The sequence below is a fragment of the Sphingomonas sp. BK235 genome (assembly GCF_004345855.1).
GTDB lineage: Bacteria > Pseudomonadota > Alphaproteobacteria > Sphingomonadales > Sphingomonadaceae > Sphingomonas.
The window spans coordinates 1-113,762 of the sequence record NZ_SLXN01000009.1 but is presented as its reverse complement, the minus strand read 5'-3'; the positions used below and the strand labels follow the sequence as shown (position 1 = coordinate 113,762).

Annotated in this window: 96 protein-coding genes (1 of these 96 running past the window's edge); 54 read left to right on the top strand and 42 right to left on the bottom strand. The window is 73.3% G+C overall.

Annotated features, from left to right (window positions below; genetic code table 11):
• Both EV292_RS19130 and EV292_RS19125 read right to left on the bottom strand, forming a co-directional pair.
• A protein-coding gene (locus EV292_RS19130) for a xanthine dehydrogenase family protein molybdopterin-binding subunit (RefSeq protein WP_132910861.1) crosses the window boundary here: on the bottom strand, positions 1 to 1,188 show its 5' portion. 1,044 nt of this gene lie to the left of the window's left edge; 1,188 of the gene's 2,232 nt are visible here — the first part of the coding sequence; its start codon is at positions 1,186 to 1,188; its stop codon lies beyond the left edge, outside the window.
• A gap of 14 nt (positions 1,189 to 1,202) precedes the next feature.
• Positions 1,203 to 1,697, bottom strand: a complete 495-nt coding sequence (locus EV292_RS19125; protein WP_132910860.1) for a nuclear transport factor 2 family protein — start codon at positions 1,695 to 1,697, stop codon at positions 1,203 to 1,205.
• A gap of 557 nt (positions 1,698 to 2,254) precedes the next feature.
• Here EV292_RS19125 and EV292_RS19120 point away from each other — a divergent pair.
• Positions 2,255 to 2,932, top strand: coding sequence for a TetR/AcrR family transcriptional regulator (locus EV292_RS19120; protein WP_165927186.1), 678 nt, complete (start codon positions 2,255 to 2,257; stop codon positions 2,930 to 2,932).
• A 3-nt stretch (positions 2,933 to 2,935) separates the two neighbouring features.
• On the top strand, positions 2,936 to 3,838 hold the full coding sequence (locus tag EV292_RS19115) for a LysR family transcriptional regulator (protein ID WP_132910858.1): 903 nt from the start codon (positions 2,936 to 2,938) through the stop codon (positions 3,836 to 3,838).
• Between the two features lie 7 nt (positions 3,839 to 3,845).
• Here EV292_RS19115 and EV292_RS19110 read toward each other — a convergent pair whose 3' ends face one another.
• The 5 genes from EV292_RS19110 to EV292_RS19090 form a co-directional block, all read right to left on the bottom strand.
• Positions 3,846 to 4,199 (bottom strand): hypothetical protein, encoded by a 354-nt coding sequence (locus EV292_RS19110; RefSeq protein WP_132910857.1) that lies wholly within the window; start codon positions 4,197 to 4,199, stop codon positions 3,846 to 3,848.
• 13 nt (positions 4,200 to 4,212) lie between these two features.
• On the bottom strand, positions 4,213 to 4,539 hold the full coding sequence (locus tag EV292_RS19105; protein ID WP_132910856.1) for a multidrug efflux SMR transporter: 327 nt from the start codon (positions 4,537 to 4,539) through the stop codon (positions 4,213 to 4,215).
• Positions 4,540 to 4,664: 125 nt separating this feature from the next.
• Positions 4,665 to 5,996 (bottom strand): methyl-accepting chemotaxis protein, encoded by a 1,332-nt coding sequence (locus EV292_RS19100; RefSeq protein WP_165927185.1) that lies wholly within the window; start codon positions 5,994 to 5,996, stop codon positions 4,665 to 4,667.
• Positions 5,997 to 6,123: 127 nt separating this feature from the next.
• On the bottom strand, positions 6,124 to 9,021 hold the full coding sequence (locus EV292_RS19095) for a TonB-dependent receptor (RefSeq protein WP_132910854.1): 2,898 nt from the start codon (positions 9,019 to 9,021) through the stop codon (positions 6,124 to 6,126).
• A gap of 204 nt (positions 9,022 to 9,225) precedes the next feature.
• Positions 9,226 to 12,330 carry a TonB-dependent receptor plug domain-containing protein gene (locus EV292_RS19090; RefSeq protein ID WP_243693862.1) on the bottom strand — a complete coding sequence of 1,035 codons (3,105 nt, stop codon included), beginning with the start codon at positions 12,328 to 12,330 and terminating at the stop codon, positions 9,226 to 9,228.
• Between the two features lie 323 nt (positions 12,331 to 12,653).
• Here EV292_RS19090 and EV292_RS19085 point away from each other — a divergent pair, with 323 nt between their 5' ends.
• The 3 genes from EV292_RS19085 (at position 12,654) to EV292_RS22780 (ending at position 19,035) form a co-directional block, all read left to right on the top strand.
• The gene (locus EV292_RS19085; RefSeq protein ID WP_132910853.1) at positions 12,654 to 13,106 is read left to right on the top strand and encodes a hypothetical protein; all 453 of its coding nucleotides are present in this window, start codon (positions 12,654 to 12,656) and stop codon (positions 13,104 to 13,106) included.
• Positions 13,107 to 13,246: 140 nt separating this feature from the next.
• Positions 13,247 to 18,799 carry an autotransporter outer membrane beta-barrel domain-containing protein gene (locus EV292_RS19080; RefSeq protein WP_132910877.1) on the top strand — a complete coding sequence of 1,851 codons (5,553 nt, stop codon included), beginning with the start codon at positions 13,247 to 13,249 and terminating at the stop codon, positions 18,797 to 18,799.
• Positions 18,800 to 18,891: 92 nt separating this feature from the next.
• Positions 18,892 to 19,035: a hypothetical protein gene (locus tag EV292_RS22780; protein ID WP_165927184.1), complete on the top strand. Its 144-nt coding sequence runs from the start codon at positions 18,892 to 18,894 to the stop codon at positions 19,033 to 19,035.
• 57 nt (positions 19,036 to 19,092) lie between these two features.
• Here the strand turns inward: EV292_RS22780 and EV292_RS19075 are convergent, their stop codons facing one another.
• On the bottom strand, positions 19,093 to 19,929 hold the full coding sequence (locus tag EV292_RS19075; RefSeq protein ID WP_132910852.1) for an alpha/beta hydrolase: 837 nt from the start codon (positions 19,927 to 19,929) through the stop codon (positions 19,093 to 19,095).
• Positions 19,930 to 20,083: 154 nt separating this feature from the next.
• On the opposite strand from EV292_RS19075, the gene EV292_RS19070 reads away from it, so the two are divergent.
• From EV292_RS19070 to EV292_RS19035, 8 genes are all read left to right on the top strand, one after another.
• The gene (locus EV292_RS19070) at positions 20,084 to 22,534 is read left to right on the top strand and encodes a zinc-dependent metalloprotease (RefSeq protein WP_132910851.1); all 2,451 of its coding nucleotides are present in this window, start codon (positions 20,084 to 20,086) and stop codon (positions 22,532 to 22,534) included.
• A 106-nt stretch (positions 22,535 to 22,640) separates the two neighbouring features.
• Positions 22,641 to 22,892 (top strand): hypothetical protein, encoded by a 252-nt coding sequence (locus EV292_RS19065; protein WP_132910850.1) that lies wholly within the window; start codon positions 22,641 to 22,643, stop codon positions 22,890 to 22,892.
• A gap of 245 nt (positions 22,893 to 23,137) precedes the next feature.
• Positions 23,138 to 23,884, top strand: a complete 747-nt coding sequence (locus EV292_RS23390) for a phosphatase PAP2 family protein (protein WP_132910849.1) — start codon at positions 23,138 to 23,140, stop codon at positions 23,882 to 23,884.
• Between the two features lie 55 nt (positions 23,885 to 23,939).
• Positions 23,940 to 24,743, top strand: a complete 804-nt coding sequence (locus tag EV292_RS19055) for an NIPSNAP family protein (protein ID WP_132910848.1) — start codon at positions 23,940 to 23,942, stop codon at positions 24,741 to 24,743.
• 113 nt (positions 24,744 to 24,856) lie between these two features.
• Positions 24,857 to 25,855, top strand: coding sequence for an endonuclease/exonuclease/phosphatase family protein (locus tag EV292_RS19050; protein WP_132910847.1), 999 nt, complete (start codon positions 24,857 to 24,859; stop codon positions 25,853 to 25,855).
• Positions 25,856 to 26,236: 381 nt separating this feature from the next.
• Positions 26,237 to 27,190 (top strand): hypothetical protein, encoded by a 954-nt coding sequence (locus tag EV292_RS19045; RefSeq protein WP_132910846.1) that lies wholly within the window; start codon positions 26,237 to 26,239, stop codon positions 27,188 to 27,190.
• A gap of 28 nt (positions 27,191 to 27,218) precedes the next feature.
• Positions 27,219 to 28,004, top strand: coding sequence for a metallophosphoesterase family protein (locus EV292_RS19040; protein ID WP_132910845.1), 786 nt, complete (start codon positions 27,219 to 27,221; stop codon positions 28,002 to 28,004).
• Positions 28,001 to 28,708 (top strand): hypothetical protein, encoded by a 708-nt coding sequence (locus EV292_RS19035; protein WP_132910844.1) that lies wholly within the window; start codon positions 28,001 to 28,003, stop codon positions 28,706 to 28,708. The genes EV292_RS19040 and EV292_RS19035 overlap by 4 nt, the downstream gene beginning before the upstream one ends.
• 28 nt (positions 28,709 to 28,736) lie before the next feature.
• Here EV292_RS19035 and EV292_RS19030 read toward each other — a convergent pair whose 3' ends face one another.
• Complete coding sequence (locus EV292_RS19030) at positions 28,737 to 29,117, bottom strand: helix-turn-helix domain-containing protein (protein WP_132910843.1); 381 nt, start codon at positions 29,115 to 29,117, stop codon at positions 28,737 to 28,739.
• A 92-nt stretch (positions 29,118 to 29,209) separates the two neighbouring features.
• On the opposite strand from EV292_RS19030, the gene EV292_RS19025 reads away from it, so the two are divergent.
• Together EV292_RS19025 and EV292_RS23190 are read left to right on the top strand one after the other, a co-directional pair.
• Entirely contained in the window at positions 29,210 to 30,271 is a 1,062-nt protein-coding gene (locus EV292_RS19025) for an SDR family oxidoreductase (protein WP_132910842.1), read from the top strand.
• A gap of 145 nt (positions 30,272 to 30,416) precedes the next feature.
• A complete protein-coding gene (locus EV292_RS23190) occupies positions 30,417 to 31,085 on the top strand; it encodes a PEPxxWA-CTERM sorting domain-containing protein (protein WP_132910841.1) in 669 nt (222 codons plus the stop codon).
• A 49-nt stretch (positions 31,086 to 31,134) separates the two neighbouring features.
• On the opposite strand, the gene EV292_RS19015 is transcribed toward EV292_RS23190, so the two are convergent.
• Positions 31,135 to 31,740: a TetR/AcrR family transcriptional regulator gene (locus EV292_RS19015; protein WP_132910840.1), complete on the bottom strand. Its 606-nt coding sequence runs from the start codon at positions 31,738 to 31,740 to the stop codon at positions 31,135 to 31,137.
• Positions 31,741 to 31,924: 184 nt separating this feature from the next.
• On the opposite strand from EV292_RS19015, the gene EV292_RS19010 reads away from it, so the two are divergent.
• The 7 genes from EV292_RS19010 (at position 31,925) to EV292_RS18980 (ending at position 41,608) form a co-directional block, all read left to right on the top strand.
• Positions 31,925 to 32,722, top strand: coding sequence for an alpha/beta hydrolase (locus EV292_RS19010; protein WP_132910839.1), 798 nt, complete (start codon positions 31,925 to 31,927; stop codon positions 32,720 to 32,722).
• Between the two features lie 71 nt (positions 32,723 to 32,793).
• Positions 32,794 to 33,312 (top strand): Rid family hydrolase, encoded by a 519-nt coding sequence (locus tag EV292_RS19005; protein WP_132910838.1) that lies wholly within the window; start codon positions 32,794 to 32,796, stop codon positions 33,310 to 33,312.
• Positions 33,312 to 34,082, top strand: coding sequence for an alpha/beta hydrolase (locus EV292_RS19000; protein ID WP_132910837.1), 771 nt, complete (start codon positions 33,312 to 33,314; stop codon positions 34,080 to 34,082). The genes EV292_RS19005 and EV292_RS19000 overlap by 1 nt, the downstream gene beginning before the upstream one ends.
• Before the next feature lie 516 nt (positions 34,083 to 34,598).
• The gene (locus EV292_RS18995) at positions 34,599 to 37,595 is read left to right on the top strand and encodes a TonB-dependent receptor (RefSeq protein WP_132910836.1); all 2,997 of its coding nucleotides are present in this window, start codon (positions 34,599 to 34,601) and stop codon (positions 37,593 to 37,595) included.
• 162 nt (positions 37,596 to 37,757) lie between these two features.
• Positions 37,758 to 38,891: an FAD-dependent monooxygenase gene (locus EV292_RS18990; protein ID WP_132910835.1), complete on the top strand. Its 1,134-nt coding sequence runs from the start codon at positions 37,758 to 37,760 to the stop codon at positions 38,889 to 38,891.
• A 61-nt stretch (positions 38,892 to 38,952) separates the two neighbouring features.
• On the top strand, positions 38,953 to 40,077 hold the full coding sequence (locus tag EV292_RS18985; RefSeq protein ID WP_132910834.1) for an endonuclease/exonuclease/phosphatase family protein: 1,125 nt from the start codon (positions 38,953 to 38,955) through the stop codon (positions 40,075 to 40,077).
• Between the two features lie 85 nt (positions 40,078 to 40,162).
• Entirely contained in the window at positions 40,163 to 41,608 is a 1,446-nt protein-coding gene (locus tag EV292_RS18980; protein WP_132910833.1) for a Gfo/Idh/MocA family oxidoreductase, read from the top strand.
• Between the two features lie 207 nt (positions 41,609 to 41,815).
• Here EV292_RS18980 and EV292_RS18975 read toward each other — a convergent pair whose 3' ends face one another.
• The 3 genes from EV292_RS18975 to EV292_RS18965 all read right to left on the bottom strand — a co-directional run bounded on the left by EV292_RS18975 (position 41,816) and on the right by EV292_RS18965 (position 43,634).
• Positions 41,816 to 42,742, bottom strand: a complete 927-nt coding sequence (locus EV292_RS18975) for a cation transporter (protein WP_132910832.1) — start codon at positions 42,740 to 42,742, stop codon at positions 41,816 to 41,818.
• A complete protein-coding gene (locus tag EV292_RS18970) occupies positions 42,739 to 43,179 on the bottom strand; it encodes a hypothetical protein (protein ID WP_132910831.1) in 441 nt (146 codons plus the stop codon). Before EV292_RS18970 ends, EV292_RS18975 begins: the two co-directional genes overlap by 4 nt.
• 101 nt (positions 43,180 to 43,280) lie before the next feature.
• The gene (locus tag EV292_RS18965) at positions 43,281 to 43,634 is read right to left on the bottom strand and encodes a hypothetical protein (protein WP_132910830.1); all 354 of its coding nucleotides are present in this window, start codon (positions 43,632 to 43,634) and stop codon (positions 43,281 to 43,283) included.
• A 188-nt stretch (positions 43,635 to 43,822) separates the two neighbouring features.
• Here EV292_RS18965 and EV292_RS18960 point away from each other — a divergent pair, with 188 nt between their 5' ends.
• The gene (locus EV292_RS18960; protein WP_132910829.1) at positions 43,823 to 45,658 is read left to right on the top strand and encodes a methyl-accepting chemotaxis protein; all 1,836 of its coding nucleotides are present in this window, start codon (positions 43,823 to 43,825) and stop codon (positions 45,656 to 45,658) included.
• A gap of 27 nt (positions 45,659 to 45,685) precedes the next feature.
• On the opposite strand, the gene EV292_RS18955 is transcribed toward EV292_RS18960, so the two are convergent.
• Together EV292_RS18955 and EV292_RS18950 are read right to left on the bottom strand one after the other, a co-directional pair.
• Positions 45,686 to 46,057 carry a DUF1330 domain-containing protein gene (locus EV292_RS18955; protein ID WP_132910828.1) on the bottom strand — a complete coding sequence of 124 codons (372 nt, stop codon included), beginning with the start codon at positions 46,055 to 46,057 and terminating at the stop codon, positions 45,686 to 45,688.
• A 48-nt stretch (positions 46,058 to 46,105) separates the two neighbouring features.
• Complete coding sequence (locus EV292_RS18950) at positions 46,106 to 46,825, bottom strand: YafY family protein (RefSeq protein ID WP_132910827.1); 720 nt, start codon at positions 46,823 to 46,825, stop codon at positions 46,106 to 46,108.
• Between the two features lie 160 nt (positions 46,826 to 46,985).
• Between EV292_RS18950 and EV292_RS22775 the strand changes: the two genes are divergently transcribed.
• Entirely contained in the window at positions 46,986 to 47,147 is a 162-nt protein-coding gene (locus tag EV292_RS22775; protein ID WP_165927183.1) for a hypothetical protein, read from the top strand.
• Between the two features lie 13 nt (positions 47,148 to 47,160).
• On the opposite strand, the gene EV292_RS18945 is transcribed toward EV292_RS22775, so the two are convergent.
• From EV292_RS18945 to EV292_RS18935, 3 genes are all read right to left on the bottom strand, one after another.
• Positions 47,161 to 47,586, bottom strand: coding sequence for a hypothetical protein (locus tag EV292_RS18945; protein WP_132910826.1), 426 nt, complete (start codon positions 47,584 to 47,586; stop codon positions 47,161 to 47,163).
• 11 nt (positions 47,587 to 47,597) lie between these two features.
• Positions 47,598 to 48,581 (bottom strand): DMT family transporter, encoded by a 984-nt coding sequence (locus EV292_RS18940; RefSeq protein WP_132910825.1) that lies wholly within the window; start codon positions 48,579 to 48,581, stop codon positions 47,598 to 47,600.
• A 159-nt stretch (positions 48,582 to 48,740) separates the two neighbouring features.
• Complete coding sequence (locus EV292_RS18935; protein WP_132910824.1) at positions 48,741 to 49,505, bottom strand: hypothetical protein; 765 nt, start codon at positions 49,503 to 49,505, stop codon at positions 48,741 to 48,743.
• A 109-nt stretch (positions 49,506 to 49,614) separates the two neighbouring features.
• Here EV292_RS18935 and EV292_RS18930 point away from each other — a divergent pair, with 109 nt between their 5' ends.
• Positions 49,615 to 50,541 (top strand): LysR family transcriptional regulator, encoded by a 927-nt coding sequence (locus EV292_RS18930; RefSeq protein ID WP_132910823.1) that lies wholly within the window; start codon positions 49,615 to 49,617, stop codon positions 50,539 to 50,541.
• A 95-nt stretch (positions 50,542 to 50,636) separates the two neighbouring features.
• Positions 50,637 to 51,164: an AAA family ATPase gene (locus EV292_RS18925; protein ID WP_132910822.1), complete on the top strand. Its 528-nt coding sequence runs from the start codon at positions 50,637 to 50,639 to the stop codon at positions 51,162 to 51,164.
• A gap of 41 nt (positions 51,165 to 51,205) precedes the next feature.
• On the opposite strand, the gene EV292_RS18920 is transcribed toward EV292_RS18925, so the two are convergent.
• Entirely contained in the window at positions 51,206 to 51,772 is a 567-nt protein-coding gene (locus EV292_RS18920) for a hypothetical protein (RefSeq protein ID WP_132910821.1), read from the bottom strand.
• On the opposite strand from EV292_RS18920, the gene EV292_RS18915 reads away from it, so the two are divergent.
• Positions 51,771 to 52,649 (top strand): alpha/beta hydrolase, encoded by an 879-nt coding sequence (locus tag EV292_RS18915; protein ID WP_132910820.1) that lies wholly within the window; start codon positions 51,771 to 51,773, stop codon positions 52,647 to 52,649. The genes EV292_RS18920 and EV292_RS18915 overlap by 2 nt on opposite strands.
• Here the strand turns inward: EV292_RS18915 and EV292_RS18910 are convergent.
• The gene (locus tag EV292_RS18910; protein ID WP_132910819.1) at positions 52,618 to 53,808 is read right to left on the bottom strand and encodes an acyltransferase; all 1,191 of its coding nucleotides are present in this window, start codon (positions 53,806 to 53,808) and stop codon (positions 52,618 to 52,620) included. The genes EV292_RS18915 and EV292_RS18910 overlap by 32 nt on opposite strands.
• Positions 53,809 to 53,950: 142 nt before the next feature.
• On the opposite strand from EV292_RS18910, the gene EV292_RS18905 reads away from it, so the two are divergent.
• From EV292_RS18905 to EV292_RS18895, 3 genes are all read left to right on the top strand, one after another.
• The gene (locus EV292_RS18905) at positions 53,951 to 54,808 is read left to right on the top strand and encodes a toll/interleukin-1 receptor domain-containing protein (RefSeq protein WP_132910818.1); all 858 of its coding nucleotides are present in this window, start codon (positions 53,951 to 53,953) and stop codon (positions 54,806 to 54,808) included.
• A gap of 190 nt (positions 54,809 to 54,998) precedes the next feature.
• The gene (locus EV292_RS18900) at positions 54,999 to 56,036 is read left to right on the top strand and encodes an alpha/beta hydrolase-fold protein (RefSeq protein WP_132910817.1); all 1,038 of its coding nucleotides are present in this window, start codon (positions 54,999 to 55,001) and stop codon (positions 56,034 to 56,036) included.
• A gap of 44 nt (positions 56,037 to 56,080) precedes the next feature.
• Positions 56,081 to 56,611 carry a class I SAM-dependent methyltransferase gene (locus EV292_RS18895; RefSeq protein ID WP_243693861.1) on the top strand — a complete coding sequence of 177 codons (531 nt, stop codon included), beginning with the start codon at positions 56,081 to 56,083 and terminating at the stop codon, positions 56,609 to 56,611.
• On the opposite strand, the gene EV292_RS18890 is transcribed toward EV292_RS18895, so the two are convergent.
• Positions 56,601 to 57,776, bottom strand: coding sequence for a hypothetical protein (locus EV292_RS18890; protein ID WP_243693860.1), 1,176 nt, complete (start codon positions 57,774 to 57,776; stop codon positions 56,601 to 56,603). The genes EV292_RS18895 and EV292_RS18890 overlap by 11 nt on opposite strands.
• Complete coding sequence (locus tag EV292_RS18885; RefSeq protein ID WP_132910815.1) at positions 57,773 to 58,078, bottom strand: helix-turn-helix transcriptional regulator; 306 nt, start codon at positions 58,076 to 58,078, stop codon at positions 57,773 to 57,775. Before EV292_RS18885 ends, EV292_RS18890 begins: the two co-directional genes overlap by 4 nt.
• 403 nt (positions 58,079 to 58,481) lie before the next feature.
• Between EV292_RS18885 and EV292_RS18880 the strand changes: the two genes are divergently transcribed.
• Both EV292_RS18880 and EV292_RS18875 read left to right on the top strand, forming a co-directional pair.
• A complete protein-coding gene (locus tag EV292_RS18880; protein ID WP_132910814.1) occupies positions 58,482 to 61,193 on the top strand; it encodes a TonB-dependent receptor in 2,712 nt (903 codons plus the stop codon).
• Between the two features lie 159 nt (positions 61,194 to 61,352).
• A complete protein-coding gene (locus EV292_RS18875; protein ID WP_132910813.1) occupies positions 61,353 to 61,949 on the top strand; it encodes a sigma-70 family RNA polymerase sigma factor in 597 nt (198 codons plus the stop codon).
• Here the strand turns inward: EV292_RS18875 and EV292_RS18870 are convergent.
• Positions 61,880 to 62,866 carry an aldo/keto reductase gene (locus EV292_RS18870; protein WP_132910812.1) on the bottom strand — a complete coding sequence of 329 codons (987 nt, stop codon included), beginning with the start codon at positions 62,864 to 62,866 and terminating at the stop codon, positions 61,880 to 61,882. The two genes, EV292_RS18875 and EV292_RS18870, sit on opposite strands and share 70 nt — an antisense overlap.
• A gap of 113 nt (positions 62,867 to 62,979) precedes the next feature.
• Here EV292_RS18870 and EV292_RS18865 point away from each other — a divergent pair, with 113 nt between their 5' ends.
• From EV292_RS18865 to EV292_RS18835, 7 genes are all read left to right on the top strand, one after another.
• Entirely contained in the window at positions 62,980 to 63,618 is a 639-nt protein-coding gene (locus EV292_RS18865; RefSeq protein ID WP_132910811.1) for a TetR/AcrR family transcriptional regulator, read from the top strand.
• A 141-nt stretch (positions 63,619 to 63,759) separates the two neighbouring features.
• A complete protein-coding gene (locus EV292_RS18860) occupies positions 63,760 to 66,537 on the top strand; it encodes a TonB-dependent receptor (protein WP_243693859.1) in 2,778 nt (925 codons plus the stop codon).
• A gap of 32 nt (positions 66,538 to 66,569) precedes the next feature.
• Positions 66,570 to 68,660: a glutaminase family protein gene (locus EV292_RS18855; RefSeq protein ID WP_132910810.1), complete on the top strand. Its 2,091-nt coding sequence runs from the start codon at positions 66,570 to 66,572 to the stop codon at positions 68,658 to 68,660.
• Between the two features lie 23 nt (positions 68,661 to 68,683).
• Positions 68,684 to 70,732 carry a beta-L-arabinofuranosidase domain-containing protein gene (locus tag EV292_RS18850; RefSeq protein WP_132910809.1) on the top strand — a complete coding sequence of 683 codons (2,049 nt, stop codon included), beginning with the start codon at positions 68,684 to 68,686 and terminating at the stop codon, positions 70,730 to 70,732.
• A gap of 404 nt (positions 70,733 to 71,136) precedes the next feature.
• A complete protein-coding gene (locus tag EV292_RS18845; protein WP_132910808.1) occupies positions 71,137 to 72,114 on the top strand; it encodes a ferritin-like domain-containing protein in 978 nt (325 codons plus the stop codon).
• Positions 72,115 to 72,169: 55 nt separating this feature from the next.
• A complete protein-coding gene (locus EV292_RS18840) occupies positions 72,170 to 73,180 on the top strand; it encodes a ferritin-like domain-containing protein (RefSeq protein WP_132910807.1) in 1,011 nt (336 codons plus the stop codon).
• A 101-nt stretch (positions 73,181 to 73,281) separates the two neighbouring features.
• Positions 73,282 to 74,127: an outer membrane beta-barrel protein gene (locus EV292_RS18835; protein WP_132910806.1), complete on the top strand. Its 846-nt coding sequence runs from the start codon at positions 73,282 to 73,284 to the stop codon at positions 74,125 to 74,127.
• A gap of 63 nt (positions 74,128 to 74,190) precedes the next feature.
• Here the strand turns inward: EV292_RS18835 and EV292_RS18830 are convergent, their stop codons facing one another.
• Positions 74,191 to 74,925 carry an SDR family oxidoreductase gene (locus tag EV292_RS18830; protein WP_132910805.1) on the bottom strand — a complete coding sequence of 245 codons (735 nt, stop codon included), beginning with the start codon at positions 74,923 to 74,925 and terminating at the stop codon, positions 74,191 to 74,193.
• A gap of 82 nt (positions 74,926 to 75,007) precedes the next feature.
• Here EV292_RS18830 and EV292_RS18825 point away from each other — a divergent pair, with 82 nt between their 5' ends.
• Both EV292_RS18825 and EV292_RS18820 read left to right on the top strand, forming a co-directional pair.
• Entirely contained in the window at positions 75,008 to 75,418 is a 411-nt protein-coding gene (locus tag EV292_RS18825) for a helix-turn-helix domain-containing protein (RefSeq protein ID WP_132910804.1), read from the top strand.
• A 107-nt stretch (positions 75,419 to 75,525) separates the two neighbouring features.
• On the top strand, positions 75,526 to 76,419 hold the full coding sequence (locus EV292_RS18820) for a Gfo/Idh/MocA family oxidoreductase (RefSeq protein ID WP_132910803.1): 894 nt from the start codon (positions 75,526 to 75,528) through the stop codon (positions 76,417 to 76,419).
• Positions 76,420 to 76,438: 19 nt separating this feature from the next.
• Here EV292_RS18820 and EV292_RS18815 read toward each other — a convergent pair whose 3' ends face one another.
• A complete protein-coding gene (locus EV292_RS18815) occupies positions 76,439 to 77,191 on the bottom strand; it encodes an SDR family NAD(P)-dependent oxidoreductase (RefSeq protein WP_132910802.1) in 753 nt (250 codons plus the stop codon).
• Between the two features lie 212 nt (positions 77,192 to 77,403).
• Between EV292_RS18815 and EV292_RS18810 the strand changes: the two genes are divergently transcribed.
• The 4 genes from EV292_RS18810 to EV292_RS18795 all read left to right on the top strand — a co-directional run bounded on the left by EV292_RS18810 (position 77,404) and on the right by EV292_RS18795 (position 80,063).
• Positions 77,404 to 77,676, top strand: a complete 273-nt coding sequence (locus tag EV292_RS18810; RefSeq protein WP_132910801.1) for a PadR family transcriptional regulator — start codon at positions 77,404 to 77,406, stop codon at positions 77,674 to 77,676.
• Complete coding sequence (locus EV292_RS18805; RefSeq protein ID WP_132910800.1) at positions 77,673 to 78,317, top strand: hypothetical protein; 645 nt, start codon at positions 77,673 to 77,675, stop codon at positions 78,315 to 78,317. Before EV292_RS18810 ends, EV292_RS18805 begins: the two co-directional genes overlap by 4 nt.
• 115 nt (positions 78,318 to 78,432) lie before the next feature.
• The gene (locus EV292_RS18800) at positions 78,433 to 78,975 is read left to right on the top strand and encodes a hypothetical protein (RefSeq protein ID WP_243693858.1); all 543 of its coding nucleotides are present in this window, start codon (positions 78,433 to 78,435) and stop codon (positions 78,973 to 78,975) included.
• 95 nt (positions 78,976 to 79,070) lie between these two features.
• On the top strand, positions 79,071 to 80,063 hold the full coding sequence (locus tag EV292_RS18795) for an alpha/beta hydrolase (protein ID WP_132910799.1): 993 nt from the start codon (positions 79,071 to 79,073) through the stop codon (positions 80,061 to 80,063).
• Positions 80,064 to 80,072: 9 nt separating this feature from the next.
• Here the strand turns inward: EV292_RS18795 and EV292_RS18790 are convergent, their stop codons facing one another.
• Entirely contained in the window at positions 80,073 to 80,399 is a 327-nt protein-coding gene (locus EV292_RS18790) for a hypothetical protein (RefSeq protein ID WP_132910798.1), read from the bottom strand.
• A gap of 167 nt (positions 80,400 to 80,566) precedes the next feature.
• On the opposite strand from EV292_RS18790, the gene EV292_RS18785 reads away from it, so the two are divergent.
• Positions 80,567 to 81,172 carry a TetR/AcrR family transcriptional regulator gene (locus EV292_RS18785; protein ID WP_207913484.1) on the top strand — a complete coding sequence of 202 codons (606 nt, stop codon included), beginning with the start codon at positions 80,567 to 80,569 and terminating at the stop codon, positions 81,170 to 81,172.
• On the opposite strand, the gene EV292_RS18780 is transcribed toward EV292_RS18785, so the two are convergent.
• From EV292_RS18780 to EV292_RS18750, 7 genes are all read right to left on the bottom strand, one after another.
• Entirely contained in the window at positions 81,163 to 81,804 is a 642-nt protein-coding gene (locus EV292_RS18780) for a CPBP family intramembrane glutamic endopeptidase (protein WP_132910796.1), read from the bottom strand. The genes EV292_RS18785 and EV292_RS18780 overlap by 10 nt on opposite strands.
• The gene (locus tag EV292_RS18775) at positions 81,801 to 82,199 is read right to left on the bottom strand and encodes a RidA family protein (protein ID WP_132910795.1); all 399 of its coding nucleotides are present in this window, start codon (positions 82,197 to 82,199) and stop codon (positions 81,801 to 81,803) included. The genes EV292_RS18780 and EV292_RS18775 overlap by 4 nt, the downstream gene beginning before the upstream one ends.
• A 24-nt stretch (positions 82,200 to 82,223) precedes the next feature.
• Positions 82,224 to 82,496, bottom strand: coding sequence for a hypothetical protein (locus tag EV292_RS18770; protein ID WP_132910794.1), 273 nt, complete (start codon positions 82,494 to 82,496; stop codon positions 82,224 to 82,226).
• A 61-nt stretch (positions 82,497 to 82,557) separates the two neighbouring features.
• A complete protein-coding gene (locus EV292_RS18765) occupies positions 82,558 to 83,877 on the bottom strand; it encodes a HAMP domain-containing sensor histidine kinase (protein ID WP_207913483.1) in 1,320 nt (439 codons plus the stop codon).
• On the bottom strand, positions 83,874 to 84,548 hold the full coding sequence (locus EV292_RS18760; RefSeq protein WP_132910793.1) for a response regulator transcription factor: 675 nt from the start codon (positions 84,546 to 84,548) through the stop codon (positions 83,874 to 83,876). Before EV292_RS18760 ends, EV292_RS18765 begins: the two co-directional genes overlap by 4 nt.
• Positions 84,549 to 84,665: 117 nt before the next feature.
• Positions 84,666 to 87,080 carry a TonB-dependent receptor gene (locus EV292_RS18755; RefSeq protein ID WP_132910792.1) on the bottom strand — a complete coding sequence of 805 codons (2,415 nt, stop codon included), beginning with the start codon at positions 87,078 to 87,080 and terminating at the stop codon, positions 84,666 to 84,668.
• A gap of 87 nt (positions 87,081 to 87,167) precedes the next feature.
• Positions 87,168 to 87,542, bottom strand: a complete 375-nt coding sequence (locus EV292_RS18750) for a LysR family transcriptional regulator (protein ID WP_132910791.1) — start codon at positions 87,540 to 87,542, stop codon at positions 87,168 to 87,170.
• 270 nt (positions 87,543 to 87,812) lie between these two features.
• Here EV292_RS18750 and EV292_RS18745 point away from each other — a divergent pair, with 270 nt between their 5' ends.
• Entirely contained in the window at positions 87,813 to 89,561 is a 1,749-nt protein-coding gene (locus EV292_RS18745; RefSeq protein ID WP_132910790.1) for a monovalent cation:proton antiporter-2 (CPA2) family protein, read from the top strand.
• Positions 89,562 to 89,595: 34 nt separating this feature from the next.
• On the opposite strand, the gene EV292_RS18740 is transcribed toward EV292_RS18745, so the two are convergent.
• On the bottom strand, positions 89,596 to 90,654 hold the full coding sequence (locus EV292_RS18740) for a nitronate monooxygenase (protein WP_132910789.1): 1,059 nt from the start codon (positions 90,652 to 90,654) through the stop codon (positions 89,596 to 89,598).
• 253 nt (positions 90,655 to 90,907) lie between these two features.
• Between EV292_RS18740 and EV292_RS18735 the strand changes: the two genes are divergently transcribed.
• Positions 90,908 to 93,787 (top strand): TonB-dependent receptor, encoded by a 2,880-nt coding sequence (locus EV292_RS18735; protein WP_165927182.1) that lies wholly within the window; start codon positions 90,908 to 90,910, stop codon positions 93,785 to 93,787.
• A gap of 52 nt (positions 93,788 to 93,839) precedes the next feature.
• Here EV292_RS18735 and EV292_RS18730 read toward each other — a convergent pair whose 3' ends face one another.
• Positions 93,840 to 95,135, bottom strand: coding sequence for a DUF2264 domain-containing protein (locus EV292_RS18730; RefSeq protein ID WP_132910787.1), 1,296 nt, complete (start codon positions 95,133 to 95,135; stop codon positions 93,840 to 93,842).
• Positions 95,136 to 95,408: 273 nt separating this feature from the next.
• Between EV292_RS18730 and EV292_RS23385 the strand changes: the two genes are divergently transcribed.
• Together EV292_RS23385 and EV292_RS18725 are read left to right on the top strand one after the other, a co-directional pair.
• Complete coding sequence (locus EV292_RS23385; protein ID WP_279432440.1) at positions 95,409 to 95,540, top strand: hypothetical protein; 132 nt, start codon at positions 95,409 to 95,411, stop codon at positions 95,538 to 95,540.
• The gene (locus EV292_RS18725) at positions 95,537 to 96,682 is read left to right on the top strand and encodes a glycoside hydrolase family 88 protein (RefSeq protein WP_207913482.1); all 1,146 of its coding nucleotides are present in this window, start codon (positions 95,537 to 95,539) and stop codon (positions 96,680 to 96,682) included. The genes EV292_RS23385 and EV292_RS18725 overlap by 4 nt, the downstream gene beginning before the upstream one ends.
• Before the next feature lie 12 nt (positions 96,683 to 96,694).
• On the opposite strand, the gene EV292_RS18720 is transcribed toward EV292_RS18725, so the two are convergent.
• Positions 96,695 to 99,703, bottom strand: a complete 3,009-nt coding sequence (locus EV292_RS18720) for a TonB-dependent receptor (protein WP_132910786.1) — start codon at positions 99,701 to 99,703, stop codon at positions 96,695 to 96,697.
• Positions 99,704 to 99,848: 145 nt separating this feature from the next.
• On the opposite strand from EV292_RS18720, the gene EV292_RS18715 reads away from it, so the two are divergent.
• From EV292_RS18715 to EV292_RS18700, 4 genes are all read left to right on the top strand, one after another.
• Positions 99,849 to 100,847, top strand: coding sequence for a ferritin-like domain-containing protein (locus EV292_RS18715; protein ID WP_132910785.1), 999 nt, complete (start codon positions 99,849 to 99,851; stop codon positions 100,845 to 100,847).
• An 11-nt stretch (positions 100,848 to 100,858) separates the two neighbouring features.
• Positions 100,859 to 101,959: a ferritin-like domain-containing protein gene (locus EV292_RS18710; protein WP_132910784.1), complete on the top strand. Its 1,101-nt coding sequence runs from the start codon at positions 100,859 to 100,861 to the stop codon at positions 101,957 to 101,959.
• Positions 101,960 to 102,129: 170 nt separating this feature from the next.
• Positions 102,130 to 102,687 (top strand): gluconate 2-dehydrogenase subunit 3 family protein, encoded by a 558-nt coding sequence (locus EV292_RS18705; RefSeq protein WP_132910783.1) that lies wholly within the window; start codon positions 102,130 to 102,132, stop codon positions 102,685 to 102,687.
• A 60-nt stretch (positions 102,688 to 102,747) separates the two neighbouring features.
• The gene (locus EV292_RS18700; protein ID WP_132910782.1) at positions 102,748 to 104,424 is read left to right on the top strand and encodes a GMC family oxidoreductase; all 1,677 of its coding nucleotides are present in this window, start codon (positions 102,748 to 102,750) and stop codon (positions 104,422 to 104,424) included.
• A 24-nt stretch (positions 104,425 to 104,448) separates the two neighbouring features.
• Here the strand turns inward: EV292_RS18700 and EV292_RS18695 are convergent, their stop codons facing one another.
• From EV292_RS18695 to EV292_RS18670, 6 genes are all read right to left on the bottom strand, one after another.
• Positions 104,449 to 106,923, bottom strand: a complete 2,475-nt coding sequence (locus tag EV292_RS18695) for a TonB-dependent receptor (RefSeq protein ID WP_132910781.1) — start codon at positions 106,921 to 106,923, stop codon at positions 104,449 to 104,451.
• Complete coding sequence (locus EV292_RS18690) at positions 106,920 to 107,858, bottom strand: FecR domain-containing protein (RefSeq protein WP_132910780.1); 939 nt, start codon at positions 107,856 to 107,858, stop codon at positions 106,920 to 106,922. The genes EV292_RS18695 and EV292_RS18690 overlap by 4 nt, the downstream gene beginning before the upstream one ends.
• Positions 107,855 to 108,343: an RNA polymerase sigma factor gene (locus EV292_RS18685; RefSeq protein ID WP_132910779.1), complete on the bottom strand. Its 489-nt coding sequence runs from the start codon at positions 108,341 to 108,343 to the stop codon at positions 107,855 to 107,857. The genes EV292_RS18690 and EV292_RS18685 overlap by 4 nt, the downstream gene beginning before the upstream one ends.
• 137 nt (positions 108,344 to 108,480) lie before the next feature.
• Complete coding sequence (locus EV292_RS22770; RefSeq protein ID WP_165927181.1) at positions 108,481 to 111,612, bottom strand: autotransporter outer membrane beta-barrel domain-containing protein; 3,132 nt, start codon at positions 111,610 to 111,612, stop codon at positions 108,481 to 108,483.
• A 153-nt stretch (positions 111,613 to 111,765) separates the two neighbouring features.
• Positions 111,766 to 112,539 (bottom strand): metallophosphoesterase, encoded by a 774-nt coding sequence (locus EV292_RS18675; protein ID WP_132910778.1) that lies wholly within the window; start codon positions 112,537 to 112,539, stop codon positions 111,766 to 111,768.
• A complete protein-coding gene (locus EV292_RS18670) occupies positions 112,530 to 113,288 on the bottom strand; it encodes a hypothetical protein (RefSeq protein WP_132910777.1) in 759 nt (252 codons plus the stop codon). The genes EV292_RS18675 and EV292_RS18670 overlap by 10 nt, the downstream gene beginning before the upstream one ends.
• Between the last annotated feature and the right edge of the window lie 474 nt (positions 113,289 to 113,762).

The window sequence follows — 113,762 nt, the reverse complement described above, 5'->3', positions numbered from 1 at the left end:
CAGCCGCAGCTCGATCGGGTCGATCCCGAGCCGCTCGGCGAGCTCGTCCATCGCGCTTTCCAGCGCGAGCTGCCCCGCCCCCTCGCCGGGCGCGCGCATCGACACGCCCAGCACCTTGTTGACGCGCACCACCTGATGGTCGACCAGCCGGTGCGGCGCGTCATACAGCAGATGGGTCGCGATCCCGGCGGGCTCGAAGAACATCTCGCCCGCGAGCTGGTCGGTCACCGTCTCGTGCGCGATCGCGGTCAGCCGCCCCTCGGCGGTGGCGCCGAGGCGGACGCGCTGGCGCGTCGCGGGGCGGCGCCCGGTCATCTCGAAGACGTGCTGGCGCGGCATCGCCACCTTGACCGGACGGCCGAGCCGCTGCGCCGCGATCGCCGCCGCGACCGCCTCGGGCATCACCCCGAGCTTGCCGCCGAACCCGCCGCCGACGAAGGGCGCACGCACCCGCACGCGGTCGGACGGGATGCCCAGCGCGGTGGCGATCTGGTCGCGCGTCGTCACCGGCGACTGATAGGAGCCCCACAGCGTCAGGCGATCGCCCTCCCATGCCGCGATCGAGGCGTGCGGCTCCATCGCGGCATGGCTCTGGCTCGGCGTGGTCCAGTCGGTGTCGATCGCCACCGCGGCGTCGCGCAGCGCGGCCGCCACGTCGCCCTGTTCGGTGTGGATCAGGAAGAAGCCGCCGACGTCGCTCTCGGGCGGGGCGGCGCGGTCGAGCGCCTGCTCCATCGCATAGATGCCCGGCGCGGTGTCGTGGACGACGCGCACCCGCGCCGCGCCCTCGCGCGCCGCCTCGTAGCTCTCCGCCACGACCAACGCGATCGGCTGGCCGTGGTACACCACGTCGCGCACGGTCTGCACCGGCGCGGCCGGGCCGGCGAAGTCGCCGGCGTTGCGGATCATCCGCGCGTCCGCGATCACGTCGATCACGCCGGGCAGCGCGCGCGCCGCGTCATCGTCGAGCGCGGTGACGGTGCCGCAGCCGAACGGCGCGCGCACCAGCATGCCATAAGCGAGCCCGTCCATCGCATGTTCGGCGGCGTAGCGCGCCTGCCCGCTGACCTTGAGCGGGCCGTCGACGCGCGGCACCGCGCGCCCGACCAGCGGCGCGGGCGCGCGATCGAGCAGGCTGTCGGCGAAGGGCGCGTCCATCGTCAGCGCGGTCTCGGCCCGGTCGTCCATCGCGGTTCCTCCCCTCAGGCGCCCGGGCGCGCGGGCTTGGCGAGCACCGCGGCGAAGGCGGCGACATCGAGATAGGCGGTCACCGCGGTGATGCGCCCGTCGCGCAGCGTCATGATCCACAGATAATCGTTGGCGTAGCGCGTGCCGTCATGCACCGGCGCGCTGCCCGACCATTCCACCAGCACGTCGTCGCTCTCGGCCCACATTCGCCTGACCGTGGGGACGAGCGGGCCGCTGAGCCGCGCCGCGAGCGGGCGCGCGGTCGCCGCCAGCAGCGCCTCGCGCCCGTGATAGGTGCGCGCGATCGCGGGGTCGCTCCCCATCACGCGCCAGGTCGCGTCGTCGGCGAGCAAGGCGAAGACGTCGCCCTGCCCCGCCGCCCAGCGCTCGAAGGCGGCGGCGACGAGCGCGCGGTTGCGCGTCGCGCGCTCGTCGGCGCGCGCCTCGCCGCCCAGCGCCACCGCGGGCACCAGCGCCGCCGCGAGCACGATCATCGGACTCCACCGCATTCCCCCATCTCTCCTTCGCCGGCCGAACCTCCGCGGCGGCAGGCGCGCGCCGCGGCCTGCCCGGATCGGCGCGCCATCCTCCCGCCCCGCTGAGAGGCATCCGGCGACACGAACCCGCGACGACGCGCGCGGTTCGTCGCCGATTTGTCCGCGCTGGCGGGAAACGGAGGCGACCGGTTGAGCGGACGCTCAGTCGTCGTACCGATAGCGGCGGGGAGCGGCTCGTTCCACCCGTCATCCCGGGCTCGACCCGGGATCCATGGTGCCGCGAGCGCCGTCGGCGTCGTTCTCGCGGAACGATGGATCCCGGCTCAAGGCCGGGATGACGGTGATGGAAGAGGAAGCCAGCTTTTGCGTCCGCACCTATGGTTCCGCGAGCGCGACGCCGGTGTCCCTCGCGACACCATGGATCCCGGGTCGAGCCCGGGATGACGGTGAGGCATGGGGCATCCTGGGTCGGGACCAGACAAGTTCGCCGCGGCGCGGCGCGCGCCACGCCGGTTGCTGACCCGCGCCACAGCATGTTACGTCGGCCGCCTTCCCGACGTGAGGCGCGCGTGATCGATCCCTCCCCTCCCCGGCGCCGCCAGCGCGACCGTCGCGCCGCCGCGGACGCGCGGATGGTCGACGCCGCGATCGCCCTGATCGCGGAGCGCGGCTTCGGCGGGCTGGTGCTCGGCGAGGTGGCGGCGCGCGCCGGGTTCAGCGCGACGCTGCCGGTGCATTATTACCGCACCAAGGAGGGGCTGATCCTGCATGTCGCACGCGCGATCCTGGCGGATTACGACGCGGTGATGCGCCCCCGGCTCGAGGGGCTGAGCGGGCTCGACGCGATCCGCGCCTTCGTCCGCTGCTATTTCGACCATGCGCGCGAGCAGCCGCACCGCCGCCGCGCCTTCCTGCTCATCGCCGGCGAGGCCGCGGTGCATCCCGCGCTGCGCGACGAGGTGGCGGCGCTGACCGAGCTGAGCGCGGCGGGGCTGACCGCGATGATCCGCGACGGCCAGCGCAGCGGCACGATCGAGCCCCTGGTCGACGCCGATCTGTTCGGCACGCTGATCCTGGGCTGGGTGCGCGGGGCGGTGTCGCTCTGGGCGCTCGACCCGGCGCTCGATCTCGCACGCACCGCCACCGCGATCGAGGCCGCGGTGGTGCGCGCGCTGCGCGACCGCGCGCTGCCTCCGCCTGCCCTCCCCCCCGCATCGCTGGCTCCCTCGGTGCAGGGGGAGGGCTGAGCGATGCTGTTCGACGGGCGCATCATCGCGGGCATCACCGTCTTCGTCGCGGTCGCCAAGGGCGGCAGCTACGCGCGCGCGGGCGAGCAGCTCGGCCTGTCGCGCTCGGGCGTGGGCAAGGCGATCGCGCGGCTGGAGGAGCGGACCGGGATGCGGCTGTTCGACCGCACCAGCCGCGCGCTCAAGCCGACCGACGAGGGGCGCCGGCTGCTCGACGAGGTCACCCCGATGCTGGAGGCGCTGGGGCGCGTCGCCAGCCCGTCTACCCCCGCGCTGATCCGCGGGCGGCTGCGCGTGTCGACCGACGGCGCGTTCGGCCCGTTCCTCGTCATCCCCGCGCTGCCGCGCTTCCTCGCGGCGCATCCGCAGGTGCGCGTCGACGTGCTGGTGCGCGACCGCGTCGACAATCTGCTGCTGGAGGGGGTCGATCTGGCGATCCGCTTCGGCGGGCCGGAGGCGCGCGGGCTCGACAAGCGCCTGCTGCGCCGCAGCCGCGTGCTGACCTGCGCGAGCCCCGGCTATGTCGCGCGCCACGGCCTGCCGCGCGACCCCGACGATCTCGCCGACGGGCATCGCTGCGTCCGGCTGCTCGACGACGTCACCGGTCGCCCGCATGCCTGGCATTTCGTCGACGTCGACGGGCGCCAGCGCGCCTATGCGCCCGATTGCGCGCTGACGCTCAACGACGCGCCCTCGCTGCTCGCCGCGGCGCGCGCCGACATGGGGGTGGTGCGCCTGCTCGACGTGGTCGCCGCGGGCGCGCTCGCCGACGGCAGCCTGGTGGAGCTGCTGCCCGAGTGGAACCACCTGCGCTGGCCGGGCTATCTCTACACGCCGGCGGCGACGCACCAGAGCTACGCGCTGCAGGCCTTCACCGCCTTCATCGCCGAGGCGCTGGCGGACTGAGCGCGCGTCACTGATAGCGCGCGGTGCGCTCGAACCCCTGGTTGGCCTTCACCATCTTCGCGACGCGGCGCAGCTGGGCGCGGACGTGGCGCTCGAAGCGGACGTCGTCATTGACCCCGGTGACCGGATAATCGTCCTGCGCGAGCAGCGCCTTGATCCGCGCGGCCAGGCTCGCCTGCGCGTCCGCGGCGGCGTCGGACAGCAACGTGCGGCAGACATATTCCTCCGCCGCGGCGAGGTCGTGATCGTCCTGCGCGGGATAGCCGCGCCGGTCGGCCGCGGCCTGGTCGAGCCGCGCCGCGGCGGCGCGACGCTCGAGCCAGTGGCGCACCTTGGCCGGATCCCATGTGCTCGCCTCCATCGCCCCGCTCCCGTCAGGCGGCGGGGGACGCGAACAGCTTGGTCCCCACCACGCCGATGATGATCAGCGCGATGAACCCCGCCTGCACCGGATTGATCCGCTCGCCGAACAGGAACGTGCCGAGGATCGTCACCCCCACCGCGCCCAGCCCGGTCCACACCGCATAGGCCGTGCCCGCGGGCAGCCCGCGCATCGCCAGCGCGAGCAGCCCCATGTTGACGAAACTGAGCCCCACCGGCAGCGCCGAGGCGAGCAGGCTGGGGCGCAGCGCGGCCCATTTCAGGCTCAGCGCCCAGATGATCTCGGTGACGACGGCAACGCCCAGGATGAGCCACGCCATGGAGGAATCTCCTTCTCGCGGGCTCGGTGGGACAAGGCGCGGCCGGAAACCCGGAAAGAGGCCGCGAGCCGGCGCGCGATAGGCCGCGTCGCCGCCGCTGTCCAGCCGGGCGCGGCGGCGCGGCCTCAGCGCGCCGGCAGCGCCGCGCGCCGCACCCCCTCTCCCGGCGGCGCGCCGAGGCGGAAGCGCGCGACATCGGCCTCGAGCTGCCCGGTCTGTTCCGCCAGGTCGTGCGCGGCGGCGTTGGTCTGTTCCACCATCGCGGCATATTGCTGCGCCGCGCCGTTCATCTCGGCCACCCCGGCGTTGAGCTGCGCCACGCCGTCGGCATCGACGCGCGCGGCGCGCGCGATCCGGCCGACGCGGTCGTCGATCCCGTCGACCTGTTCGACGATGCGGCGCAGCGCGGCGTCGGTGCGGTCGACCAGCGCCACCCCCGCGGCGACCTGCGCGTTCGCGGCGCCGACGCGCTGCTTGACGTCGCGCGCCGCCTCGGCGGAGCGCTGCGCCAGCGCGCGCACCTCTTGCGCCACCACCGCGAAGCCGCGCCCCGCCTCGCCCGCGCGCGCCGCCTCGACCCCGGCGTTGAGCGCGAGCAGGTTGGTCTGGAAGGCGATGCCGTCGATCAGCGCGATGATCGCGCCGATCTCCTGCCCCGAATGCTCGATCGCGCGCATCGCCGCGATCGCCTCGCGCGCCAGCGCCGCGGTGCCGTCGGCGTCGCCGCGCGCCTGCGCCGCGAGCGCGCTGGCGGCGTCGATGTCGCCGGCGGTGGTGGTGAGGCTGGCGGCGAGCCGGCCGATCCCCGCCGCGCTCTGCGCCAGGGCATCGCGCTGATGCTCGATCCGGTCGGCGACGCCGTCCGCCGCGGTGCCGATCGCGATCGTTCCCGCGCGGATCGCGCGCGCCTTGGTCGCGACCGCGCCGACCAGCCGCCGCAGGTCCTCCTGCACCGCGTTGAACGAGCGGCGCAGCGGCTCGTAATGATGCGCGAAGGCCTCGGCGATCGGCTGGCTCAGGTCACCCGTGGCGACGCGGCGCAGCCCGGCCGAGACGATCTCGATCATCCGCGTCGCGTCGCTGAGGTCGACGGTGGTGCCCACCACGCCGGGGCCGTCCGGGAAGTGCGCGGCGAGCAGCGTCACCAGCCCGGGGAACAGCGATCCGTCCTTGCGCTGGCACGCCCATTGGAAGCGCGTCATGCCGTCGCGGATCGCCTCGGCGCGGCGCGGCGCGATCAGCTCGGCCGACGGCGTCCCGCACGGCTGGGTCGGCGCGGACAGGATCATCGGGCTGCACCCGATGAACTCGTCGCGCGCATAGCCGAACATCCGCAGCGCGCCGGGATTGCAGTAGATGAACCGCTCGTTCTGCGCGGCATAGATCGCGTCGGGCGCGAGCGTGACGAACAGTCCGGCATAATCGACCGGCGGTCGCCGCCACGGCCACACGCGCATTCGCCCCATCTGCCCGGCCCCCCCGGCGCCCGACGCCGATCGGGTCATTATAGCGGCTCGCGGCGCGATCGGGTCGGGTCGCGCCGGATGTCGGGGGCAGCGCCGCGCGCCGCCCCGCAGGATCGCGTCAGAAGCCGTAGCTCAGCCGCGCATAGCCGAACCGCCCCGGCACGTCATAGGTGGTGGGGTCGTAATTGTTGAGGCTGCACGAGAAGCAGGCGGGCGGATCGGTGTCGAACACGTTGTTGACGCCGAGCGTCAGCCCGATCTTCTCGTCCATCCAGCTCGGGCGGAAGGTGAGCTGGACGTCGCCGTAGAAGCGGCTCTTGAGCCGGTTGCCCCCCGCGGTCTCGACCACGTCGTCGATATAGCGCCCGGTGAAGGCCGCCGCGACCGGGCCGATGTCCCAGTCGAGCGTCGCCTGCCCCTTGAAGTGCGGATAGGCCTGGTCGGGGCTGCCGCGCTCGGTGCCGGTGTAGTTGGTGGTGGTGGTGCCGTCGGTCGAGGGGACCACCTCCTCGTAGCGCAGCAGGTAGTTGCCGCTGACGCTCAGCCCGAACGTCCCCGCCCCGGTCGGGCGCGTGCGCAGCGTGAAGGTGGCGTCGACGCCGCGGGTGCGGATCCCGCCCGTGTTGAGCAACAGCGCGTTGATCGCGCCGATCGACCCGCCCGAGACGCGCCGCACCGCGTCGCAGGACAAAGCGTCGGCCGACTGGACGCAGCGGTCGAGCAGGGTCTGCGCCGGGATCGAGGCGATCGCGCCGTCCACCTTGATGTCATAGTAATTGACCTCAAGGCTGAGCGCGCTGGCGAAGCCGTTGCGCGCCCAGGCGGGGCTGTAGACGCCGCCGAACAGCCAGGTGCGCGCGGTCTCGGGCTGGAGGTCGCTGTTGCCCCCGGTCAGCAGGCTGATCTGCCCGCCCTGCGGATCGTTGTAGCTGCCGTCGGCGGGGACGCCGTTGGCGATGCAATTGGCGCGCACCGTCGGGTTGGACTGGAACAGCCCGCCCGCCGCGCTGGTGCAGGGATCGTCGAGATTGGCGTCGAAGCGCGACTGCGCGCCGAACAGCTCGCCGATCGAGGCGGCGCGGTAGCTCTCGGCATATTGGCCGCGCAGCAGCAGGTCGCTCACCGGCTTCCACAAGGCGCCGCCGGAGTAAGTGGTGTTGCTGCCATAGGTCGAGAAGTTGGAATGGCGCACCGCGCCGTTGAGCTCCACCAGCTGGAAGAACGGCACGTCGCGGATCAGCGGCAGCCGCAGCTCGCCATAGACCTCGTCGACGTTGAATTGGCCGCGCGCCGCCTGCGCCGGGATGTCGGCGCCGAGCCCCGCCTGGATGATCGGATCGGGGGTGAAGCTGCCCTGCTGGTCGCGATGCTCATAGCCCGCCGCGATCCCGATCGCGCCGCCCGGCAGGTCGAACAGCTCGCCCGACACGTTGAACGTATAGTCCTTGAGCCGCTGCTGGCTGCGCGAGCGCTCGTCGAACCCGATATAGCCGAGCATCTCGGGGGTGACCGATCCCTCGCCGCCGAAGATGTTGAACGGCACGCACGCGCCGGTGCATTGCGCCACCGGGCCGAGCGCCTGCGCCAGCCGCGCCGCGTTGATGTTGCCGGTGAACAGCTGGTGCGCCTCGTTGGTGGCCAGCACCGCATTGGCGTCATAATACCAGTTCTTGCCGAACAGCTGGAACTTGCCGTCGATCGTGCCGGTGACCGACCAGGTATCGACCGTCTGCGAATAGGTGCGCTGCCCGGCCTCGATCAGGCGGCGCCCGATCACCTCGTAATTGTCCGGCCCGAGCGTCACGCCGAACGGGTTGAACGGGTTGGTCGCGTCGATCGAGATGGTGTCGAGCAGGTTGCCGTTGCCCGCGCCGGGACCGACGCTGAGCGGGAGGAAGGCCGCCTGGTTCTGCGAGTTGCGCCGCACCCAGCTGGTCTTCACGCGCACGTTGAACAGGTCGGAGAATTCGGCGCGCGCGTTGGCGAAGCCGCCGTAGCGCTCGTTCGGGGTGAGGAAGTAATTGTACGGCGCGAAGTTGAAGCGGTCCGCGGTGGTGAAGGCGCGGAAGTCGCCGCCCGCCAGCGTCGGATCGTACACGCCGCGCGCGTTGAGCGGCGCGTTGCGCACGGTGATCTCGCGCGCGCCGGTGGTCGGCCGCAGCGGGCTGCCCGCGTTGAAGCGGATCCGCCCGTTGAGCGCGGCGCCCGAGCAGCCGCCGACCGGGTCGCCGCAGCTGGTCTGCCCCGGGTTGGGGAAGCGCGAGAGGTCGCGGTCGGCGGCGCGCACCGGATCCTGCTTGGTGTAGAAGGCGCCGACGTCGAGATGGACGCGCTCGCTGCCGCCGCCCCAGCTCAGCTGGTAGTTCTGCGTCTCGCCGTCGCCCTCGCCGAGATACTGGCCATATTGCGCCTGGGCGCGGAAGCCCTTCTGGCCCGAGCGCGTGATGATGTTGACCACGCCGCCGATCGCGTCCGACCCGTATAGCGCCGAGGCCGCCGACTGGAGCACCTCCACGCGCTGGATCATCACGTCGGGGATCGAGTTGAGGTCGACCGTGCCGGGGATGCCGCTGGCGCTGGCGCCGTTGACGTAGCGCAGTCCGTCGACCAGCACGAGCGTGCGCTTGGCCCCGAGATAGCGCAGGTCGATCGCGGCCGAGCCGGCGCCGACGCCGCCGCCATCGGGCGGGTTGCCGAGATTGCCCGAATTGTTGAACTTGGAGTTGAGCCCGCCCGAGGAGGCGGGGATGCGCTGGAGCACGTCGGCGACCGAGGACAGGCCGGTCTTGGCGATCGCGGCCTCGTCCACCGTCACCACGGGCGAGGGATTGTCGAGCGGGTCGCGGCGGATGCGCGAGCCGGTGACGACCACGTCCTCGCCGGTCGTCGCGGCGGTCTCGGCGGGGGTCTGTTCGGGCGCGGCCTGCGCGTGCGCGGCCGCGGGCAGCGCCGCCGCGATCGCGAGCGCGAGCCAGCTCGCGGCGGGCAGATGAAGGTGTCGGAACGAGCGCGTCATCGATCTTTCCCTGTGCTGCGGCGCCTTGTTCGGCGCCTGTCGGGAACGATGCTGCAGAGCGGCACGCGGCTCGGGCAAGATTATTCGCGTTACGAAATGATCCGCGACGGTTAATTTCGTGCTTTGTGGTAAATATGACACTGGAGTGACGCGGGGGGACGGCGGGACGAGGGGGGGCGCCGCACCGCGACGCCCCCGCGCTCCTCACATCCGCAGCGACACGCCCGCGACGATCTGGCGGCCGAGCAGGTCGTAGCCCATGATCGTGTTGCCGCGCAGCAGCCCGATCGTCGAGCGGCTGTCGGGCACGATCGGCGGGTCGCGGTCGAGCAGATTGTTGGCGGCGATGCGGAAGGTCATCCGCTTGCTGACATCGACCGCCAGCGCGAGGTCGATCCAGTTATAGGCGCCGATGCCGGGGAACTGGTCGCGCCGCGCGCTCTCGTCCTGGCGCGGGATGCCGCTGTCCTCGGGCGAGTAGAAGGTCAGCGGCATGCCGCCGCGATGACGCCAGTTGACCGAGACGCTCGCGCTGCGGTCGGGGGTCAGCCAGGTGGTGCGCAGCTGGTGCGCCCAGCGCGGCAGGCTCTCGCCGCAGCCCGCGCCGTAATAGCCGGTGCAGTTGCGCTTGATCGCGGCGGGCGAGGCCTGGCCGCCGTTGCGCGTCATCAGCGTGCCGTTGAAGCTGACGTCGAGCCGCCCCGCCCCGCCCATGTCGAGGTTATACTGGCCCTGGAAGTCCCAGCCGTGGGATTGCTCGGTATAGCCGTTGGACGAGCCGCGCGCGACCCAGCCGGTCGCGGGGCGCCCCGCGGGCGAGCTCGACAGCGTGCCCGTGGTCGGGTTGCGCAGGATGCCGCGGCAGAAATAGTCCAGCCCGGTGTTGAGGCATTCGTTGATGATGTCCTGCGGCTGGAGGAACACCAGCTGGTCTTCCAGGTCGATCAGCCAGCGGTCGATTGAGACGGTCAGCCCGGGCAGGAAGCGCGGGCGCAGCACCACGCCGAACGTCTTGGTGAAGGCGGTCTCGGGGGTGAGGTTGAACCCGCCCTCGCGCACGGTGCAGCGCTCGTCGGGGCAGATCAGCGTCGCGCTGCCGTAGAGATTGGCGGGCAGGCCGGTGTTGGCGCATTGCGTCGCGCTGCCGAGCGGCGCCAGCCGCGGGCCATTGGGGTTGCTGGGGTCGATCCGCGGCGCGCACGGGTCCGAGTAGAAGCCCTGGTTCCAGGTGATGTTGCTCGCGCCCGCCGCGGCGCCGACGCCGGGGGCGGCCTGCGCCTTGTTGTACGAGGCGCGGAAGGTGATGTCCGCGATCGGCGACCACAGCCCCTCGATCTTCCAGGTGTCGAACTTGCCGTCGAGCCGGTTGTACTTCGACACGCGATAGCCGCCGTTGACCTGGAGCAGCCGCGTCCACGGCTGATCCTCGATCAGCGGCGCCTGGATCTCGGCATTGGCCTCGAAGATGTTCTGCGTGACGCGCTGGTTCTGCCCGCCGTTGTTGTCGATGAAGATCTGGTTGACGATGGTCCGCTCCATCTCCTCGCGATATTCGGCGCCGAGCGCGATCGCGACGCCCTGCTGCGCGAACGGCGAGGTGACGCCATATTTGCCGAGATCGCCGCTCACCGTGCCGATGAACTGGAGCAGCCGCGGGATCCGCGTGCTGATCCCGCCGGTGGCGCCGCCGTAGAGATAGTCGTTGAGCGCCTGGTCGCGGTTGAACGGGCGGAAGGCGTTGAAGGGCACGCAGGCGGGGTCGCTGCCGTTCACCACCGAGCGGCAGGTCGGCGTGCCGTTGACGCTGACCACGTCGAGCGAGCGGTTGATCTGGTCGAACCGCGCGATCGGCACGTCGATCGTGTCGAGCCGCGCGCGCGACACCATGCCCGCGATGTCATAGGTCCAGACGTCGCCGAAGCCCTTGCCGCGCAACCCGGCGACGATGCGATAGCCCTCGTTGGTGAACTTCTGCCGCACCGAGGGCAGGCCGTCGAAGCGGTAGCGCACGTCGATCGGCGCGTAGGTCCCCGCCACGCCCGCGCCGGCGCCGCACAGATCGCCCGCCTGGCTCGCGGACAGGAAGGGATTGTCGCAGTTCACGCTGAACGGGGTGCTGCCATAGGCGCCGAAGTTGAACGTGCGGTTGAGCTGGGTGTTGTACGACTTGTCGCGATAGAACAGCACGTTGCTATAGAGTTCGATGTCGTCGGCGAGCTCGGCGGTGAGGAAGCCGCCGACGTTGACGCGCTTGAACGGGCGCTGGAACGCCCAATCGTCATAGGGGTTGGCCGAGGTGCCCGGCGGTCCGCTGTTGATCGGCACGAAGGTGCCGTCGCCATTGGGGTTGTTGACCAGCGTCTGGCCGCTGCGCGGCCCCGATTGCGGGATGATCGTCCCCGCCGGGGTGAAGCTGGCGCGGGTGCAGGCGAGCGGCGCGGTGTTGCTCGGCTGGGTGACCTCGCAGACGCTGTTGCCGCGATCCACCAGCCGCACCAGGTCGGACTGGCGATAGTTGATGAAGCTGGTGATGTTGACGCGATCGTCGAACAGATTGGCGCCCGCGGCGAGGCTGAGGTCGCTGCGCCCGCCGTCGTTGCTCATCCCCTCCACCGCGTTGAAGCCGGCGCGCGCGGCCGCGTCGGTCACCGCGGAGCGGCGGTTGTCGTGGTTGAAGAAGCTGTAATTGGCGTCGAGGCGCACGCCCGAGAAATTCTTCTTCAGCACGAAATTGACCACGCCCGAGACCGCGTCCGAGCCGTACACCGACGAGGCGCCCCCGGTCAGCACGTCGATCCGCTCGACCAGCGCGTTGGGGATGATGCCGACGTCGACCGTGTTGGGCAGGCCGATGCGCAGCCCGTCGATCAGCATCAGCGTGCGCTCATAGCCGAGGCTGCGCAGCTTGATGCGCTGGCGCCCCTCGGAGTCGCTGAAATTCTGCTCGGTGTTGACCTGCACCTGCGGCAGGCGGTTGACCACTTCCTCGATCGTGGTGGCGCCCTGCGCGGCGATGTCGAAGGCGGTGGTGGTGACGATCGGCGCCGCCGAGCGGTTGTTGGGGCGGTTGATGCGCGTGCCGGTGACGATGACGTCGCCGCCCGCCGGGGCGGCATCCTCGCCGCCGGGGCGCGCGACGTCGGCGGCGAGCTTGGCGGAGGCGACCGGGTCGCCGATCGGCGCGCTGCTCTCCCGCGTGGCCGTGTCCGTCGCGGCCGGTGCGGCGGTGCCCGCGACCTGCGCCGCGGCCGGCAGCGCCACCAGTGCCGCCACGCAGCAGGACGTGGCGAGCATTTTCCTGTACATCATCGTCTTTCCCCTTCGCTCCCCGACCGCCGGGCGAGCGAAGGACGAAGCGGCCGGCGCGCGCGCGCACCGTCGCTGATCCCCCTTCCCGCGCGCCGGCTGTGCCGGTCGCGCGCTGACTCTCCCGGCGTCGTATACCGATGCTGTCACGATGCGCGGGCCGAAACAATACCAATCTAGCAATTTGGTTCATCAAAGCCGCGGACCGGGCTTGTAAGGATGCGGCGCTGAGTCACGCGGTCGATCGCCGCGGCGCGGGTGATGAATAATCTGAATCAATCGCGCGCGCGGCTTCCCTCGGCGGCGCGCGTGACTCATCAGGGGGCATGCCGATCGCGCGCGACCAACGCTGGCTCTATCCGATCGACTGGCGCGAGCTGTCGGCGTGGCTGCGCTTCGAGCGCGCGGGCGGCCGGTGCGAGCGCTGCGGCCGCCCGCACGGGCGCGACGTGCTCCATCTCGGCGACGGGCGCTGGTGGGACGAGGCGGCGGCGCGCTGGCGCGACGCGCGCGGGCGCGTGCTGCGCCGGCTCGCCTCCCCGGCGGAGCGGCTGCGCGCCGCGCCGGGGCTGCCCGGTCTCGCGCCGCCGCCCGCGCTGCGCGTGACGCGGGTGGTGCTCGCCGCGGCGCATCTCAACCACGATCCCGGCGACAACCGCCCGCGCAACCTCGCCGCGCTGTGCCAGCGCTGCCATCTCGGCCACGACCGCGCCGAACATCGCCGGCGGCGCTGGCGCAACGCCTTCCACCGCCGCGCGCGCGCCGACCTGTTCGGATGACGCGCGCCGGCGGGTCGCGCCAGCGTGGCACGATCGCGCCGTCCCGGGTCAGATCGCCGCTGGACGCAATCGCGACGCCGCCCTAGGCGTGGCCGCGCGAATGGGGATTCGCGCGTATTATTCGGGGGTTGCATAAGATGATGGTGGAGAGTTCGGCGCGACTGCGCCGGTGGACGCTCGCGCTCGGCGTGAGCCTCGCGGCGATGAGTGCGGCGAGCAGCCCCGCCGCGGCGCAATGCACCCCCGACCCGACCGCGAGCAACGGCGTGACGAGCTGCGCGGGCACCGATCCCGATGGCCTGGTGGTCACCACCCCGGGCACGCAGGTGACGGTCGCGGCCGACGCGGTCGTCCGCGCCGGGCCGGCCGCCGCGATCGACGTCGCCGCCAACGCGGTCCGGCTCTCGGTCGCGGGGCGCGTCGAGGGCGGCGCGGGTGCGGGGCTGCGCGTCGCCGCGGGTGCGCCTTACTGGGCCTATTGCTCGGATCCCTATGCCGGCGCGTCGCTGGGCTATTGCTCGCTCGGCAGCTATTACATGGTCTATCCCTCCGCCAGCGCGACGATCGACGTCGCCGCGGGCGCGACGGTGTCGGGCGCGCAGGCGCTGCGCGTCGCGCTCGATCCCGCCAACCGCCTCGGCGCGGTGCAGGTCGCGCTGACCAACGCCGGGACGATGACGGGCAGCGCGGGCGCGGCGATCGTCGCCGATCTGCCCGCGGATCCCGGCACCTATTACACCCAGCTCACCGTCACCAACGCCGCGGGCGGCACGATCGCGGGCATCAGCGGGCGGGTCGGTCGCGTCACCAACGACGGCACGATCACCGCGGCCGGGGGCGTCGCGATCGACGCCGCGGGTGCGCTGTCGCTGACCAACCGCGGCACGATCCGCGGCGCGGTGATCGCGCGCGACGACACGCGCCAGGGCAGCACGATCGACAATCGCCTGGGCACGATCGACGGCGACGTCACCTTGGGCGCGGGGAACGACGTGTTCCTCGCGCGCTACGTCGACGGCGCGGTGCGCACCGGGGTGACCGGGACGATCGACGGCGGCGCGGGGGTCGATACGCTGCGGCTCGACATCGACGCCGACGCGACGCTCGCCGCGGTGGCGCTGCCGGTCAACGTCGAGCGGCTCGGGCTCGAGGTCGCGCGCGACGTCACCGCGACGCTGGGCGACGGCTTCGCCGGTCCGGTCCAGCTCGGCGGCGCGGGGACGATCGTCAACCGCACCGTGCTGACCGGGGCGAGCGAGCTGATCACCTCCGGCCCGCTGTCGCTCGACACGCCCGCCTTCGTCAACGCGGGCACGCTGCGCACCACGGTCGGCGGCGCCTATGCGGTCCAGCTCAACGCGCGCTCGATCGACAATCAGGGGACGATCGAGGCCGCGGGCGACGGCGTCTCGCTCGGCGTCTCGGGGCAGAGCTTCAGCAACAGCGGCTCGATCACCGCGGCGGGCATTGCGGTGTCGGCGTGGAGCGTCGACTTCAGCAACGCCGGCACGATCACGTCCACCGCGGGGGTCGGCCTCGCTTTGTCGGGCTCCTACGGCTATCGCGCGACCAACAGCGGCACGATCAGCGGCGCGGTCGCCGGCGTGCGGCTCGGCACCGCGCTGGTCAACACCGGCGTCATCAGCTCGCCCGGCACCGCGGTGACGCTCGACTGGTACGGCACGATCGACAATCGCGCGGGCGGGCGGATCAGCGGGGGCAGCGCCGCGATCGCGCCGCGCGACGCCAGCGGGCTCTACAACGCCACCGTGGTCAACGCGGGCACGATCGACGGCGACGTCCTGCTCGGTCGCGACGGGCGCGGCGACAGCTACAACGGCAACCGCTTCTTCGCGCTGGCGGGGGGCGTGCTCAACGGCAATCTCACGCTCGGCCGCGGCGACACGTTGGTGGCCGAGCTGGCGGGCAGCGGCGCCGGGCGCTTCGCCGGGATCACCGGGACGGTCACCGCCACCGACAGCCTGTTGCGCTATCGCGTCCGCGACGCGGCCACCGTCGCCGCCGACGCGGCACCCGCCGGCTTCGCCACGATCGGCTATGACCTGATCGGCGGCGCCGCGCTGACGCTGACCGGGGCGCGCGCGCCGGTCAGCGTCGCGGGCGAGGGCAGCGTCGATGTCGGCGGCGACATCGTCGTCGGTACCGCGCCCGCGATCGCCGCGGGCTACGCGCTCGCGGCGCCCGGCGAGACCGCGGCGAGCGCGGGCGCGCTGGCGGTCACCAGCCGCGGCACGCTGACGCTGGTGCGCGCCGCCGGCGTCACCGCCTATCCGGACGTCGCGGTGAGCCTGACCGAGCGCGACACCTACACCAACGCCGGGACGATCGTGCTGGGCGGCGCGGTCAGCGCGGCGCGCGCCGGCCGGGTCGTCAACGCCGGCACGATCCGCCAGGCCGAGGGGAGCGCGGCGAGCGACGGCCTCTCCGGCGCGTACAACCGGCTCGACGTCACCAACGGCGGCACGATCGCGGTCGCGGGCGCGGCGATCCGCGGCAATTATTACGGCATGACCGTCGACAATGGCGGGCAGCTCGTCAGCACCGCGACGGGCGCGATCCTGGGCGGCGGCTGGTCCGACACCGTGTTCAACCGCGCCGGCGGCACGATCCAGGGCGCTGGCGTGGCCGTCCGCCTCGCCGGCGGGACGCTGTCCAACGCGGGAACGATCCTGGGCGACGTGCGGCTCGGCTTCAACGATTATGGCAGCAGCTCGGGCTCGGCGGTCTATGTCGCGCAGGGCGGCACGATCGCGGGCGACCTGCGCTTCGGCGACGGCGACGACCAGTTCGTCAGCTACGGCGACGCCACCGGGGTGAGCGGCACTATCGACGCGGGCGGCGGCACCGACACGTTCGTCCACGCGCGCGCGGCGAGCGCCACCGTCACGCTCGGCGCGCCGCTGCTCGCCAGCTTCGAGCGCGAGGGCGCGCGCGCCACCGGCGCGGACACGGTGCTGACGCTGCGCGCCGACGCGCCGCTCGCCACCGATCTGGCGCTCTCGGGCGACGCCACGATCGTCAACACCGCGGCGATCACCGGGACGATCACCGCCGACAGCGTCGCGCTGGCGCCCGGCGGCGGTGTCGCGCGGCTGGCGCGGCTGATCAACCGCGGCGACGTCACCGGCCTGATCGCGGGCACGATGGACCGTTTCGAGAACGAGGCGCGTCTCACCGCGACGCGCGGTCAGCCGGCCGTGACCCTCTACACCGAATCGACGCTGGACGCGCGCAACAGCGGCACGATCACGGGGGGTGCGGTGCTGACCGCGGGCACCTTCTCCTTCCCGTATGAGGCGGCCGGCAGCCCGATCGGGGTCTCGCTGGTCAACACGGGGACGATCACGGGGAGCGGCGGCGCGGTGCAGATGAGCGCGCAGGCCTATGCCCCGCGCGACGCCGCGCTGCTGCTCGACAACAGCGGCACGATCAGCGCGACCGGCCGCGGCGGGATCGCCGCATGGCTCGATGACGCCGCCTTCGCGGGCGGCGCGCACGCGGTGACCGTCACCAACAGCGGCACGATCGCCGCCAATGCCGGCGGCTTCCGCTATTCCGCCGGCTTCCCGCCCGAGTCGAGCTCCTATGTCGCGACTGCGGCGGCGCTGCGCATCGATGCCGGCGAGGCGGTGGCGGTGTCGGTCACCAACGCGGCGGGCGGGGTGATCGAGGCGACCGGGCCATGGTCCACCGCGCTGACGACGCGCGGGACGCTCGCGCTCGTCAACGCGGGCACGATCCGCGGCGGCGCGGGCGAGACGGTCGAGGGCTATCAGAGCGACGGCTGGGGCGGCGCGCTGCCGTTCCAATATTATCTCCCCGGCGCGATCGCGGCGGGCGACGCCGCCGACACGATCGTCAACAGCGGCACGATCCTCGGCTCGATCGCGCTCGGCGGGGGCGACGACCGGATCGACAGCAGCGGGCGGATCGAGGGCGACGTCTTCCTCGGCGACGGCGACGATCGCATGACGCTGGGCGGGCGCTTCGCCGGCGCGGTCGACGGCGGCGCGGGCGTCGACGCGATCACCGTGACGGGCGGCACCGCGGCGGCGCCGGTCGCCTTCACCCGGCTGAGCGATGTCGAGCAGCTCGCGGTGAGCGGCGGCTATGCCACGATCGCGGGCGCGGCGACGCTCCAGCGGCTGGAGCTGAGCGGCGGGCGGCTGGTCGGGCTGGCGGGCTCGACCCTCACCGCGCCGCGGATCACGGTGGCGCGCGACGCCACCTTCGGCTCGGCCGGCGTCGTCAACGCCGACCTCGCGGTGGCGGGGACGCTCAGCCCGGGCGCCTCGCCCGGGACGATGACGGTCAACGGCAATGTCGCGCTGGCGGGCAGCGCCACCGCGCTGTTCGAGCTGACCCCGACCGTGTCGGACCGGCTCGTCGTCAACGGCGCGCTGTCGATCGCGCCGGGCGCCACGCTCCAGCTCGTCGCGGCGGCGCCGCTGCGCGCGGGCACCAGCTACGCGCTGATCGACGCCAGCGGCGGGGTGAGCGGCGGCTTCACCACGGTGCGCCTGCCCGACGACCAGCCCGGGCTGCTGCTCCAGGACGCGGGCAGCCTGCGCCTGCTCGCGCAATTCGCGGGCGCGGCGGGCTTCGCGCCGCAGGTCGCGGCGAGCGTCGATTATGTCAACGCCGCGATCGCCGCGGCGCCGCGCGACGCCGCGCTGCTCGCCGCGCTGCCCGCGCTGCTGACCGACGCGGGCACCAGCGACGCGCGCGCCTTCGCGCGGCTGACCCCCGAGGCCTATGCCTCGGCGACCCAGCTCGGCGTCGACCAGGCGCTGTCGCTGGCGCAGGTCGCGCGCGGCGCCGCCTTCGCGACCGACCGCACCGACGCGGGCGCCTTCACCTTCGCGCAGACGATCGGCCAGTGGCACCGGCTCGGCGGCGACGCCGCGCGCGGCACCAGCGCGGCGCGCGCGCACGGCTACGGCTTCCTCGGCGGGATCGGCTATGGCGACCGCGGCTGGATGGTCGGCGCCTTCGCCGGCTATCTCAACGGCCGCCAGCAGATCGACTCGCTCGGCGCGCGCACGCGCGCCGACGGCGCGGTGGCGGGGCTGCACGCGCGCTATGCCGCGCCCGCGGGCTGGGGCTTCAGCGGCTCGCTGCTGTACGACGGCGGCGACGCGCGCACCGACCGCACGCTGCCCGGCACGGTCGCGGCGCGCGCGCGCTACGGGCTGCACAGCTGGGTCAGCGACGTCGCGGTGCACCACGCGCTGGCGGTGGGCAACGACTGGACGCTGCGCCCGCGCCTCGGGCTGACCTATGTCCGCACCACGCGCGACGGGGTGGAGGAAGCGGGCGCGAGCCGCTTCGCGCTGCGCGTCGCGCGCCACCGTCACGTCGCGGGCTTCGTCGACGCCGGCCTCGGGCTGGCGCGCGATCCGGACTCGGCCGCGCGCTTCCGCCCGCATGTCGCGCTCGGGCTGCGCCACCAGATCGAGGGACGCCGCGTCGCGGCGCTGGCGGGCTTCGCCGATGCCCCGCTCGCGCTCGGCGCGCTGGGGGCGTCGCGCGCGCCGGTGGTCGGCACCGCCGCGGCGGGGATCGACTATCGCCTCGCCGGCGGGGTCGACCTGTTCAGCGCGGCCTCGGCGCAGACCGGGCGCGGCGACCATCAGGAGACGATCACCACCGGGGTGCGGCTGCGCTTCTGAGCGCGGCCGCCTCGCGGCGGTGGCTCATGAACCGTCTCAGCCATCGCACTTAGGCCGATGACAGCGCGCCGACATTGTGCCACAGGCGCGCCATGGTTGAGATCACCCGCGAGCTGGTCGCTTACGCGATCATCGGTGTCGTCGTCATCGTCGCCGCGCCCGTCGCGGTGGTGATGCTGCGGCGGCGCCGGCGCGTGCAACTGCGCCGCCGCGGCATCAAGCGCTACGGCCATTGAGCGGACGGGCCGCGCGCGAGCGGCCCGCCGGTTCGCGCCGGCGGGCCGTCCGTCGCGTCAGCCGCGCACGAAGGCGAGCAGATCGGGGTTGAGCACCTCGTGGTTGACCGTCAGCATGCCGTGCGAGAAGCCCGGATAGACCTTGAGCGTCGCGTCGGGCAGGATCTCGGCGGCCTGCACGCCCGCGTTCTGATAGGGCACGATCTGGTCGTCGTCGCCGTGGAGCACCAGCGTCGGCACGGTGATGGCGCGCAGGTCGTCGGTCTGGTCGGTCTCGGAGAAGGCCTTGATCCCCTCGTGATGCGCCAGCGCGCTGCCCATCATCCCCTGGCGCCACCAATTGTCGATCACCGCGGGCCGCGCGGTCGCGCCGTCGCGGTTGAAGCCGTAGAAGGGGCCGGCGGGCAGGTCGCGGAAGAAGCTCGCGCGGTCGGCGGCGAGCGCGGCGCGCAGCCCGTCGAACACGTCGATCGGCAGCCCGCCGGGGTAGCGCTCGGTCTTGACCATGATCGGCGGCACCGCGCTGACCAGCACCGCCTTGGCGACGCGCCCCGCGGGCAGGCCGTGGCGCGCGACATAGGCCGCGACCTCGCCGCCCCCGGTCGAATGGCCGATATGCACCGCGCCGCGCAGGTCGAGATGCTCGGCCACCGCGGCGGCGTCGGCGGCATAGGTGGCCATGTCATGGCCATGGTCGACCTGCGCCGAACGGCCGTGGCCGCGGCGGTCGTGCGCGACGACGCGATAGCCCTGCGCGAGGAAGAACAGCAGCTGATTGTCCCAATCGTCCGACGACAGCGGCCAGCCGTGGTGGAACACGATCGGCTGCGCGTCGCGCGGCCCCCAGTCCTTGAAGAAGATCTCGGTGCCGTCGCTCGTGGTGATCGTGGGCATGGCTCGCTCCCTGTGCGCGGGTGGTCCCGGAATCGGTCCGGGGATCAGGATCATAGCCGTAACGATCGAGTCGAGTCAGGCGTATAAGATCGCGCCCGGACGCGCCGCGGCTGTGCTAGCGTCGCCGCGTCACGCCAGAGAGAAGGGGGCCAGCATGACCGCGACCAACTATCGAGGCCGCGCCGGCGCGGCGGCGCTGCTGCTGGCGGGCGGGCTCGGCGCCGCGGCGGTGACGGCGACGCCGCGCGCGCCCGCCCCCGCCCCCGCCCCCGCGGCGCCGGTGCCGGCGCCGGTGCCGGCCACCGCGTCCACGCTGCTGCCGGTCACGGTCGAGCGCGACAGCGGCAAGGTGCTCGTCACGCTTCCCGCGCCCGACGCCGAGGGCGTGTCGGGGCGCTTCCTCTATGTCACCGCGCTCAAGACCGGGATGGGCTCGGCCCCGATCCGGATCGACCATGGCATGCTGGGGGACACCCAGCTGCTCGCCTTCCGCCGGCTCGGCAAGAAGGTGGCGGTGATGTTCGAGAACCCGCGCTACCGCTCCTCCGGCGACGCGCTCGAGCAGCGCGGCGCGCGCGCGGACTTCCCGGTCAGCACCGTGGCGATGCTCGACCTGGTCGCGGCGCTGCCCGACGGGCGCGTCATGGTCGACCTCGGCGCGCTGCTGCTGCGCGACACGATGCGGCTGGCCGACAAGCTCAACGCCGAGGCCAAGGGGTTCAAGCTGATCGACGCGCTCAGCGCGGTCGACCCCGGCTCGGTCAAGGCCTTCCCCGACAATATCGAGGTCGACGCGGTGCAGACCTATGGCTCGGACACGCCGGGCAAGGAGGTCGACACGATCGCGCCCGACGGGCGGCAGGTGAGCTTCACCGTCCACCATTCGCTGGTGCGGCTGCCCGCGCCGGGCTTCGTGCCGCGCCGCTTCGACATCCGCTCGGGCAGCTTCGCCACCCCGGTCTATGAGTTCAACACCCCGCTCGGCGCCCCGGTGTTCCAGCAATATGCCAACCATTTCCGCCTGGAGAAGCTGGATCCCGCCGCGCCGCGCTCGCGCGTGCGCCAGCCGATCGTCTTCTACATCGACAACAAGGCGCCCGAGCCGATCCGCACCGCGCTGGCGGAGGGGGTGGCGTGGTGGAACCAGGCGTTCGACGCGGCGGGCTATGTCGACGCCTTCCAGGTCCGCGTCCTGCCCGCCGACGCCGACCCGCAGGACGTGCGCTACAACATGGTCAACTGGAACGAGCGGCAGACGCGCAGCTGGTCCTATGGCGGCGGGGTCACCGACCCGCGCACCGGCGAGATCATCAAGGGCAATGTCGTGCTGGAGGGGCTGCGGCTGCGCCAGGACATCCTGATCTTCGAGGCGCTGGTCGGGCTGGCCGAGGAGAATAAGGGCACCGCCAACGACCCGGTCCGCGTCGCGCTCGCGCGGATCCGCCAGCTCGGCGCGCACGAGGTGGGGCACGCGCTCGGCTTCGCGCACAATTTCGCGGCGAGCACGCAGGACCGTGCCTCGGTGATGGACTATCCCTTCGCCAAGATCGCGCTCAACGGCGCGGCGATCGACCTGTCCGACGCCTACGCCAGCGGGATCGGCGCGTGGGACAGGTTCACGGTCGACTGGCTCTACGGCCAGCCCGCCCCCGGCACCGATCCCGACGTCGCCGCCGCGGCCAAGGCCGACGCGGCGCAAGCCGCGGGGATGCGCTACCTCACCGACATCGACGGGCGCGACCCCGGGCTCGCCGTCCCCGGCGACAGCATGTGGGCCGAGGGGACCGACTCGCCCGCCGACCTCGCGCAGGTGATGGCGGTGCGCCGCGTCGCGCTGGCGCGCTTCGGCCCGGGCGTGCTCCACGCCGGCGCGCCGCTGGCCGACCTGCGCCGCAGCTTCGTGCCGATCTGGCTGTTCCACCGTTACGCCGTGGCCGCGGTCGGCAAGACGCTGGGCGGGGTGCATTACGGCTATGCGGTCGCGGGGGACGCCGCCCCGCCCCCGGCGCGCGCCGCCGCGGCCGAGCAGATCGCGGCGCTCGACGCGCTGATGGCGACGCTCGCGCCCGAGGCGCTGACGGTGCCGCCCGCGCTGGCGCTGACGCTGTCGTCGGGGATCAACGGCAGCGCCGACCCGCAGTTCGATACCGAGGTGCTCGATACCGCGGGCGGCGCGGTGTTCGATCCCCTGGTCGCGACCGACGTCGCCGCGCAGGTGACGCTGGAGACGCTGCTCGCGCCGTCGCGGCTGACCCGGCTCCAGCTCCAGCACGCCGCCGATCCCGCGCTGCCGGGGCTCGATACCGTGCTCGACCGGCTCGACGCGGTGATGCTCGCGCGCCGCGACGATCTGGTGGCGCGGCGGATCGCGCTGCGCGTCCTGCTCGCGCTGGCCGCGGCGGCGCGCGCGCCCGCGACCGCGCCCGACGTCGCGCTGCGGCTCGACGCGCGGCTGCGCGCCACCGCGAAGCGGCTCGCGCGCGGTGACGAGGGCGCGCGGGGGATGGCGCGGCTGATCGAGGATCCCGCCGCGCTCGACCGCCTGCTCGCCAAGGGCGCGCGCGCCGCACCGGCGATCCCGCCGGGCATGCCGATCGGCGGCTGAGGCGGGGGCGACCAAGGCCGCACGCGCGCGGCACCGTCTTGCCGATGGGCGTGCGCGACGCCGGCGGGTGCCGGCGCGGCGACGCCGCAACGAAGAGGAGACGATCATGATCGCGAAGTTTCTCGTCGGCGCCGCCGCGGCGACGCTGGCCGCCAGCCCCGCGCTCGCCGCGCCCGCGAACGGCGCCGCCGCGGCGCGCCTGTCGGTCGCCGGCCACAGCCGCGCCGCCACCCCCGCCGCGGCGAAGAGCGGCCTGCTCGGCGGCAGCGGCGCGATCGTCGCCGCGGTGGCCGCGGCGGCGGTGATCGCGGGGATCATCATCATCGCCGACGACGACGACGATTCGGACAGCAACTGACCCGATCCGGCGGCCGGGCGCCCCGCGGCACCGGCCGCCGCAGCGGTGCGCGCCGCGCCGCCGCGCGCGCTGTCACACACGGTTCACGACCCGCTCCTAGGGTCTGGTTCACCCGGTTGAACCGTGCTGCTGCGTCCGCGGCAGCACCTCGCCGCTGGATCACCCTGGGCGCGCGCGACGGTCGGGCAGCGACGCGTCGGCGCCCCGGCGCCCGCGTCACCCGTCGCCCGTGAAAGAGGTCGCCGATGTCCCGCCGCCTGCTGCTGCTCCCGCTCGCGCTCGCCGTCACCGCCGCGGCGAGCCCGCCCGCGGCCTATCTCGACGGTGCCGCGGTGCCCGATCTCACCCGCGTGCTGCCGCCCCCGCCGGTGCGCGGCGACGCGCGCTCGGTCGACGACCGCGCCACCTTCCGCGCCACGCGCCGCCTCGTCGGCTCGCCGCGCTGGGCGCTGGCGACGCGCGACGTCACCGACGATCGCTTCACCGTCTTCGCCGCCGCGCTCGGGCGGCACCTCGACGCCGCGACCGCGCCGGCCACCGCGCATCTGTTCGAGCGGCTCGGCGACGGCGGCATGGTGGCGCGCGCCAAGGCGGCGTTCGCGGTGCGCCGCCCCTATCTCGATCAGCCGGGCGCGATCTGCGAGCCGCGCAGCGCGCATCTCGCCGCCAACGGCGACTATCCCTCGGGCCATACCACCAGCGGCTGGACCACCGCGCTGATCCTCGCCGAGCTGGTGCCCGCGCGCGCCACCGCGATCCTGGCGCGCGGGCGCGAGTATGGCGAGAGCCGCGTCATCTGCGGCTCGCACAGCCGCAGCGCGGTCGAGGCGGGCTATCTGTCGGGCGCCGCGCTGGTGAGCCGGCTCCACGCCGAGCCCGCGTTCCGCGCCGACATGGACGCCGCGCGCGCCGAACTGGCGCGGCTGCTCGACGCGCGCGCGGCGCCCGCCGGTGACGCGATCCGGTCGGGCGATCACCCGGCGGCGGATTGACGCGCCCGGCCGCATCGGCTTCCTAGCGGGAAATCAACGACTTCATGGGGCCGACATGACTCATTCGATCGATCGCCGCGGCGTGATCGCGGGCAGCGCGCTGGGCGGCGCGGCGCTGCTCGGCGCCGACGCGCTGGCGCAGGGCACCGCCGCGGGCGCGGCGCCGGAGATCTACGAGCTGCGCACCTACCGGCTGGTCAACGGCGCGATGCGGCAGCGGCTCGACACCTATCTGCGCGACGCCTTCGTTCCCGCGGCGCGGCGCGCGGGGAGCGGGCCGATCGGCGTCTTCACCGTCGCGATCGGCCCGGGCGCCCCGAGCGTCCTCGTCCTGATCCCGCATCGCGCGCTCGTCGATTTCGAGGCGCTGCCCGCGCGGCTCGCGGCCGATCGCGCCTATGTCGCCGCGGCGGAGCGCTTTGCCGCCGCGACGCCCGAGGCACCGCCTTATGCCACGCACGAGGTGCGGCTGATGCGCGCCTTCCCGCATCTCCCGCGCGTCGAGCCGCCCGCGACCGACGCCGCACGGATCTTCGAGCTGCGCACCTATTTCAGTCACGCCGACCGCGCGGGCGCGACCAAGATCGCGATGTTCGACACCGGCGGCGAGATCGAGATCTTCCGCCGCACCGGGCTGACCCCGGTGTTCTTCGCGCAGGACCTCACCGGCGCGCGGCTGCCGAGCCTCACCTATATGCTGACCTTCCCCGACCTGGCGACGCGCGAGCGCAACTGGAAGCGCTTCGTCGCCGATCCGGCGTGGCAACGGCTGATCGCCACCCCGGGGCTCACCGACCCCGAGATCACCACCGGGATCGACAACCAGATCCTCGCCCCCACGCCTTACTCGCAGCTATGACGCGGCCCGGCGCCGCCGCGAGATGACCGCGATGTAATCCCCGCGCCCGCGCGCGGTCATGATCGCGCGCTTAGTCTCCGCCGCGCGGGGGCCGAAGCGCGGAGGAACGATCGGTGCGGAGATGGGGGTCGGTGCTGGTCGCGGCGGTGGTGCTGCTCGCGGGGATCGCGGCGCCGCGGCCGGTGCGCGGCGGGGCGGTGCCGCTGGCGCCCGCGGCGGTCGCGCCCGGCCCGGTCAGCCTGTTGTCCTACAATGTCGAGGGCCTGCCCTGGCCGCTGACGCAGGGCCGCACCCGCGCCGCCGCGGCGATCGCGGCCGAGCTGCGCGGGCTGCGCGCGCGCGGCGCGGCGCCGCACGTCGTCGCGGTGCAGGAGGCGTTCGGCGCGGCGCAGAAGGCGATCGGCCCCGCCGCGGGCTATCGCTACGCCGCCTTCGGCCCCGACGCCGCGCTGCGCTCCCCCGCCCCCGCCGACGCCGCGGCGCGCGCCTTTCTCGCCGCGGCCAGCGCGTGGCACGGCGAGACCGAGGGCGCGCAGGAGGACAGCGGGCTCGCGATCTTCTCCGATTATCCGATCGTCGCGGTGGAGCAGCTCGCCTTCCCGCGCTTCGCCTGCGCGGGCTACGACTGTCTCGCCAACAAGGGCGTGCTCGCGGTGGCGCTGCGCGTGCCGGGCGTGGCCGCGCCGCTGGTGGTGCTGGACACGCATCTCAACGCGCGCACCGCCTCGGGGGTGGCCGACGCGCGCAGCCTCGCCGCCTATCGCCGCCAGGTCGATCTGCTGCGCGCCGCGGTCGCGCGCTGGGAAGCCGCCGGGCTGCCGGTGGTGGTCGCGGGCGATTTCAACGTCGGCAACGACCCCGCGCGCGGTGCCTATCTCGCCGCCGCGCTGGTCGGCGCGGACCGGCTGACGGTGAGCGGGTCGGAGATCAGCTGCGGCCCGGTGTGCCGCTCGCTCGCTCTGGTCCCCTCGATCGCGCGCGCCAAGACGATCGTGTTCGCGCGCGCGCCGGCGACCGCGATCGGGACGGTGCAGGGCTTCGGTGCGCTGCCCGACGGCGAGCGGCTGTCGGACCATCTCGGCGTGATGCGCGCCTTCGACCTGAACGGATGAGGCTGGCGCGCGCCCTGTCCCATAATGGAGCAGAGGCGGGCGCGGCGGATTGCGGCGGGCGGCAGCGGCGCGCATCGTATCGCCGGGTCGCTACGGGCTCCGCGTCCCGCCCGGGCTGACCGTCCGGGCGGGGCGCGCTCGCCCGGCGCGGCGCCGTGTCGCGGCGTGCCCGCGGCGACACGGCGCACCGCCGGTGCCGACCCTCATCGCCGCACGCCCGCGGGCGCGCGGCGGCCGAGCGCGCCGCGCCCGCGCGTCCGCCCCCGCGGTGATCTACCCGGTGGCCGCGCCGGCTGGATCGCGTAAGGCATTGATTCGCAAGCGGCCGTGTCCGCTCGATCGAATCGGGACCGAGGCGCGCCACGCGCGAGGGAGAGCGGGATGACCCAGACCAGAGCATGGCCGACCGCGCGTCTCGCCGCGGCGCTCGCCCTCGGCGCGGGCGCGCTGCCCGCGGCCGCGCAGCAGGCGGGGCAGCAGGCGGGGCCGCCGATCCGCGACGTCCGCTACGACGCGGGCAGCGCGATCTCGCCGTCGAGCGCCACCGCCACCGTCTCCGCCGCGACCGTGCCGCAGGCGATGGACCGGCTCGACCGCGACGCCGCGACCGTCGACGTCTCGCTCGGCGCGATCTACGGCGAGGGCACGTTCGGCACCGGCTCGACCACCACGATCTGGAGCAGCGCGCTGGGCGCGCGCGTGCGGCTCGACGATCTCACGCTCTCGGCCTCGCTGCCGTGGATGCGGATCCGCAGCCGCTCGACCGTGTTCACCGGGATCGACGCCACGCCCGTGCTGGTCGCGCCCAACACCGCCGCGGTGAAGCGCACCGCCGACGGCATCGGCGACCTGACGCTCGGCGCGGCCTATACGATCGCGCCCGCGGGCAGCCCGGTCGAGATCGAGCTGTCGGGGCGCGCCAAGCTCGCCACCGCGACGCGGCGCAGCGGCCTGTCGAGCGGCGAGAACGACTATGCCGTCGGCGCGGACGCGTCGCTGCCGCTCGGCGCGGTCACGCCCTTCGTGTCGCTGACCTATCGCTTCCTCGGCGACACCGCCTTGTACGAGCTGCGCGACGGGCCCGCCGCCTCGGCCGGCGCCTCGTTCGCGCTGGGCAGCGACGCCTATCTGCTCACCTCCTATCATTATGCGCGCGCCGCCACCCGGCTGGTCGAGGACGCGCACGAGCTGTTCGCGGGCGCCTCGACCCGGCTCGCGGGCACGCCGCTGCGCCTCACCGGCTTCACCACCGCTGGCCTGTCGCACGGCGCCGCCAGCGTCTCGGCCGGGCTGGCGCTCTCGGTCGGGCTGCGGCCGGGGCGGGGGCGCGAGTGAGCCGCGCGCGCGCCGGGACGCGGGACGGATGAGCGGCGCCGACCCCGGCGACGCGGTCGAGCGGGTCTATGCGATCGGCGACCTGCACGGCCGGCTCGACCTGTTCCGCGCGCTGATGCGCGCGATCGAGCGCGACCATGCCGCGCGCGCGCCCGTCACCACCCGGATCGTCCTGCTCGGCGACATCGTCGACCGCGGCCCCGACAGCGCGACGCTGGTGCAGGGCTGTATGCGGCTCAGCCAGCGCAACCCGCGCTTCACCGTGCTGCGCGGCAATCACGAGGAGATGATGGTCCATGCGCTGCGCGGCGACCTGTGGGCCTATCGCGCCTGGCTCGATTTCGGCGGGCGCGAGACGCTGCTGAGCTGGGGGGCGCCGCCCGAGCTGGTCGCGGACCTGCCCCAGATGCCCGCGCTGCGCGCCGCGGCGCGGATCGTCGGGCGCGAGGTGATCGACTGGCTCGCGCGGCTGCCGCTCTGGCTGCGCCACGCCGATCACCTCTTCGTCCACGCCGGGCTGCGCCCCGGCGTGGCGCTCGACCGCCAGACCCCGCGCGACCTGCTGTGGATCGGCGAGGAGTTCCTCGACGCGGCGGAGGATCATGGCATGACCGTGGTGCACGGCCATACGATCCACGAGGGCGGCCCCGACGTGCGCGCCAACCGTATCGGCATCGACACCGGTGCCTATCGCACCGGCCGGCTCACCGCGATGGGGCTGGAGCGCGGCGCGCGCTGGTTCCTCGACACCGGCGCGCTCGACGCGCGCGAGGCGGCGGGCGCGGGCGCGGCCGCGCGGCGGGCGGCGTCATGACGCGCGCGCGCGGCGCCTTCGACGATCCGGCGCTCGACGACGCGTTGCGCGCGGTGCTCGGCGCGCCCGACGACGAGGCCGCCGCGCCGCCGCCCCCGCGCGCCGCGCTCGCCGCGCTGGCGGGGTCGCGCCGCGCCTCGGCGACGGTCGGCCTCGGCGCCACGGTCGCGCTGGTCGCGGCCGGCTGGCTGGTGCTCGCGCGCGGCGGGACGGACGATCCCGCGCCCGGCGCCGCGCCGACCACGCGGGCGCGCGCCGCCGACCGCGTCGCGGCGCTCCCTCCCGCGCCGCGCGCCGCCCCGCTCCCCGCGCGCGAGCGGCTCGCCTCGGCCGAGGTCGCGCCGGCGCCCGCCCTGCCCGCGGCGCGCCCCCCCTCGCCCGCGTCGCGGCCCGCCCGCGTGCGCCCCGCACCGGTGGCGCGCGCGGCCGACCGCGGCACAGCGGCGACGCAGGTCGCGGACCGGCGCGCGCCCGCGCCGCGCGCGCCGGCTATGCCCGCGCGCGGCGATACCGCGGTCGCGCTCGCGGCGGTCGCGCTGCCCGCCCCCGCCCCGCGCGCGGCGGTGCCGACGAGCCCGGTGGCCGAGCTGCTCGCCTCCGCGACCCCGCCCGAGCCGGTCGCGACCGCGGACGCCGCGGCACCGACGCGTCGCGCGCGCCGCGACTCGGTCGGGGCGATCCGCAGCTTCCGGCGGCAATGGTGAGCGCCGCGCGCACCGGCGCGCGCCGCGGTCACGCCCGGCGCGCGCTCGCCCGCGGTCGCAGCGCGTCGAGCGCGTCGGCATTGTCGCGCCCCCAGCGGTAGAGCAGCTCAACCGGCTCGACGAAGCGCCGCCCCAGCTCGGTCAGCCGATAGTCGACCATCGGCGGCATCGCCGCGAGGACGCGGCGCGCGATCAGCCCGCTCGCCTCCATGTCGCGCAGCGTCTGGGTCAGCATCTTCTTGGAGATGCCGGGCAGGCTGCGCTGGAGCACCCCGGTGCGCGCCACGCCGCCGTGGCGCGCGTGGAGCGTGTGCAGCACCATGCTGGTCCATTTGGTCGCGAACAGCTCGAGCACGCGGCGCGGCGCGCAATCCTCGCGCCATTCGTCCTCGGGGGTGCCGGGTCGCATGTGGTTACCTCCTGGTGCCCGGGGGCGCGAACGGTGCCGTCTAGGCGCAGGCGGCGCCGCTGCCTAGGTGGCGGGCCGCACGGGAGACGATCATGACGAAGACGGCATTGGTGGTGGGCGCGAGCGGGATCGTCGGCGGCGCGACCGCGGCGCTGCTGCGTGAGCAGGGCTGGACGGTCCATGGGCTGGCGCGCCGCCCGGTCGCGCAGGCGGGGGTGCTGCCGGTCGCGGTCGACCTGCGCGACCGCGCCGCGACCGCGGCGGCGCTGGCGGGGCTCGATCCCGACGCGATCTATGTCACCACCTGGCTGCGGCAGGACAGCGAGGCGGAGAATATCCGCGTCAACGCCGCGATGGTGCGCCACCTGCTCGACGCCGTGCCGCGCCCGACGCGCCCGCGCCACGTCGCGCTGGTCACCGGGCTCAAACATTATCTCGGGCCGTTCGAGGCCTATGGCCAGGGCGCGCTGCCGCAGACGCCGTTCCGCGAGGAACAGGGCCGGCTCGACGTCGACAATTTCTATTACGCGCAGGAGGACGAGCTGTTCGCCGCGGCGGCGCGCGACGGCTTCAGCTGGAGCGTCCACCGACCGCACACCGTGATCGGCCGCGCGGTGGGCAATGCGATGAACATGGGGACGACGCTGGCGGTCTATGCGAGCCTGTGCCGCGCGACCGGCCGCCCCTTCACCTTCCCCGGCTCCGCGACGCAATGGGCCGGGCTGACCGACATGACCGACGCGCGCCAGCTCGCGCGCCATCTGCTCTGGGCGACCGAGACCGCGGCGGCGCACGACGAGGCGTTCAACGTGGTCAACGGCGACGTCTTCCGCTGGCAGTGGATGTGGGGCCGGATCGCGGACTGGTTCGGGGTGGCGGCGGCGCCGTTCGACGGCGTTGTGCGCCCGCTCGAGCGGCAGATGGCGCAGGATGCACCGCTGTGGCGCGAGCTCGCACTGCGCCACGGGCTGGCCGAACCCGAGCTGGCGCGGCTCGCCTCGCCGTGGCACACCGACGCCGATCTCGGTCGCCCGATCGAGGTGGTCACCGACATGAGCAAGAGCCGCCGGCTGGGCTTCACCGCCTATCAGCCGACCGACGCGGCCTTCGCCGACCTGTTCGCGCAGCTCCGCGCCGAGCGGCTGATCCCCTGACGACGCGCGCCCGTCACCGCGTTCTCGCTCAAAAAAACCGGTCACGCCAAGCAAGTGTAAGATTCAACCATTGCTGTGAAGAAACGTTGCTGGCAATTAACTACAAACAACGGTCGCTCTTCTCACTCCTTTGAAAGGCGATCCGATGCGTATACTGCTGACGTGCTGCGTCCTCGCGGCGTCACTGAGCTCGATTCCGGCGACGGCGGCCACTTACATGATCGGCGACGACGACGGCTTCGGTGTCGGCGTGCCCGACAATGCCGACCACCCGTTCCTCGGCGTTCCGCCCTATGACAATCGCAGCGCGAGCGAGAAAGCCGCGACCAACGGCGCGCAATATACCGATACCTACAGCACCACCCAGCCGGGCTATAGTCCCCAGCCCGGCACCGTCGCGACCTTCATCTTCTCCGGTCTGGGCAGCGGCTGGACGCAGGGCGCGATGACCTTCGATCTCGCCGATTTCCAGGCCAGCACCTTCGGCGCGACGATCGTCACCTATAACGGGATCGTCCAGAACTGGGCGTTCAACGACGGCTACCCGCGCACCGCCATCCATTCCTTCGACCTGCAGCAGGACGTGCTGAGCTCGATCAACACATTGGGCAGCCTGACCGTCAAGATCGACCGCGCCGGCTCGGGCGACTTCTACGGCTTCGATTATGCCAAGCTGACCGACTTCAACATCGTCAACCCGATGCCGAGCGTGCCCGAGCCCGCCACCTGGATGATGATGATCGCCGGCTTCGCTTTGGTCGGGTCGACGATCCGCCGTCGGCGCCACCAGCACGGTGCCGCGCTCGCGGCCTAGCCCCTTTTCCGTTCCGGCGCGCGCCCGCGCGGCGCGGCCGGGACGGGCGTCACGCCGCGGCGGCGTGCCACAGGCGCATCATCTCGGAGACCGCGCGGTGCAGCGTGGCACGGTCGAGGCCGTCGCGCGCCTGGACCGAGATGCCGACGAGGAAGCCGTTGAACGCGGCGGCCAGCCCCGCAGGGTCGAGCGCCGGCGACATCTCGCCCGCGCGCGCGGCGCGGTCGATGCAGGCGCGGATCGCGCGGTGGTGCGAGGCGCGGATCGCCGCGATCGCGCGCTGCACCGCCACCGCGTCGGGCGATCCGCCCGTCGGCGCCGCGGCGGTGAGGCTGCCCGGCGGATGCGCCGCGTCGGTCTGCATGTCGACGGCGCGGCGCAGCGCCTGTTCGATCGCGGCGCGCCCGGGCAGCGCGGCGTCGAACAGCGGGTCGAGGCAGCCGCCGTAGCGCGCCTCGTAGAGCGCGAGCGCCTCGCGGAACAGCGCCTCCTTGGAGCCGAAGGCGGCGTAGAAGCTCGCCGACGATATCCCCCCCATCACCGCGCGCAGCTTGGCGAGCGAGGCGAATTCGTAGCCATAGGCCCAGAAGACATGCATGGCCTGTTCGACCGCCAGGTCGCGATCGAAGCCGCGCGGTCGTCCCGTCCTGTTCATCCCGCTCCATCCACCGTCTCAGGCCCGAACGCGGGACCGGGCGCGCGAGTTCATGGCGACCGTCCGTCGCAGCCGCGGCACGCCGCGCACGGACTTGTGGAACAAGCGATCCACAAGCTGGTTTGGCGGCTGTTCCGTGGCGCTTCGCGCGCGGGGCAGCGAGACGACAGGAGGAGACACGCTGATGTGGGGATTTGTCACAGCCACCGCGGTCGCGGCGGTGATGTCGCTGGGCGTGGTCGCGCAGGCGGACGCGCAGGCGGCGCCGCGTGGCGCGGGGGCGAAGCCGACCGTGGTGCTGGTCCACGGCGCCTTCGCCGAATCGGCGAGCTGGAACGGGGTGGTCGCGGCGCTCGCGCGCGACGGCTATACGGTGGTCGCCGCGGCCAATCCGCTGCGCGGCGTCGCCGCCGATGCGGCCGCGGTGTCGACGCTGGTCGGCGCGATCAAGGGGCCGGTGGTGCTGGTCGGCCATAGCTATGGCGGTGCGGTGATCTCGGCGGTGCAGCAGGCCGCCAACGTCAAGGCGCTGGTCTATGTCGCCGCCTTCGCGCCCGAGGTCGGCGAGACCTGCCTCGAGCTGAGCGGCCGTTTCCCCGGCAGCACGCTGGCGGGCACGCTGGCGCCGCCGGTGGCGCTGCCCGGCGGCGCGCACGACCTCTATATCGACCAGCAGAAATTCCCGCAGCAGTTCGCCGCGGATGTCGCGCCCGACCAGGCGCGGCTGATGGCGGCGACGCAGCGCCCGGTCACCGACGCCGCGCTGGGCGAGAAGGCGGCGCATGCGGCGTGGAAGACGCTGCCGTCCTGGTCGGTCTACGGCTCGGCGGACCGCAACATCCCGCCCGCCGCGCTCGACTTCATGGCCAAGCGCGCGCGCTCCACCGCGCAGGTGATCGCCGGCGCGTCGCACGTCGTGATGGTGTCGCACCCGCGCGAGGTCGCCGCGGTGATCGAGCAGGCGGCGCAGGGCGCGCGCTGACGCCCGCCACCGCACCCGCCCCCGCCCGCCCCGCACCGCGCGGGCGGGGGCCTTCGACCGAGGAGCGCGCGATGGCGCCACCGATCCCCGCCCGACGCGTCAGCCGCGGCAGCCTGTGCCCGGCGCTCGCCCTGGCGCTGCTCGCGCCGGTGGCGTTCCCCGCCGCGGCGCAGGTCACCCGCGTCGACGCGCCCGGCCGCCCTTATGCCGCGAGCGTGCGCGTGCCCGCGGGCGCGACGGTCGTCCATGTCAGCGGCATCGTCGCCGACCCGGGCGGCGCGGGCGCCGCGCCGCGCTGGGGCGACACCGAGGCGCAGGCGCGCGCAGTGCTGCGCCAGCTCGCCGCCGCGCTGGCGGCACAGCGCATGACGCTCGGCGACGTGGTGGCGCTGCGCGTCTATCTGGTCGCGCCGCCGGGCGCGGAGCGGATGGATTATGCGGGCTTCTCTCGCGCTTACGCCGAGGTCTTCGGACAGATCCGGCCGGCGCGGGCGACCGTGGAGGTGGGCGGGCTGGTCGATCCCGGCCAGCTCGTCGAGATCGAGGCAACCGCGGCGCGCGCCGCGCCGCGCGGCAGGAGGAGCGAGTGATGGTGACCGACCGCCGCACCCTATTGGGCGCCGCGCTCGCGGCGGGGGCGACGACGCTGGCCGCGCCGCTGCGCGCCGCGACCCTGCCGCGCGCCGATCATGTCGTGCTGGTCCACGGCCTGTTCGCGGACGGCTCGTCCTGGGGCGAGGTGATCCCGCTGCTCCAGGCGCGCGGGCTCGACGTCACCTCGGTGCAGAACCCGCTGACCAGCCTCGCCGAGGCGGTGGCCGCCTGTTCGCGCGTGCTCGATCGCCAGCCGGGCGCGACCGTGCTCGCGGGCCATTCCTTCGCGGGGATGATCGTCACCGAGGCGGGGGTCCACCCGCGCGTGTCGGCGCTGGCCTATGTCGCCGCGCGCGCGCCCGACGCGGGGGAGGATTATGCCGCGCTCGCCGCCACCTATCCCGCGCCCCCCGCGGCGGCGGGGATCGTGTTCGACGGCGACGAGGGGCGGTTGAGCGAGGCCACCTTCCTGCGCGACTTCGCCCCCGACCTGCCGCCGGCGCGCGCGCGCGCGCTCTATGCGGCGCAATGGCCGTTCCGCCGCTCGCTGACGACGGAGCGGACGCGCCACGCCGCGTGGCGGCACCGGCCGAGCGTCTATGCCGTGTCGACGCAGGACCGCGTGATCGACCCCGGGCTGCAGCGCTTCATGGCGCGGCGGATGCGCGCGGAGACGGTCGAGCTGGCGGCGAGCCACGTCTCGCTGCTGTCGCAGCCGCGCGCGGTCGCCGATCTGATCCTGCGCGCCGCGGGGCGCGCGTCGTGACGACGCGCTGAGCCACACCGCCCCGCGCGCCGGCCGGCGGCGCGGCGGGCGCCATCGGTCCGGACCCAGAAAGGTTCATTGTCGCCGAAGCGACTCGCCCCCGTCATCCCGGGCTCGACCCGGGATCCATGGTGCCGCGAGCGCCGCCAACGTTGCTTTCGCGGAACAATGGATCCCGGCGCGGGGCCGGGATGACAGTGAGGAAAGAGAAAGAGGTCTCCCTCATCACAGCGCATCACCCGCGAAGAGCAGCGGCCGATCAGGTGGCCGACGATGCAAGCCACCTTTTGGATCCTGCCCCATCAATCGCTCGTCCCGCGCGCCTCGCCCGTCTCCCACGGTCGCGGCGCCGCGGCAGTGCGCGTCGGACGGGTCGGTCTTCCCGCGCTTTATTCGCGCCGCGCGCCGCGGCGGGGGGACGGGCCGTCTACAAAGAAAGATCGGCGCCGCGGGGGGATGGGTGCCGCGCACCGACGCCGCCTCGCGACGGCGTCCCTGACGACGGGACACTGACCGATGACCTTGACGCGCTCCGCCCTCGGCCTCCTGCGGCAGGGCGTATCGGCCGCCGCGCTGCTCGTCGCGCTCGCCGGCCCTGCGCGGGCGCAGACGCAGGCGCAGACGGCGATCCCGGACGCCGCCGCGGCGGAGCAGCCCGCCGCGCCGGGGCGCGACATCATCGTCACCGGCACGTTGTTCCGCGACTCCAACGCGTCGCAGATCTCGCCGGTGACGGTGCTGAGCGCGGACACGCTCGCGCGCGCGCACATGACCACCGCGCAGGAGGCGATCCGCTCGATCTCGGCCGACGGCGCCGGCTCGATCTCGACCGGGTTCCGCAACGGTTTCTCCGCGGGCGGCGCGGCGGTGTCGCTGCGCGGGCTCGGCGTGTCGTCGACCGTGGTGCTGATCGACGGGCTGCGCTCGGCCAATTTCCCGCTCAACGACGACGGCCACAACGCCTATGTCGACCTGAACTCGATCCCGTTCAGCATCGTCGACCGGATCGAGGTGCTCAAGGACGGCGCCTCCTCCACCTATGGCGCGGACGCGATCGGCGGCGTGGTCAATCTCATCACCCGCCGCAACGTGCAGGGCATCGACGGGTCGGTCGAGGCGGGCACCACCGCGCACGGCGACGGCGGGCACACCCGCGCCACCCTGACCGTCGGCCACGGCGATTACACGACGCAGGGCTGGAACCTGTACGTCAACGCGGAATATACCGCGGACAATGTCATCACCAATCATGCGCGCGGCTATCCGTTCAACACGCTCGACCTGCGCCCGAGCGGTCTCGCCGACCGCAACCGCAACCATGACTCGCTGACCGCCGACAATCCCGAGGCGGTGGTCACGCGCGTCACGCAGAGCGACCTCGACAATCCGCTCGCGGGCCGGATCGGCGCGCCGCTGACGCGCGATTACCGGCTCATCGACCCGGCCTCCTGCCCGCACGGCCGCTTCACGGTCGATACCGCCAGGGCGCGCGGCACCGGCTGTGCGCACAACCTGCCCGACGAATATCTCGTCATCCAGCCGCGCCAGCAGCGTTACTCCACCACCGGCCGGCTCAGCCTGCGGCTCGGCGACGCGCTGCAGGCCTTCGCCACCGCCAGTTACTCGCATTCCGACGTGGCCTATCCGGACGCGCCGTCGCGGATCCGCCAGACCCAGCCGTTCGGCGGGTCGACCGCGCTGGCCTCGAACAACCCGGGGATCGTCCTGCCCGTCTATGTCTGCGCCGCCGGGCACGGCTGCGCGACCGCGGCGGACCGGCGGCTCAACCCCAACAACCCCTATGCCGCCGCCTTCGCCGACCGGCCCGGCGAGGGCGCGGCGCGGATCTATTACCGCTTCGGCGACATCCCCACGGGCACCGACCGCTACGTCGACGTCGTGCGCACTTCCGCGGGGATCTCGGGCGAGCTCGGCGGCGGGTTCAGCTTCCGGCTCAACGGCGTCTTCGCGCGTGACGATCTCGGCGTGACGCAGCACGGCTTCCTGCGGATCCGCGGCCTGCTCGACGCGATCAACACCGGCGCCTATGATTTCGTCGACCCGCGGCGCAACACCGCGGCGGTGCGGCGGCAGGTCGCGCCCGACCGCACCACCCGGTCGCACGCGACGATGGCGACGATCGGCGGCTCGCTGCTCAACCAGCTGGCGACGCTGCCCGGGGGCGACCTCAACCTCGGCGCCGGTTTCCAGCTCCGCCGCGAGACGCTGCTCAATCCCAATGCCAACGCCGACCTGAGCTATTACACGCTCAACACCTCCTCGGCGCGCGGCCGCCAGACCGTGACCGCGGGCTTCTTCGAGATCGATGCGCCGCTGGTGCGCCAGCTCCATCTCAATCTGTCCGGACGCTACGACCGTTACTCGCTCGGCTACGGCCATTTCTCGCCCAAGGCCGGGGTGATGGTGACGCCCGTCACCGGCGTCGCGCTGCGCGCCACCTATGCGCAGGGGTTCCGCGCGCCCACCTTCGCCGAGAACAATGCGGCGAGCAGCTACGCCGGCTTCTCCTCCTTCGCACCCCCGGCCAGCTTCGTCGCGGCGCACGCGGGCAATGCCGGTTATTACAGCAATTACAATCTGGGCAGCGGCTCGATCGGCAATCCCGCGATCCACCCCGAGGTGTCGCGCAGCCTGACGCTGGGGACGATCGTCCGGCCCGCGCGCTGGTTCGACCTGACGGTGGATTATTATCGCGTCCGCAAGACCAACCTCATCGTCAGCGGCCCGCTGCGCGCCGCCGCGATCGGCGCTTATTACGGCCAGGCCGACGCGGCCGCGGGCTGCGCCGCGCTCGCCGCGGTCGGGCCGGGCTATCGCTGCAACGTGGTCGACGCGCCCGATCCCGATCATCCCCAGGCGCTGCCGCGGCTGCTGGTGTTCGACGTGCCCTTCGTCAACGCCAGCGCGGAGACGAGCGCGGGCGTGGACATCCAGGGCAATGCCACCGTCGCGCTCGCGCCGCACGTGCGATGGACCAGCCGGCTCGACGTCACCGACGTGCTCCGGCTCGATCTCGTCACCCCCGAGGGGGTGGTGCAACGCTATGCCGGCACGCTCGGCCCCTATGAGCTGTCGTCGGGCGGCGGCACGCCGCGGCTCCGCGGCAATTGGCAGAACGCGCTCGACATCGGCGCGGTCTCGCTCGCGGCGACGGCTTATTATGTCGGCCGCATCAAGCAGGTCGCCGCCGACGAGGCCGAGGTGGTCGACGGCCGCATCGACCTGTCCTGCGCGCATTCGATGGCGCCGCTGCTGCCCGGGGGCGACCCGCGGCATCAATGCTATGTGCGCCCGTTCGTCTATGTCGACCTCGACGCCGCGGTGCGGGTGGGCGACCGGCTGCGCCTCTTCGTCGACGTCGGCAACGTCACCGGCGCGCGCGCCCCGCTCGCCTCGGCCGCCTACACCAGCAACCCCAATTATCTCTCCAGCTGGCACTATCCCGGGCTGGTCGGGCGCAACCTCAGTGCGGGGGCGCGCTTCCGCTTCTGACGCGCGACCGGCATGACGATCGTAGCGCGGTTCCGGCTTCCGGTCGCCCCGCGCACTACCTAGGGTCAGCCGGCTGCTCCTGCGTTCGCAGGAGCACGGTTCAGCCGAGCTGGGTCGGACCCTGGTCGGCCGCCGCTCGGGTCACGCGCGGGGGAGCGTCAGATGTCCATCTCGTCCGACCGGCCGGTCGTCATCGTCGGCGGGGGGATCGCGGGTCTGGCGCTCGCGCGCGCGCTGACCGCGCGCGCGATCCCCTTCCTGCTCGTCGAGCGCCGCGCCGGCGACGCGGACGGCGGGCTCGCGATCAACCTGCCCGGCAACGCGATCCGCGCGCTCGACCGCCTCGGCCTCGCGGAGGAGATCGCCCGCCGCGGCCATCCGGTGGGTCGGCGCGACTATCGTACCGCCGCGGACCGCTCGCTGTTCACGGTCGACGAGGACGCCTTCTGGGGCGAGGCGGCGCGCCCGCGCGTCTTGCGCCGCGCGGCGCTGCTCGCGATGCTCGGCGACGGGCTCGCGCCGCACCGGCTGCGCCGCGGCGTCGCGGTCGACGCGATCGTGCCGCACGAGGACCGTGTCGACGTGACGCTCGACGACGGCACCGCGATCGCCGTCGCCCTGGTGGTCGGCGCCGACGGCGTTCACTCCGCCGTCCGCGCGGGGATGCTGGCGGGCGGGAGCGCGCCGGATCACGCGCTGCTCGCCGCGGCGAGCTGGCGCTTCATGGCGCCCGACCCCGGCCCCGAGATCGACCCCGACCTCGCGGGCTGGACGGTCTGGGGCAGCCGCGACGGTCTGGTGCTGCTCATGCCGCTCGGCGACGGGGAGATCTACGGCTGGGCGGCGGTGACGCGCGCGCCGCGGCGCGGTGCCGCGCCCGCGACGCTCGCCGCGCTGGCGGCGGGCTTTCCCGAACGCGTCCGCGCGGTGGTCGCGCGCGCGCGCGTCCATCACGCGCCACTGGAGGAGGTGCGGCTGGCGCGCTGGTCCGCGGGGCGGGTCGCGCTGATCGGTGACGCCGCGCATGCCACCGCGCCGGTATGGGCGCAGGGCGCCGCCTTGGCGATGGAGGACGCGCTGGTCCTCGCCGACTGTCTGGCGCGCGACGCCGACGCGCTGGTCGCGCTCGCCGCCTATGAGCGGCGGCGCCGCCCGCGCGTCGCGCATGTGCAGGCGATGACCGACGCCATGTCGCGCGCGGCGCGGCTGCCCGTGGCGGTGCGCGACCTGCTGCTGCCGCGGCTCGGCCCGCGCCGCTACGCCCGCACCTACGGGCCATTACGCGCCGACGCGTGAGGCCGCGTCGGCGCGCGGTCGCTTGCCTTCGCGCCGGCTTGTTCGCACAGGCGGAGGTCCGATGGCTTTCCTCCTCCCCCGATCCCTTCGATCCGCCCGCCGCGCCGCGCCGCCGCTGCTCGCGGCGGTGCTGCTCGGCGCCACCGCGGGCTGCGCCGGCCTGCCCGCGCCGCTGATGCACCGCTGCGATCCCGCCGCCCCCGCCGCGATTACCTTATCCGCCGACGGCGCGCGCGCGAGCACCCGCTTCGACGTGCTGACCTTCAACATCGAGGGGCTCGGCTGGCCCGCGCGCGCGCATCGCGCCGCATCGCTGGCGCGGATCGGCGCGACGCTGCGCGACATGCGCCGCCGCGGCGATGCCCCCGACGTGGTGATGGTGCAGGAGATGTTCAGCCGCGCCGCGGTGCGCGCGATCGTCGGGCTGGACTATCCCAACCGGGTGTCCGGGCCGTCGCGCACCCAGCGCAAGGCGCTCCCCGGCCATGGCGGCATGCCGCGCCCGTACAAGTGGAAGAAGGGGGAGCTGGGCTTCCATCTCGTCGGGTCGGGGCTGTCGATCCTCAGCCGCTACCCGATCGTCGCGACCCGTTCCGAGCCGTTCGGCAAGCGCCGCTGCGCCGGGCTCGACTGTCTCAGCAACAAGGGCGTGCTCTACGCCCAGATCGCGCTGCCCGGCGTGCCGGGCACGATCAACCTGTTCAACACGCACATGAATTCCCAGCGGTCCTCGCGCGTCGCGCCGCGCCGCCACGCGCGCGCGCACCGGCTCCAGGTCGAGGAGCTCGGCGCCTTCATCGCCGCGGCGGGCGATCCCGACACGCCGACGATCCTCGGCGGCGACTTCAACATGAAACGCTCGTCGATCCGGTTCGAGCGCTTCCGCAACGCCACCGAGCCGTTCGGGATCGTCCACGAATATTGCAGCGACCAGCCGCTGCTGTGCGACGTCCGCGTCTCCTGGGACGGCGACGAGCCGTGGATGGACACGCAGGACCTGCAATTGTTCGAGAGCGGCGCCACCGTCGAGGTCCGGCCGGTCCGCGTCGAGGCGATGTTCGACGGCTCGCCCGGCAACCCGCAGCTGTCGGACCATGACGGCTTCCGCGTGACCTATCAGCTGAGCTGGCCGGCGCGCGCCGACGATCGCGCGCGCGCCGCGGCCCCGCCCGCCTGCGCGCGCTGACGCGCCGGCGCGCGCGGGCGTGACCGACGCGCCCGCTTGTGCGAACCTCCCCCGGAAACAAGCTCTTGGGAGAGGGACGCGAGCGATGGACCAGGACGGACGAGCGACCATCGGGCGGCGCGAGGTGCTCGGCACGCTGCCCGCGGGCGTGGCGCTGGCGGCGGCGCGCGAGGCCCAGGCCGCGGCGACGCCGCCGCGACGCTATGCCGCGATCGGGGTCGGCAGCCGCAACCGGATGTACCAGCAGGCGATCTGGGGGCCGCACCGCGCGCATGCCACCCTGGTCGCGGCGGTGGACACCAACCCGGGGCGGCTCGCGCTGGTCGGGCGGATGGCGCGCCGCGCCGGCGCCGCCGCACCGCGCGCCTATCTCGCCGCCGACTTCGCGCGGATGGTGCGCGAGCAGCGCCCCGACGTCGTCATCGTCACCACCCCGGACGCCTTCCACGACGATTATGTCGTCCGCGCGCTCGAGGCGGGCTGCGACGTCGTCACCGAGAAGCCGATGACCACCACCGCCGAGAAGGCGCAGCGGATCATGGACGCGGTCCGCCGCAGCGGGCGCCACGTCCGCGTCACGCACAATTACCGCTACGCCCCCTATCGCAGCCAGGTGAAGGAGCTGCTGATGGCGGGCGAGATCGGCGAGGTGCTGTCGGTCGATTTCCACTGGCTGCTCAACACGCGCCACGGCGCGGACTATTTCCGCCGCTGGCATGCCAGCAAGGCGATGTCGGGCGGGCTGATGATCCACAAGGCCAGCCATCATTTCGACCTGGTCAACTGGTGGCTGTCCGACGTGCCCGTCGCGGTGCAGGCGAACGGCAAGCGCGATTTCTACACGCCCGCGATGGCGCGGCGGCTCGGCCTGTCGGGCGCGCACGAGCGCTGCCACACCTGCCCCGAGCGCGAGCGCTGCACCTTCTTCCTCGACCTCGCCGCCGACCCCGAGCTGCGGTCGCTCTATCTCGAGAACGAGCGCTACGACGGCTATTACCGCGACGGCTGCGTCTGGCGTCCCGCGATCGACATCGAGGACAATATGAACGTGATCGTCACCTACGCGCGCGGCGCGACGCTGAGCTACAGCCTCAATGCCTTCAACGCGTGGGAGGGCTATACGATCGCGTTCAACGGCACCAAGGGCCGGCTGGAGCATGTCGTGATCGAGCAGGCCGGGATCTCGGGGCTGAACGGCAGCAGCATGGGGGATGCGATCCAGACGCGGATCATCCCGATGCGCGGCGACCCGCGCGACGTGCCCCCCGCGACCGGGGCGGGCGGCCATGGCGGCGGCGACACGGTGATGCTGGCGGAGATCTTCGACCCCGCCGCGGCCTCCGACCCGCTGCTGCGCCGCGCCGACGAGCGCGCGGGGGCGGCGGCGGTGCTGGTCGGGGTCGCCGCCAACCAATGCTTCCGCACCGGGCGGCCGGTGACGATCGCGGACCTGGTCACCGGGCTGGCGCCGCCCGACTTCCCCGCGATGCCGGGCCGCGACAGCGCGGTGCCGATGCCGCGGCGCGGCTGATCCGCGGGGGCGCGGGGAGCGGGGGAGCGGGGGTGCCGGTCACCGCCGGCTTCCCCACGCCGCGCCGGCGCTTAGCGTCGCCTCGTGACCGCCGTCCCGCTCTCGCGCCGTCGTTCCCGATCGGCCGTTCCATCGCGAAGGCGGAAGAGCGACCACGCATAGCGGCACGATCGCCGATGGGGACGGCGTTGGATCAAGCGGGTGACGTCACTCCTCCGGCGGCGCGGGCGGCACGAAGCTGACATGGTCGAGCCGCCACGATCGCGCCGGATCGCTCGGCCAGTAATCCGCCGGGTCGAGCGTCGCCTCGTCCGGCAGCGCGCCGACGATCTGCGCGCCGATCACGCGCCCGGTCTCGCGCAGCCGCACCTCCGCCCCCGGGAAGCGCGCGTCGAGCGCGGCGTGCAGCGCGATCGCGTCGTCCGCCACCCGCGCCCCGTCCAGCGCGCGCGGCGCGCCGTCGACCAGCTCCGCCGCGGCCGCCGCGAGCGCGCGCCGCCCGTCGTTGAGGATGTCGAGCGCGATCAGTCCCGCCGCGACCGCGTCCGCCCACCAATAGCCCAGCCCGATCCCGATCACCCCGCCGATCCCCGCGACCCCCGTCATCCAATTGGCCTTCTGGGTCATCGCGTCGGTGTGGAGCGTCTTGTCGGCGAGCGCGCGCGCGAGCGGCAGCTTGAGCCGCCCCAGCACGATCGGCACGACGATCGAATAGGCCTGCGCCGCCACCATCAGCCAGCCGAGCCAGATCTCGCGCCCGAGGATCGTCGTCGACGCGACGGTGGCGTGCTCGCGCGCGATCAGGCTGCGCGCCGAGTCGAACAGCAGGATCGCGCCCAAGGCGGCGAGCGCGGCGGCCGCCAGCGCGAACGCCACCCCGGGCGCGCGCGCGAAGCCGTTGGGGAACAGCGCGGAGGGCGCGCGACGCTCGAGATGCGCCGAGACCAGGAAGACGATCGGCGGGACGAGGCTGAGGCAATCCTCGATCCAGGCGGTCTTCATCGTCTGGCTCGACCCCATCGCCGCGCCCATCACCAGGATGACGCTGAGCGTCCAGGCGATCGACCAATATTCGAGCCGGCGCGCGCGCGCCATCACGGGCACGAGCGCCTCCGGGACGCGGCCCGCGCTCATCGTGCCCCCGCCCGCGCGCGTGTCTCGCGCGCGACCAGCGTGATCCAGCCGTTCTCGCCGTTGCGCGCGACGACATGCGCGGCGGTGACGCCGCCCGCCTCGTCGCGGCGCGCATAGGCCGGGCCGAGCGCGACGCGGGTCGCCCACGGGCTCTTGGCGTCGAAGCGCGCGCCGACGACGAGGTCGAGCTGCCCCGCCTCGAGCCGCAGCAGCAGCGGCTCGAGCGTGCCATAAGTGAGACGCGGGGTGGCGCCGGTGCGCGCCGCGACCCCGCGCAGCACCGCGCGCGCCGCCGCGGCGTCGCCGGTCTCGGCCCCGCCGACCGCGCCGACGCGGATGACCCTGGTGGCGCGGACGGTGTCGAGCGTCCCTTCGGGGTCGCGCGGTATGTCGCCGCAGGCGGCGAGCAGCAGGAGCGACGAACAGGCGAATCTCATCGGCGACCCCTGCGGCGGTGACGGCCCACCGCCACACAGGGCGCATCAGCCTGATTCTACGCCTGAATACAAGGAGCGCGCGACGATCCGCGCGTCCGGCGTCACGGACACCAGGGCGCCCGCTCGCCGCGCTCGCGCGCGCGCTTCGCCTCGCGGTTGCAGCGGATGCGGCGGACCGTCTCGACATTGTCGCGCGCCGCCTGCGCATTCGCGCGCTGCTGCTCGGCGGCGTAGAGCGGCGCCTGGTCGCGGCGGCGCTGCTGCGCGAGCATGCAGCGGGTATAATCCTTGCCCCCGTCGGCGCCGAACTTCTCGCAGGTGCGCCGGTCCTCGCGCTGCGCGGCGCGGCCCCAGTCGATCTGCGCCGCGGCGCCGCCCGCGCCGGCGACACAGGACAGCGCCGCGAGCGCGGCGACGGCGGCGCGCGTGCGCGCGCGACGGTGCGATATCAACATCGTGAACTCTCCTCATCGAATCGTCGATGGGTGCATCAGACCAGCCCGACGTTGCGCCAACATGGTCGGCGACCCGCGCCCCGCGCATGTTGCTCAACCGTGTCTTAACCCCCGTCGATTACGTGCAAGCCATGGAGAGAGCAGGACGATCCGCCGAAGGAGCGCGCCCCGCCTGGCGATCGGCGACGGTGTTCCAGCTCGCGCTGCTGCTGTTCGTCGTCGTCGCCGCCTTCGCGGTGATCGTCGCCGGGCTGACCGCGGCGATGAACGCGCAGGGCTCGTCCGAGCGCGTCCAGATGGTGCGCGGCGCGCTCCAGCGCGATCTCCAGTCGCTCAGCGAGTCGGTCGCCGCGGTCACCGCCTGGGACGATGCGGTGGCGCATCTCTACGGCGTGCCCGACGCGGCCTGGGTCCGCACCATCGTCACCAGCAGCAACGCCCCCACCTTCCTGATCGACGCGCGCGGCACCACGCTGCTGGCGGTGCATCCGGAAGGCTCGCCCGGCGGCGACCTCGCCGCGACGCTGGGCGCGTCGCTGCCGCGCGTGCTCGGGCTGCTGCCGCGCGACCCGGCGCATTATGCCGGCGCGAAGCCGCGCGCGCTGTTCCTCGTGATCCGCGGCCGGCTCGTCGTCGTCACCGCGGGGGTGGTGCGCTACAAGGACGCCGCGCGCGCGCTGCCCGGCCCGCCGCGCTATCTCGTGCTGATCGCGCCACTGGCGACGCTCAACCTGTCCAATCTCGCGCCGATGTTCGGGCTGCACGCGCTGCGCGTCCGCCCCGGCGCGGTGGCGCGACCGGGCAGCGCCTCCTACGGACTCGGCAATCCCGGCGAGCCGCCGCTCGCGACGATCGAGTGGCGCGACCATCGCCCGGGGTCGCTGGTGCTGCGCCGGCTCGCGCTGCCGCTCGCGCTGGGCGGGATCGTGCTGCTGCTGCTCAGCATCGCGCTGGTGCTGCGCATCGTCACCGGCGAGCGCCGGCTGGTCGAGGAGACCCGCGCCGCCGGCGACCATGCCCGCGCCGCCGAGCGCGCGCTCCACCTCGCCGAGGAAGCGCATCGCGCCACCGAGGCGGCGCGCGCGCGTGCCGAACAGGCCGGTGCCGCGCTGGCCACCGCGCAGCAGCGCGAGCGCGAGCGCGACCGCCTCCACCTCGAGGAGCATCGCGCGGTGACGCGCCAGATCGCGGACGCGCTGTCGGCGTCGATCGGCGACATATCGGCGCAACTGGTGCTCGACGCCTCCGCGCTCGACGAGCGCGTCGGCGCGGCCAAGACGATGGTGTCGCTCCAGACCGATCATGCCGGATCGGCGCGCGAGCGCAGCGCGCTGACGGTGACCAACACCAACACGATCGCCGCCTCGCTCGCGCGCCTGCTCGCCGCGGTGCGCACGATCCAGACCGACGCGCGCGGGCATGAGGCGGGGATCCGCTCGAGCATCCGCGAGGCCAGCCACGCGCAGCAGCGCCAGCTGCTGCTGCGCCAGGAGGTCGCCGGGGTGGGCGCCGCGGCGGGGCTGATCGGCGAGATCGCGGCGCGCACCAACATGCTCGCGCTCAACGCCACGATCGAGGCGGCGCGCGCGGGGGCGCAGGGCCAGGGCTTCGCGGTGGTGGCGGCCGAGGTGAAGGGGCTGGCCAACCAGATCGCCACCACCACCACCTCGATCGCCACCGCGGTGCAGCGGATCGAGGAGGCGAGCGGCGCGACCGCGCAGCTGGTCGACAGCGTCCACGCGCTGCTGACCAGCCTGTCCGACTCGTTCCGCAGCAGCCTGGCCGCGGTGGAGCGGCACGAGGCGGAGGCGGCGCGGATCCACGCGGTCACCGCCGAGGTGGAGACCAACGCCAACGCGACCTCGGACACGGTCGAGCTGATCGCGCATGCCGCGCTGACGCTGGCCGACGCGGCCGACGGCACGCGCGTGATCGGCCATCGCGTGCGCCAGCGCGCCACCGAACTGGACGCGCGCATCGACACGTTCGTCGAGGAGCTCCGCCGCCGCGCCGGCGAGCGCTGAGCGGGGGCCGCGCCCGCCCCCGGCGGTTCAGCTCAGCGCGTCGCTCGGCCGCAGCGGTTGCAGCACGATGTCGGCGATCGCCGACTGGCCCACCGCGAAGGCACGCTGATATTCGGGATCGTCGACCATCGCCTTGAACGCGGCGCGCGTCGGATAGCGCACCAGCACCACCGCGTCCCAGCCGCGCTCGGTCCCGGTGGTCAGCACCGCCAGCCCCTCGCCGCCGAGAACGATCCCCGCCCCGAAGCGCGCCAGGATCGGCCGCGCCATGCCCAGATAGGTGTCGTAGCGCGCGCGGCCGCCGTCGGGCGCGAAGCGCAGCAGGTTGAGCATCACGACGGGTTGGTCGTCGTCCTCCGCCAGAAACGCCGCGAACACGTCGGGTGAGAAAGCAACCATCTGATCTCGCTCCATGGCGGCGCCCGAACCTGGGCGCCGCGGCGATCCCTATCCGGCTGTCCTGTCAGAAACCGTCAGCAAGGCGCGCCAGTCGCGGTCCTGCGCGCGCCAGCGCGTGTAGAGCGCGTGGCGGCGGCCGGGATAGCGCTGGTCGAGGAGTGTCGCCGCGGCGATGCGGTCGACGCGGAAGTGGCGGAAGGCGTCGCGCCGCTCGCACCAGGCCGCCAGCACGCGCGCGTCGTCGAAATAGACGATCGCGATCGGCCAGACGATCCGCTCGGATGGCGTCCCCGCGGCATCGGCATAATGGATCGCGAGCTTGCGCTGGCGGCGGATCGCGTCGCGCAGCGTCGCCACCTGCGGCGGGTCGGCGCGGCGCGACAGCGAGGCGGCGGCGAGCAGCGCGGGGGAGCTCGCCTCGCCCAGAGCATCGCCGCCGCGCGCCGACAGGATCTTGGCGAGCGCGCTCTCGCCGCTCGCCACCAGCGTCGCGTCGGCGCGCTCGCGCACCCAGCCGAGCCCGAGGATCAGCACGTCGAGCTCGTCCGGCGAGAAGGCCAGCGGCGGCAGGAAGAAGCCCGCGCCCAGTTGATAGCCGATCCCCGCCTGCCCCGCGATCGGCGCGCCCAGCCCGCGCAGCGTCTCGATGTCGCGATAGATGCTGCGCGGCGACACGCCGAGCGCTTCCGACAGGTCGGTCGCGGTGACCGGCGTGCGCCGCGCGCGCAACACGCCGATCAGCTCGAACAGGCGGCTCGTCCTCGACATCGGCGGCAGCTCTCCGGGGGCGGGTCGGCGGGAACGCCACGCCGGCGGCGCCTATACCGCGCGGCGCGACCGGCCGGCAACGCACGCCATGTTCGCGCAATCCGGCGCGCGCAGCGGGACGGCGACGCGGCCGTCCCGGCCGCGAGGAGACGATGCCGCCGTGCCGACCACGATGCTGAGCGACGAGCCCGCCTTTCGCGCCTTCTGCGCGGCACATGTCGCACGCCGCGACGGCCGTGCCGGACTGCGGCGGCTCGCCCGGAGCGCGGCGCATGGCGGCAGCGCGGCGCGCGGCTTCGCGCCGGTGATCGTCTTCTCCTGACGCGCGCCGCGCCTCAGGGCAGCGGCTTCACCTTGACCGCCTGGCCGTTCTTGAGCCGCAGGCGGAAGCTGCCGAGCATGCCCCGGCGCACCTCGACCGCGTCGCCCGCGACCGGGCGGCGCGCGATCGGCGTGTCGTCGGTCTGGGTCCAGCGCGTGCCGTCGGCGAGCACGAAGGTCCAGCCCCCCGGCACGCGATAGGAGGCCGCGCGCAGCGTCGACGTCAGCGGCCCTTCCTCGATCTCGGGCGGGACGCGCGTGGTCGCGCCGGGGCGCGGCGGGGTGGCGGCGATCGCGTCGTAGCAGGCCAGCCGCGCGGCATCGCCCGCGATCGCGCGGCAGCGCGTCCACTGCCGCTCGACCGAGGCCGGGCGCTGCGCCGCGCCCGCGCTCGCCACCGCGACCAGCGCCAGCACCGGCAGGGAGAAACCTTTCGTCATGACCGTCGCGCCTACTCCCGCGCACCGGCCGCTGACAAGAGACGCGGCGCGCGATGCGCGGCGAGGCAGCTCAGCACGCCGGCCACCACCAGCATTAGCGCCAGCAGCTCGAGCGGGCGCGGCAGGCGCCGCTCCCACCACCAGGCATAGACCAGCGCGAACAGCGTCTCGAACAGGATCATCTGGCCCGCCAGCGTCAGCGGCAACAGCCGGCTCATCCGGTTCCACAGCGCGTTGCCCGCCACCGACGCGAGCAGCGCGACCGCGATCGACACGCCGCCGAGCCGCAGCCACCCCGCCGGCTCGCGCGGTCCCGCCCCCGGCACGAGCGCGAACGGCAGCAGCGCGAGCGCCTGCACCCCGGTGGCGACGCCGACGAGCAGGTTCCACTCGTGGACCGAGACGCGCGTCAGCCGCGCCAGGCAGCGGCTGTTGCCCACCGCATAGAGCGTCCAGGCGACGAGCGCGCCGACCGCGCAGACCAGGCCGGCCAGCGCCCCCGCGCCGCCCGGCGCGCGCGCCGCGCCGCCGGCCGTGGCGAGCGCCGGCCAGCCGATGCACAGCGCGCCCGCGGCGCACAGCAGCAGCGCGGGGGCGAGCCGCGCCAGCGGCACCGCGCCGGCCTCGCGGCTGCCGATGATCGTCACCGTCACCGGGAGGAAGCCGATCACCAGCGCGGTCATCGCGATCCCGCCCTGCTGCACCGCGGTCGAGAGCAGCACGTAATAGAGCGTGTTGCCGCTCAGCGCGAGCGCGGCCAGCCACCAGAGGTCGCGGCGGTGGAGCGAGGCGGCGAGCGCGCGCCCGCGCCGCCCCAGCAACGCCACCGACAGCAGCCCGAAGGCGAGATAACGCCCCACCGCGAGCTGGAGCGGGGTGGCGTCGTGCGCCAGCGCGGGCGCGAGGAACACCAGCCCCCACAGCGCCCCCGCGCCGGCGCCGCAGGCGATGCCCAGCGCATGGTCGCGGTCGTGCCCGCGCGCCGTCCCGTCCATCGCTCGTCCTCCCACCCGCGCTGTCGCCGGGGCGATCGCACCGCGCCGCGGCGATGCGCTGTTGTTCGTGCCGCCCGACGCGACAAGCCGCGGACGACCCGGAACGGCGCCGCGCCGCGACGACGGACCCGATCGCGCTCCGCTCCCCCGCCGCGCGCGTCAGCCCAGCCGGTCGTCCTTGTCGTATTTGAGCTCGAGATAGCGTCCCTGCACCGCGATGTGATCGCGCGGGTCGTGCCCGAACTGCTCCTCCGCGCGCGCCAGCTCGGCGTCGATCAGCCGCAGCCCGTTGACGAGATGCTCGTCCGGGGTGCGCCCGTCGGCGTGGCGCGCGCGCCGCGCCGCGACCGGCACCGCGCGCCAGCCGTCGACCAAGGCAGGCAGCTCCTGCGCGATCAGCCGGCGCAGCGACTCCGCCGCGGGGCTGCGCGGGTCGAGCCGGGCCAGCTGCGGCGCGAGCTGCGCGATCCGCGCGTCCAGCGCGTCGGCGAGCCGCACCGCGGGGGGCGGCAGCCCGCGCCGCTGCGCCGCGAGCCAGACGCTCGCCTCCTCCGCCAGCCCGGGCAGCGCCGCGCCCGCCAGCGCCTCGCGCCCCGGCGCGCGCGGCGCGGCGCGCAGCGTGACCAGCACGGTCAGCGCCAGCATCAGCGCCGCCGCGACCAGCAGCGCCACCGCCGCGGGGGCGACCAGCGCGAGCAGCGCCCAGGCGAGCAGCGCGGCGGCCGCGGCGAGCGCGAGCCGCACCAGCAGGCGCTGCTGCCGCCGCGCGCGCGCCGCGCGCTCGCGCCGCGCCTGTTCGCGCCCCTCGGGCGAGAGGCGGCGCAACAGTTCCTCGGCGCGGCCGAGCCCGACCTCGGCGAGGCCGGTCGCGACGTCGCGCGCGCGATCGATCATCGGCCCGCGCTGATCGGGGTCATCGGTCATGCCGCGATGATGCCGCGCTTCGGCGCGCGGGTCCATCGCGTTCCGCCGCCTCCCCCTTTCCCCCTGCCCCCTTCCCTCGCGCCCGGCCAAGCCCCTAGGATCGCGTCGCATGGCCGTGACCCCGCCCGATCTGTCGCTCGCGCAGCTGCGCTGTTTCCTCGCCATCGTCGACGCGGGCAGCTTCGCCGCGGCGGGGCGGCGGCTCGGGCTGGCCACGCCGGTGGTGTCCAAGACGATCGCGCGGCTCGAGGCGGCGCACGGGGTCAAGCTGCTCCACCGCTCGACCCATGCCACCTCCCCCACCGCGGAAGGCGAGGCGCTGGTCGCGCCCGCGCGCGCGGCGCTGCACGCGATGGGCGAGGCCGCGCGCACGCTGGGGGCGCGGCGCGACGCCGACGGCGGCTGGGTACGGCTCACCGCGCCGGTCGCGCTGCTGCGGCATTGCCTCGTCCCGCTGCTCCCCGCGCTCGCGCGCGAGCTGCCCGCGCTGCGGCTCGACCTGCGATCGAGCAACGAGCGGCTCGACCTCGCCGACCATGGCATCGACCTCGCGATCCGCACCGGGCCGCTCGACGACGTGCCGGGGCACGTGCGTCAGCCCTGGTTCGTCTCGCCCTGGGTGGTCTGCGCCGCGCCCGCCTATCTCGCGGGGCGGACGGTGCCTGACACGCCGGAGGCGCTGCACGGGCACCGGCTGATCGGCTTCCGCGCGAGCGACGACGGGCTGGTGCGCCACTGGCGCTTCCGCGCGCCCGACACCGGCGCGGCGCAGCGGCTGACCCCCGACCCGCAGCTGGTGTTCGACGACGGCGAGGCGGGGTGGCGCGCCGCGCGCGACGGCGTCGGCATCGCCTGCGCGCCGCTGTTCCTCGCCGCCGAGGCGCTGCGCGCGGGCGAGATGGTGGAGCTGCTGCGCGGCTGGCGCGACACCGCCACCGCGGTGACGCTGCTGCGGCGCGACACCCGGCTGACGCTGCCGCGGGTCGAGCAGCTGATCGGCTTCCTGCGGCGCCACACCCCCGCGCTCGACGTCTGAGCTCAGGGGTAACAGATCCGGTGCGAACCGGCGCGGTGCTCCCGCGGGCGCGGTGGCGCGATTATATTAGCGAAGCGATGAGGTACGTCGGTGCCATGAAGCTGGACGATCTAGGAACACGCATCTGTATCATGGGGCCATCGAACAGCGGTAAGTCCACATTGGCGGAGGCCATCGGGCGAGCGAGAGGGTTGGAGGTTGTTCACCTCGACCAGCTACACCATCTTCCGCACACCGACTGGGTTCCACGACCGCCAGAGGATTTTGCCGCGCTTCACGACAAGGCCATCACTGGCGACCGCTGGGTGATCGACGGCAACTATTCCCGGCTGCTCCCGCAACGGCTGAAACGAGCGACCGGCTTCATTCTTCTCGACGTTCCAACGACAACCAGCCTGTATAGGTACATTCGACGCTGCTGGTTCGAGCGCGATCGGCGCGGCGCTCTGGAGGGCGGTCGCGATAGCGTGAAATGGGACATGATCCGGCACATCGTCGTCGCAACTAGAGCTAACCGCATCCGCTATCGCGCTATGACCGCTGGCATCAGCCTGCCCAAGATGCAGATTGTAACGGGCGGCGCACTGGCGGCCTTCTACCGCACCAACGACTTGAGGCGCTAAGCCCTTCCCATTGCTCGATTTCAACCGGGCTGGCGCCGGCGCTAGGCCGCGCGCGCCAGCTCGGTCTGCGCGATCAGCCGCCAGTCGTGCAACGCCGCCTCGCGGTGCGGCGCGGCGTCGCGGCGATAGGCCGCGCTGGAAACGATCGCGGCGAAGTCCGCCAGTCGCGGATAGCGCACCAGCACCACCGCGTCCCATGCCTCGCCCGCGGGCGCGGCGAGCGGGGCGGCGACCGCGCCGCTCCAGAGCGGCGCGATCCCCTCGATCCCCAGCGCGGCGGCGATGCGGCGGAAGGCGGGGACATAGTCGCCGAAATAGCGCGCCTGCCCGCCCGCGGGGTCGAAGCGCAGCAGGTTGAGCATGACGACAGGGGCGTCGCGGTCGAGCGTGGCGGCGAGCCGGTCGAGCGTCGCGGCGTGGATGGGGTGGATCATATCGGGCTCCTGCTGGGTGCCGCTGCTGTCCGCGATCCGCCGCGCCGGCGGTAGCGCCGCCGCGCGCAACACAGACTTGCCCCCGCGCGCGCCGTCGACAGGCGGCGGGATATCGTGCCACATCCGCGCGAGAAGCGGCGGCGCGCCCGGTGCCGTCGGTGGAGCCGCGCGCATGTCCCGATCGTCCCTCCTCGCCGCGCTGCTGCTGCCCGTGGCGCTCGCCGCGGCGACGCCCGAGGCGGCGGAGGTGATCGCGCTGTGGCCGGGCGACGCCCCCGGCGCGGGCGCGCGCGCGCGCGAGCCCGAGCAGCTCGAGCGCGGCGCCTATGTCCACAACGTCCATCGCCCCTCGCTCACCGTGTTCCGCCCGCGCGCCGCGCATGCGGGGCGCACCGCGATCATCCTCGCGCCGGGCGGGGGGCATCGCATGCTGGTGTTCCAGAACGAGGGCGTCGCGCCCGCGCGCCTGCTGACGCGCTATGGCATCACCGTGTTCGTGCTGCGCTACCGGCTCGCGCGCGAGCCCGGCTCACCCTATGCGATCGAGCGCGACGCCGCGGCGGACGCGCGGCGCGCGGTGCGGCTGGTGCGCGCGCGCGCCGCCGATTACGGGGTGGACCCGCGCCGGATCGGGCTGATGGGCTTCTCCGCCGGGGGCGAGCTGGTGACGCTGGTGGCGGACCATCCCGCGCCGCCCGACGAGCGCGCGCGCGACGCGGTCGACCGGGTCAGCGCGCGCCCCGATTTCCAGGTGCTGCTCTATCCCGGCCCGCTCGGCATCCCCGCGCCGGCGGCCGCGGGGGCGCCGCCCGCCTTCATCGCCGCGGGGACGCTCGACGATTGCTGCGCCGCGCCCGCGCTCGCCTTGTTCCAGCAGCTCCAGCGCGCCGGCACCCCGGCCGAGCTCCACCTGTTCGCGGGGGTCGGGCACGGCTTCAACGTCGGCGTCCATGACGAGCGGCTCGCGATCCAGCACTGGCCCGACCGGCTCGCCGACTGGCTGAGCGACGAGGGGCTGCTCACCCCGCCGCGCGATCCGCCCGCGCGCTGAGCGCCGCGCCCGGCGCGCGCGCGCCGAGCCAGCGCCGCGCCAGCCAGCGCCGCACCGGCACGTCGTAGAAGGTGAGGCTGAGCCGCGCGATCACCACCGCGACGATCACCAGCGCGACCCCGACCGGCGCACCGATCCGCGGCGGCACGCGCTGGTCGACCACCCAGGCGGTGTAGACGTAGATCAGCGGATAATGGGTGATGTAGAGCGGGAAGGACAGGTCGCCGAGGACGCGCGCGACGCGCAGGCTCCACCCGCCGGCGCGCTTCTCCCCCGCGCCGAGCGCGACGATCAGCGGGAACAGCAGCAGCACGCACAGCGCGTCGTACAGCCCGTTGGCGATATGGTGCGGCGTGCCGCCGAGCCGCGGCACCGACAGCGCCACCACGAGCAGCCCGGCGCACAGCGGGAAGGCGTGGCGGCTGCGCAGCCGCAGCCCCGAGCGCATCAGCCACATGCCCGCGATGAACGGGTAGCAGAGGCGCGCCAGCCCGACCTTGATCCCCGCCGCGTCGAGCGACCAGCCGCCGATCAGGTCGCGCCGCTCGCCGCGCAGCGCGACGTCGAGCAGCAGCCCCGCCGCGAGCAGCGCCAGCCCCGCCAGCACGCGCGGCGACAGATGGCGCAGCACCAGGGCGTAGGCGACGTTGGCGACATATTCGTAGAACAGCGACCAGGCCGGGCCGTTGAGCGGGTGGATCTCGTCCCAGCCGCGCACGTCATACGCCTTGGGCAGCGGCAGCACGGTGCAGCCGAGCAGCATCACCAGCAGCAGCTGCCACACCGGGGTCGCCGCGATCTTGGGGAAGAGCGGCCCGGCCTGAAGGTAGAAGAGCGCGGCGCCGAACAGGCTGCCCAGCACCACCATCGGCTGGAGCCGGATCAGCCGCCGCAGGAAGAAGGCGCGGTGCCGCATCCGCCCCCAGCGGTCGTCATAGGCATAAGCGACGACGAAGCCCGACAGCAGGAAGAAGAAGTCGACCGCGAGATAGCCGTGGTTGATGATCTGGCGCGTCGGGTCGCCGCCCGAATAGGCCTCCAGCGTGTGGAACAGCACGACCGTCAGCGCGGCGACCCCGCGCAGCCCGTCGAGCACGACATAATGGCTCTTCGCGGGGGCGGTGGCATCGGTCGACGTGGCGGCCGACGGTGCGGTCATAGCGGCTCTCTCTCCCTGCGCCGTCTCCGCGCCTGCGCCGGGCATCGCACGCCGCGCCGCGCGCGCGCAAGCCGCGCGGCGTTGCTACGATTGTCATCAACCGCGGCTTGGTCGCGGCGGAACGGCGTGTCAGACCCGCCGCATGACCCCCGCCTCCCGCCCGCCGAGCCCCGGCGCCCCGCCGCGCGTCGGGATGGACCTGCAGCCGCCGAGCTGGCGCCCGACCGAGATCACCGCCGACCCGTCGCACCAGTCACGCCGGGTGCGCAGCCGGATCGTGCTGAGCTTCGCGATGAAGGGCGGGGGCGATCCCTTCGTCCGCTGGCTCCACAACCGGCTGATGGAGCGGCTCGCGCTCTCGCGGACCTCGATCTACGCCGATCACATCCTCGCGCCCTATCTGCCGCGCGACGCGGTGCCCTTCGCCGAGCGCGAGACGGTGGGACCGTTCCAGCGCGAGGTGGAGGAGGCGCTCACGCCCGGACTGCCCGCGGGGATCTACGGCCGCACGCTGCGCACCCTGCCCGCGCGCGTCCCGAAGATGACGATCACCCCCGACCTGCGCCCCGAGATGCGCCGCCCCGACGGCAGCTTCCCTTACGCCGGGATCCGGCGCGACGATTGGGAGGTGCTGTTCCAGTCGGCGGTGCGCAGCGCGCAGGTCGCGGTGCTGGTGCTCAACGATCATTACATGCACAGCGACTATTGCCGCGCCGAGGTGCGGATGATCCGCGACGAGAATGCGGCGCGCGCGGGCGGCGGCCGCGCCCGGCTGCGCGTGGTGGCGCTGCGGCTGGGCAAGGGCGTCGACCATGCGGCGTCGCACGCGGGCGCGATCGACCAGATGATCCGGGTCGCGATGGACGATCCGCGCATCGTCACGGTCACCCCCGCGCTGCCCGCGCCCGGCACCGCGCAGGCGCATCAGATCAACTGGACGATCTCGGACGCCGACCTCGCGCGCCTGATCGCGGCGATCGGCCCGCTGACCGCGGGCTAGGTGGTCGATCCGTCGCAGGCGGAGCCTGCTGCGGCGCCCGCCCGGGCGCGGGGCCGCGAGAAGGATCGCGGCGCTGCGCTCCCGCCGGCGCCGCAGCACAGGCCGGTGTTTCAAACGGGGCGGATCATCCTCTAGGCTGCGGCGCGTCCGGGCGCGAATGGCCCGGACCACCACGGACGGGGAGCGGACCATGCGCGCGATCTTCCTCACGGCGGCACTGACCGTGGCGGCGCTCGCCGCTGCCGCCGCGCCCGGCGCGCGGCCCGGACAGCAGGCGCGCATCCCCTCGGCGCCCGTCACGCCCGCCCCCGTCGCGACCGGCCCCGTCGTGACCGCCCCTGCCCCGACCCCGCCTGCCGCGGTGCGGCTGGAGGGACCGTTCGCGCTCGCGTCGCGCGTCTATCCCGGCACGGTGCGGCGCTATTGGGTCTATGTCCCGCCCGGCTACGATCCGGCGCGCCCGCCCAACCTGCTGCTGTTCCAGGACGGCCAGCGCGCCACCCGGCCGGACGGGTCGCTGCGCGTCCCCGCGGTGCTCGACGCGCTGATCCGCGCCGGCGCGATCCCCCCGACCCTGGGCGTCTTCGTCACGCCGGGGCATCGCAGCGCGCGCTATCCCGACACGCTGGGCATGGCCAACCCGGACCATCGCGCCGAAGAATATGACGCGCTGTCCGACGATTATTCCCGCATGACGCTGGACGAGCTGCTCCCCGCGGTGGCGCGGCGCTGGCGCTTCGCCGCCGACCCGCGGCGACGCGCGATCGCGGGCACGTCGAGCGGGGCGATCGCCTCCTGGACGGTGGCGTGGCGCCACCCCGAGGCGTTCGGCAACGTCATCAGCTTCATCGGCAGCTACACCTCGATCGGGCTGCGGCTCGGCGCCGACGGCACGCCGCTGGCCTATGGCGGCGACGTCTATCCCGGGCTGATCCGCAAGTCGCCGATCCGCCCGCTGCGCGTCTTCCTCCAGGACGGGCGCGCCGATCTCGACAACGAGCATGGCCATTGGTTCCTCGCCAACCAGCAGATGCTCGCGGCGCTGCGCTGGGCCAATGCGCACGCCGACGCGACGGGGGACCGCGGCGCGCGCTACGACGTCGACCATGTCTGGACCGACGGCGGCCACAGCGACGCGGACGGCGGCGCGCTGCTGCCCGGCGTGCTGCGCTGGATCTGGCGCGATCAGCCGGCGCGGCCGCGCGCGGGCGGCGCCGCCGCGCGATGACCCCCGATCCGTCCGGCGGGTGGGACGCTGTCGCGGAGCGCTTCATGGCGCTGCGCTCCGACACCGGCGCCGCGCTGGTGCGCGACTGGGCGCGCGCGACGCTGCCCGCCGGCGCGGCGATCCTCGACCTCGGCTGCGGCGACGGCGTGCCCGTGGCGCGCGCGTTGGTCGCCGCGGGCTTCGCGACCTGGGGCGTCGACGCCTCGCCGCGGCTGGTCGCGGCGCATCGCCGCCATCTCCCCGGCCGGCCGGTGGCGTGCGAGACGGTGCAGCACGGCGCCTTCTTCGACCGGCGCTTCGCCGGCGCGATCGCGATCGGGCTGGTGTTCCTGCTCCCCGCCCCGGAGCAGCGCGCGCTGCTCGCCAAGGTGGCGCGCGTGCTCGAACCGGGCGGGCGCTTCCTGTTCAGCGCCCCGCGCGAGACCGGCCGGTGGCGCGACACGCTGACCGGCCGGCCATCGCGCTCGCTCGGCGCCGCCGCTTATGCCGCGGCGCTCGCCGCAGCGGGGCTGGAGGCGGTGGGCAGCCACACCGACGCGGGCGGCAACCATCATTACGAGGCGGTCAGGCGATAGCGACGCGCGAGACCCGATCGGCCGGCGGTGCCGCGACGGTGCCGTCGTGGCGAGCCGCGCTCCCCGCCCCCGCGCCGACGCGCCGCGGCAGCGCCAGCAGGCTCAGCGCATAGCCGATGATCGCGCTGCCGCCATAGCCGACGACCGGCGTGGGATAATGGCCGAGCGCCGCCGCCCCGATCGCGGCGCCCCAGACCGCGGCGAAGACCGCGTAAAGCGCGCGGTCGCCCGCCGCGGCGCGCGCGCCGGCCAGCGCGGGCACGAGCAGCAGCGCCGCGCCTTCCCATACCGCCAGCCCGGCGACGGGATGGACCGCGAAGGAGGTGGCGAGGACACGGTCGACGAACGCGACCGCGGGCAGCGTGTCGGCGCGCGCCAGCGTCACCGCCAGGCCGAGCAGCCCGGCGACCAGCGCCGCGACGGCGCGCGGCTCGCGGCGGACCAGCACGAGCGCGGCCAGCCCCGCGACGAGCATCCCCGCCATCGCGCGATCAGGCTGGAGCGCGCTCGCCGCCGCGGCGACGACCAGACCCGCGGTCGCGGCCAGGCTGCGGTCGCGCGCGAAGGCGACCAGCATCAGCGGCAGCAGCACCAGGCTCGGCTGGAGCGCCAGCCCGCCGCCCAGGTTGACCCAGCGCGCCGCGCCCTCCACCTCGGCGCCGAGCAGCGCCGTCGCCAGCAGCGCGCCCGCCGCGGCGACGGTCGCGCCGCCGGCGTGTCGCTCGCCCGCCGCGCCGCCGAGCAGCGCGAGCAGCGTGAGACCGACCACCAGCGCGCCGGCGTTGACGCCGAGATAGCGCGGCGGCGCGCCGGCCCATGCCAGATAGACGAGCCCCAGCGCGGCCGCGCCGACGGCGCAGGCGATGCCGAGCGCGCGCGGCCGGTGCAGCAGCGCGCCGACGATGGTCATGACGGTCGATCCTCCGGGAACGGGCGGGTGGAAGCGGAACGGCGCGGCGCAGCAGCGGCGGAACTGCGCCGCGATCGCCCGCGGCAGCAGCCCGGCCAGGCTGTCGAGCGTGAACAGGAGCGCGGCGGTATCGTCGGCGATGCTCGCCGCCTCGCAGCGGACCGCCGCTGCCCATGGCCGCATCGGGGCGGGCAGCGCGGCGTGCAGCAGCGCGCAGGCGAGGCCGACCAGAGCGCGGCGCAGGCCGAGGCTCACAGCATCACCTCGGCGCGCCGGCCGGTCGCCGGGGCGGGCGCCGGCGGGTTGGCGCGGGCGAGGTCGACCCCGGCCGCGGTCAGGCGATAGGCGTGCCGCGGCGGGCGTCCCGCGGCCGGCTGCTGCCATTCCGCCGCGAGATAGCCTTGCGCTTCCAGCCGGATCAGCAACGGATAGAGCGTGCCGGAGCGCACCCCGGCGCGGCGCGCCAGTTCATAGCCGTGCGACCATCGCCCCTCCGCCTCGAGCAGCACCGCGAGGACGATCCGGGCATGGGGCGAGAGCGCGCGCGTGCGGGGCATGAGTGATAAATCTACCTAGGTAGATTTGCTGTCAAGCCGCCATCGCCAGCGTGGGTCGAGGCTGGCGTGGAGGGCAGCAGGCGGCCGTCGTCCGGCCCGCCGGCGAGGCGTCGACCGTTCGGCCTTGCTGCCGCCGCTCCGCCCGTTCCGCGCTAAGGATGATCTTCCGGAAACCTACGATCTATCTGACTGAGATCGCACGAAGCGAAGATCATCGTGCGATTCGCTCGCACCGTCTGTCCGATCCGCCAGTCTCTGATGATGCCGCCGGCGTTCGACGTCTGTCGCAAAACTTTTACAAATCTTGCTGTCCCCGCCGGCGTGTCACCCGCCTCCCCCCGGACGACTGTCGGTCCGGACGGCCGGCAGCTGTCGCAACGACGTTTGATATGGGGGAATGACCATGAAGATCGCACGCCGCTGGTGGCTTGCCACCACCGCTCTCGGCTTTCTCGCGCCGCCCGCGCTCGCGCAGCAGGCCGCGACCGCCGATGCCGCCGACTCCGCGGGCGACATCGTCGTCACCGGCTATCGCACCAGCCTCGCCGCCGCGCGCGACGCCAAGCGCGAGGCCACGATCATCAAGGAGACGATCGCCGCCTCCGACATCGCCGCTTTCCCCGACCTCAACCTCGCCGAGGCGTTGCAACGTGTCCCCGGCGTAGCGATCAACCGCGAGGCGGGCGAGGGGCGCCGCATCAGCCTGCGCGGGCTCGGCCCCGACTTCACCCGCGTCCAGCTCAACGGCATGGAGGTGCTCGGCAACGTCGACTCGCCGCAGGACAGCCGCGGCCAGACCACGCGCGACCGGGCGTTCGACTTCAACCTGTTCGCGGCCGAGCTGTTCGAGCACGTCGATGTCGAGAAATCCTATCAGGCGCGCCAGACCGAGGGCGGCCTGGCGGGCACCGTCGGGCTCTTCACCGCGCGCCCGTTCGATTCGCGACGGAGCAAGGTGGCGCTGTCGGCGCAGGCCGGCACCAACACGCTGACCCACGACGTCCAGCCGCGGCTGACCGGGCTGGTCTCGCTCAACGGGGGCGATATCGGGCTCCTCGTCTCGGGCGCCTACAGCCGCCGCCAGACGCGCGAGCAGGGTGTCGACACCTATCGGTGGCGCCACAACAAGGCCAATGGCAGCGACCTCTCCGCGCTGACCGCCGCGGAACGCACCAGGATCAACTCGGGCGCGCTGCTGTTCGCGCGCGGCAACCGCCTGTCGGTGTGGGACAGCACGCAGGAGCGGCTCGGGCTCACCGCCGCGCTGCAATGGAATCCCGCGCCCTCGGTCCATCTCACGCTCGACGCGCTCTACGGCCGCTTCACCGGCGACCGGTTCGAGACCCATCTCGCCTCGCGCGGGGGCGGCGGCTCGACCTGGCTGGGCGGCGGCGAGACCTTCGCCGGCGTCGTCTACCCGAACGCACGCGTCAACGCGCTCGAGTGGAACGATCGCGACGAGGTCGTCTATCTCGACGTCAGCGGCGGCAAGGCGGCGACCGAGACGCGTCGGCAGGACACCCGCAACGTCTTCCGGCAACTGGTGCTGAGCGGCGACGCCGCGCTGGCGGAGGGGTTGACCCTGTCGTGGACGGGCGGGGTCGAGCGCTCGCGCTACGACATGCCGGTCAACGACAAGTTCACGCTGGAGGGGTTCGGCGGGGTCACGTCCGATTATCGCGGCGGGCGCTACGCCCTGGTCAACCGGTATCGCTTCGATCCGGCGGACGCGCGCTTCTGGCACGCGCGACGCCTCTACGCCAACGCGACCTTCCAGCACACCGCGCTCGACAATGCCAAGGCCCGGCTGGACTATCGGATCTCGCCCGACGACACGCTCAGCCTGGGCGGCGAGTGGCGCCGCTTCGCCAACGACGGTCGCTATGCCGAGCAGGACGATATCCTCACCGGCGCCTTCCGCTCGGGCATGGTCAGCGCGCGGGTCGACGGCTATGCCACGGTCTATGCCGGCTATCCCGGCCAGCGCTGGTCGATCGTCGACTTTCCCAAGATGCTGAAGCAGTTGAACATCAACCACCGCGACTATCTGAGCGTGGCGCGCGTCTTCTCGGTCGAGGAACGCACCGGTGCCGGCTTCGTCCAATATGACTGGACCCATCTGATCGGCGCGCTGCCGTTCCGCGGCAATGTCGGCGCGCGTTATTATGCCACCCGCGTCACGTCGCGCGGCGTGGCGAGCGTCGGGCCGGTGACGGTGCGCGGCGCGTACCAGGGCGTGCTGCCCGCCGCCAATCTGATCCTCGAGCTCGACCGCGGCGCGCTGCTGCGCCTCGCCGCGGCGCGCAACATCAACCGGCCCGCGCTCGGCGCGCTGGCGGTCAACGGCAGCGTCAGCAACGACAATGGCGAGCTCAGCGTCGCGATCGGCAACCCCGCGCTGCGGCCCTATCGCTCCAACGACCTCGACCTCTCCGCCGAATATTATTTCGGTTCGGTCGGCTATGTCGCCGCGGCGACCTTCTACAAGTCGCTCGACGGCTTCGTCTCGACCCAGACGGTGAACGACGTGCCCTATCGCCGCACCGGTCTGCCCGACAACCTCTACCCCGGGGTGACCGCGACCACCCTGGTCAACAGCTTCTCGCGGCCGGTCAATCTGGCGCGAACGAACCTGTATGGCGTGGAAGTGTCGGGACAGGCCGACCTCCGCTTCCTGCCCGCGCCGCTGGACCGGCTGGGGACCGCGCTCAACCTCACGTACGTCGCCTCGCGGCTGGATTACGCCCGCCTCTATCCGGGCGGCATCACGACCACGCTGGAGGGGCTGAGCCGCTACAATGCCAATGCCACGCTCTATTATCAGGACAAGGCGTTCGACGCCCGCGTCTCGGCCAATTACCGCAGCGGGTACATCTACAGCGCCTCGCCCGTCCTCACCCCGCTCGGGCCGGACCAGGACGTCACCGGTTTCGAGGGAACGATCTATGTCGACATGTCCGCGCATTACACGCTCGACCGGCATGTCCAGCTGACGCTGAACGGCGTCAACCTGACCAACCAGCGCGAGCGGCAATATTCCAACAGCAGCAAGCGGCTCTACGTCGTCACCCGGGCGGGCACGACGGTGCTCGGCGGCGTCCGCGTGACATTCTGAGCCAGCGCGGCGGCGGGGCCGGCTTGCCGCGCGTCCCCGCCGCGCTCTATGGCGGCGACCTCGATCGTTCCGGGCTCGTTACGATATGGGTTGCCGCCTGCCGCCTGCGCCGTTCCACCGACCGGGCGCGACGGATCGCACCGGACGCGCCGCGTCGCGATGAGCGATGTCGGCGCCATGCTCGTCGCCGCGCATCCGCGGCTCGTCGCTTATGCGCGACGCCGCGTGCGCGACCCCGACCGCGCCGGCGACGTGGTACAGGAGACCCTGCTGCGCGTGATCGAGCGCAACCGCCGGCAGCGGATCGACCGGCCGCTCGCCTACGCCTTCCGCGTGGCGGACTCGGTGATCTACCGCCAGGCGCAGCGCGCACGCCACGTCCATGAGCCGGTCGACCTCGACCTCGCCTGCGCGCTGCCGCTGCCCGACGAATGGCTCGACGGTCGCCAGCGGCTGGCGCGCTTCGAGCGCGCGCTCGCCGCGATGCCGCCGCTGCGCCGTACCGTCTTCGTGCGCCGCCATGTCGACGGCCTGTCCCGCGCCGAGATCGCGGCGGAGCTGGGCCTGAGCCTCGAGGCGGTGAAGAAGCATCTGGTGCGGGCGATGACCGGGCTCAGCGCGCGCGTCCCCGAGGCGAGCGGGCGGGCGGACCGGCGCGATGAACCGCGCGCTCGCCGCGCCGACCCTCAGGCGGCGGCGCGATCGTCGGGCGCGCGGCGGCGCAGCGACGCGTGCGCCAGCGCGGGCGGGACATAGGCCGACCCTTCCAGCGGCGCGACATCGACCCCCGGCGGCACGATCGCGTCGATGCCGTCGAGCTGCGCCTCCGTGCGCGGGCCGATCAGCGCCGCGGACACGGCGGGATGCGCCACCACGAAGGCGAGCGCCATGTGCATCAGCGACAGGCCCGCGCTCTCCGCCAGAGGGAGGAGTCGTTCGACCGCGTCGAGGCTGGCCGCGTCCGACATCGCGCTGGGGAAATAGCGCGCGCGCAGCGTGTCCGGCGTCGCCGCCCCGCGGCGGTACTTGCCGGTGAGCATCCCCTTGGCGAGCGGGCTCCACGCCAGCACCCCCATGCCGTAACGCTCGCAGACCGGCAGCACCTCGCGCTCGATCGACCGGCTGAGGATCGAATAGGGCGGCTGCTCGGTGCGGAAGCGCGCGAGCCCGCGGCGCTCGGATACGACCTGCGCCGCGACGATGTCGGAGGCGGGCACGGTCGAAGCGCCGAAGGCGCGGATCTTGCCCGCGCGCGTCAGGTCGGTCAGCGTCGACAGGATCTCCTCGACGTCGACGTCGTCGGGCAGGCGATGGACCTGATAGAGGTCGATATGATCGGTCCCCAGCCGCCGCAGCGAGTCCTCCACCGCGCGGACGATCCAGCGGCGCGATCCGCCCTGCTGGTTCGGGTCGGCCCCCATCGGCGCGGTGAACTTGGTCGCGAGCACGACATGGTCGCGCCGGCCTTTGAGCGCGCGGCCGACGATCTCCTCGGACTCGCCGTTGCTGTAGCGATCCGCGGTGTCGATGAGGTTGATCCCGGCGTCCAGCGCCTTGTGGATGATCCGCGTGCAGGCCTCGGCGTCGCTATTGGCGATCGCGCCGAACATCATCGCCCCGAGGGCGTAGGGGCTGACCTTGATCCCGGTCCGGCCGAGGGAACGATAGCGCATCGCGATCTCCTGTAGCTGCCTTGCCCGGCCGCATCGCGGGCGGTAGGACGATGAAGCGGAACATCCTCCGCTTTCTATAAGCGGAACGCGTTCCGCTTTTCAAGGGGTTTGTGATGACGCGCGCCACAGGATCAGGCGAGGGCGTGGCCGAGCCCGCCCGTTCCCCCAAGCCCGCCCGCGCGGACGCGCAGCGCAACCTGCGGGCGGTGCTCCGCGCCGCCAAGGAGGTGTTCGCGGTCGCCGGGCTGGAGGCGCCGGTGCGCGACATCGCCGAGCGCGCCGGTGTCGGCGTCGGCACGCTGTACCGCCACTTCCCGCGCCGCCCCGACCTGATCGCCGCGGTGTTCCGGCAGGAGCTCGATTCCTGCGCCGACGAGGCCGATGCGCTGCACGACCGCCTGCCCCCCTTCGCGGCGCTGGCGGCGTGGATGCGGCATTTCGTCGCGCTGGCGATCACCAAACAGGGCCTGGCCAAGGCGCTTCACTCGGGCGACCCCGCCTTCGCCGCGCTGCCGGCGCGGCGCGAGGAGCGGCTGATGCCCGCGTTCCGGCGCCTGTTCGACCGCGCCGCCGCGAGCGGCGCGATCCGCGGCGACATCGGCGCGGACGAGTTCCTCCTTGCCGCGGCGCAGCTGTGCCTGTCGGTGTCCGATCCCGCGCAGGCGCAGCGGATCGTCGGGCTGCTGGTCGACGGGCTGCGCGCGCGGGACGCGGACGACGCCGACCGCCCGCCCCCTCACCCCGACGCCTGAGCGCGACGACGCGGCGCGCGGCCCGGCCCGCCGCCCGCGTGAACGCTCACACAATTATCTGATTATATGCTTTCTTTTATTTAACCCGCGCGCTACCCCTCTGGCTAAGCCGTTGAAAAAAGCGGCCACGGGAGAGGTCACATGACAATTAGCGACTCCGCGTCGGTGCTCGCGGTGGCGATGGCGCTCGGCTGGACGGCGCCCGCGACCGCGCAGGACGCCTCCGCCACGCCGCCGGACGCGGGCACGCTGCCCTCGGGCGACCCCGGCGCGGCGGTGGCCGATCCCGCCACCACGCCTGCCGCCGGCGGCGAGGACATCATCGTCACCGGCCTGCGCCGCAGCGTCCAGGGCGCGCAGGCGCTCAAGCGCGACTCCGACCAGATCCTCGACGCGGTCGTCGCCGAGGACATCGGCAAGCTGCCCGACAACAATGCCGCCGAGGCGCTGGCGCGGATCACCGGCGTGCAGGTGTCGCGCTCGCAGGACGAGGCCAATGGCGTCTCGGTGCGCGGCCTGCCCGACGTCACCACCACCTTCAACGGGCGCGAGCTCTACACCGCGGAGGGGCGCCAGGTCGCGTTCCAGGACTTCCCCGCCGCCTCGCTCGCCGGGCTCGAGGTCTACAAGTCGACCACCGCCGACCTGGTCGAGGGCGGCATCGCCGGGCTGGTCAACGTGCGCTCGCGCCGGCCGTTCGACTTCGACGGGTTCGAGATCGCGGGGTCGATCCGCGGCATCTACGGCGATCAGGCCCGCGAGGTCGATCCGCAGGGCAGCCTGTTGGTCACCGACCGGTTCGACACGCCGATCGGCGAGTTCGGCGCGCTGATCAACGTCTCCTACACGCAGACGCATTATCTCACCTCGGCGCGCTGGGACAGCGGCGACGTCGACACGCCGGTCGACGAACAGGTCATCACCACGCCCGGCGTCGGCCGCGACTTCAAGCTCCCCGAGTCGGTCGGCATCTTCTACAATAACGGCAAGCGCTGGCGGCCCTCGGTCAACGGCTCGCTGCAATGGCGCCCCGCCGACAATGTCGAGCTGTACGTCGAGGGGCTGTACCAGGGCTATCGCAGCCGCGAGGAGAACAGCGAGCTGGCGATCCGGCTGCGCAACGGCAACCCGACCTTCAGCAACGTCGTGCTCGACGAGGACGATCCGGGCAAGGTCAAGAGCCTCACCCGCTCGGGCGGCGAGGGATCGATCGGCACCGACCTGTTCCGCGGCGTGCCGCACAGCACCACCAACACCTATCAGTTCGCCGCCGGCGGCAGCATCAAGGGCGAGCACGCCCGCTTCAGCACCGATCTCGCCTATACCGACACGCGCAATTATTTCACCGACTACGGCTTCGACTTCGCCGCGCGCGATCCGGCCACCGCGGACGTCAGCTTCGACATCGACCGCGACTATGGCGGCGTCGAGTTCGCGCTGCCCGGCTTCGACCTGACCGATCCGAACAATTACGTCATCCGCGGCATCTTCGACCGGCGGCGCGAGGGGCGCGGCTCGGGCTGGCAGTGGCGCAACGATCTCGAGCTCGACTTCGAGCTCGACGGGATCGACAAGATCCAGGTCGGCACGCGCTACACCACGCGCAAGAGCAGCTTCGCCGACGGCACGCGCTACGCCAACATCCGCGCGCAGCGCGTGCCGCTCACCGCCGCGCCGATCGGCATGGGCGGGCTGGTCAAGGAAGGCTTCCGCGGCAGCGACGCGCAGCCGACGCGGCGCTGGTATGCTCCCAACGGCCAGGACGTGTTCGACAATATCGAGGCGCTGCGCGACTTCGCGCAGGACCGGCTGCGGATCAGCAACCTCGGCAACGCCGACCAGCGCCCCGAGCTGTGGGATCCGGCGCTGCCGCCCTACACCACGCAATTCGCCGCCAACGAGAAATCCTACGCCTTCTACGGCCAGCTCCACTACGGCTTCGAGCTCGGCGGCATCCCGCTCGACGGCGTGGTCGGCGCGCGCGTCGTCAACACCACGATCCAGACGGTCGGGCAGGGCTCGGTCGACGGCGAGATCCGCATCACCGACGACCGCAAGAATTATCTCGACGTGCTGCCCAATGTCAGCCTGCGCGCGCGGCTGACCGACCGGCTCCAGTTCCGCGCCTCCGCCACCGAGACGCGCACGCGCCCGACCTTCGGCCAGAGCAACCCCGCCTTCGTGCTCCAGCGCGACTCGGTGAACCTGGGCGATTATAACGGCAGCAGCGGCAACATCGACCTCGAGCCGATCCAGTCGAAGAACTACGACGCCTCGCTGGAATGGTATTTCAGCCGCACCGGATCGCTGACCGGCGCGGTGTTCCGCCGCGACCTCAAGGGCTTCATCAGCAACTACACGGTGTTCCAGCAGGTCCCCGGCTTCGGCAACATCCAGGTGACCCGCCCGGAGAATGCCGGCGAGGGGCGGATCCAGGGCGTCGAGCTGGCCTTCACCACCTTCTTCGACTTCCTGCCCGGCGTGCTGAGCGGCTTCGGCACCCAGCTCAACGGCACCTATCTCGACGGCAAGCAGGCGCTGCCGACGGTCTTGGGCGAGCAGGGCCGGCTGGTGCGCGTGCCCAACACCTCGAAATGGACCTACAACGCCAACCTGCTCTACGAGAAGGGGCCGGTGTCGGCGCGCCTCGCGTACAATTACCGCACCGACTGGGTGAACTTCTACAACAACACCGAGAGCGAGTCGGCGGTCGCCGGCGAATATACGCGCGCGACCGAGCGGCTCGACTTCTCCGCCGCCTTCACCCCGGTCGAGTTCCTGACCTTCACCTTCGACGCCACCAACCTGACCGGGGTGCCGTTCCAGAACGTCCGCAACTTCAGCGACACGCAGAGCTACCCGCGCGACATCCGCTACGAGGCGCGGACCTTCTCGCTCGGCGCGCGCTTCCGCTTCTGATGGCGACGCCTTATTCTCACGCAGGAGCCAGGATGCCCGCCACCCGTCTCGCCGCCCGCGCGCTCACGCTCGGCTGCCTCGTCGCGCTGCCGCTCACCGCGCCGCTCCGCGCGCAGGCGCCGGTCACCGTCCGCACCCCCGCCACGCCGCTGGTGGCGCACGACCCGTATCTCAGCCTGTGGAGCCTGACCGACAGGCTCAACGACGCGCCGACGCGGCACTGGACCGGGAGCGAGCAGCAGATCAGCGGCTGGGTCCGCGTCGACGGCAAGGCGCTGCGCTTCATGGGCGGCGGGCGCGGCGACGCGATGACGCAGGTCTCGCGCGAACTCACCCCGACGCGCACCAGCTACGAGTTCGACGGCGGCGGGGTGCGGCTCACCGCCACCTTCCTCTCGCCCGCGCTGCCCGACGACCTCGACCTCGTCTCGCGCCCGGTCACCTATCTGAGCTGGACGGTGCGCTCGACCGACGGGCGCGCGCACGCGGTGCAGGTCTATGTCGACGCCAGCGCGCAGCTCGCGGTCAACGACGACCAGCAGCAGGTGGTATGGGGCAGCAGCCGCGTCGGCGACATGGCGGTGCTGCGCGTCGGCACCAGTTCGCAGCAGGTGCTCCAGAAGGTCGGCGACAACGTGCGGATCGACTGGGGCTGGGCGCAGCTCGCGGTGCCGCAGCAGCCCGGCACCACCACCGCGACGATCGGCGAGGGCGAGCGCGCCGCCTTCCGCGACGGCGCCGCGCCGGTGCCCGACGATCTCGCCATGCCGCGGCTGGCGCACCAGAACCGCCCGTTGCTGGCGGCGCGCTTCGACCTCGGCAGCGTCGGCGCCGAGCCGGTGACGCGGCGCGCGATGCTCGCCTATGACGACATCGACGCGATCGAATATTTCAAGCGCCGCCTCCCCGCTTACTGGCGCCGCGACGGCATGACGATGGCGCAGCTGCTCCAGATCGCCGAGCGCGACGAGCCGGTGCTGCGCGAGCGCGCCGCCGCCTTCGACCGCGAGCTCACCGCCGATCTCGAACAGGCCGGCGGCCGTGCCTATGCCGAGCTGGCGGTGCTGGCCTATCGCCAGACGCTCGCGGCGCACAAACTGGTCGCCGACATCGACGGCACGCCGCTCTATTTCTCCAAGGAGAATTTCAGCAACGGCTGCATCGCGACGGTGGACATCACCTATCCCACCTCGCCCTTCTACCTGCTGCTCAACCCGCGCCTGCTCGAGGCGCAGCTGCGCCCGATCCTCGATTATTCCATGATGCCGCGCTGGCGCTTCCCGTTCGCGCCGCACGACATCGGCACCTATCCACAGGCGAACGGGCAGGTCTATGGCGGCGGCGAGCGCAGCGAGGACGACCAGATGCCGGTCGAGGAGAGCGGCAACATGCTGCTGATGATCGGCGCGCTCGCCAAGGTGCAGGGCAACGCCGATGTCGCCCGGCGCTACTGGCCGCTGCTGACGAAATGGGCCGAGTTCCTCCGCGACAAGGGGCTCGACCCCGACAACCAGCTCAGCACCGACGATTTCGCCGGGCATCTCGCGCACAACACCAACCTGTCGATCAAGGCGATCAGCGCGCTCGACGCTTATGCCGAGCTGGCGCGGCTGCTCGGCCGGAAGCAGGACGCGGCGCGCTATCGCACCATTGCCAGGCAGATGGCGGCGCGCTGGCAGGTGATGGCGCAGGACGGCGATCATACCCGGCTCGCCTTCGACCAGCCCGGCACGTGGAGCCAGAAATACAATCTCGTGTGGGACAAGGTGCTGGGCCGCGGGCTGTTCCCCGCGTCGCTCCGGCGCAGCGAGCTGGCCTTCTACCAGCGCCATCAGGGCAAGTACGGCCTGCCGCTCGACAGCCGCAAGACCTATACCAAGCTCGACTGGATCACGTGGAGCGCGACGCTGGCCGACGACCGCGCCACCTTCGAGCGCCTGGTCGAGCCGCTCCACCGCTACATGCAGGAGACGCCGACGCGGGTGCCGCTGAGCGACTGGTACGAGACCACCGACGGCGCGCAGGTCGGCTTCCAGGCGCGCGCGGTGGTTGGCGGCGTGTACATCAAGATGCTCGACGACCCGGCGCTGTGGCGCAAATGGGCCGCGCGCGCCGTCAAGTGAGCCGGACAGCGAGGAGGACAGACATGGCCCATTCGATCAGCCGCCGCGCGCTGCTCCGCGCCAGCACCGCCAGCGCGGCGCTCGCCGGGGTCGCGACGCTCGCCCCGCTCCACGCCGCACCGAAAGCCGCGCCCAAGACCGCGCCTGCGACCGCACCGCTGACGCAGAACCGCGCCCCGCTCGCGCCGCAGCCGTTCCAGCCGCTGCCGACCGGCGCGATCCGGCCCGCCGGCTGGCTGCGGCGCCAGCTCGAGATCCAGGCGCGCGGCATGGGCGGGCGGCTCGACGAGACCTGGCCCGACGTCGGCGCCAACAGCGGCTGGCTCGGCGGCACCGGCGAGAGCTGGGAGCGCGGCCCCTATTTCCTCGACGGGCTGCTGCCGCTGGCGTGGCAGCTCGACGATCCCGCGCTCAAGGCCAAGGCGCAGCGCTTCGTCGACTGGACGCTGGCGAGCCAGCGCCCCGACGGCATGTTCGGCCCCGCCAGCAACGACGATTGGTGGCCGCGCATGGTGATGCTCAAGGCGCTCACCCAATATCACGAGCTGACCGGCGACCCGCGCGTGCTGCGGCTGATGAGTGCCTATTTCGCGCACCAGCTCGAGGCGCTGCCCGCGCGGCCGCTGAAGAACTGGGGCAAGTTCCGCTGGCAGGACCAGGTCGTCTCGGTGATCTGGCTGTACAATCGCACCGGCGACGCCAAGCTGCTCGACCTCGCCGCGCTGCTCAAGCGGCAGGGCTATGACTGGCAGGGGCTGTTCGCCGATTATCCCTATCGCACCAAGACCAGCAAGCAGGCGATCGGTCTCGACAGGCCCGACGTGCCCGGTGAGGTGCCCGAGGGGTTGAAGGACCCGGCGCTGTCGGTCCATGGCGTCAACAACGCGCAGGCGCTCAAGGTCTCGCCGGTCTGGTCGGTGGTGTCGGGCGACGCGGCGGACCGCGCCGCGCTCCGGCGCCAGCTCGGCGCGCTCGACCGCTATCACGGGCTGCCGATCGGCATCTACTCGGCCGACGAGCATCTCGCCGGGCGCAGCCCGAGCCAGGGCGTGGAACTGTGCGCGATCGTCGAGGCGATGTACTCGCTCGAACAGGCGCTGGCGATCACCGGCGATGCGGCGCTGGCCGACCGGATCGAGCGGCTCGCCTATAACGCGCTGCCCGCCACCTTCACCGACGACATGTGGGCGCACCAGTACGATCAGCAGCCCAATCAGGTGCAATGCGTCCACGGCCCCGGCCCCTGGACCACCAACGGGCCGGAATCGAACATGTTCGGGCTGGAGCCGCATTTCGGCTGCTGCACCGCCAATTTCCATCAGGGCTGGCCCAAGCTGACCACCCATCTGTGGATGGCCTCGGCCGACGGCGGGCTGGCGGCGACGCTCTACGCGCCCTGCACCGTCGCGACGCGGGTGCGCGACGTGCCCGTCACGCTGCGGCAGGAGACCGATTATCCGTTCCGCCACACGGTCGCGATCACGCTCGAGCCCGAGCGGCCGATCGCCTTCCCGCTGCGGCTGCGCGTGCCCGGCTGGGCCGAGCGCGCGACGGTGACCGTCAACGGCCGCGACACGCCGCTCACCGCGACCGACGGCTTCGTCCGGCTGGAGCGCGTCTGGCGGCGCGGCGACCGCGTCACGCTCGCCTTCGCCAGCCGCCCGCGCGCGGTGCGCGGCGCGGACGGCGCCACCAGCTTCGAGGACGGCGCGCTGGTCTTCGCGCTGCCGGTCGAGGAACGCTGGTCGACCCGGCGCCAGCGCGGCCTCACCGCGGACTATGAGGTGCGCCCCGCGAGCGACTGGGCCTATGCGGTCGCGCCCGGCGCCGCGATCGAGCGGGTGGAGCGCGCGGTCGGCCCGGTGCCGTTCTCGCGGCGCAGCCCGGCGGTGGTGCTGTCGACCGCGGCCTATCCGGTCGGCGACTGGCCGATGGTCGACGGCGCCGCCGCCCCGCCCCCCGCCCGCCCGCGCGCGACCGGACCGGGGCGCGCGGTGACGCTGCTGCCCTATGCCGCGCCCAAGCTGCGGATCACCGCCTTTCCGACGCTGCCGCCGGGCACCGCGGGCTAGCGCCCGACACGACCCCGGTTGACCCGTGCTCCTGCGGACGCAGGAGCCCAGAGCCACGAGCGTCACGCCTGCCGAGCCGTGCTCCTTCGTCCGCGGGACCTTTGCGAAACCTTCCGTCATCCCGGACTTGGTCCGGGATGACGGTAGCGGCGGCGCGTTGCGCGGCTTTTGCAAAGGTCTCGCTTTCGCAGGAGCACGGCTCGGCCGAGGTGGACCACACGCCGGCCCTCGCGCGCGTCGGCCGAAGCGGCCGCTGCCACGCGCGACGGGCGCGAATGTTCCCGGCGTAGTGAAATATAAACATTTCTTTCCAGCAGCATCCGGCGGGCGCGTCGCCTCGTAGCTTCGCCCTGCTCACGCGTGAGGACACCGCCTCCTCTCGGGAGCGGAGGGAGATGCCACTCATGAATCACGAAGATCTGGTCATCGACGCGCTCGAGGCGCGTTCGCGACGCCGCCACGATCGCCGCGCCCTGTTCACCGCGGCACTCGGGGTCGCCGCGGTCGGGTCGGCCTTCGCTTACTCGGATCCGGCGCGGGCACAGGCGGCGGTCACCGACGCGGACGTGCTCAACTTCGCGCTCAACCTCGAATACCTCGAGGCGCAATTCTATCTCTACGCGGTCAACGGCACCGGCCTGCCCGCGTCCTTGACCGGCAGCGGCAGCACCGCCGGCGGCACGGTGACCGGCGGCGCCAAGGTCGACTTCTCGGGCGATCCCAACGTCGGCGCCTATGCGCGCGAGATCGCCGCGGACGAGCAGGCGCACGTCAATTTCCTGCGCACCGCGCTGGGCGCTTCCGCGGTGGCGATGCCCAACATCAACATCTCGGGCGCGGCCGACGGTCCGTTCACCGCCGCGGCGCGCGCCGCCGGGGTGGTCGGTGCGTCGGACACGTTCAACCCTTATGCCGACCCGACCAGCTTCCTGCTCGGCGCCTTCATCTTCGAGGACGTCGGCGTCACCGCCTATAAGGGCGCGGCGCCGTTGCTCACCAACAAGACCTTCCTCGAGGCCGCGGCGGGCATCCTCGCGGTCGAGGCCTATCACGCCGCGATCGTGCGCACGACCTTGTACGCCAAGGGCGTGCCCGCGCTGATCCAGGCGACCGAGCAGATCTCCGCCGCGCGCGACGCGCTCGACGGCAGCCCGACCGAGGACCAGGTCCGCGGCATCGCGCCCGACGACGACCAGGGCATCGCGCCGAGCGGCAGCGGGGCGACGCTGACCGCGAACATCGCGCCGCTCAACGCCAACGGCCTCGCCTACAGCCGCACCACCGGCCAGGTGCTCAACATCGTCTATCTCAACGCCGCGACCACGACGATGGGCGGGTTCTTCCCCAACGGCGTCAACGGCAACATCCGATCGACCGCGTGAGCGTGCGGCGGCGCCCCCGCCTCCCCGTCTCTGCCTCTTCACAGGAACCACGCCCATGATCGATCATCGCAACGCCCTCGACCTGCTCGCCGCCGCGGACAATCGCCGCGCGGCGCGGCGCCGCTTCCTCAAGGTGGCGGGCGGCGGCACGCTCGCGCTCGGCAGCGCCAGCCTGTTGTCCGGCTGCTTCGATTCCGAGGAGGACGACGTCCCCGCGCCGACCCCCACCCCGACCCCCACGCCCGCCGCGGTGACCGACAGCGACGTGCTCAACCTCGCGCTCAATCTCGAATATCTCGAGGCGCAATATTATCTGTTCGCGGTCAACGGCACCGGCCTGGCGGCGAGCCAGACCGCGAGCGGCAGCGGCACCGCGGGCGGCACCGTCACCGGCGGCGCCAAGGTCGACTTCTCGGGTGACGCGCTGGTCGGCGCCTATGCCCGCGAGATCGCCGCGGACGAGGCCGCGCACGTCGCCTTCCTGCGCGCCGCGCTCGGCTCGGCCGCGATCGCCATGCCCAACATCAACATCTCGGGCGACGCCAACGGTGCCTTCACCGCGGCGGCGCGCGCGGCCGGCGTGATCGGGTCGAGCGAGAGCTTCAATCCTTACTCCTCGCCCGAGAACTTCCTGCTCGGCGCCTATCTGTTCGAGGACGTCGGCGTCACCGCCTACAAGGGCGCCGCGCCGCTGCTGTCGAGCAAGGTGTTCCTCGAGGCCGCCGCGGGCATCCTCGCGGCCGAGGCCTATCACGCCGGGCTGGTGCGCACCGTCCTCTATGCCAAGGGCATCGCCGCGCCCGCGCTGATCACCGCCACCACCAGGATCTCGGACGCGCGCGACGCGCTCGACCAGGGCAGTGACACCGACCAGGGGCTGGTCGCATCCGGGGGCGGCGCCAATCTCGTCCCCGCCGACGCCGACGCCATCGCCTACAGCCGCAACAGCCGCCAGGTCCACAACATCGTCTACCTCAACGCCACCGGCAGCAACCTCAACGGGGGCGGCTTCTTCCCCAACGGGACCAACAACCCCAATCCGACGCTGCGGGTGGGCCTGCCCTGATGCCGCGCCGGGCGCGCCGCACGGCCGCCGCACGCCGGGGATGACGACGACAGGGGAGGAGGCCAGCGCCTCCTCCCCGCTGATTCACGAGGGAGTGAGACATGAAGGTGATCGGATTGACCGCGGCGGCGCTGCTCGCCGCCCACGCGCTGCCCGCGAGCGCGCAGGAGAGCGACGGCGGCTTCAGCGGCGTCTATGTCGGCGCGGCCGGCGGCTATGACGTCCAGCCCAACGACGGCGGCCGCTCGCGCGTGCTGTTCGACCGCAACCTCGACGGGCAATATGGCGACGTGGTGCGCACCGGCTCGGGCGCGGACGCCTTCGGCCCTGGCTTCTGCGGCGGCCAGGCCAGCAACCAGCTCAGCCCGGCCAACGGCGGCCGCTGCACCAACGACAAGGACGACTGGGCCTATTACGGCCGGGTCGGGTTCGACGCGCAGCGCGGCCGCCTCGTCGTCGGCGTGGTCGGCGAGTTCGGCACCAGCAACATCACCGACGGCGTCAGCGCCTTCTCGAGCACGCCGGCGAGCTACGTCTTCAACCGCGGGATCGACTGGGAGGCGGGCGTGCGCGCGCGCGCCGGCTACACCCCCAACGACACCACCTTGTTCTACGGCACCTTCGGTCCGGGCTATGCGCGGATCGACCGCGCCTTCGGCTCCACCAACACGACCAACACGTTCGAGGGCAGCGGCAAGCGCAACCAGTTCGGCTTCCAGGGGGGCGGCGGCGTCGAGCAGCGGCTCGGCCGGCATTTCTCGATCGGGCTGGAATATATCTACCACCAGTATCGCGACGACGATTACGTCGTCCGCGCGACCGGCCCGGCGGGGACGCCCTTCACCAACGCCAACAACGGCGGCAGCGCGTCGGGCACCGACTTCATCCGCAGCGACGACAAGTTCCGCTGGCACTCGCTGCGCGCCACCGCGGCGTTCCGCTTCTGACCGGGGCGCGCCCGCGCCGTCGCGCGACAGGGGTCGCGGCGGCGCGGGCGCACCGGCGGGTCGTCAGATCTGGGCGAGCCCGCCGTCGGTGAACAGCTCGCTGCCGGTCATGAAGCTGCTGTCGGCGGAGCCGAGGAAGGCGGCCGCCGCGGCGACCTCGGACGGTTCGCCGACATGGCCGATCGGCGTGGTGGCGCCCATCTCGATCATCGCGTCGCGGCCGACCACCTCCGCGGCGAGTTCCGTCAGCGTGGGCCCGGGCGACAGGACGTTGACCCGGACCCCGGTGCCGCGCAGGTCCTGCGCCCAGCTCCGCGCGAGGTTGCGCACCGCCGCCTTGGACGCGCTGTAGATGCTGAACGCCGGCGTGCCCATCACGCCGGTGGTCGATCCGGTGAGGATGATCGACCCGTCGCGGCGCATCAGCGGCAGCGCCTTCTGCACGGTGAAGATCGTTCCCTTGACGTTGACGTCGAACGTCGCCTGATAATGGTCGGGCGTGATCTCGCCGAGCGGCACCAGCGCCCCCGTCCCGGCATTGGCGAACAGGATGTCCAGCCCGCCGCGCTCGGCCTTCACCGTGGCGAACAGCCGGTCGAGGTCGTCATTGTCCGCGACCGATCCCGCCACCGCGCGCGCGTTGCCGCCCAGCGTCGCCAGCGCCGCGTCGAGCTTCTCCTGCCGTCGCCCGAACAGATAGACGAACGCGCCCTCCGCGACGAACCGCTGCGCCGACGCCAGGCCGATGCCCGTCCCGCCGCCGGTGATGATCGCCGTCTTGCCGTCCAACCGCTTCATACATGCCTCCACTTCTTGGTTGCACGCAGCTGGCGACCTGCCTACCTGGGAACAAGTATGCACCTTTTGGTAAGTACCTAGAATGTCGAAGACCGCCGAGAGCGCGACCGCCGAGAGCGCCCCCGCCGCCGTCGCGCCCGCCTTCACCTGCGGGCTCGACGCGACGCTCAAGATCATCTCGGGCAAGTGGAAGCCGCTCATCCTCTATTTCCTGCTGCGCGGGCCGACGCGCTACGGCGAGCTCAAGCGCGCGGTGCGGGACGTGAGCGACAAGGTGCTGATCCAGCAGCTCAAGGAACTGGAAGGCGACGGCGTCCTGCGCCGCAACGACTATCGTGAGGTGCCCCCGCGCGTCGATTACACGCTCACGCCGCTGGGCCGCAGCCTCGCGCAGGCGCTCGAGCCGCTCTGCACCTGGGGCACCCAGAATATGGCGGTGATGCAGCAGATCTTCGCCGAGCGCGACGGCTGGGGCCGCGGCAAGAGCGCGTAGAGGCCGATCCGCCTAGCGTGAACCGTGCTCCTGCGGACGCCGCAGCACCCCGCCGGTTCACAGCAGGAGGATCACAGGCTAGGCGGGCGCCAACCACGGAGGCGGCGATGCGCGTGCTGATGATCGGACTGGGCGACATCGCGCGCAAGGCCTATGTGCCGGTGCTCGCCGCGCGACCCGACATCGAGCTTCACCTGACGTCGCGCGACCCCGTCGTGCTCGCCGAGATCGGCGACGCCTTCCGCCTCGCGCACCGTCACACCAGCGTCGCCGCGGCGCTCGCCGCCGCGCGGTTCGACGCGGCGCTGGTCCACGCCTCCACCGAGGCGCATCCGGCGCTCGTGCGCCTGCTGCTCGAACAGGACATCGCCACCTTCGTCGACAAGCCGCTGGCGGACCAGTTCGACACGGTGGAGGCGCTGGTCGCCCTCGCCGCGCGGCGCGCGACGCCGCTCGTGGTCGGGTTCAACCGTCGCTTCGCGCCCGATTATGTCGCGCTGCGCGGGGTCGGGGCGAGCCTGATCACGCTGGAGAAGCATCGCCACCGCCAGCCCGACACGCCCCGGCGCGTCGTGTTCGACGACTTCATCCATGTCGTCGACACCTTGCTGTCTCTCGCCCCGGCCGCGGTGCGCCGGCGCACGATCGAGACGCATGTGGTCGATGGGCTGCTCCACGCCGTCACGCTGGTGCTGGCGGGCGACGGCTTCACCGCGATCGGGACGATGCACCGGAACAGCGGGCTCGACGAGGAGCGGCTCGACGCGATCGGCGACGGCGCCCGGCGCACCGTGCTGAACCTCGCCGACCGGATCGACGCCAGCGGTGCGCGGACGCTCCGGCGCCGCGGCGACTGGGTCTCGGTCGCGCGCCAGCGCGGCTTCGACACGATGTGCGACCACTTCCTCACCGTCGCGCGCGAGCGCCGCGCCACCGACGCCGCCGCCATCCTCCAGACGCACGCGCTGTGCGAGGCGATCGTGCGCCACGCCGCCGGCTGAGCGACACCCCGCCGCGCGCTCAGCCGTGGCGCGCGACCTGGAAGCCCGCGAACGACTGGCTCACCGGCATCAGCTCGAGCCGGTTGACGTTGAGATGCGGCGGCAGCGTCGCGATCCACAGCACCGTCGCGGCGATATCCGCCGCGGTCATCGGCTCGGCCCCGGCGTAGAGCGTGTCGGAGGCGTCGCGGTCTCCCCCGGTGCGCACCAGCGTGAACTCGGTCTCGACCATCCCCGGGTCGATCGTGCTGACGCGCACCCCGGTGCCGTGGAGATCGGTGCGCAGCATCAGCGAGAGCTGCTGCACGAACGCCTTGGTCCCGCCATAGACGTTGCCGCCGGGATAGGGATAGCTGCCCGCGATCGAGGCGAGATTGATGATCGCCCCCTTGCGCGCGATCAGCCCGGGCAGCAGCCGGTGGGTGATCGCCACCAGCGCGGTGACGTTGGTGTCGATCATCGTCTTCCACTGCGCGAGATCGGCGTGCTGCGCCGGCCCGGTCCCCAGCGCGAGGCCGGCGTTGTTGACGAGCAGGTCGATGCCGCGGAACCGCTCGGGCAGCGCGTCGAGCGCGGCGGCGACCGCGGCCTCGTCGCGCACGTCGAACACCGCGGGGTGGAGCCGCTCCCCCAGCGCGGCGGCGAGCGCGTCGAGCCGCTCGGCGCGGCGCCCGGTCGCGATCACCTGCCAGCCCGCGCCCACCAGCGCGCGCGCGCTCGCCTCGCCGATCCCCGAGGTCGCGCCGGTCACGATCGCGGTCTTCACCCTCATCTTTCCGTCCTCCCGCCGCGCTCCGGCTCCGCGCCGCTGCGACCCGCTCGATTCGCGCCCCTGAATACGGCAGCGGCGGCGCGCGTCCAGCCGCCCGTCCACCGCGCCACGGCGTCGCTTGGCCCGTCGCAGGTCCGTCTGCGCGCGGTTGACTCGTAACTCTACATATGTTGCTATGTTGCATGGTCAGGACGCGACAGCCTTCTTCCCAGATGCGCCGGGTGCTCGACGCGCTCGCGGCGCAGCACGGCGCGTGGCGCCACGGCTATGATCTGCTCAAGGCGACCGGCCTGTCCTCGGGGACGCTATATCCCTTGCTGATGCGGATGAGCGACAAGGGATTGCTCGAGGCGGAATGGCGCGAGCCGGCGCAGCCGGGGCGCCCGCCACGCCACGCCTATCGTCTCTCCGCCGCGGGCGCGGCGCTGGCGCGCGAGCTGGCCGGGCGCGACGCGCCGCGGTCCGGCGCGGCGGCGCTGGCGTGACGCCGCCGCTCGCGCGCGCGGCGATGACGCTCGCGACCTGCTGGCTCGGCGAGGAGCGGCGCGGCTGGGCGGCGGCGATGGCGGCCGAGCTCGAGGCCGCCGCGGACGCGGACGCGGGCGCGGCGCGGCGCTTCGCGTTCGGCTGCCTCGTCGCCGCGGCGCGCGCGCTGCCCGCGCGGGCGCTCGGGCGGCTCGCGCTCGCCAGCCACGCGCTCGCGCTCGGGGTGATGCTGCCGATGGCGACGCTCCAGCTCGGCGGCGCGCTGTTCGGCCCGCCCGGATTGTCCCCCGCCGGCGCCGGGCTGGGCGGCGCGCTCGCCGCCGACGCGACGCGCGCGCTGCTGCTGCGCCCGGTCTATCAGGCCGCGGTGCCCGCGCTCGCGCTGCTCCAGCTGCTCACCGCGCTCGGCCATGTCCGGCTGGCGTGGCGGCTGGTCGCGCACGACTGGGCGGGGGCGTGGCGCGTCGCGCTCCAGGTCGCCGCCGCGTCGGTGACGTTGGTGGTGGTGCTGGGCGCGCTGTTCCTCGACGCGCACGAGGCGCTGGCCCAGGCGGCGGTGGCCGCGGCCGAGCTCGCCGCCATCGCCGCCGCGGCGCAATGGCATGCCGCATCGGTGGCGCCGCGCCCGCCCCCGGGCTGAGGCCCGCCGCCCGCCCACCACGATCCACCGGCTTCGGGCAGGTCGCCCGGAGGAGAGGGACGCCCCGCGCGGGCGCCCGCCCACGCGCGCGCGTCGCGCCATCAGGAGAGATGCCATGTTCGATCGACGGTCGCCCCGGGTCCGCGCGCTGCTCCCCGCCGCGCTGCTGTCAGCGGTCGCGGGCGCGGCAGGGGCCGCCCCTGCGGCATCCGCCCCGCCCGCCGCGGCGCCCGCGGCCGCGGACACGCCGTCGCGCTTCACCGGGCGCTGGGAACTCGACCTGACGCGGCTGCCGCGCGACTATGGCCCGCCGCCGCGCCGCGTGCTCTACACCTTCGCGCGCGCCGACGCGGGGCGCTGGTACGCCGCGGTCGACATCACCGCGCGCGACGGCAGCGTCCGCCACATGGGCGTCACCTACCGCGCCGACGGCACCGCCGGGGTCGGCGAGGGCGACACCAGCGAGGCCGACAGCGCCGCGCTGCTCTCCCCCGCGCCCGACGTGCTGATCGCCAATCTGGCGCGACAGGGCGCGCCCTCCTCGGTGCGCGTCTACACGCTCGACCCTGGCGGCGACGCGATGACCGAGTCCGCCGCGAGCGTGAACGCCCAGGGCGCGCCGTTCGTGCGGCGCTTCCACTTCCGCCGCGTCGGCTGAGCCGGCGCGCACCGGTTTGCGTCGCGACGCCCGTGCGGCTAGGCGCGGGCGCCGGCGCGGACCGGTTCGCGCGCGAGACGGAAGGACGAGCGGCGATGACCGACCCGGAACCCGGCGTGCTGCGCCCGCACGCGCGCGTCCCCTTCCCGCGCTCGATCAGCGACGCCGCGCGCGCCGCGCTCGCGCGCCACGTCGACGCCGACGGGGGCGTGCGCAACGCCGCGCACGTCCTGCCCGACCCGCTCGACCATGACGGCTGGCGCCGGCTCCAGCAGGCCGCCAGCGCCGGCTATGCCGCCGCGGTGGCGCAGCTCGCGGGCGAGGCGCAGGCGGCGGTGGAGACGGTGACGCTGGGCGACACCGTGATCCATCGCGCCACCCCGGCGCAGGGCGGCGACGCGCGCCGCGCCTATCTCGATTTCCACGGCGGCGCGCTGGTGTTCGGCGGGGGCGAGGCGTGCCGCGCGGGGGCGCGCATGCTCGCCGCGCAGCATCGCCTGCGCTGCTATGCGGTGGACTATCGCACCCCGCCCGATCACCCCTATCCGGCCGCGGTCGAGGACGGGGTCGCGGCCTATCGCCACGCGCTGGCGCACCACCGCGCCGCGGACATCGTCGTCGGCGGGCGCTCCGCCGGGGGCAATATCGCGGTGGCCACTCTGCTGCGCGTGCGCGACGCGGGGCTGCCGATGCCCGCCGGGCTGGTGCTGCTGTCGCCGCAGGTCGACCTGACCGAGACGGGCGACAGTTTCGCCACCAACCGGCTGGTCGACGTGGTGCTGCCGGGGTCGCTGATGCCCAGCCATCTGCTCTACGCCGCGGGCGCGGACCTCGCCGATCCCGGCCTGTCGCCTTTGTTCGCCGCGCTCGACGGGCTGCCCGCGACCTTGCTCCAGAGCGGGACGCGCGACCTGTTCCTGTCGAACACGGTGCGGATGCACCGCGCGCTGCGCCGCGCCGGCGTCGCCGCCGAGCTCCACGTGTTCGAGGCGATGCCGCACGGCGGCTTCGGCGGCGACACCCCCGAGGACGACGAGCTGCGCGACGAGGTCAGCCGCTTCGTCCGTTCGTGCTGGCGCGACGACTGACGCGCGCGCTCAGCGGCGGCACTCGCGGCGATCGGGGTTGCGGTCGCAGCGCTGGCGCCGCGCGCGCTCGGCCATGATCTGGCCGTCCTTGGCGATCTGCGAGGTCAGCGCCATCTCCTCCAGCGTGCGGCGCTGCTTGTCGTCGCGGCGGCGCTGCTGCTCCAGCATGCAATCGGCGTAGCCGCGCGTGCCGTAGCGGTTGCCGAAGCCGGCGCAGGTGCGCGCGTCCTCGCGCTGCTGGCGGCGCTGCGCCTGCGCGGGCGGGGTCGCGGTGACGGCCAGCGCGGCGAGCGCGAGCAGCAGCGCGCGCGACGGGGTGGGGGCGATCGGGATCATCGTGGCGGTTCCTTTCGAGCGGCACCGGCGCGGTGCCCGCCCCCGCCAAGACCAGCCCGAGGTTGCGCGAAGATGGTGCGCGCATCGCCCGCCCCGCGCGCGCCGGAACCTCCGCCGCGACGGATCGATTCTCCGCCACCATGGTACAACCTCCGGCGACCCGCGCCGTGCCCCCCGCCCCGCCGCGGCGCCGGCTCGCCAAGCCCGCGCGGCGGCGCCAGCTCCTCGAGGTGGCGCGGGCGATCGTCCGCGACGAGGGCGCGGACCGGCTGACGCTCGGCCATCTGGCGGCGCGCGCGGGCGTGTCCAAGCCGGTCGCCTACGATCATTTCGCGACCCGCTCGGGCCTGCTGATCGCGCTCTACCGCATGATCGACACCGACCGCGTGCTCGCCTTCCGCGACGCGATGCGCGCGGGCGGCCACGATCGCGACGCCACCGTCGCGCTGCTCGCCGAGGCCTATATCGACTGCGCCGCGGAGACCGGGGGCGAGTTCCAGGCGGTCGGCGCCGCGCTGGCGGGGAGCGAGGAGAAAGCCGCGGTGTTCGAGGAGTTGCTCGACCAATGCGTCGCGATGTTCGTCGACGTGCTCGCGCCGCACGCCGGGGGCGAGGCGGCGGCGCTGGCGCGGCGCTGCGTCGGGCTGGTCGGCGCGGGCGAGGCGCTGGCGGCGGCGCTCCGCCGCGGCCGCGTCGACCGCGCGGGGGCGATCGCCGCGCTCGCGGCGCTGGTCGACGGCGCGCTGGCGCCGCGCGACCGCGCTCAGGCGTAGCGGCCGAGATACAGCATCGCGATGCCGTAGCTGTCGATCGCGGCATGCGCGAGGATCAGCGCCCACAGGTTGCGCCCGCTGCGGAACCACGCCCAGCCGAGCAGCATCCCGAACAGGCCGGTGGAGAGCATCCCCGGCGCGCCCTGGATGTAATGAGCCGCGCCGAACAGCGCGCCCGCCGCGACGATCGCGCCGCGCCGCGCCGCGGTGCCGGGGCCGAGCAGCGCGACCAGCTGGTGGAGCAGGAAGCCGCGGAACAGCACTTCCTCGCCGATCGCCGCGCTGGTCAGCGCATAGCCGAGCAGCCGCAGCGCGGCATCGGCATTGCCCGCCAGCGCGCCATAGCCGCTATAATCGATCGGCGTGCCGAACAGCCGCGCCACCGCGGGCTGGACCAGCTCGCCCGAGATTAGCCCGGCGAGGAACAGCCCCGCCGCCCAGCCGAGCGTCGCGCGCCAGCCGTGGCGCCCGAGCCCGAGCGGCGCGAGCGTGCCCGCCTCGACCCGCGTCCACACCAGCGCCGCGCCGGCGAGTACCAGCACGCGCCACGGGATCGGCACCGGCGCGAACAGCAGCACCAGCAGCGCCACCAGCACGGCGCAGCGCACGGGGGCGCGGGTCAGCAGCGTCATGCGCGCGCCGGGATCCGCGCGATCACCTTGATCTCGAAGTCGAAGCCCGCGAGCCAGGTGACCCCCACCGCGGTCCAGTTGGGATAAGGCGGCGCGGCGAACAGCTCGGCCTTGACCGCCATCACGGTCGCGAACTGGCGCTCGGGGTCGGTGTGGAAGCTGGTGACGTCGACGATATCGTCGAGCCCGCAGCCCCCCGCGCGCAGCGTCGCGGCCAGGTTGGCGAAGGCGAGGCGGACCTGCGCGGCGAACTCGGGCTCGGGCGTGCCGTCGGGGCGGCTGCCGACCTGGCCCGAGACGAACAGCAGGTCGCCCGACCGGATCGCGGCCGAATAGGTCTGGGCGGTGTAGAGATCATGCCGGCCCTCGGGGAAGATGGCGTCACGCTGGGTCATGGTCGTTCCTCTCGTCTCGACGGGTCAGCCGCGCCGCGGCCGCTTGAAGAAATAATGGAACACGAAATGCGCGGGCGACACCACCGCGACCAGCTCCCACCCTTCCGCGCCGACGCGCGCGAGGTCGTCCGCGGCCATGGTCTCCTCGACCAGCAGATAGTCCCAGGGCATCATGTCATCTCCTCGCGTCACGGGGGTGGCGCGCGCCGCCGGCGCGCTCGCGGTGGCACCCAGCAGCCCGATCACGACACGGCGCCGCGCCGGGCGGTACGGGATCGGGCGATCGGGGCCGGGCATGACCGCTCCCACAGCAGCCGGAGATTGCGCGAACATGGCATCGGCGGCGCGCGGGCGCGGTTCAGCGCGCGGGCAGGGTCACGCGCACGATCGTCCCGCCGCCCGCCGCGCCGATGATCGCGACCTGGCCGGCGTGGCGCTCCACCACCTGCTGGACGAGGTGGAGCCCCAGCCCGGTGCCGGTGGCGCGGGGGCGCAGCCGGTGGAACGGCTCGAACACGCGCTCGCGCTCGGCCTCGGGGATGCCCGGCCCGTCGTCCTCCACCTCGAAGCCCGCCCCCGTCACGCGCAGCACGATGCCGCGCCCGCCATGGTCGATCGCGTTCTGGATCAGGTTGACGACGATCCGCGCCAGCGCGCCCGCGTCGCCGCGCACCGGGCGCGGCGCCTCCACCACCAGCTCGATCGTCCGCCCCGCCGCGATCAGCAGCGGCGCGAGATCGGCCGCGACCTGGCGCAGCAGCACGGGCAGATCGATCGCCTCGTCGGTGCCGGCGACGTCGAGCCGCTGCAGGTCGAGCAGTTGCTCCGCCAGATTGGCCAGCCGGTTGACGTCACCGAGCAGCCGCCGCGTCGCCGGCTCCTCCGCCGCCTCGACCTTGACGCGCAGGATCGCGATCGGGGTGCGCAGCTCGTGCGCGGCCGAGGCGATGAAGCGGCGCTGGCGCTCATAGCCCTCGTCGAGCCGGCGCAGCGCGTCGTTGACCGCGCGCACCAGCGGCGCGATCTCCGACGGGACATGGTCCTCGCTCAGCCGCCAGCCGCGGCGCGCGGGATCGATCCGCTCCGCCTCGGCGGCGATGCGGCGCACGCCCGCGAGCGACTGGTTGACGATCCACGGCGTGACGATGAACGACACCAGCGCGAGCAGCACGAAGATCGGCGCGATCACGACGTTGGAGGCGAGCAGGACGATCAGCGTCAGCCCGGTCAGCTTGCCGTGCGCGAGGATGGTCAGCGTCCCCGCCGGCCCGGTCTCGCGCCGGATCACCGCGGACAGGCGATAGGGCGGCGAGCGGTCGCGCAGATGCGCGTAGGAGACGTGCTGGAGCGCGCCGGTGAGCGAGGCGTAGGAGGGCGGCACCGTGCCATAGCTGACGCGATGCCCGGTCGCGTCCTCGGCGGCGAACCACAGGTCGGGCGTGGCGGCGCGCAGCTCGGCCAGCTCGGGCGTGTCGCGCAGCGCGAGCCCGCCGTCGGCGCGGCGCACGACCGCCTGCGCGATCACCGGGGTGATCGACTCGTCGGTGTAGAGCCCGCCCACGTCCGAGCGCACCGCCAGCGCCATGATCGCGGTGCAGCACACCACCAGCACCAGCAGCTGGAACAGCAGCGGCCGCAGGATCAGCGGGCGCTTGAGCGAGGGCTGGCGCCGCGTCACGCGCGCGCTTTGAGCAGATAGCCGACGCCGCGGATCGCGTGGATGTCGACCCCCGCGCCCGCCTCGGCCAGCTTGCGGCGCAGCCGCGACACGTGCGAGTCGAGCGTGTTCGACTGGATCTCGTCGTCGAAGCCGTAGACCGCCTGTTCGAGCGCCTCGCGCAGCACGGTGCGCCCGCGCCGCTTCGCCAACGCGGCGAGCACGCGCAGCTCGCGCCGCGCCAGGCCGAGCCGCTCGCCCGCGACGCTGGCCTCGTCGTTGGTGGGATCGAACACGAGCGCGCCGACCTGGATCGTCGCCACCTCCAGCTCGGCGGGGCGGCGGCGCACCGCGCGGATCCGCGCGAGCAGCTCGTCGACAGCGAAGGGCTTGGCGAGATAATCGTCCGCGCCCTCGTCGAGCCCGGCGACGCGGTCGACGATCTCGCCGCGCGCGCTGAGCACGATCACCGCCAGCCCCGGCCGCGCCGCGCGCAGCGCCGGCAGCAGCGACAGGCCGTCGCCGTCGGGCAGGGTCCGGTCGAGCAGCACCAGGTCATAGCCGCCCGACAGCGCCGCCTCGCGCGCGAGATCGAGCCGCTCGACGTGATCGACGACGAAGCGGTCGCGCTCGAGCACCTCGCGCAGCGCGCCCGCGAAGCCGGCCTCGTCCTCCACCAGCAGCAGTTTCATGCGCGCGACCTCCGACATGGCGCAACGCGCGGCGGCGTCGCGGGGTGCGCCCTGGTGCGGCAGCGAGATTGCGCGAGGCTGGCGTGCGGCGGCGACGCGCGCGCGCGCCGCACACGCTCACAGCCGCCAGCGCACCGTCCCGCCGATCGTGCGCGGGTCGCTCGGGGCGCCGAGGATCAGCCCCGAATTGCCCGCCTGCACCGTCACGTTCTGGATGTAATCGGCGTCGAACAGGTTGCGCGCCCAGACGATCAGCTCGAGCCCGTCGGCGAAGCGATAGCCGAGGTTGGCGTTGGTCAGGTTATAGCCGCGGATATAGGTGTAGCGCGACAGGCCGGGATCGCCATTGTAGCCGCTGCGCGACGCGGTATCGACGTGGAGCGTCAGCGCGCCGCGGCCGATCGCGCGGACATAGTCGAGCCCCGCGGTGAGCGCGAGGCGCGGCAGCGCGGCGAGCCGGCGGCCGGTCAGGCTGCACCGCGTGGTCGCCGCGGTCTGTACCTCGAGCGGGCACGGGCCGGCGGGATAGTCGCTGTACGCGCCCTCGGCATAGGCCGCGCCGGCGCGCGCGCTCAGCCCGGGCAGGATCAGCGCGGTGACGTCGGCCTCGATCCCCTTCACCGTCACCTCGGGGATGTTCGACAGATAGCCGCGCAGCTGCACCGTCTGGGTCAGCGAATTCTCCACCACCGTCGCCTGGAAGTCGCGCACCTTGGTGTAGAAGGCGTCGAGATTGAGGATCAATCGCCGGTCGAACAGCGTGTTCTTGACCCCGACCTCGTAGGTCTCGTTGCGCTCGGGCCGCACCACCGCGGTGGCGAGCACCGGCCGGTTGTCATTGTCGAGCGGCAGGCCCGACATGTTGATCCCGCCCGACTTGAAGCCGCGCGCGTAGCTCGCATAGGCCAGAATCTGCTCGGTCACCTGCCAGGCGAGATTGCCGCGGCCCGAGAGGCTGCCGTCGCTGTCGTGCGCCTGATAGCGCTGCGGTCGCAGCACGCCGAGCCGCGCGTTGATCAGCGCGGTGCTGGTGGTCGCCGGCCCACCCGAGACCGTGGTGGCGTAAGAACCGTCCTTCTCCTCCTGCGTGTAGCGCAGCCCCAGCGTGGCGGTGACCGCGGGGATGATGCGATAATTGACCTCGCCGAAGGCGGCGTAGCTGCGGCTGCGGAAGTCGGTGCGCCCGTCCTGGCCATAGCCGTCGAGCAGGTCGGCCGGCACCGGCGTGTTGTTGGCGCCGGTGGTGGTGCCGATCAGGTAGCGCGCCGCGGCGGGGCCGTAGATGCTGATCGGGCGCCCGGTGAGCCGCTGGCGAAAGCCGTAGAGCCCGACGACATAGGACAAGCGGCGGTCGCCGTTCGAGGCGAGCCGCAGCTCCTGGCTATATTGGTCCTGGCGCGAGGGGATGTGCTGTGAGAGCTGCACCGGCAGGCCGGTATAGTCGCGGTCGTTCTCCGCGTCCCAGTTCCAGAAGCGCCACGCGCTGACCGAGGTCAGCGTGGCGAAGCCGAGGTTCCAGTCGGTGATCGCGCTGACGCCGCCCTCGTTGGTATCGACGCCGAGCGGGCCGTCGATGTCGGTCCTGCGGTCATAGGGGTTGGTGCTCGCGGGGGCATAGCCGAACTGCGCGGCGAGGCCGCCGGGGCCGCCGAACTGGCGGTTCGCGGCGCGCAGGCTCGTCCCCGTGCGCAGATAGACCTGCCCGCAGCAATAGGCCTGGAAGTTGGTGACGTCGGCGATCAGGCGCAGCTGGATCGTGTCGTCGGGCTTGAACATCAGCTGCCCGCGCACCGCCTGCGTGCCGAGCGTGTTGGTGTCGCGCCCGGTCCGCACATTGGCGATCACGCCGTCGCGGCGCGTCGCCACGCCGGAGATCCGATAGGCGATGCTGTCGGTGATCGGGCCGGAGACCCAGCCCTTGGCCTGGGCGAAGTTGAACTCGCCGTACGACAGCTCGGCGAGCCCCTCGCGCGTGAAGCTCGGCGCGCGCGTGGTGATGTTGAGCGCGCCGGCGGTGGTGTTCTTGCCGAACAGCGTGCCCTGCGGCCCGCGCAGCTCCTCGACCTGTTCGATGTCGGCGAAGTCGAACGCGGCGGTGGCGGGGCGGGCGTGATAAACCTGATCGACGTAGAAGCCGACGCCGGGCTCCAGCCCGTCATTGGCCTGGCTGACCGCGACGACGCTGGAGCCGAGCCCGCGGATCGTGAAGGCGGTGTTGCGCGGGTTGGCCGAGCTGTAGTTCAGCGTCGGGATCAGCGTCGTCAGCCCCTGGGTGTTGACCGTATAGCTCTGGTCGAGCAGCGCGCCGCCCACCACCGACAGCGCCGCGGGGACGCGCTGCGCCTCCTCCGCGCGCCGCCGCGCGGTGACGGTGACGGCGGCGAGCGCCTCGGCCGCGTCCTCCCGCTCGTTCGTCGCGGCGGCGTCAGCGGGGGCGGCGGGTTCGGCGGGGGCGGCGCTCCGGGCGTACGCGGGCGCGCACAGCGGCACCACCGCGGCGGCGCAGAGCAGGACGATCAGGCGCGACGACATCGATGTTCCCCCTTCGACGGCGGGGTGTCGCCCCGCACTATGTCCGGGCGTATATCGAGCCTGTATTCAACCGTATATAGAGACGCATCACGCGCTGGACGGTCGCGGCGCGTCGCGCAGCAGCGCGCGCAGCCGCTCATAGGCGGGCGAGTCGGCGAGCGCCGCCGCAGCATCCTCCATCTCGCGATAGGCGGCGAGCACCGCGACCCCGCTCGCGGTGACGCGCGCGCCGCGCTCGGTCCCGCCGCCGCGCAGCGTCTCCACCAGCGGCGGATCGAAACAGCGGTTCATCTCGTCGACCAGCAGCCAGGCGCGGCGATAGCTCATCGCCAGCGCGCGCCCCGCCGCCGAGATCGAGCCGTGCGCCTGGATCGCGTCGAGCAGATCGGCCTTGCCCGGCCCGATCGCGAGCGCGTCGCCGCACGCCACCTGGAGCTTGAGGCGGAGCGGACCGACCCTCATGACCCGCCGCGTCCCGACAGGTGCCGCGGCGTCCGCGCGCTCGACCGCATCGATCCTCTCCTCGCTTCCGACCCCATTCCCCCTACGCCCGCGGGCGCCGGCGCGCCACCGGCGTCGCCGCGCGCGGCCGCGGCGTTGCGCGCGGTGCGACACGACGTCGCGCGATCCGCCCCTATCGCCGCGCGCGCGCTGCTGCCATCGTGGCACCGGCATGCCCGCCGCGGGCGCGGCGCGCCCCCGCGCCACACAGACACGAGGGAGCCGCGAGACATGGCCGATACCAGCCTGGGGGAGACAATCGGCCCCGCGGTGGCACTGATGGGCGCGGCGGTGGTGGCGGTGCCGCTGTTCCGCCGGCTCGGCCTCGGCTCGGTGCTCGGCTATTTCGCCGCGGGGGTGCTGGTCGGCCCGTCGCTGCTCGGGCTGTTCACCGACGCGCAGGCGATCCTGCATTTCTCCGAGCTGGGCGTGGTGATGTTCCTGTTCGTCATCGGGCTGGAGCTGCGGCCCTACAAGTTATGGGCGATGCGCGGCCAGATCTTCGGGCTGGGGCTCACCCAGGTCGCGCTGGCGACGCTGGCGCTCGCGCTGGCGGGCGCCTGGCTGTTCGGCCTGCCCGCCGAGGCCGCCTTCGTCGCGGGGGCGGGGTTCGTGCTCTCCTCCACCGCGGTCATCATGTCGGTGCTGCAGGACCGCGGCGAGATCGCGGGCGCGGAGGGGCAGCGGTCGGTCGCGACCCTGCTGTTCGAGGATCTGATGATCGTGCCGCTGCTCGCGGTGGTGGCGTTCCTGTCGCCGCTGGCGCACGGCGGCGCCGGCTGGCGCGACGCCGCGGTGGCGCTGGGCGCGCTGCTGCTGCTGCTGGGGGTGGCGCGCTGGGGGCTCAACCCGCTGTTCGCGCTGCTCGCGCGCGCGCGCACGCGCGAGGTGCTGACCGCGGGCGCGCTGCTGGTCGTGCTCGGCGCCGCGCTGCTGATGGACGTCGCGGGCCTGTCGATGGCGATGGGCGCCTTCCTCGCCGGGGTGATGCTGTCCAGCTCGAGCTACCGCCACCAGATCGAGAGCGACATCGAGCCGTTCCGCGGGCTGCTGATGGGGCTGTTCTTCCTCGCGGTCGGCATGTCGCTCGATCTCGCGGTGGTGGCGGCGGAATGGCCGCTGCTGCTCGCGCTGCTGGCCGCGTTCATGGCGGCCAAGGCGGCGGTGGTCTATGCGGTGGCGCGCGCGTTCGGCAGCGCGCACGACCGCGCGCTGCGGCGCACCTCGATGTTCCTCCAGGGCGGCGAGTTCGCCTTCGTCCTCTACGCCGCCGCGGCCGCGGGCGGGGTGATCGACGCGCGCCAGAACGCGCTGTTCGCCACCGTCGTGATCCTGTCGATGGCGCTCACCCCGCTGTTCATGATCCTCGCCGACCGGCTGCTGCGCCCGGTGGCGTCGATGGACGGGATCGAGCCGGCGCGCGACCTCACCGGGCGGGTGCTGCTGATCGGCTTCGGACGCTTCGGCCAGATCGCGTCGCAGCCGCTGCTGGCGCGCGGGGTCGAGCTGGCGGTGATCGACAACAACCCCGATCGCATCCGCGACGCCGCGCGCTACGGCTTCAAGGTGTTCTTCGGCGACGGCGCGCGGCTCGACACGCTGCACCATTCGGGCGCGGGCAGCGCCGACGCGGTGATGGTGTGCGTCGACGACCGCGCCGCCGCGCTCCAGATCGTCGAGCTGGTGCGCCACGCTTTTCCCCAGGCCGCGCTGCTGGTGCGCAGCCAGGACCGCGGCCATGCGGTGGAGCTGATCCGCGCGGGCGTCGACTATCAGGTGCGCGAGACGGTCGAATCGGCCTATCGCATGGGCGCGGCGGGGCTGCGCGCGCTCGGGGTCGACAAGAGCGAGGTGACCGAGGCGGCCGAGGACATCCGCCGCCGCGACGAGGAGCGGCTCGCCGAACAGGTGCAGGGCGACGCCATGTCGGGGCGCGACCATCTGGTGCTGCCAGTCCCCGAGCCGCTGGTCGGGCGATGAGCCGCGCCGCCGCGGCCGGCTGGTCGCGCGCGGCTCATCCCCGCGCGCGCCGCCACTCGTCGCGCAGCGTCGCCACCAGCGCGCCCGCGGGCAGCGCGCGCGCGAGCGGCGCCCCCTGCCCCGCCCAATGCGCGCCATAGCCGTGCTCGCCGCGCGCGCGCGCCGCGGCGTGGAGCGCCTTGCCCGCGTCATAGGCGATCGGATAATCCGGCGGGGTCAGGTCCGCGAGCGTCGCCGCCAGCGCGGTGAAGCGGTTGCCGAGCGCGCGCGCCGGGCGCCCCGAGATCAGCGCGGTCATCGCCGTCCGCGTCGCCCCCGGCCCCGCCAGCGCGGCGCGATAGCCCGCGTCCGCGGCGGACTCGGGACAGGCGATGAAGGCGGTGCCGAGCTGCGCCGCGACCGCGCCGAGATCGAGCGCGGCGGCGATCCCCGCGCCGTCCATGATCCCGCCCGCCGCGATCACCGGAAGCCGCGCGGCGCGCACGAGCAATCGCGTCAGCGCGATCGTGCCGAGCGCGGCGTCGGGCGCGGCCGGATCGAACGTGCCGCGGTGCCCGCCCGCCTCGATCCCCTGCGCCACCACCGCGTCCATCCCCGCCGCCGCGGCGGCGTCGGCCTCCGCGGGGCTGGTCACGGTGGCGATCAGATAGACGCCGCGCGCGCGCAGCGCGGTGACCAGCGCGGCGTCGGGCAGGCCGAAATGGAAGCTCACCACCGGCGGCGCGCGGTCGAGCAGCAGCGCGGCCATGTCGGGATCCTCGGCGAGGCCGCGATAGGGCGCGCGCAGCGTCGCCGGGGGAACGGCGCCCTGGGCGGCGAACAGCGGCGCGAGCCGCTCCAGCCACGCCGCCGCGCGCGCCGCGTCCCCATGCGGCGCGGGATGGACGAAGAGGTTGACGTTGAACGGCCGCGCGGTGCGGTCGCGGAGTTCGTCGATCATCGCGCGCGCCCCCGCGGCATCGGTCGCGCCGACCGCGATCGCGCCGAGCGCGCCCGCCTCGCACACCGCCGCGGCGAGCAGCGGGGTCGCCACCCCCGCCATCGGCGCCTGGAGCAGCGGCACGGTGAGGCGGAAGCGATCGACCAGCGACATCGGCGTGAATCCCGGCAGGAGGAGCGAGCGGCTTAGACCGCCGGCGATGTGAACGCTAACCTCGACGCGCCGCGGGGTCTCATCGCACCACAGCGGGAATCCACCGCAAAAACGTTGCTGGTTGAAGGGTCGCGGCCATGGCTCGGCCGGCGGGGACACCGGCTCCCGGGGCGCGGCGACGCGTGCCGGAAATCGGTCGTAACCCGCGGATGCAACGATAGAAGTTCGGGAGAGGACAATGAGGTCGTGGTTGATGTTGGCCGTGCTGGGTGCCGGCTGCTCGCTCCCGTCGATGGCGCTGGCGCAGGCCGCGCCACCCGCCCCCGCCGCCCCGGCTGAGGCCGCACCCCCCGCCGCTGGCGCCCCGGCCGACGCCGCCGCGGCGCAGGACCAGGCGGCGCCGCCCGAGGGGGCCAATACCCCCACCGCCGACATCGTCGTCACCGGCATCCGCGCGAGCCTCAGCTCCTCCGCGCAGGTCAAGCGCGAGGCCAACCAGATCGTCGACTCGATCAGCGCGGTCGACGTCGGCAAATTCCCCGACGCCAATATCGCGGAATCGCTCCAGCGCATCACCGGCGTCGCGATCGACCGCTCCGGCGGCGAGGGCCAGTTCATCACCGTCCGCGGCCTCGGGCCGGAGTTCAACACCGTGCTGGTCAACGGCCGCGTCATGGCGACCGACAATGCCGGGCGCGAATTCTCGTTCGACGTATTGTCCTCGAACATGATCCAGCGCACCGACGTCTACAAGTCGCCGGTGCCGATGCTGCAGGAAGGCGGGATCGGCGCGACCGTCAACATCGTCACCGCGCGCCCGCTCGAGGGGCGTACCGGCTTCCACGCCGCGGCGCAGATCGGCGGCATCTATGACACGCTGCGCGAGAAGGTCTCGCCCGATTTCGCCGCGACCGCCTCCTATGCCAACCCCGACAAGACCTTCGGCGTGCTGCTCGCGGGCTCGTACACCAAGCGCAAGAACCAGGCCGACACGATCGCGATCGACGGCTGGATCAACGGCCGCCCCGACATCGTCCAGACGATCGGCGGCGTGCCGACGCTGATCGACAGCGACGACCCGCGCTATCCCGTCAGCGGCAACGCCAACCTGCCGCAGAGCGTCTATTATCAGCGCGCGCAGGAGGAGCGCGAGCGGATCAACGTCTCCGGCGCGATCCAGCTGCGCCCGACCGACACGCTGGAGATCACGGTCGACGGCATCTACTCGCGCTTCAATGTCTCGGGCGTGACGCGCCGGCTCGATAATTTCATGGCCGCGCCCTATTTCGAGCCGACCTTCGACGGCACCAACACCGCCACCAGCCTGACCATGCTGGGGCGCGACTTCATCGCGCAGAACCCCGGCTTCCTCGCCGCCAACCCCGACCTGACCAACAACGGCGTCAACGCCAAGGTCGACCACGTCTACAACACCACCAACCGCAAGTCCGACAGCTATCAGATCGGCGGCAACGTCAAGTGGAACCCGGCGGACAACGTCGAGCTGCGCTTCGACGCCTCGACCACCGGCGCGAACCGCCGCTCGCCCAACGCCTATCTCGTCTATGGCGCGCTGCTGCCGTACAATTACCAGTTCACGCTGGACGGCGGCAACGGCGTGCCCGCGACCTCCTACGACAATGACATCATCAACAACCCCGATCTGATGCGGCTGCATTACATGGGGATCGACAACAACCGCTCGCGCGACCGCGGCTCGGAGTTCCACTTCGACAGCAAATGGGACGTCGACGGCTCGATCCTGCGCAACGTGACGCTGGGCGTGTCGTACACGCAGCGGCGCAAGATCAACCGCTCGTTCAACAACAGCGATTCCAACTGCACCTATTGCGGCTATCAGGTGCCGATCGCCTCGGGCCTGCTCAAGCCCTATGACTGGACCGACCTGCTGGGCGGCGGGCAGAACATCCCGCCGTCGCTGTTCGAGGTCGATCCGCAGGCGTTCCTGGCCTATCTGAACGACCCCGCGACGCTGGCGATCCCGTCCAACGGGCGCACGCCGGCGGAGCAGGCCGCCTATGCCGCGCAGGTGCAGGCGCTGCCCGGCGGGCCGTTCGGCACGCGCGAGCAGCTGCGCGGCACCGTCAACGTGCGCGAGCGGCTCACCGCGGGCTATATCAGCTTCGAGTTCGGCGGCGAGCGCTGGACCGGCAACGCGGGCGTCCGCGTGATCCGCACCGACGTGCTGTCCTCGGGCTTCGACACGCCGGTGACCAGCATCCGCAACACCCCGGGCGACGACACGCTGCAATATACCTATGGCCCGGCGACCGCGGTCTCGGTCAGCGGCAGCTATGTCAACGCGCTGCCCTCGGCCAACATCAAGTATAATCTGACCGACAAGCTGATCGCGCGCGCCGCCTTCTCGCAGACGATCACGCGCCCGACGCTGACCGACCTGGGCGTCAACAACGATTATGGCGGGCGCATCGCGGTGCCGCTGTCGTCGGGCGGCAATCCCAACCTGCTGCCGTTCCGCTCGACCAACTACGATCTGGCGCTGGAATGGTATATCTCGCGCGTCAGCTACATCAGCGTCGGCGGCTTCTACAAGGACCTGTCGGACTTCCTCGAGCTGCAGACGCTGCCGGTCGAGCGCTTCGACCGGACCTTCCAGGACACCCGCACGCGCAACGGCCAGACCGGCAAGATCAAGGGCGTCGAGGTCGGCGGCCAATATTCGTTCGACGCGCTCGGCGGGATCGCCGGGGGCCTCGGCGTGACGGGCAATTACACCTATGTCTCGAGCAGCGCGGTGCGCGACCAGACGCTGGCCGATTATCCGTGCGGCTATAACGGCCTGTCGCCGCACTCGGCCAATGGCAGCGTGTTCTACGAGAAATACGGCCTGTCGGCGCGCGTGTCGTACAATTGGCGCTCGGACTATCTGCGCAGCTGCCGCGACAGCCAGTCGCGGCCGCGCAACCGGTCGAGCTACGGCCAGCTCGACTTCAACCTGTCCTACGACCTGACCGAGAATTTCCAGGTCTATGTCCAGGGGGTCAACGTCACCAACGAACTCATCAACGAATGGTCGGCGATCGAGGAGCGTTACCTGCTCCGCCAGGAGACCGGCGCGCGCTACAATTTCGGCGTCCGCGCGAAGTTCTGACCGGTGACGGCGGGGCGGCGCGCGGCGGCGCGGCGCCCCGCGCGCCTTCCCTTCAATACGTGACGTAATAATCCTTGCGGAACGGCGCGCCCGCGAAGGCGCGGCGCATCGTCCAGGGCGCCGGCGGCGCGGTCCAATAGGCCGCGTCGGCGGGCAGGCCGAGCGCGAGCAGGCTCTCCGCCGCGATATACATGCTCCCCGCGTTGGAATAAGCGTCGCCCAGCGCGGGCTGGTGACCCGCGAAGCCGATCGTGAGGAACCCGCCCGCGTCGAAATTGTCGGGCGCGGCGAAGACGCGGCGCTGCGCCGCCATGGTCGCGGCGCGCACCTGCCCGGCGGGCAGGCTGGCGGGCAGTTCGCCGCGCCACGCCAGCAGCGCGAGCGGCTGGTGGACCGCGGTGCGATAGGTCAGCGACCGCCCGATCGCGGCGAAGCTGCCGTCGGGCGCGATCATCCGCTCGAGATGCTCGGCGTAGCGCTGCGCGCGGCGCACCGCGCGCGCCAGCTCCCCGGCGGGGCGCAGCGCCAGCGCGGGCGCCGCGCGCGCCAGCGTCGCGAGGATCTGCACCTGCATCGGGTGGATCACGTAGCTGTTGTAATAATCGAAGTGGAAGCGCTCGCCGTCGCCATACCAGCCGTCGCCGACATACCAGCGCGCGAGCGTGCGCAGCGACAGCTCGACGCGCATCGGGTCCCAGCGCTCGCCGACCGAGAGCAGGAACGCCTCGTTCATCGCGGCGAACAGGATCCAGTTCTGATAGGGCGGCGAGACGCGGCGCAGCGCGACGATCTCCTCGATCAGCCGCCGCTGGGTGGTCCGGTCGAGCGGCGCCCAGAGCGCCGCGGGCGCGCGCAGCAGCGCGCTGGTGAGAAAGGCCGAATCGACCAGCGGCTGCCCCTCGCTGCGCCACAGCAGATAATCGGGGCTGGCGGGATCCACCGCGTGCGCGAGGCTGGCCAGCGCCTGGTCGCGCAGCCGCGCGCGCCACCGCGCCTCGGCCGAGCCGTCGTCGCGCAGCGCGAGCCAGGGCGCGATCCCGTCGAGCAGCCGCGCGAACCCCTCCATATACGCGACCTTGGGGTTGCGCCCGTCCCAGCTCGGGCTGAGCTCGGGACGCCAGTCGCGCTGGAGCCGCCCGCGGCTCATCGCGCCGAGCAGCGGCTCGGCCATGCGGCGCAGCAGGTCGAGCGCGTCGGCGCGGTCGCGCGCGCCGTCGCGCAGCGCGTCGGGCGCGGCGCCTGCCGCGGGCGCGGCCATCGCGGGCAGTGCGGGCAGCGCCGCGCCGGCCCGCCCGGTCGCCCCCGCCAGCGCGGCGAGCATCTGCCGGCGGTCCGGCGCGGCGCTCACCGGTCTACCGCGCGCAGCGCGGCGGCGCACGCGTCCGAGCGGGTGCGAGAGCCTCGATCCGGGCCGCGATGGCGGACCGACGCTCGCGTGACGCCGAGCCGCGGCCGGTGAGGGTCGGCGTCGTCGCGGATCCCCGCGGTGGTGGCGGCCGGCGCGATCGCGGCGCGTCGAGTCAGCATCGCTCCCCCTTCACCTGTCCGCCAGGCCCAATCCTCCGCTCGAATGGGTTAGGCGGAGGATGTCCGGCGGTCGCGGCGGTGCTAGCGTGCGGCCATGGCCAAGACCAGCTCAGGCGTCGACACCGCGTTGCTCAAACTGGAGGCGCAGCGCCGCGCGCGCGCGCCGGCGGAGCGCGGCATCGCGGCCGCGCCGGCCCGTCTCACGCGCGTGGAGAGCCCCGCATGACCCTTGGATACCTCCCCCTCGCCGCCGCGCTGCTCGGCGCCGCGCCCATGGCCCCCGCGTCCGCCGCGCCCGGCGCGCCCGCGTCCGCCGCGGCGCGCGCGCCGCTCGACGCCGCGGTGGCGCTCGTCGACTGGCAGCTCGCGCACATGAACCCGCCGCGCGGCGACGCGCGCGCCTGGGAGCCCGCGGTCTTCTGGGTCGGGATGACCGCGCTCGCCGACGCCGGCGCGCCGACGCGCGTGCGCGACGCGATCCTGGCGATGGCGCGCGCGCAGCGCTGGCGTCCCGGCGACACGCCCTATTTCGCGGACGACCACGTCATCACCCAGGCCTATCTGTGGGCGGCCGCGCACGGCGCGACCGACCGCGCCGCGCTGGCGCCGACGCGCGCGACCTTCGACCGGATCGTCGACCATCCCGCGGTGACCACGCTCGCTTTCTACGTCCCGCCGCAGGGCTATCGCGCGACCGAATGCCTGACGCGCTGGTGCTGGTGCGACGCCCTGTTCATGGCACCCCCCGCGCTCGCCGAACTGAGCCGCCAGACCGGCGACGCGCGCTACCGCGACTTCGCGCTGCGCGAGTTCGCGGCGACCACCGACTTCCTGTTCGACCCGGTCGAGTCGCTCTATTACCGCGACAGCCGCTTCTTCGAGAAGCGCGACGCGCGCCAGCGCAAATTGTTCTGGGCGCGCGGCAATGGCTGGGTGTTCGCGGGGCTCGCGCGGATGATCCCGCTGCTGCCCGAGCGCAGCGCCGGGCGCGCGCGGATGGAGGCGCTGTTCCGCACCATGGCGGCACGGCTGCGCGCGCTGCAGAAGCCCGATGGCTATTGGGCGCCCTCGCTGCTCGCCCCCGAAGGGTCGCCGCCGGAGAGCAGCGGCACCGGCTTCTTCACTTATGGCATGGCCTGGGGGGTCAATGCGGGGCTGCTGAAACGCGACGATTATGCGCCGGTGGCGCGGCGCGGCTGGGCGGCGCTCCAGCGCGCGATCCAGCCCGACGGGCGGCTCGGCTGGGTCCAGCAGGTCAGCGACCGCCCCGACACGGTCGCCGCGGCCGACACGCAATATTACGGGGTCGGCGCCTTCCTGCTCGCCGCCCCGCAGATCGCCGCGCTCGACGCCGCGCCGCCGCGCTGAGCGGTCGCGCCGTCACCACCGGGTCCGCACCGACAGCGCGAAGGTGCGCGAGAAATATTGCACCTGGTTGGGCACCGCATAGGAGCCCCAATAGGAGCGGTTGCCCGAGCGCGTGAGGTTCGCGCCCTCGAGGCCGATCGTCAGCCGCTTGTTCACGTCATAGTTGATCGCGGCGTCGAGCCGCTCGACCGGGTCGCGGAACTTGTTGAGATAGGGGTTCCAGTCGCTGCGCTGATATTGCCGGCGCGACTGCCAGTTATAGGCGACGCGCACGTTGAGCCCGCCGCGCTCGAAGAAGCCGACCAGATTATAGACGTATTTCGAGACGTTGAGGTACGGCCCGTAGGAATAAGTGACGACACCGTCGCCGTTGGTGGAGGGGAAGGCCTGGCGCGTGATGTTGAGCGTGCCGTTGGCGCTGGCGCCGAACGACTTGAGGATGCCGGGCAGGAAGGTGAAGAAGCTGCTCGCCTGCGCCTCGATGCCGCGGTGCCGTCCGCGCCCGAGATTGTGCGGCCGCCGCACCAGGATCGGCTCGTCGGGCTCGTCCGGCAGCGTCTCGGGCAACCATTGATCCTGGATGAAGCCGTCCTGATTCCATTGCCACACCGCGACGCTGGCGGTGCCGGTCGTGCCGAAATACCATTCGAGCGAGGCGTCGAACTTGTTGGTGGTGACCGCGCGCAGCTTGGCATTGCCGCCCCGTGCGGTCTCGTGCGACGGATCCTGCAGATCGATCGACAGCACCGGGTTCATCTGCTCCGCGCCCGGCCGGCCGACGTCGTGCGTCCGCGCCAGCCGCAGTTGCAGCCGCGGGGTGATATGCACGATCGCGTTGAGGCTCGGCAGCACGTCGAGATAATTGCCGCGGCTGGTGACGTCGGTGTCGGTGACGACGCGCGTCTTGACGCCGTCGACCAGCACGCGCGTGGCGGTGCGCTTGATCCCGGCCAGCGCGGTGCGGCTGTTGACCACGCGCGCGCCGAGGTCGCCCTCGATCGGGAACAGCAGCTTCACCTTATAGTGGAAGAAGCCATAACCCGCGAGCGCGCCGTCGTTGCCGCGGAACGCGCGGAACGGGTCGTAGGCGGGATAGGGATCCGCGAGATCGGGGTAGAGGCCGACGAAGGCGGCGCGGATCGCGGGGAAGCTGCGCCGGATCGAGTCGCTGTCGCCGATCATCCAATTGGCGCGCCCGCTCTGGTCGAAATGCGCGCCGACCGCGCGCAGGTGATAGTCGGGCAGCGCGCTGATCGGCATGCGCAGCCCGCCATAGCTCCGCCGCCCCTGTTGCGAGCGATAGGTCCGCCGGTTCCAGCGATAGCCGACCTTGAGATAATCGATCACGTCACCGAAGGTGTTGAGCTTGAGATCGGCCCGCACCTCGGTATCGGCGCTCTTGGTGTAGATCTTGTTCTGCGTGAAGCCATCGACGTAGATATAATTGGCCGGATCGAGCAGGTCGATGTTGCCGAAGGTGATGTTCGGCCCGCCCATCGGATCCTTCGGGTCGTTGAACACGACATCGACGTGCGGTTGCTGGCTGAACCGGGTCCAGTGGTAGACGTTGTTTGAGAAATTGTTCGATCGCTGATAGTTGAGCCAGCCGTTGAAGTCGAAACGGTCTTCCTGATATTGTAACTGGTAGCGGCCGTTGACGTTGCGCGTCTGGTGCTTCCACGACTCGCGTCCCGGCCCGATCGGGTCGACGCCGTAGAGCGACAGCGACGAGATCAGCCGGTCGTCCGGGTCGAGCGTGATGTTCGACAGCGTCGGGGGCGGCACCCTGCTCTCGGAATATCTGATCGGGACCCAGATCGAGCTGTCCGCCCACAGCATCCTCTGGTCGCTGAGCCCGCCCTCGAGCGTCACCGTCCAGTGCGCGTCGGGTTTCCATTGCGCCGACGCCTGGAAGGCGGCGCGCCTCGACCAGCCGTCATTGCCCTGGAAGCCGATGCGGAACGGCGCGTAGAGCGACGCCGACGTGGTGGTGGGCAGGATCGTCTGGCGATTGTCGTCCAGTCGCTGCGGCAGTTCGTTGAAGCGCGCGCCCTCATTGTACCCGACGTGATTGTAGGTGCCGTTGACCATGAAGCCCAACCGCCCCGCGTCGGTGTCGCGCGAATAGGTCACCAGCGCGCTCAGGAACGGGTTGATCCGCCCGGTCCGGTCCGAATAGTCGCCGCGCGTGTTGAGCACATAGGTGGCGCCGTCCTTGAAGTCGGTCGGGCGTCGCAGCGTCAGGTTGATGACCCCGGTCTGGCTCCCCTCGATCTGGTCGGGGGTGCGCGTCTTGTAGACCTCGATCCCCGCGACCAGGTCCGAGGCGATGTCCTGCAGATAGGTGGTGCGGTCGCCGGCGGAGAAGGTGGTCGAGCCGTTGACCGTCGTCATCACATTGTCGAGCCCGCGGATCAGCACCTTGCCGCCCTCGCCGCGGTTGCGGTCGATCTGCACGCCGGGGACGCGCGCGAGCGCCTCGGGCACGTTCTTGTCGGGCAGCTTGCCGATGTCCTGCGCCAGCACGACGTCGACGATCTGGTGCGCGTTGCGCTTGGCGCTGCGCGCCGACTTGAGGTTCTCGCGCAGCCCGACGACGACGATGTCGCCCGACAGCCGCCCGTCCTCGTCGCTGACCGCGGGCTGGGTGTCGCCGCCGCGCGCCGGGGCGGGCGCCTGCGTCGCGGGCCGGGCTGCGGCGGGCGGCACGGCGGGGACCGGCGCGGGAACCGTGGCGCCGGCAGGAACGCGCGCCGCCGGCGCGGTGCGCGACGACGTTCCCTTGGACGTCCCCTTGCCGCGCGCGGGCGCCTTGCGCGGCGCGGCGGCGGGCGCGGCGCGCCGGCCCGCGGCGGCTGGCGTGCCCGACGGTTTGGCGGGGGGTCCGGCCGGACGCGGCGTCGGGGCGACGGTCCTGGTCGTCGTCGCACGCTGCTGTGCCGCCGCCTCGCTCGTCGCCAGGCTCGCGGCGAGCACGCCCAGCGCGACACCGGACACCAACGGTCGCGTCGATGCGGTCATCGAACCTCCCCTCCTCTTTTTTGACGCGGGCTGACCCCGCCTGTCGGTATTCCGTATATTATAAGACAACAGGCGGCCGGCGTCGGTCGGTCGCAGAAAAAGTGCCGGGCCGGTGCGGCGACGGCATGCGAGGAGGAGGGGAGAGATGCGCAGGCAGGCGGCAGCAGGGCGCGACAGGCGCGGCACCGACCGGCGCGGCGTGCTGGCGGTGCTGGCGCGCGGGACGCTCGCGATCGGCGTGGCGGGCGCGGGCGTGACGGGCGTTGGCGTGACGGGCCGGGGGATGACGGGCGCGGCGCGCGCCGAGACGCCGTCCTCGGTCGATACCGCGCCGCTCCAGTTCGCGCTCAATCTCCATTATCTCACGACCAACTTCCTCCAGGTCGTGGCTTACGGCGCGGACGGCCTGCTCGGCGGCGACCTGATCCGCGGCGGCGAGATCGCCGATCGTCCCGGCGTGCCCGCGCAAGGCCTGCTGCGCGTGACCTTCCCCGCGGCGGACCGCGCGTTCCAGGCGCGCTTCAACGAGATGGCGGACGAACATCGCGCGCGCCTGCTGCTGCTGCGCGGCTTCCTCCGCGGCGACGCGCCCGCGCAGACGCTGATCGACTATTCGCCCGAGACCTTCTCGACGATGTTCCGCGCCGCGGGCGCGATCGCACCCACCGCGCGCTTCAATCCCTATGCCTCGGTGAGCAGCGCGTTGCTCGCGGCGGAGACGCTGGTCACGGTCGCGGCCTCGGCGCAGGCCGCGCTGTTGCCGCTGCTGCGCGACCCGATCGCGCTGCCCGCCCTGGCCTCGCTCGCCGCCGGGGCCGCCAACAATGCCACCGTGCTGCGCGCGATGCTGCTCGAGCGCGCGGCGACCGATCCGACCGTGACGGCGACGGTCGACCGCCTCGCCGCCTGGCGCGACCGCATCGACGGCACCGCGCCGAGCGACCGCGGCCTGTCGACCGAGAGCAGCGCCGCGGGCGGCGTGACGCGGCTGACGCGCTGCGACGGCGACGGCCTGTACCTCACGCGCACGCCGCAACAGGCGCTCAACGTGCTGTTCATGACCTCGGCCGCGGCGCGCCAGGGCGGCTTCTTCCCGACCGGGATCAACGGCGCGATCGGCGCCAGCGCGGCCAGCCAGGCGTGAGGGAGCGGACGATGGAGCAGACGGCGGAGCCAATGGCGGAGCGGGCGGCGGAGACGGGGCGGATGCGGACACCACAGGGAGCATGCGGGACCGGCGCCACGCGCCGCGGGCTGCTCGCGCTGATCGGCGCGGGCGCCGGGGCGGGCGCGCTGGCGCTGGCGGGATGCAACGACGACGTGGTCGGCGCCGAGGCGGTCCCGCAGCCGACGCCCACCCCCGGCACCGCGACGACGCCGGTGCCCGTCGCCACCTATGATGCGACCGACACCGACCGGGCGAACTTCGCGCTCCAGCTCCATTATCTGCTCGGCGCCTATCTCCAGGCGGGGCTCGGCGGCGACGCGCTGCCCGCCGCGCTGACCGGCGGGACGGGCAGCGCGGGCGCGGTGACCGGCGGCCGGCGGGTGGGCTTCGCCGACGCCGCGCTGGTGGCGCTGCTGCGCGAGGTGACCGGGGCGACGGTGGCGCGGATCACCTATCTGCGCGGCATGCTGGGCGCGGCCGCGACCGCGCAGCCCGCGATCACGATCGCCGGCGGCGCCGACGGACCGTTCGAGGCGATCGCGCATCGCGCGCCCGCCGCGGGCGCCACCACGCCGTCGCCGTCGGCGAGCCCGACGCCCGCGCCGTTCGACCCTTATGCCTCCGACGCCGACTTCCTGCTCGGCGCGGTGGCGCTGTTCGCGGTCGCCACCGGCGCGGTGACGCATCTGGCGGCGGGCTATGCCGAGCCGCTGCGCGCGTCGATGGGCGCGCTCGCCGCGGGGGTGGCGGCGGGCGAGGCGGCGTGCCGCAACGCCTTGTTCGTCCTCGCCGCCAAACAGCCGCCCGCGCCCAAGGATCCGACCACCTTGTTCGCGCGCGCGGCGGCGATGAGCGACGGCCGCGACCAATATGACGGCCCCGCCGATCGCGACGTCGACCTGGGCGCGAACGCCACCACCTCCCTGCGCGCCAATATCGACCCCAACGACACCAACGGCGGCGCGCTGCGGCGCACGCCCGAACAGGCGCTCGGCGTCCTCTATGCGACGAGCGCGGCGGCGGTGTCGGGCGGCTTCTTCCCCGCGGGGGTGAACGGCACGATCCGCACCAGCGGGCGGAACGCATGATGCGCGAGCGCGGGACGCTGTAGGTCCGCCTTCCACCCCACCCCCGACCATCCGCCGGATTGACGGGGCTGCTCGGACGTGGATAAGTCGATGCGCGAAATCAGGCGGTTGGGGAGAGATATGAGCGTTGCTCGTCGAGGTCGCGCGCGTCCGGCGCGGGAGGCGTCGCGGTGATCGACCGGCGCGAAGCCCTCGCCGGCGTCGTCGCCGTGTTCGGCGCGAACCTGTTCGCACCGCTCGCGCGCGCCGCCGCTTACATCCCCGATCCCGTCATCAACACCGGCCCCCCCGCGCCCGTGTTCACCGCCGCGCAGCGCGCCGCGGTCGCGGCGCTGAGCGAGCGCGTGATCCCCACCACCGACACGCCCGGTGCGATCGCCGCGGGCGTCCCCGACTATATCGAGCACATGCTCGGCGACTGGGCGATCGACGACGAGCGCGGCACGATCCTGGGCGGGCTCGCCGCGATCGACGCGCGCAGCATGGCCGATTACAAGGTGCCCGCCGCCAAGGCGACCGCGGCGCAGCAGGACGCGCTGCTGACGCTGGCGATGAACGATCAGCTGCCCGGCGCGACGCCCTTCTTCACCGCCTTCCGCCAGATGGTGATCGCGGGCTATTACACCTCCGAGGTCGGCATCACCAAGGAACGGGAATATCTGCCCGTCCCCGGCGAATATGACGGCGCCTACCCTTATGCGAAGGTCAAGCGGATCTTCTCGTCCTGACCGGCGGGGCGGCGCGTCGCGCCCCCGCTCCTCTTCCCTCCGATCCCGCGGGCATTCGACATGGCAGCAACTGATCGCTTCGACGCAATCGTCATCGGCTCCGGCGTGAGCGGCGGCTGGGCCGCCAAGGAGCTCACCGAGAAGGGACTGCGCGTCCTGATGGTCGACCGCGGCCGGATGGTCGAGCACGGCGAGGATTATCCGTTCGACGGCAAGGCCGCGTTCGACATCCCCGCGCGCGACAAGATGCCCGCCGCGCTCGCCAAGCGCGACTATTTCGCGCTCAACGGCTGGGTGTCGCCCTCGACCCAGCCCTTCTTCATCAACGACCGGCTCAACCCGTACGACTATGACGCGCCCAACAAGTTCAACTGGGTGCGCCCGGCGGTGGTCGGCGGCAAGTCGCTGACCTGGGGACGGTGGAGCTTCCGCTGGAGCCCCGCCGACTTCGAGGCGAACAAGCGCGAGGGCGTCGGCACCGACTGGCCGATCCGCTACGACGACGTCGCGCCCTGGTACGAATATGTCGAGAAATACATCGGCGTCTCGGGCGGCAAGGAGAATCTGCCGTACCTGCCCGACAGCGAGTTCATGCCGCCCTTCCCGATGAACGTCGCCGAGGTGTGGCTGAAGGAGCGGCTGGAGCGCGAGTTCCCCGGGCGCAAGCTGATCAACGCGCGGCTGAGCAACATCACCGAGGACAAGCCCGAGCAGAATCGCACGCGCTGCCAGAAGCGCGCGCAGTGCAGTCACGGCTGCAGCTTCGGCGCCTATTTCTCGACCCAGGCGGTGACGCTGCCCGCGGCGCGCGCGACCGGGCGGCTGACGCTGCGCTCGGACACCTGGGCAACCAACGTCGAATATGATCCCCAGCGCAAGCGCGTCACCGGGGTGCGGCTGGTCGACGCCAAGACCGGGCGCGCCGAGGTGGTGCCCGCGCGGATGGTGTTCCTGTGCGCCTCGGCGATGAGCTCGATGCACGTGCTGCTCAACTCGCGGCCGGCGGACAGCGAGCGCAGCTGGTTCCACTCCAACGGCGCGCTCGGCAGCGGGGTGATGGACCATATCTTCCGCGTCGGCGTCTCGGGCGAGATCCCGGGGATGACCGACCTGATCGAATATGGCCGGCGCCCCGGCGGGGTCTATGTCCCGCGCTTCCGCAACCTCGTCGCCGAGGAGCTGCCGTTCAAGCGCGGCTATGGCTATCAGGGCCAGGCGTTCCGCCAGGCCGCCGCGCCCGAGGGCTTCGGCGCGGCGATGAAGCACGGCATGCGCGAGTACGGCCCGTGGCGCTTCTCGATGGGCGCGTTCGGCGAGTGCCTGCCCTATGACGACAATCGCGTGATGCTCAACTTCAGCAAGACCGATCGCTTCGGCACCCCGCTGCTGCGCTTCGACGTGACGTTCCGCGACAATGAGATCAAGATGATGGACGACGCGCTCGAGCAGGGTCAGCTGATGCTGAAGAAGGCCGGGCTGACCAACGTCACCGGCGGGCGCGGCAAGCACGTCCCCGGCGAGGCGATCCACGAGATGGGCGGCGCGCGCATGGGGCGCGATCCGGGCACCTCGGTGCTCAACGGCTTCAACCAGGCGCATGACGCGCCCAACCTGTTCGTCACCGACGGCGCGCAGATGGCGTCGGTGTCGTGCGTCAACCCGTCGCTCACCTTCATGGCGCTGACCGCGCGCGCCGCCGACCATGCGGTCAAGCAGATGAAGGCGGGGATGATCTGATCGCGCCGGCGCGGCCGGTCCCGCTCAGAAGGCCGCGTCGACGCCGATCCGCAGCGTGCGCGGGCGCAACGGGGTGACCTGGTCGCGCCCGGTCACGAACGGCGTGCCCAGCGCGAAGCGGTTGCCGCGCACGTCGAGCAGGTTGGTCACCCCGGCGCTCAGCGCCACCGCGCCGAAGCGCAGCCGCGCGGTCAGCCCGGTGTCGACATAATCGCCCTGCGCCTGGCCGAGCACCGGCCCGACCCCGAGCCGCGACCGCCCGACATAGCGCAGCCAGCCGTCGAGCGTCAGCGCGCGCCCCGCGACCACGCCCTCATAGCCCGCCCCCAGCCGCGCGGTGACGCGCGCGATATTGGGGATCTGGCGCAGCCGCGCGAGCACCTCGGCGCGCGCCAGCGCGAGATCGCCGCCCCCGCCGCCCGCCGCCAGCGCGATCACCAGATCATAGGCGGGCTCGTCGATCACGCTGTCGTTGAAGGTCGCCGCCGCCTCCAGCCGCAGCCCGGGGAGCGGCATCGCCCCGGCATTGGCCTCGACCGTCCACAGCCGCCCGTCGCCGACATTGGCGGTGGTGGGCAGCCCCGAGGGGTCGATGAAATCGGCCTGGATATCGTGCCAGGCGGTGCGCGCCACCGTGATCGCGGCGTCGAACCGGTCGCGCCGCGGCCGCCCGCGGCGCAGCCCCGCCTCGATCGTGGCGACGCGGTCGTTGCGGAAGCGGCGGACGAAATCGCCGTCGATCGCGATCCCGCCGGGGCGGAACCCCTGCTGGTAGCGCAGGAACAGGTTGGTGGCGGGGGCGAGGTCGATCACCGCCGCCGCGGCGGGCAACGCGATCGTCTGCGCGCGCCGTGCCGAGGCGGCGCGCGCGTCGGCGCGCGCGAACAGCGCCAGATCCTCGCCCGCGCCGCTCAGCACGCTGCGCGTCACGCGCAGCCCCGCCGAGGTGAGCAGCCCCGGCAGCAGCCGCACCCCCGCCTCGCCATAGACGGTGGTCTCGTCGACGCGGTTGGTCACCCCGGTGGTCGGCGCGAGCGCGTCGGGCGCGCCGAACAGCCGCCGCAGCCGCGTGTCGTTGGCGACATAGCTGAACCCCGCGAGCCAGCCCGAGCCGTCGGGCGCCGCCTGCCACAGCCGCGTCTCATTGGCGGTCATGCGCGTGCGATTGGCCTGGGCGAAGAGCCGGGGCGCGCCGCCCGGCGGGGTGGCGTCATAGCGTTCGGTGAGGTCGTGCGCGGTCACCCCGGTGGTGGAGCGCAGCCGCACCGCGCCGAGCCGCCCGTCGAGCACCAGCTGGCCCTGCGCGAAATCGGCGCCGAACCCTTCCGCCACCGCGGCGTCGCGCGTCAGCGGCGGCGCGGCGCGATCGGCATATTGGCTGTCGGCGCCGCGGATCCGCTGGCCCACCGCGATCAGCTCGGCGCTCCAGCCGTCGCCGAGCCGCAGCAGCGCGGCGGCGCGCCCGCCATGGATGCGCGTGCGGTTGACGTCGTCGCGCCCGCGCGCGGGCTTGTCGATATAGCCGCCCTCGCTCGCCGCGGTGCCGACCAGCCGCAGCCCGAGCCGGTCCCCGACCAGCGGCAGGTTGAGCGTCGCCTGCGCGTCGACCCCGGGCGCGCCATGCGCGGTGAGCGCGCCGCCCAGCGTCGCGCTGCCATAACTGGCGGCGAGGTCGGGCGCGTTGGGGACGAGCCGGATCAGCCCGCCGAGCGAGCCGGCGCCGTACAGCGTACCCTGCGGCCCCTCGAGCACCTCCACCGCGGCGAGGTCGGCGAGGCGCAGGTCGGGGTCGGGCGCGTTGTAGCTCAGCCGCAGGTCGCCGAGATACTGGCCCACGGTCGCCTGGGTCGGGCCGGTGAAGCTCGAATCGGCGATGCCGCGGATGAACAGCTTGTTGCGCCCCGCGCCGAGATAGGTCGAGGCGACGCTGGCGAGCCGCTGGGTCAGCCGCTCGGTGCCGCCGACGCCGCCGAGCGCGAGCGTCGCGCCGTCGACGCGGTGGGTGTCGCCCGCGAACCGGTCGCGCGGGGTGTCGCGCTTGCTCGCGGTGACGATCACGTCCGCGGGCGGGGGCGGCGGGGGCAGCGGCGTCGGCGGAGGCGTGACGCGCGCGCGCGCCGGGCGCGGCGCCGCCGGGACGAGCCGCCAGCCCGCGGCGCCGAGCGGCTCGGCGCGCGCGCCCGCGACGCGCGCGATCGCGGCGAGCGCCCCCGCCGCGTCATAGCGCCCGCGCAGCGCGGGGACGCGGCGCCGCCACAGCGCGGGATCGGGCACCACCACGCTGACCCGCGCGGCGCGCCCCAGCGCGATCACCTGCTCGCCGAGCGGGGCGGCGGGCAGGTCGAGCCACACCGTCTGCGCCGCCGCGGGCGCGCCCCAGACCAGCGCGACCGGCGCCGCCCAGACGAGCGCCCGCCGCGCATGCGGCGCGAGCCCGCGCGCACGCCACCCGGCCGCGGCCGGGGCCGGGAGGTGATCGGCACCCCCCGCTGGACTCACTCGCGCGGCTCCAGCGTCCAGCCGGCGGGGCCGGCGCGGACATGGACGTCGAGCAGCGCGCCCAGCGCCGCGGGGTCGCCGCGCAGCCGCGCCAGCTCGAGCGTGCCGCGAAACGGCCGCGCCGCGACCGCGGGGACCACCGCGACGCGACGGCCGAGCTGGCGCGACAGGTCCGCCGCCACCTCGGACAGCGGCGCGCCGTCATAGGCGAGCCGCCCGTCGCGCCACGCGCCGACATCGGCCACCGCGGTGAGCCCGCGGACCAGCCGGTCGCCGCGCGCGCTCACCGCCTCGCCGGGGTCGAGCCGCAGCGCGGCGCCGTCGGGGTCGACCAGCACCGCGCCCTCCGCCACCGCGACGCGGGTCACCGCGCCCGCCCGCTTGACGTCGAACACGGTGCCGAGATCGGTGAGCGCCAGGTCACCCGCGGCGACGCGGAACGGGCGCGCGGGATCGTGGCGGACGCGGAACAGCACCTCGCCGCGCTCGACCGAGGCGCGGCGCTGGTCGGCCTGATCGAGCGCGACGCGCGACCCGCCCGCGAGCAGCAGCACGCTGCCGTCGGCGAGCGCGACGCGGCGCTGCTCGCCCGCCGCGGTCTCCACCGCATAGGGGCGCGCGCGTTCCTGCCAGGCGGTCAGGCCGATCGCGCCGAGCAGCCCCGCCGCGACCGCGCCGCCGAGCCAGCGCGGCGCGCGCCGCCGCGGCGCGGCGCGCAGCGGCGCCGCGACCGTGGTGGTGGCGGCGGGGAGCCGCGCCACCTCCGCCTCGACCGCGGCCAGCGCGGCCACCGCCGCGTCATAGCGCGCGGCATGCGCGGGATCGGCCTCGAGCCAGTCGGTGAAGGCGTCCCAGTCGTCGAACGCGGGATCGGCGACGCGCGCGGCCCAGTCCACCGCCGCGTGGCGCGCGTCATCGTGCTGCGATGCGGTCATGATTCGTCCTTCAGTGCGGCCAGCGCGCGGCACGCGACGCGCAGGTCGGCTTCCACCGTGCTGAGGCTGACGCCGAGTTCGGCGGCGATCTGGCGCTGCGGCACGCCGTCGAGCCGCGCGCGGCGGAACACCGCCTCGCGCCGCGCGCCCAGCCCGGCGAGCACCGCCGCGACGCGCGCCACCTCCTGCCGCGCGGCGACGACGCGCTCGCCCGACAGCGGCTCGGTCGCGCTCAGCTCGCTCCAGGCGGTGTCGCGCGCGCGCGCCTGGGTGCGCGCGCGGTGGCGATCGATCATCAGCGTGTCGGCGGCGCGGTACAGATAGGAGAGCGGGCGCTCGACCGGCCCGGTGGCGCGCTGCGACACCTTGATCCACAGCTCCTGCAACAGGTCCTCCGCCGCGTCGCCCGCACCGCGCGCGACGAGGAAGCGGACCAGACGGTCGCGATGGGCGAGATAGACGGCTTCGAGCCCATTGGGGGGCATGGATTTCACTGTCTGTGGTCGCGGGAACAGCACGTCCCTAGCGGTCGCGGCGCGAAGAGAGAAGGAGCTCCACCCGCTGATGGACGGATGGAGCTCCCGTAGTTCGCACGTGACGGGGGGATACACGTGCGATTCGCCTAGAAGGCGAACTGGAGGGCGGCGCGCGCGGCCAGCGCGACGTCGCCGAAACGATGCTCCGCGGCGGCCTCGCCGCTGAGCCGGACCTCGGTGGTGCCGGTCACCGCGCGCGCCTTGGCGACCCAGCCGCCGTCGCGCCGCTCGGGATCGAGCGTGAAGGCGGGGCCGTCGGCGAAGCTGGCGGTGGTGCGCCCGAGCGCGCCGGCGACGCGCTCGCGCCAGCCGCCCTCGAGCTCGAGCCGGCTCCATTGGTCGTAGCGGTTCGATCCGCCGAAGTTGAGCCCGGCGGCGAGGCTGGCGGTCACCGCCAGCTCGTCGCTGCGGCGCGCGCGCACGGTGAGGTCCATCGCGCTGCCCCCGCCCTGTTCGCGATAGGAATCCTCGTTGAGCCGGTAATAATCGAGCGCCAGCGTCGGGCGCAGCGTGACGCGCGCCAGCGCCTGCTCATAGGATACCGAAGCGGCGCCCGAGTAGAGCTGCGCGTTCCAGTCGGCGGTGGCGCGGCGGCTGACCGTGTCGGTGCCGACCGTGCCGTCGAAGCGGCGGACGCTGTCGAGCGAGATCCACGCCGCCGCGGCGCGCGCGCTCGCGGCGAACCCGCCCCAATGGCCGCGCCAATGGCCGGCGAGCTCATATTGCGTGTGGTCGACGCGGTTGAGCGCCACCCCCTCGCCGTCGCGACCCGACAGATAGGTCAGCGACACGCCGAGATTGCCGATCGCCGACTTGCGCTCCAGCCCGCCGGTCAGGCCCCAGCCGCTGACGTCGTAGCGCAACGTGTCGCGCGTCTGCTTGGACGCGTCCCAGCCGAGCGGGCTGAGCCAGGCACCCCAGCCGCCCTCCTCGGTGAAGCGTCCCGCGGGCTCGAGCAGCTGGCGCGCGGCGGCGCGCGAGCCGAGCGTCACGCCCTCGAACACGCCGCCGGCATAATTGGGCAGCATCTGGTCGACCGCGCCGCGGAAGGCGTCGCCGTCGTACAGCCCGCGGATCGCGGCGGCGACCTGCGCGTCGCGCCCGATCGCGCCGTCGATCGCGTCGAAGGCGCTGGCCTGCGCGCGGTTGAAGCCGAGCTCGCCGGTCGCCTTGCGCTTCACGTCCACCGCGATCTGGTTGGGCAGATCGGTGACCAGCGCGCCCTTGTAGAGGAAGGGCACGTTCTCGGTGGTGAGCGACAGATTGGCCGCGCCGGTCAGCGACCCCGAGGTGAGCACGACATAGCGGCCCGCCACGTCGCTGCCGCCGAGCACGCGCAGCGCCAATTTGGTGTCGGCGCCGATCACGGTCGCGCCCGCGACCTGGATCAGGTTGGCGCCGGGATTGCTGCGGTCGAGCCCGACGCTCAGCACCGATTGCGCGCCGAGGTCGAGCGCGGCGATGCTGGTGGCGCCGCTCGGCGCGAAGGTGCCGCCGCCCGCGGCGACGCTGACCGCGGCATTGGCGGCGTTGAGCAGCCGGCCGGCGAACACGCCCTTGTCGGCGATCAACAGCCGGTCGGCGCCGCCGCCCAGATCGGCGGTGCCCGCGAAGCGCGCGGTGCCGCCGATCGCGATCGTGTCCGCGCCGCCCGCGAAGGTCGCGGTGCCGCCATAAGCGGCGTTGCCCGACAGGGTCAGCCGGTTGTTGCCCGCGCCGAAGGCGACGTCGCCCGCGACCGTGCCGGCGCTGACGTCGAGCAGGTCGTCGCCGCTGCCGAAGCGGATCGCGCCCGCGATCGCGGGGGCGGCGGCACCGCTCGCGCCGGCGATCTGGCGCACGGTCGCGCCCGCGGTGTTGGCCGACAGGTCGATCGCGACATTGGCGGTGGCGCCGGTCGCGCCGATCGCGCCGCTGTTCTCCACCAGCACAAGCGTGCCCGAGCGGTCGAGCACCGCGGTCGCGGCGCTGCCCGCCGCGGCGCGGATCGTCCCGCCGTTGCGCAGCGCGGGCAGCGTCGCGCCCGCCTCCACCAGCACCGCGGTGGCGCGGGTCGCGCCGCCGCTCGCCGCCGCGACCACCGATCCGGTGACGCGCAGCTCGGGGGTGGCGGCGCCGGCGCCGAGGCGGATCGCGGTGGCGTCGGCGTTGCTCGCCCCGGCCTGGACGGTGCCGCCGACCGCGACCCCGCTCTGCACCGTCACCGCGCCGCCGAGCCCGCCGATCGCGAGCGCGGTCGCGCCGACGCCGCCATAGACGCCGTCGCCGGTCACCTTGCCGTCGATCACCAGCCCCGCCGCGGGGGTGCGCCCCGCGACCGCGCCGATCGTCACCGCGCGACTGGCCGCGCCGATCTGCATGGCGGGCGCGGCGCCATAGCTCACCACGTCGGCGACCTTGCCGGTCGCGCCGCCTAGCACCACGCCGCCGGCGACGTCGCCCGCGACGATCAGCGCGGACCCGCCCTGGAGCAGGTCGTCGGCGTCGAGCCGCGCCGCGCCCGCGGGCGGGCTGGTGTAGCGATAGCCGGTCGCGCCGATCATGCCCTGGACGGTGAGCGTGCCGCCGACGTCGCCGTCGAGCCGCGCGCCGACCGCGCTTTGGCCGACCGCGGTGATGCTGCCCCCGAGCGTGACCGCGCCGCTGACCGAGTCGAGCCGCACGCCGACCGAACGGTCGCCGGTGACGCTGGTCTTGCCGTCATGGGTGACGCTGCCGACGGTGGCGCCGCCGAGATGGATGCCGGCCGAGTCGTTGCCCTCCACCGTGATCTCGCCGCTCTGCGCGATCGTGCCGGTGAAGCGCCCCGCGGTGCGGATGCCGAAGCGGCGCGCGCCCTGCGCGAACGGGCCGTCGAGATCGCCGTCCTTGTCGGCGTCGGCGGGGGCATAGGTCTCGTCGACGATCACCTTGCCGCTGTTGCTGATCGCGCCGCGCACATTGTCCTGCGCCAGGATCGCGGTGGCGTCGTTGGCGTCGGTGATCTGGATCAGCCCGGCATTGTCGAGCCGGTTGTCGCTGTCGATCGTCACCGCCACGCCGCCGCCCGGCACCACCGCGCCCGTCGCACCGATGCGGACGTCGTCGCGCGCGCCGTTGCGCGCGGTGGCGGTGCGCACCGGCGCGGTCTGGCGCGCGTCGATCGCGGTCTGCGCGGCGGCGCCGCCGCCCGCGAGCAGGGCGGTCAGGCTGGAGGAAACGAGCAGTCGACGCAACACGGAGGCCCCTTCTTGTCGATATGGTTCGACGACAGGACGGAGCCGCGCGCGCCGGCCCTTGGCGGCACGGCGCAGGTGTGGAGCGGGACGGAGCTATCCTCCCCCACATGGGAGCGTGGTGGAGCGGGGCTCGCCGCGGGCGGAGCGGAGGCGCTACGGCGCGGGCGCGCCGACCGCCTGCACCACCTCGATCACGTCCTCGTCGAGCCGGATCGCGGTCAGCACCCCGGTCTCGTAGACGCCGGTGTCGATCCCGATCCGCTGCGGCAGGATCACGGGACGGTCGTCGGTCCAGCTATGGCCGTGGACCACCACCGCCTCGGCGGGGCGCGGGTGATCGAGGAAGTCGCCGCGGATCCACAGCAGGTCGTCGCGCACCTGGTCGCGCAGCGCCACGCCCGGGCGCACCCCCGCGTGCGCGAAGACATAGCCGCCGACGCGCTCCATCGGCGCGAGCCCCAGCAACAGCTGGTGATGCGACACCGGCATCGCGTCGAGCAGCGCGTCGCGCAGCGCCGCGGGATCGTCGCGCGCGTCCGCGGCGACGCCATAGGAGCGCAGCGTCTCGATCCCGCCGTAATCGAGCCACGCCGCGTTGCTCGCGGGCCGGTCGAGGAACTGGCGCAGCATCGCCTCGTGATTGCCCTCGAGCAGCCGCACGTCGATCGCGCTCGATCGCGTCAGCCACACCAGAGCGGCGAGCACGCGCCGCGTATCGGGGCCGCGATCGACATAATCGCCGCACAGCACCAGCACGGGCAGCGCGCCGGGCGAGCGCTCGGTGGCGTCCTGCGCGACCCAGGCGAGCAGCGCGCGGAGCTGGTCGTAATGGCCGTGGACGTCGCCGATCGCATAGAGCGGGCGCGCGCCCGGCCGGACGCCCGCGGGGGCGTCATGGGTGGCGTGGCGCAGCGCGGTCACTGCCATTGCTCGGGCGCGCGCGCGTCGCTCTCCTCCGCCAGCATCCGCAGGTCGGCGGCGATCATCGCATAGACGCGCAATGCCTCGCGCGGCTCGTCGGCGGCGATGTCGCGCGCGCGCAGCCACTCGCCGCGATAGGCGCGCAACAGCCGCGCGCGCACCCCGGCGTCGCTCGCCTCGGCATAAGCGCCGGCGACCGCGCCGTCGGCGGCATAGAGCCGCTCGCCGAGGCAGGCAGCGTCGTCGCCGCAGCGCACGCGGCGCGGCAGCGCGGCGCGCACCGCGCGGGGGCGCGCGCTGGTCTCCACGCGCAGCGGCGCGCCGCTCCCGGCGCGCGGCGGCGCGAGCGCGGCGACGCGGGTGGCGGACGGCGGCGCGCTCGGCTCTTGCTTGCGCGGGGCCGCGGGGTCGGCTTCGGCCGGCGGCGTGGCCGCGGCGAGCTGCGGTGCGGGCGCCAGCGCGGGCGGCACGACGACGCGCGCGGGGGCCACGGCCGCGGGGCGGGCGGCGGCGACGCGCGCGCGCGGGGCGGGCACGGCGGCGGGATCGATCGCCTGCGTGCCCGCGAGCACGCCCGCGACCACCGCCCCCGCCACGCCGAGCGTCCCCAGCGCGGCGAGCGCGACGCCGCGCCGCCGCGGCGGCGCCGCGGCGCGGCCGGACGCGGGGGGCGCCTCGCGGCGGCCGGGCCCGAAGATGGCGGCCAGATCGTCGGCGACGTCGTCGCCGGGGCGGTGGGGGGGCGTGTCGGTCATCGCTTACCTCTCCCCCCGTCCCTGCCGCGCGGCGCGTGAACCGACGCTGTATGCGCGCCGCGCGGTGATGGGGCGGTGGGGCGGTGAGGCGATGGGGCGGTGACGTTGCGACGGGGGCGGCGGGGCGGTGGGGCGGTGGGGCGCGGTACCGTTTCCTCATCCGTCATCCCGGACTTGGTCCGGGATCCACCCGTCCGCAGGAGCACCGGCGTCGGGAAGAGCGGCACGGTGGATCCCGGAACAGGTCCGGGATGACGGATCAAGGAAGGCGGAGGGGCGCAACACGGCGATGCCCTTTCCTCGTCCGTCTTCCCGGACCTGGTCCGGGATCCACGGGACCGGACCCAAAAAAGGCTTATCGTCGCGCAACTGCTTGCCCCCGTCATCCCGGGCCCTTCGACAAGCTCAGGAGAGCCTTGACCCGGGATCCATCGCGCCGCGAGAGCCGCCCGCGTTGCTCTCGCGGCACCATGG

Coding starts and splice junctions, on each gene's coding strand:
- EV292_RS18700 (WP_132910782.1), top strand. CDS start 102,748: ATGGCAGCAACTGATCGCTTCGACGCAATCGTCATCGGCTCCGGCGTG.
- EV292_RS18780 (WP_132910796.1), bottom strand. CDS start 81,804: ATGACGCTGCTGACCCGCGCCCCCGTGCGCTGCGCCGTGCTGGTGGCG.
- EV292_RS19100 (WP_165927185.1), bottom strand. CDS start 5,996: ATGCGCGTGTGGCCGTGGCGGCGACCGCCGGTCGATTATGCCGGACTG.
- EV292_RS18845 (WP_132910808.1), top strand. CDS start 71,137: ATGAATCACGAAGATCTGGTCATCGACGCGCTCGAGGCGCGTTCGCGA.
- EV292_RS19095 (WP_132910854.1), bottom strand. CDS start 9,021: ATGACGCGCTCGTTCCGACACCTTCATCTGCCCGCCGCGAGCTGGCTC.
- EV292_RS19000 (WP_132910837.1), top strand. CDS start 33,312: ATGGTGACCGACCGCCGCACCCTATTGGGCGCCGCGCTCGCGGCGGGG.
- EV292_RS18825 (WP_132910804.1), top strand. CDS start 75,008: ATGTCGAAGACCGCCGAGAGCGCGACCGCCGAGAGCGCCCCCGCCGCC.
- EV292_RS18770 (WP_132910794.1), bottom strand. CDS start 82,496: ATGCCCGGCCCCGATCGCCCGATCCCGTACCGCCCGGCGCGGCGCCGT.
- EV292_RS19080 (WP_132910877.1), top strand. CDS start 13,247: ATGGTGGAGAGTTCGGCGCGACTGCGCCGGTGGACGCTCGCGCTCGGC.
- EV292_RS19055 (WP_132910848.1), top strand. CDS start 23,940: ATGACTCATTCGATCGATCGCCGCGGCGTGATCGCGGGCAGCGCGCTG.
- EV292_RS18925 (WP_132910822.1), top strand. CDS start 50,637: ATGAAGCTGGACGATCTAGGAACACGCATCTGTATCATGGGGCCATCG.
- EV292_RS23385 (WP_279432440.1), top strand. CDS start 95,409: ATGGCCAAGACCAGCTCAGGCGTCGACACCGCGTTGCTCAAACTGGAG.
- EV292_RS18710 (WP_132910784.1), top strand. CDS start 100,859: ATGGAGCAGACGGCGGAGCCAATGGCGGAGCGGGCGGCGGAGACGGGG.
- EV292_RS18800 (WP_243693858.1), top strand. CDS start 78,433: ATGTTCGATCGACGGTCGCCCCGGGTCCGCGCGCTGCTCCCCGCCGCG.
- EV292_RS18995 (WP_132910836.1), top strand. CDS start 34,599: ATGACCTTGACGCGCTCCGCCCTCGGCCTCCTGCGGCAGGGCGTATCG.
- EV292_RS18980 (WP_132910833.1), top strand. CDS start 40,163: ATGGACCAGGACGGACGAGCGACCATCGGGCGGCGCGAGGTGCTCGGC.
- EV292_RS23390 (WP_132910849.1), top strand. CDS start 23,138: ATGTCCCGCCGCCTGCTGCTGCTCCCGCTCGCGCTCGCCGTCACCGCC.
- EV292_RS18870 (WP_132910812.1), bottom strand. CDS start 62,866: ATGCGCTATCGTTCCCTCGGCCGGACCGGGATCAAGGTCAGCCCCTAC.
- EV292_RS18985 (WP_132910834.1), top strand. CDS start 38,953: ATGGCTTTCCTCCTCCCCCGATCCCTTCGATCCGCCCGCCGCGCCGCG.
- EV292_RS19030 (WP_132910843.1), bottom strand. CDS start 29,117: ATGCGACCCGGCACCCCCGAGGACGAATGGCGCGAGGATTGCGCGCCG.
- EV292_RS18910 (WP_132910819.1), bottom strand. CDS start 53,808: ATGACCGCACCGTCGGCCGCCACGTCGACCGATGCCACCGCCCCCGCG.
- EV292_RS18975 (WP_132910832.1), bottom strand. CDS start 42,742: ATGAGCGCGGGCCGCGTCCCGGAGGCGCTCGTGCCCGTGATGGCGCGC.
- EV292_RS18965 (WP_132910830.1), bottom strand. CDS start 43,634: ATGTTGATATCGCACCGTCGCGCGCGCACGCGCGCCGCCGTCGCCGCG.
- EV292_RS18810 (WP_132910801.1), top strand. CDS start 77,404: ATGCGCCGGGTGCTCGACGCGCTCGCGGCGCAGCACGGCGCGTGGCGC.
- EV292_RS19125 (WP_132910860.1), bottom strand. CDS start 1,697: ATGCGGTGGAGTCCGATGATCGTGCTCGCGGCGGCGCTGGTGCCCGCG.
- EV292_RS19070 (WP_132910851.1), top strand. CDS start 20,084: ATGACCGCGACCAACTATCGAGGCCGCGCCGGCGCGGCGGCGCTGCTG.
- EV292_RS18950 (WP_132910827.1), bottom strand. CDS start 46,825: ATGTCGAGGACGAGCCGCCTGTTCGAGCTGATCGGCGTGTTGCGCGCG.
- EV292_RS18990 (WP_132910835.1), top strand. CDS start 37,758: ATGTCCATCTCGTCCGACCGGCCGGTCGTCATCGTCGGCGGGGGGATC.
- EV292_RS18905 (WP_132910818.1), top strand. CDS start 53,951: ATGACCCCCGCCTCCCGCCCGCCGAGCCCCGGCGCCCCGCCGCGCGTC.
- EV292_RS18915 (WP_132910820.1), top strand. CDS start 51,771: ATGTCCCGATCGTCCCTCCTCGCCGCGCTGCTGCTGCCCGTGGCGCTC.
- EV292_RS19075 (WP_132910852.1), bottom strand. CDS start 19,929: ATGCCCACGATCACCACGAGCGACGGCACCGAGATCTTCTTCAAGGAC.
- EV292_RS19040 (WP_132910845.1), top strand. CDS start 27,219: ATGAGCGGCGCCGACCCCGGCGACGCGGTCGAGCGGGTCTATGCGATC.
- EV292_RS19085 (WP_132910853.1), top strand. CDS start 12,654: ATGCCGATCGCGCGCGACCAACGCTGGCTCTATCCGATCGACTGGCGC.
- EV292_RS22780 (WP_165927184.1), top strand. CDS start 18,892: ATGGTTGAGATCACCCGCGAGCTGGTCGCTTACGCGATCATCGGTGTC.
- EV292_RS19035 (WP_132910844.1), top strand. CDS start 28,001: ATGACGCGCGCGCGCGGCGCCTTCGACGATCCGGCGCTCGACGACGCG.
- EV292_RS18760 (WP_132910793.1), bottom strand. CDS start 84,548: ATGAAACTGCTGCTGGTGGAGGACGAGGCCGGCTTCGCGGGCGCGCTG.
- EV292_RS18750 (WP_132910791.1), bottom strand. CDS start 87,542: ATGAGGGTCGGTCCGCTCCGCCTCAAGCTCCAGGTGGCGTGCGGCGAC.
- EV292_RS18840 (WP_132910807.1), top strand. CDS start 72,170: ATGATCGATCATCGCAACGCCCTCGACCTGCTCGCCGCCGCGGACAAT.
- EV292_RS18955 (WP_132910828.1), bottom strand. CDS start 46,057: ATGGTTGCTTTCTCACCCGACGTGTTCGCGGCGTTTCTGGCGGAGGAC.
- EV292_RS18735 (WP_165927182.1), top strand. CDS start 90,908: ATGTTGGCCGTGCTGGGTGCCGGCTGCTCGCTCCCGTCGATGGCGCTG.
- EV292_RS18685 (WP_132910779.1), bottom strand. CDS start 108,343: ATGCCCCCCAATGGGCTCGAAGCCGTCTATCTCGCCCATCGCGACCGT.
- EV292_RS18815 (WP_132910802.1), bottom strand. CDS start 77,191: ATGAGGGTGAAGACCGCGATCGTGACCGGCGCGACCTCGGGGATCGGC.
- EV292_RS19010 (WP_132910839.1), top strand. CDS start 31,925: ATGTGGGGATTTGTCACAGCCACCGCGGTCGCGGCGGTGATGTCGCTG.
- EV292_RS19090 (WP_243693862.1), bottom strand. CDS start 12,330: ATGATGTACAGGAAAATGCTCGCCACGTCCTGCTGCGTGGCGGCACTG.
- EV292_RS18670 (WP_132910777.1), bottom strand. CDS start 113,288: ATGACCGACACGCCCCCCCACCGCCCCGGCGACGACGTCGCCGACGAT.
- EV292_RS18725 (WP_207913482.1), top strand. CDS start 95,537: ATGACCCTTGGATACCTCCCCCTCGCCGCCGCGCTGCTCGGCGCCGCG.
- EV292_RS18745 (WP_132910790.1), top strand. CDS start 87,813: ATGGCCGATACCAGCCTGGGGGAGACAATCGGCCCCGCGGTGGCACTG.
- EV292_RS19005 (WP_132910838.1), top strand. CDS start 32,794: ATGGCGCCACCGATCCCCGCCCGACGCGTCAGCCGCGGCAGCCTGTGC.
- EV292_RS19065 (WP_132910850.1), top strand. CDS start 22,641: ATGATCGCGAAGTTTCTCGTCGGCGCCGCCGCGGCGACGCTGGCCGCC.
- EV292_RS18860 (WP_243693859.1), top strand. CDS start 63,760: ATGACAATTAGCGACTCCGCGTCGGTGCTCGCGGTGGCGATGGCGCTC.
- EV292_RS19115 (WP_132910858.1), top strand. CDS start 2,936: ATGCTGTTCGACGGGCGCATCATCGCGGGCATCACCGTCTTCGTCGCG.
- EV292_RS19015 (WP_132910840.1), bottom strand. CDS start 31,740: ATGAACAGGACGGGACGACCGCGCGGCTTCGATCGCGACCTGGCGGTC.
- EV292_RS19110 (WP_132910857.1), bottom strand. CDS start 4,199: ATGGAGGCGAGCACATGGGATCCGGCCAAGGTGCGCCACTGGCTCGAG.
- EV292_RS18935 (WP_132910824.1), bottom strand. CDS start 49,505: ATGACCGATGACCCCGATCAGCGCGGGCCGATGATCGATCGCGCGCGC.
- EV292_RS18820 (WP_132910803.1), top strand. CDS start 75,526: ATGCGCGTGCTGATGATCGGACTGGGCGACATCGCGCGCAAGGCCTAT.
- EV292_RS18930 (WP_132910823.1), top strand. CDS start 49,615: ATGGCCGTGACCCCGCCCGATCTGTCGCTCGCGCAGCTGCGCTGTTTC.
- EV292_RS18945 (WP_132910826.1), bottom strand. CDS start 47,586: ATGACGAAAGGTTTCTCCCTGCCGGTGCTGGCGCTGGTCGCGGTGGCG.
- EV292_RS18970 (WP_132910831.1), bottom strand. CDS start 43,179: ATGAGATTCGCCTGTTCGTCGCTCCTGCTGCTCGCCGCCTGCGGCGAC.
- EV292_RS18690 (WP_132910780.1), bottom strand. CDS start 107,858: ATGACCGCATCGCAGCACGATGACGCGCGCCACGCGGCGGTGGACTGG.
- EV292_RS18775 (WP_132910795.1), bottom strand. CDS start 82,199: ATGACCCAGCGTGACGCCATCTTCCCCGAGGGCCGGCATGATCTCTAC.
- EV292_RS18855 (WP_132910810.1), top strand. CDS start 66,570: ATGCCCGCCACCCGTCTCGCCGCCCGCGCGCTCACGCTCGGCTGCCTC.
- EV292_RS18675 (WP_132910778.1), bottom strand. CDS start 112,539: ATGGCAGTGACCGCGCTGCGCCACGCCACCCATGACGCCCCCGCGGGC.
- EV292_RS18790 (WP_132910798.1), bottom strand. CDS start 80,399: ATGATCCCGATCGCCCCCACCCCGTCGCGCGCGCTGCTGCTCGCGCTC.
- EV292_RS18940 (WP_132910825.1), bottom strand. CDS start 48,581: ATGGACGGGACGGCGCGCGGGCACGACCGCGACCATGCGCTGGGCATC.
- EV292_RS18875 (WP_132910813.1), top strand. CDS start 61,353: ATGAGCGATGTCGGCGCCATGCTCGTCGCCGCGCATCCGCGGCTCGTC.
- EV292_RS18720 (WP_132910786.1), bottom strand. CDS start 99,703: ATGACCGCATCGACGCGACCGTTGGTGTCCGGTGTCGCGCTGGGCGTG.
- EV292_RS18795 (WP_132910799.1), top strand. CDS start 79,071: ATGACCGACCCGGAACCCGGCGTGCTGCGCCCGCACGCGCGCGTCCCC.
- EV292_RS18880 (WP_132910814.1), top strand. CDS start 58,482: ATGAAGATCGCACGCCGCTGGTGGCTTGCCACCACCGCTCTCGGCTTT.
- EV292_RS18920 (WP_132910821.1), bottom strand. CDS start 51,772: ATGCGCGCGGCTCCACCGACGGCACCGGGCGCGCCGCCGCTTCTCGCG.
- EV292_RS18895 (WP_243693861.1), top strand. CDS start 56,081: ATGGCGCTGCGCTCCGACACCGGCGCCGCGCTGGTGCGCGACTGGGCG.
- EV292_RS19045 (WP_132910846.1), top strand. CDS start 26,237: ATGACCCAGACCAGAGCATGGCCGACCGCGCGTCTCGCCGCGGCGCTC.
- EV292_RS18830 (WP_132910805.1), bottom strand. CDS start 74,925: ATGAAGCGGTTGGACGGCAAGACGGCGATCATCACCGGCGGCGGGACG.
- EV292_RS18715 (WP_132910785.1), top strand. CDS start 99,849: ATGCGCAGGCAGGCGGCAGCAGGGCGCGACAGGCGCGGCACCGACCGG.
- EV292_RS19025 (WP_132910842.1), top strand. CDS start 29,210: ATGACGAAGACGGCATTGGTGGTGGGCGCGAGCGGGATCGTCGGCGGC.
- EV292_RS18900 (WP_132910817.1), top strand. CDS start 54,999: ATGCGCGCGATCTTCCTCACGGCGGCACTGACCGTGGCGGCGCTCGCC.
- EV292_RS18850 (WP_132910809.1), top strand. CDS start 68,684: ATGGCCCATTCGATCAGCCGCCGCGCGCTGCTCCGCGCCAGCACCGCC.
- EV292_RS18755 (WP_132910792.1), bottom strand. CDS start 87,080: ATGTCGTCGCGCCTGATCGTCCTGCTCTGCGCCGCCGCGGTGGTGCCG.
- EV292_RS18885 (WP_132910815.1), bottom strand. CDS start 58,078: ATGCCCCGCACGCGCGCGCTCTCGCCCCATGCCCGGATCGTCCTCGCG.
- EV292_RS18865 (WP_132910811.1), top strand. CDS start 62,980: ATGACGCGCGCCACAGGATCAGGCGAGGGCGTGGCCGAGCCCGCCCGT.
- EV292_RS18835 (WP_132910806.1), top strand. CDS start 73,282: ATGAAGGTGATCGGATTGACCGCGGCGGCGCTGCTCGCCGCCCACGCG.
- EV292_RS18740 (WP_132910789.1), bottom strand. CDS start 90,654: ATGTCGCTGGTCGATCGCTTCCGCCTCACCGTGCCGCTGCTCCAGGCG.
- EV292_RS23190 (WP_132910841.1), top strand. CDS start 30,417: ATGCGTATACTGCTGACGTGCTGCGTCCTCGCGGCGTCACTGAGCTCG.
- EV292_RS19105 (WP_132910856.1), bottom strand. CDS start 4,539: ATGGCGTGGCTCATCCTGGGCGTTGCCGTCGTCACCGAGATCATCTGG.